General features: G+C 72.6%; 105 protein-coding genes (2 of these 105 cut by a window edge). 46 read left to right on the top strand and 59 right to left on the bottom strand.

Features of this window, described 5'->3' with window-relative positions:
* A protein-coding gene (locus NUH29_RS11890; RefSeq protein ID WP_258799389.1) for a hypothetical protein crosses the window boundary here: on the bottom strand, nucleotides 1–82 show its 5' end (the start). It extends 323 nt beyond the left edge of the window; only the first 82 of its 405 coding nucleotides appear in the window; the start codon lies at nucleotides 80–82; its stop codon lies beyond the left edge, outside the window.
* A gap of 202 nt (nucleotides 83–284) precedes the next feature.
* Between NUH29_RS11890 and NUH29_RS11885 the strand changes: the two genes are divergently transcribed.
* On the top strand, nucleotides 285–533 hold the full coding sequence (locus tag NUH29_RS11885; RefSeq protein WP_258799388.1) for a WhiB family transcriptional regulator: 249 nt from the start codon (nucleotides 285–287) through the stop codon (nucleotides 531–533).
* Nucleotides 534–677: 144 nt separating this feature from the next.
* Here the strand turns inward: NUH29_RS11885 and NUH29_RS11880 are convergent, their stop codons facing one another.
* The 3 genes from NUH29_RS11880 to NUH29_RS11870 are packed head-to-tail and all read right to left on the bottom strand — an operon-like array spanning nucleotide 678 to nucleotide 4,043.
* Nucleotides 678–2,174, bottom strand: a complete 1,497-nt coding sequence (locus NUH29_RS11880) for a sensor histidine kinase (RefSeq protein ID WP_258799387.1) — start codon at nucleotides 2,172–2,174, stop codon at nucleotides 678–680.
* Nucleotides 2,175–2,178: 4 nt separating this feature from the next.
* Entirely contained in the window at nucleotides 2,179–3,405 is a 1,227-nt protein-coding gene (locus NUH29_RS11875) for a CpaE/TadZ family protein (protein WP_258799386.1), read from the bottom strand.
* 2 nt (nucleotides 3,406–3,407) lie between these two features.
* Entirely contained in the window at nucleotides 3,408–4,043 is a 636-nt protein-coding gene (locus NUH29_RS11870) for a hypothetical protein (protein WP_258799385.1), read from the bottom strand.
* Nucleotides 4,044–4,172: 129 nt separating this feature from the next.
* Here NUH29_RS11870 and NUH29_RS11865 point away from each other — a divergent pair, with 129 nt between their 5' ends.
* On the top strand, nucleotides 4,173–4,433 hold the full coding sequence (locus NUH29_RS11865; protein ID WP_258799384.1) for a helix-turn-helix domain-containing protein: 261 nt from the start codon (nucleotides 4,173–4,175) through the stop codon (nucleotides 4,431–4,433).
* A 12-nt stretch (nucleotides 4,434–4,445) separates the two neighbouring features.
* Here NUH29_RS11865 and NUH29_RS11860 read toward each other — a convergent pair whose 3' ends face one another.
* Nucleotides 4,446–5,027 carry a hypothetical protein gene (locus NUH29_RS11860; protein ID WP_258799383.1) on the bottom strand — a complete coding sequence of 194 codons (582 nt, stop codon included), beginning with the start codon at nucleotides 5,025–5,027 and terminating at the stop codon, nucleotides 4,446–4,448.
* A 156-nt stretch (nucleotides 5,028–5,183) separates the two neighbouring features.
* On the opposite strand from NUH29_RS11860, the gene NUH29_RS11855 reads away from it, so the two are divergent.
* Nucleotides 5,184–5,630: an Rv3235 family protein gene (locus tag NUH29_RS11855; RefSeq protein ID WP_258799382.1), complete on the top strand. Its 447-nt coding sequence runs from the start codon at nucleotides 5,184–5,186 to the stop codon at nucleotides 5,628–5,630.
* Between the two features lies 1 nt (nucleotide 5,631).
* Here the strand turns inward: NUH29_RS11855 and secA are convergent, their stop codons facing one another.
* From secA to mtrA, 6 genes are all read right to left on the bottom strand, one after another.
* The gene (gene secA, locus NUH29_RS11850) at nucleotides 5,632–8,436 is read right to left on the bottom strand and encodes a preprotein translocase subunit SecA (protein ID WP_258799381.1); all 2,805 of its coding nucleotides are present in this window, start codon (nucleotides 8,434–8,436) and stop codon (nucleotides 5,632–5,634) included.
* Between the two features lie 93 nt (nucleotides 8,437–8,529).
* A complete protein-coding gene (hpf, locus tag NUH29_RS11845) occupies nucleotides 8,530–9,189 on the bottom strand; it encodes a ribosome hibernation-promoting factor, HPF/YfiA family (RefSeq protein WP_258799380.1) in 660 nt (219 codons plus the stop codon).
* 97 nt (nucleotides 9,190–9,286) lie between these two features.
* Nucleotides 9,287–9,970, bottom strand: a complete 684-nt coding sequence (locus NUH29_RS11840) for a ComF family protein (protein ID WP_258799378.1) — start codon at nucleotides 9,968–9,970, stop codon at nucleotides 9,287–9,289.
* 62 nt (nucleotides 9,971–10,032) lie between these two features.
* A complete protein-coding gene (locus NUH29_RS11835; protein WP_258799377.1) occupies nucleotides 10,033–11,703 on the bottom strand; it encodes an LpqB family beta-propeller domain-containing protein in 1,671 nt (556 codons plus the stop codon).
* Entirely contained in the window at nucleotides 11,700–13,280 is a 1,581-nt protein-coding gene (mtrB, locus tag NUH29_RS11830; RefSeq protein WP_258799376.1) for an MtrAB system histidine kinase MtrB, read from the bottom strand. The genes NUH29_RS11835 and mtrB overlap by 4 nt, the downstream gene beginning before the upstream one ends.
* A 12-nt stretch (nucleotides 13,281–13,292) precedes the next feature.
* Nucleotides 13,293–13,973, bottom strand: a complete 681-nt coding sequence (mtrA, locus tag NUH29_RS11825; RefSeq protein ID WP_258799375.1) for an MtrAB system response regulator MtrA — start codon at nucleotides 13,971–13,973, stop codon at nucleotides 13,293–13,295.
* Nucleotides 13,974–14,093: 120 nt separating this feature from the next.
* Between mtrA and NUH29_RS11820 the strand changes: the two genes are divergently transcribed.
* From NUH29_RS11820 to NUH29_RS11770, 11 genes are read left to right on the top strand one after another with little or no spacing between them, the layout of a single operon-like run.
* Nucleotides 14,094–15,206 carry a hypothetical protein gene (locus NUH29_RS11820; protein ID WP_258799374.1) on the top strand — a complete coding sequence of 371 codons (1,113 nt, stop codon included), beginning with the start codon at nucleotides 14,094–14,096 and terminating at the stop codon, nucleotides 15,204–15,206.
* Nucleotides 15,197–15,895 carry a DUF4129 domain-containing protein gene (locus NUH29_RS11815; RefSeq protein ID WP_258799373.1) on the top strand — a complete coding sequence of 233 codons (699 nt, stop codon included), beginning with the start codon at nucleotides 15,197–15,199 and terminating at the stop codon, nucleotides 15,893–15,895. Before NUH29_RS11820 ends, NUH29_RS11815 begins: the two co-directional genes overlap by 10 nt.
* Complete coding sequence (locus NUH29_RS11810; protein WP_258799372.1) at nucleotides 15,892–17,088, top strand: DUF4350 domain-containing protein; 1,197 nt, start codon at nucleotides 15,892–15,894, stop codon at nucleotides 17,086–17,088. The genes NUH29_RS11815 and NUH29_RS11810 overlap by 4 nt, the downstream gene beginning before the upstream one ends.
* Before the next feature lie 29 nt (nucleotides 17,089–17,117).
* Nucleotides 17,118–18,077: an AAA family ATPase gene (locus tag NUH29_RS11805; RefSeq protein WP_308445774.1), complete on the top strand. Its 960-nt coding sequence runs from the start codon at nucleotides 17,118–17,120 to the stop codon at nucleotides 18,075–18,077.
* A gap of 3 nt (nucleotides 18,078–18,080) precedes the next feature.
* Nucleotides 18,081–19,394: a DUF58 domain-containing protein gene (locus NUH29_RS11800; protein ID WP_258799370.1), complete on the top strand. Its 1,314-nt coding sequence runs from the start codon at nucleotides 18,081–18,083 to the stop codon at nucleotides 19,392–19,394.
* 16 nt (nucleotides 19,395–19,410) lie between these two features.
* Entirely contained in the window at nucleotides 19,411–20,514 is a 1,104-nt protein-coding gene (locus NUH29_RS11795; protein ID WP_258799369.1) for a glycosyltransferase, read from the top strand.
* Nucleotides 20,511–21,647, top strand: a complete 1,137-nt coding sequence (locus NUH29_RS11790; RefSeq protein ID WP_258799368.1) for a glycosyltransferase family 4 protein — start codon at nucleotides 20,511–20,513, stop codon at nucleotides 21,645–21,647. The genes NUH29_RS11795 and NUH29_RS11790 overlap by 4 nt, the downstream gene beginning before the upstream one ends.
* Nucleotides 21,648–22,697, top strand: a complete 1,050-nt coding sequence (locus NUH29_RS11785; protein WP_258799367.1) for a glycosyltransferase family 4 protein — start codon at nucleotides 21,648–21,650, stop codon at nucleotides 22,695–22,697.
* On the top strand, nucleotides 22,694–23,959 hold the full coding sequence (locus tag NUH29_RS11780) for a polysaccharide biosynthesis protein (RefSeq protein ID WP_258799366.1): 1,266 nt from the start codon (nucleotides 22,694–22,696) through the stop codon (nucleotides 23,957–23,959). Before NUH29_RS11785 ends, NUH29_RS11780 begins: the two co-directional genes overlap by 4 nt.
* The gene (locus tag NUH29_RS11775) at nucleotides 23,956–25,266 is read left to right on the top strand and encodes a UDP-glucose dehydrogenase family protein (protein WP_258799365.1); all 1,311 of its coding nucleotides are present in this window, start codon (nucleotides 23,956–23,958) and stop codon (nucleotides 25,264–25,266) included. Before NUH29_RS11780 ends, NUH29_RS11775 begins: the two co-directional genes overlap by 4 nt.
* 2 nt (nucleotides 25,267–25,268) lie before the next feature.
* Nucleotides 25,269–26,705, top strand: coding sequence for a sugar transferase (locus tag NUH29_RS11770; RefSeq protein ID WP_258799364.1), 1,437 nt, complete (start codon nucleotides 25,269–25,271; stop codon nucleotides 26,703–26,705).
* Between the two features lie 23 nt (nucleotides 26,706–26,728).
* Here the strand turns inward: NUH29_RS11770 and NUH29_RS11765 are convergent, their stop codons facing one another.
* The 4 genes from NUH29_RS11765 to NUH29_RS11750 are packed head-to-tail and all read right to left on the bottom strand — an operon-like array spanning nucleotide 26,729 to nucleotide 30,782.
* Nucleotides 26,729–27,529, bottom strand: coding sequence for an ABC transporter permease (locus NUH29_RS11765; RefSeq protein ID WP_258799363.1), 801 nt, complete (start codon nucleotides 27,527–27,529; stop codon nucleotides 26,729–26,731).
* Nucleotides 27,530–27,537: 8 nt separating this feature from the next.
* The gene (locus NUH29_RS11760) at nucleotides 27,538–28,452 is read right to left on the bottom strand and encodes an ABC transporter permease (protein WP_258799362.1); all 915 of its coding nucleotides are present in this window, start codon (nucleotides 28,450–28,452) and stop codon (nucleotides 27,538–27,540) included.
* A 58-nt stretch (nucleotides 28,453–28,510) separates the two neighbouring features.
* Nucleotides 28,511–29,692, bottom strand: coding sequence for an ABC transporter substrate-binding protein (locus NUH29_RS11755; protein WP_258799361.1), 1,182 nt, complete (start codon nucleotides 29,690–29,692; stop codon nucleotides 28,511–28,513).
* Between the two features lie 58 nt (nucleotides 29,693–29,750).
* Nucleotides 29,751–30,782 carry an ABC transporter ATP-binding protein gene (locus NUH29_RS11750; protein WP_258799360.1) on the bottom strand — a complete coding sequence of 344 codons (1,032 nt, stop codon included), beginning with the start codon at nucleotides 30,780–30,782 and terminating at the stop codon, nucleotides 29,751–29,753.
* 126 nt (nucleotides 30,783–30,908) lie between these two features.
* Here NUH29_RS11750 and NUH29_RS11745 point away from each other — a divergent pair, with 126 nt between their 5' ends.
* Both NUH29_RS11745 and NUH29_RS11740 read left to right on the top strand, forming a co-directional pair.
* Nucleotides 30,909–31,670: a FadR/GntR family transcriptional regulator gene (locus tag NUH29_RS11745; RefSeq protein WP_258799359.1), complete on the top strand. Its 762-nt coding sequence runs from the start codon at nucleotides 30,909–30,911 to the stop codon at nucleotides 31,668–31,670.
* On the top strand, nucleotides 31,667–32,422 hold the full coding sequence (locus NUH29_RS11740) for a cache domain-containing protein (RefSeq protein ID WP_258799358.1): 756 nt from the start codon (nucleotides 31,667–31,669) through the stop codon (nucleotides 32,420–32,422). The genes NUH29_RS11745 and NUH29_RS11740 overlap by 4 nt, the downstream gene beginning before the upstream one ends.
* A gap of 3 nt (nucleotides 32,423–32,425) precedes the next feature.
* On the opposite strand, the gene NUH29_RS11735 is transcribed toward NUH29_RS11740, so the two are convergent.
* From NUH29_RS11735 to rsmI, 6 genes are all read right to left on the bottom strand, one after another.
* Nucleotides 32,426–34,255 (bottom strand): ABC-F family ATP-binding cassette domain-containing protein, encoded by a 1,830-nt coding sequence (locus tag NUH29_RS11735; protein WP_258799357.1) that lies wholly within the window; start codon nucleotides 34,253–34,255, stop codon nucleotides 32,426–32,428.
* A 94-nt stretch (nucleotides 34,256–34,349) separates the two neighbouring features.
* Nucleotides 34,350–35,282, bottom strand: a complete 933-nt coding sequence (locus NUH29_RS11730; RefSeq protein WP_258799356.1) for a 4-(cytidine 5'-diphospho)-2-C-methyl-D-erythritol kinase — start codon at nucleotides 35,280–35,282, stop codon at nucleotides 34,350–34,352.
* Nucleotides 35,283–35,314: 32 nt separating this feature from the next.
* A complete protein-coding gene (gene rsmA / locus NUH29_RS11725) occupies nucleotides 35,315–36,148 on the bottom strand; it encodes a 16S rRNA (adenine(1518)-N(6)/adenine(1519)-N(6))-dimethyltransferase RsmA (protein ID WP_258799354.1) in 834 nt (277 codons plus the stop codon).
* A complete protein-coding gene (locus NUH29_RS11720) occupies nucleotides 36,145–37,110 on the bottom strand; it encodes a TatD family hydrolase (RefSeq protein ID WP_258799353.1) in 966 nt (321 codons plus the stop codon). Before NUH29_RS11720 ends, rsmA begins: the two co-directional genes overlap by 4 nt.
* A complete protein-coding gene (gene metG / locus NUH29_RS11715) occupies nucleotides 37,107–38,708 on the bottom strand; it encodes a methionine--tRNA ligase (protein ID WP_258799352.1) in 1,602 nt (533 codons plus the stop codon). The genes NUH29_RS11720 and metG overlap by 4 nt, the downstream gene beginning before the upstream one ends.
* Before the next feature lie 10 nt (nucleotides 38,709–38,718).
* Nucleotides 38,719–39,558, bottom strand: a complete 840-nt coding sequence (gene rsmI / locus NUH29_RS11710; protein WP_258799351.1) for a 16S rRNA (cytidine(1402)-2'-O)-methyltransferase — start codon at nucleotides 39,556–39,558, stop codon at nucleotides 38,719–38,721.
* A gap of 226 nt (nucleotides 39,559–39,784) precedes the next feature.
* On the opposite strand from rsmI, the gene NUH29_RS11705 reads away from it, so the two are divergent.
* From NUH29_RS11705 to NUH29_RS11695, 3 genes are read left to right on the top strand one after another with little or no spacing between them, the layout of a single operon-like run.
* Nucleotides 39,785–41,395 carry a dolichyl-phosphate-mannose--protein mannosyltransferase gene (locus NUH29_RS11705; RefSeq protein WP_258799350.1) on the top strand — a complete coding sequence of 537 codons (1,611 nt, stop codon included), beginning with the start codon at nucleotides 39,785–39,787 and terminating at the stop codon, nucleotides 41,393–41,395.
* 52 nt (nucleotides 41,396–41,447) lie between these two features.
* A complete protein-coding gene (locus tag NUH29_RS11700) occupies nucleotides 41,448–42,797 on the top strand; it encodes an O-acetylhomoserine aminocarboxypropyltransferase/cysteine synthase family protein (protein WP_258799349.1) in 1,350 nt (449 codons plus the stop codon).
* A gap of 4 nt (nucleotides 42,798–42,801) precedes the next feature.
* Nucleotides 42,802–43,416, top strand: coding sequence for a CoA-binding protein (locus NUH29_RS11695; RefSeq protein ID WP_258799348.1), 615 nt, complete (start codon nucleotides 42,802–42,804; stop codon nucleotides 43,414–43,416).
* A gap of 14 nt (nucleotides 43,417–43,430) precedes the next feature.
* On the opposite strand, the gene NUH29_RS11690 is transcribed toward NUH29_RS11695, so the two are convergent.
* The gene (locus NUH29_RS11690) at nucleotides 43,431–43,646 is read right to left on the bottom strand and encodes a helix-turn-helix transcriptional regulator (RefSeq protein ID WP_258799347.1); all 216 of its coding nucleotides are present in this window, start codon (nucleotides 43,644–43,646) and stop codon (nucleotides 43,431–43,433) included.
* Complete coding sequence (locus NUH29_RS11685; RefSeq protein WP_258799346.1) at nucleotides 43,639–44,112, bottom strand: hypothetical protein; 474 nt, start codon at nucleotides 44,110–44,112, stop codon at nucleotides 43,639–43,641. Before NUH29_RS11685 ends, NUH29_RS11690 begins: the two co-directional genes overlap by 8 nt.
* A gap of 109 nt (nucleotides 44,113–44,221) precedes the next feature.
* Here NUH29_RS11685 and NUH29_RS11680 point away from each other — a divergent pair, with 109 nt between their 5' ends.
* On the top strand, nucleotides 44,222–44,860 hold the full coding sequence (locus NUH29_RS11680) for a DUF4386 domain-containing protein (RefSeq protein ID WP_258799345.1): 639 nt from the start codon (nucleotides 44,222–44,224) through the stop codon (nucleotides 44,858–44,860).
* A gap of 75 nt (nucleotides 44,861–44,935) precedes the next feature.
* On the top strand, nucleotides 44,936–45,826 hold the full coding sequence (locus tag NUH29_RS11675; protein WP_258799344.1) for a sulfurtransferase: 891 nt from the start codon (nucleotides 44,936–44,938) through the stop codon (nucleotides 45,824–45,826).
* A gap of 13 nt (nucleotides 45,827–45,839) precedes the next feature.
* Here the strand turns inward: NUH29_RS11675 and NUH29_RS11670 are convergent, their stop codons facing one another.
* Nucleotides 45,840–47,681: a thioredoxin domain-containing protein gene (locus NUH29_RS11670; RefSeq protein WP_258799343.1), complete on the bottom strand. Its 1,842-nt coding sequence runs from the start codon at nucleotides 47,679–47,681 to the stop codon at nucleotides 45,840–45,842.
* Between the two features lie 147 nt (nucleotides 47,682–47,828).
* On the opposite strand from NUH29_RS11670, the gene NUH29_RS11665 reads away from it, so the two are divergent.
* The 6 genes from NUH29_RS11665 to NUH29_RS11640 are packed head-to-tail and all read left to right on the top strand — an operon-like array spanning nucleotide 47,829 to nucleotide 51,991.
* Nucleotides 47,829–48,143, top strand: coding sequence for a hypothetical protein (locus tag NUH29_RS11665; RefSeq protein WP_258799341.1), 315 nt, complete (start codon nucleotides 47,829–47,831; stop codon nucleotides 48,141–48,143).
* 4 nt (nucleotides 48,144–48,147) lie between these two features.
* The gene (locus tag NUH29_RS11660; RefSeq protein ID WP_258799340.1) at nucleotides 48,148–48,933 is read left to right on the top strand and encodes an ABC transporter ATP-binding protein; all 786 of its coding nucleotides are present in this window, start codon (nucleotides 48,148–48,150) and stop codon (nucleotides 48,931–48,933) included.
* Nucleotides 48,930–49,220, top strand: coding sequence for a hypothetical protein (locus NUH29_RS11655; protein WP_258799339.1), 291 nt, complete (start codon nucleotides 48,930–48,932; stop codon nucleotides 49,218–49,220). The genes NUH29_RS11660 and NUH29_RS11655 overlap by 4 nt, the downstream gene beginning before the upstream one ends.
* Nucleotides 49,207–50,715, top strand: coding sequence for an amino acid adenylation domain-containing protein (locus NUH29_RS11650; protein ID WP_258799338.1), 1,509 nt, complete (start codon nucleotides 49,207–49,209; stop codon nucleotides 50,713–50,715). Before NUH29_RS11655 ends, NUH29_RS11650 begins: the two co-directional genes overlap by 14 nt.
* A 2-nt stretch (nucleotides 50,716–50,717) precedes the next feature.
* Nucleotides 50,718–51,242, top strand: a complete 525-nt coding sequence (locus NUH29_RS11645; RefSeq protein WP_258799337.1) for a hypothetical protein — start codon at nucleotides 50,718–50,720, stop codon at nucleotides 51,240–51,242.
* Complete coding sequence (locus NUH29_RS11640; RefSeq protein WP_258799336.1) at nucleotides 51,239–51,991, top strand: MBL fold metallo-hydrolase; 753 nt, start codon at nucleotides 51,239–51,241, stop codon at nucleotides 51,989–51,991. Before NUH29_RS11645 ends, NUH29_RS11640 begins: the two co-directional genes overlap by 4 nt.
* On the opposite strand, the gene NUH29_RS11635 is transcribed toward NUH29_RS11640, so the two are convergent.
* Nucleotides 51,988–52,818: an aldo/keto reductase gene (locus NUH29_RS11635; RefSeq protein ID WP_258799335.1), complete on the bottom strand. Its 831-nt coding sequence runs from the start codon at nucleotides 52,816–52,818 to the stop codon at nucleotides 51,988–51,990. The two genes, NUH29_RS11640 and NUH29_RS11635, sit on opposite strands and share 4 nt — an antisense overlap.
* Before the next feature lie 60 nt (nucleotides 52,819–52,878).
* On the opposite strand from NUH29_RS11635, the gene hrpA reads away from it, so the two are divergent.
* A complete protein-coding gene (gene hrpA, locus NUH29_RS11630) occupies nucleotides 52,879–56,652 on the top strand; it encodes an ATP-dependent RNA helicase HrpA (protein WP_258799334.1) in 3,774 nt (1,257 codons plus the stop codon).
* Here the strand turns inward: hrpA and NUH29_RS11625 are convergent.
* The 4 genes from NUH29_RS11625 to NUH29_RS11610 form a co-directional block, all read right to left on the bottom strand.
* Nucleotides 56,649–57,128 (bottom strand): RNA polymerase sigma factor, encoded by a 480-nt coding sequence (locus tag NUH29_RS11625; RefSeq protein WP_258799333.1) that lies wholly within the window; start codon nucleotides 57,126–57,128, stop codon nucleotides 56,649–56,651. The two genes, hrpA and NUH29_RS11625, sit on opposite strands and share 4 nt — an antisense overlap.
* Nucleotides 57,129–57,199: 71 nt before the next feature.
* Complete coding sequence (locus NUH29_RS11620; RefSeq protein ID WP_258799332.1) at nucleotides 57,200–58,153, bottom strand: LuxR C-terminal-related transcriptional regulator; 954 nt, start codon at nucleotides 58,151–58,153, stop codon at nucleotides 57,200–57,202.
* Between the two features lie 29 nt (nucleotides 58,154–58,182).
* Complete coding sequence (locus tag NUH29_RS11615; protein WP_258799921.1) at nucleotides 58,183–59,880, bottom strand: ABC transporter ATP-binding protein; 1,698 nt, start codon at nucleotides 59,878–59,880, stop codon at nucleotides 58,183–58,185.
* A gap of 65 nt (nucleotides 59,881–59,945) precedes the next feature.
* Entirely contained in the window at nucleotides 59,946–60,611 is a 666-nt protein-coding gene (locus NUH29_RS11610) for a pyridoxine/pyridoxamine 5'-phosphate oxidase (protein ID WP_258799331.1), read from the bottom strand.
* Nucleotides 60,612–60,680: 69 nt separating this feature from the next.
* Between NUH29_RS11610 and NUH29_RS11605 the strand changes: the two genes are divergently transcribed.
* The gene (locus tag NUH29_RS11605) at nucleotides 60,681–61,085 is read left to right on the top strand and encodes a pyridoxamine 5'-phosphate oxidase family protein (RefSeq protein WP_258799330.1); all 405 of its coding nucleotides are present in this window, start codon (nucleotides 60,681–60,683) and stop codon (nucleotides 61,083–61,085) included.
* On the opposite strand, the gene NUH29_RS11600 is transcribed toward NUH29_RS11605, so the two are convergent.
* The 3 genes from NUH29_RS11600 to NUH29_RS11590 form a co-directional block, all read right to left on the bottom strand.
* Entirely contained in the window at nucleotides 61,086–61,550 is a 465-nt protein-coding gene (locus NUH29_RS11600; protein ID WP_258799329.1) for a VOC family protein, read from the bottom strand.
* 222 nt (nucleotides 61,551–61,772) lie between these two features.
* Nucleotides 61,773–62,768, bottom strand: coding sequence for a ribonucleotide-diphosphate reductase subunit beta (locus tag NUH29_RS11595; RefSeq protein ID WP_258799328.1), 996 nt, complete (start codon nucleotides 62,766–62,768; stop codon nucleotides 61,773–61,775).
* A 110-nt stretch (nucleotides 62,769–62,878) separates the two neighbouring features.
* A complete protein-coding gene (locus NUH29_RS11590; protein WP_258799327.1) occupies nucleotides 62,879–65,347 on the bottom strand; it encodes a ribonucleoside-diphosphate reductase subunit alpha in 2,469 nt (822 codons plus the stop codon).
* A 287-nt stretch (nucleotides 65,348–65,634) separates the two neighbouring features.
* On the opposite strand from NUH29_RS11590, the gene NUH29_RS11585 reads away from it, so the two are divergent.
* Nucleotides 65,635–66,843, top strand: coding sequence for an MFS transporter (locus NUH29_RS11585; protein ID WP_258799326.1), 1,209 nt, complete (start codon nucleotides 65,635–65,637; stop codon nucleotides 66,841–66,843).
* Between the two features lie 160 nt (nucleotides 66,844–67,003).
* Nucleotides 67,004–69,553 (top strand): helix-turn-helix transcriptional regulator, encoded by a 2,550-nt coding sequence (locus tag NUH29_RS11580; protein WP_258799325.1) that lies wholly within the window; start codon nucleotides 67,004–67,006, stop codon nucleotides 69,551–69,553.
* Here NUH29_RS11580 and NUH29_RS11575 read toward each other — a convergent pair.
* The gene (locus NUH29_RS11575) at nucleotides 69,550–70,815 is read right to left on the bottom strand and encodes a glycosyltransferase family 2 protein (RefSeq protein ID WP_258799324.1); all 1,266 of its coding nucleotides are present in this window, start codon (nucleotides 70,813–70,815) and stop codon (nucleotides 69,550–69,552) included. The two genes, NUH29_RS11580 and NUH29_RS11575, sit on opposite strands and share 4 nt — an antisense overlap.
* Nucleotides 70,816–71,074: 259 nt before the next feature.
* Between NUH29_RS11575 and NUH29_RS11570 the strand changes: the two genes are divergently transcribed.
* Genes NUH29_RS11570 through NUH29_RS11555 form a run of 4 tightly spaced genes read left to right on the top strand, consistent with a single transcriptional unit; the run spans nucleotide 71,075 to nucleotide 76,289 of the window.
* A complete protein-coding gene (locus NUH29_RS11570) occupies nucleotides 71,075–72,421 on the top strand; it encodes a nucleotide sugar dehydrogenase (protein ID WP_258799323.1) in 1,347 nt (448 codons plus the stop codon).
* Nucleotides 72,422–72,430: 9 nt separating this feature from the next.
* Nucleotides 72,431–73,480 carry an NAD-dependent epimerase/dehydratase family protein gene (locus tag NUH29_RS11565; protein ID WP_258799321.1) on the top strand — a complete coding sequence of 350 codons (1,050 nt, stop codon included), beginning with the start codon at nucleotides 72,431–72,433 and terminating at the stop codon, nucleotides 73,478–73,480.
* Nucleotides 73,481–73,485: 5 nt separating this feature from the next.
* On the top strand, nucleotides 73,486–75,405 hold the full coding sequence (locus NUH29_RS11560; protein WP_258799319.1) for a polysaccharide deacetylase family protein: 1,920 nt from the start codon (nucleotides 73,486–73,488) through the stop codon (nucleotides 75,403–75,405).
* Between the two features lie 26 nt (nucleotides 75,406–75,431).
* Nucleotides 75,432–76,289 (top strand): hypothetical protein, encoded by an 858-nt coding sequence (locus tag NUH29_RS11555; protein ID WP_258799318.1) that lies wholly within the window; start codon nucleotides 75,432–75,434, stop codon nucleotides 76,287–76,289.
* Between the two features lie 12 nt (nucleotides 76,290–76,301).
* Here NUH29_RS11555 and NUH29_RS11550 read toward each other — a convergent pair whose 3' ends face one another.
* On the bottom strand, nucleotides 76,302–77,390 hold the full coding sequence (locus NUH29_RS11550) for a hypothetical protein (RefSeq protein ID WP_258799317.1): 1,089 nt from the start codon (nucleotides 77,388–77,390) through the stop codon (nucleotides 76,302–76,304).
* Nucleotides 77,391–77,456: 66 nt separating this feature from the next.
* On the opposite strand from NUH29_RS11550, the gene NUH29_RS11545 reads away from it, so the two are divergent.
* The gene (locus tag NUH29_RS11545) at nucleotides 77,457–78,047 is read left to right on the top strand and encodes a TetR/AcrR family transcriptional regulator (protein ID WP_258799316.1); all 591 of its coding nucleotides are present in this window, start codon (nucleotides 77,457–77,459) and stop codon (nucleotides 78,045–78,047) included.
* Between the two features lie 7 nt (nucleotides 78,048–78,054).
* On the opposite strand, the gene NUH29_RS11540 is transcribed toward NUH29_RS11545, so the two are convergent.
* From NUH29_RS11540 to NUH29_RS11530, 3 genes are all read right to left on the bottom strand, one after another.
* Complete coding sequence (locus NUH29_RS11540; RefSeq protein WP_258799315.1) at nucleotides 78,055–79,041, bottom strand: aldo/keto reductase; 987 nt, start codon at nucleotides 79,039–79,041, stop codon at nucleotides 78,055–78,057.
* A 152-nt stretch (nucleotides 79,042–79,193) separates the two neighbouring features.
* Nucleotides 79,194–79,988, bottom strand: coding sequence for an alpha/beta fold hydrolase (locus NUH29_RS11535; RefSeq protein ID WP_258799314.1), 795 nt, complete (start codon nucleotides 79,986–79,988; stop codon nucleotides 79,194–79,196).
* 43 nt (nucleotides 79,989–80,031) lie between these two features.
* Complete coding sequence (locus NUH29_RS11530) at nucleotides 80,032–80,229, bottom strand: hypothetical protein (protein ID WP_258799313.1); 198 nt, start codon at nucleotides 80,227–80,229, stop codon at nucleotides 80,032–80,034.
* Nucleotides 80,230–80,431: 202 nt separating this feature from the next.
* On the opposite strand from NUH29_RS11530, the gene NUH29_RS11525 reads away from it, so the two are divergent.
* Nucleotides 80,432–81,334: a DUF4349 domain-containing protein gene (locus tag NUH29_RS11525; protein ID WP_258799312.1), complete on the top strand. Its 903-nt coding sequence runs from the start codon at nucleotides 80,432–80,434 to the stop codon at nucleotides 81,332–81,334.
* Here NUH29_RS11525 and NUH29_RS11520 read toward each other — a convergent pair.
* The 5 genes from NUH29_RS11520 to NUH29_RS11500 are packed head-to-tail and all read right to left on the bottom strand — an operon-like array spanning nucleotide 81,306 to nucleotide 85,078.
* Nucleotides 81,306–81,677 (bottom strand): hypothetical protein, encoded by a 372-nt coding sequence (locus NUH29_RS11520; protein ID WP_258799311.1) that lies wholly within the window; start codon nucleotides 81,675–81,677, stop codon nucleotides 81,306–81,308. The two genes, NUH29_RS11525 and NUH29_RS11520, sit on opposite strands and share 29 nt — an antisense overlap.
* Nucleotides 81,678–81,723: 46 nt before the next feature.
* Nucleotides 81,724–82,140: a hypothetical protein gene (locus NUH29_RS11515; protein WP_258799310.1), complete on the bottom strand. Its 417-nt coding sequence runs from the start codon at nucleotides 82,138–82,140 to the stop codon at nucleotides 81,724–81,726.
* 31 nt (nucleotides 82,141–82,171) lie between these two features.
* Entirely contained in the window at nucleotides 82,172–83,707 is a 1,536-nt protein-coding gene (locus NUH29_RS11510; protein ID WP_258799309.1) for a carbohydrate-binding domain-containing protein, read from the bottom strand.
* 25 nt (nucleotides 83,708–83,732) lie between these two features.
* Complete coding sequence (locus NUH29_RS11505) at nucleotides 83,733–84,494, bottom strand: polyphosphate polymerase domain-containing protein (RefSeq protein WP_258799308.1); 762 nt, start codon at nucleotides 84,492–84,494, stop codon at nucleotides 83,733–83,735.
* Nucleotides 84,494–85,078, bottom strand: coding sequence for a DUF4956 domain-containing protein (locus tag NUH29_RS11500; RefSeq protein WP_258799306.1), 585 nt, complete (start codon nucleotides 85,076–85,078; stop codon nucleotides 84,494–84,496). The genes NUH29_RS11505 and NUH29_RS11500 overlap by 1 nt, the downstream gene beginning before the upstream one ends.
* Before the next feature lie 215 nt (nucleotides 85,079–85,293).
* Here NUH29_RS11500 and msuE point away from each other — a divergent pair, with 215 nt between their 5' ends.
* Nucleotides 85,294–85,863, top strand: a complete 570-nt coding sequence (gene msuE, locus NUH29_RS11495; RefSeq protein WP_258799304.1) for an FMN reductase — start codon at nucleotides 85,294–85,296, stop codon at nucleotides 85,861–85,863.
* A 12-nt stretch (nucleotides 85,864–85,875) separates the two neighbouring features.
* Here msuE and NUH29_RS11490 read toward each other — a convergent pair whose 3' ends face one another.
* The 4 genes from NUH29_RS11490 to NUH29_RS11475 form a co-directional block, all read right to left on the bottom strand.
* Nucleotides 85,876–87,114, bottom strand: a complete 1,239-nt coding sequence (locus tag NUH29_RS11490; protein ID WP_258799303.1) for an alpha-hydroxy acid oxidase — start codon at nucleotides 87,112–87,114, stop codon at nucleotides 85,876–85,878.
* A gap of 5 nt (nucleotides 87,115–87,119) precedes the next feature.
* Nucleotides 87,120–87,782 (bottom strand): GntR family transcriptional regulator, encoded by a 663-nt coding sequence (locus NUH29_RS11485; protein ID WP_258799302.1) that lies wholly within the window; start codon nucleotides 87,780–87,782, stop codon nucleotides 87,120–87,122.
* A gap of 113 nt (nucleotides 87,783–87,895) precedes the next feature.
* The gene (glpX, locus tag NUH29_RS11480) at nucleotides 87,896–88,873 is read right to left on the bottom strand and encodes a class II fructose-bisphosphatase (RefSeq protein WP_258799301.1); all 978 of its coding nucleotides are present in this window, start codon (nucleotides 88,871–88,873) and stop codon (nucleotides 87,896–87,898) included.
* Nucleotides 88,870–90,699: a phosphoenolpyruvate carboxykinase (GTP) gene (locus tag NUH29_RS11475; RefSeq protein ID WP_258799300.1), complete on the bottom strand. Its 1,830-nt coding sequence runs from the start codon at nucleotides 90,697–90,699 to the stop codon at nucleotides 88,870–88,872. Before NUH29_RS11475 ends, glpX begins: the two co-directional genes overlap by 4 nt.
* A 106-nt stretch (nucleotides 90,700–90,805) precedes the next feature.
* Between NUH29_RS11475 and NUH29_RS11470 the strand changes: the two genes are divergently transcribed.
* The gene (locus NUH29_RS11470; RefSeq protein ID WP_258799299.1) at nucleotides 90,806–92,239 is read left to right on the top strand and encodes a helix-turn-helix domain-containing protein; all 1,434 of its coding nucleotides are present in this window, start codon (nucleotides 90,806–90,808) and stop codon (nucleotides 92,237–92,239) included.
* On the opposite strand, the gene NUH29_RS11465 is transcribed toward NUH29_RS11470, so the two are convergent.
* Nucleotides 92,236–92,898, bottom strand: coding sequence for a hypothetical protein (locus NUH29_RS11465; protein WP_258799298.1), 663 nt, complete (start codon nucleotides 92,896–92,898; stop codon nucleotides 92,236–92,238). The two genes, NUH29_RS11470 and NUH29_RS11465, sit on opposite strands and share 4 nt — an antisense overlap.
* A 4-nt stretch (nucleotides 92,899–92,902) precedes the next feature.
* Nucleotides 92,903–93,913, bottom strand: coding sequence for a LacI family DNA-binding transcriptional regulator (locus tag NUH29_RS11460; protein WP_258799297.1), 1,011 nt, complete (start codon nucleotides 93,911–93,913; stop codon nucleotides 92,903–92,905).
* A 225-nt stretch (nucleotides 93,914–94,138) separates the two neighbouring features.
* Between NUH29_RS11460 and rhaI the strand changes: the two genes are divergently transcribed.
* From rhaI to NUH29_RS11445, 3 genes are all read left to right on the top strand, one after another.
* Complete coding sequence (rhaI, locus tag NUH29_RS11455; protein ID WP_258799296.1) at nucleotides 94,139–95,305, top strand: L-rhamnose isomerase; 1,167 nt, start codon at nucleotides 94,139–94,141, stop codon at nucleotides 95,303–95,305.
* Nucleotides 95,306–95,309: 4 nt separating this feature from the next.
* On the top strand, nucleotides 95,310–95,630 hold the full coding sequence (locus NUH29_RS11450; protein WP_258799295.1) for an L-rhamnose mutarotase: 321 nt from the start codon (nucleotides 95,310–95,312) through the stop codon (nucleotides 95,628–95,630).
* A gap of 76 nt (nucleotides 95,631–95,706) precedes the next feature.
* On the top strand, nucleotides 95,707–96,348 hold the full coding sequence (locus NUH29_RS11445) for a dihydrofolate reductase family protein (protein WP_258799294.1): 642 nt from the start codon (nucleotides 95,707–95,709) through the stop codon (nucleotides 96,346–96,348).
* Nucleotides 96,349–96,351: 3 nt separating this feature from the next.
* Here the strand turns inward: NUH29_RS11445 and NUH29_RS11440 are convergent, their stop codons facing one another.
* From NUH29_RS11440 to NUH29_RS11400, 9 genes are all read right to left on the bottom strand, one after another.
* Nucleotides 96,352–97,356 carry a LacI family DNA-binding transcriptional regulator gene (locus NUH29_RS11440; protein WP_258799292.1) on the bottom strand — a complete coding sequence of 335 codons (1,005 nt, stop codon included), beginning with the start codon at nucleotides 97,354–97,356 and terminating at the stop codon, nucleotides 96,352–96,354.
* Between the two features lie 67 nt (nucleotides 97,357–97,423).
* Nucleotides 97,424–98,458, bottom strand: a complete 1,035-nt coding sequence (rhaS, locus tag NUH29_RS11435; protein WP_258799291.1) for a rhamnose ABC transporter substrate-binding protein — start codon at nucleotides 98,456–98,458, stop codon at nucleotides 97,424–97,426.
* 55 nt (nucleotides 98,459–98,513) lie between these two features.
* Nucleotides 98,514–99,569, bottom strand: coding sequence for an ABC transporter permease (locus NUH29_RS11430; RefSeq protein WP_258799290.1), 1,056 nt, complete (start codon nucleotides 99,567–99,569; stop codon nucleotides 98,514–98,516).
* Nucleotides 99,566–100,552 carry an ABC transporter permease gene (locus tag NUH29_RS11425; protein WP_258799289.1) on the bottom strand — a complete coding sequence of 329 codons (987 nt, stop codon included), beginning with the start codon at nucleotides 100,550–100,552 and terminating at the stop codon, nucleotides 99,566–99,568. The genes NUH29_RS11430 and NUH29_RS11425 overlap by 4 nt, the downstream gene beginning before the upstream one ends.
* Nucleotides 100,549–102,081, bottom strand: coding sequence for a sugar ABC transporter ATP-binding protein (locus tag NUH29_RS11420; protein WP_258799288.1), 1,533 nt, complete (start codon nucleotides 102,079–102,081; stop codon nucleotides 100,549–100,551). Before NUH29_RS11420 ends, NUH29_RS11425 begins: the two co-directional genes overlap by 4 nt.
* Nucleotides 102,082–102,239: 158 nt before the next feature.
* Nucleotides 102,240–103,244, bottom strand: a complete 1,005-nt coding sequence (locus tag NUH29_RS11415) for a LacI family DNA-binding transcriptional regulator (protein WP_258799287.1) — start codon at nucleotides 103,242–103,244, stop codon at nucleotides 102,240–102,242.
* A gap of 36 nt (nucleotides 103,245–103,280) precedes the next feature.
* On the bottom strand, nucleotides 103,281–103,688 hold the full coding sequence (locus NUH29_RS11410) for a carboxymuconolactone decarboxylase family protein (RefSeq protein WP_258799286.1): 408 nt from the start codon (nucleotides 103,686–103,688) through the stop codon (nucleotides 103,281–103,283).
* 10 nt (nucleotides 103,689–103,698) lie between these two features.
* Nucleotides 103,699–104,457, bottom strand: coding sequence for an SDR family NAD(P)-dependent oxidoreductase (locus NUH29_RS11405; protein WP_258799285.1), 759 nt, complete (start codon nucleotides 104,455–104,457; stop codon nucleotides 103,699–103,701).
* Between the two features lie 51 nt (nucleotides 104,458–104,508).
* Nucleotides 104,509–106,758, bottom strand: a complete 2,250-nt coding sequence (locus NUH29_RS11400; protein ID WP_258799284.1) for a glycoside hydrolase family 3 N-terminal domain-containing protein — start codon at nucleotides 106,756–106,758, stop codon at nucleotides 104,509–104,511.
* A 262-nt stretch (nucleotides 106,759–107,020) separates the two neighbouring features.
* Here NUH29_RS11400 and NUH29_RS11395 point away from each other — a divergent pair, with 262 nt between their 5' ends.
* The 3 genes from NUH29_RS11395 (at nucleotide 107,021) to NUH29_RS11385 (ending at nucleotide 110,092) form a co-directional block, all read left to right on the top strand.
* Complete coding sequence (locus NUH29_RS11395; RefSeq protein ID WP_258799283.1) at nucleotides 107,021–108,208, top strand: ABC transporter substrate-binding protein; 1,188 nt, start codon at nucleotides 107,021–107,023, stop codon at nucleotides 108,206–108,208.
* A 105-nt stretch (nucleotides 108,209–108,313) separates the two neighbouring features.
* On the top strand, nucleotides 108,314–109,195 hold the full coding sequence (locus tag NUH29_RS11390) for a carbohydrate ABC transporter permease (protein WP_258799282.1): 882 nt from the start codon (nucleotides 108,314–108,316) through the stop codon (nucleotides 109,193–109,195).
* 9 nt (nucleotides 109,196–109,204) lie between these two features.
* A complete protein-coding gene (locus NUH29_RS11385) occupies nucleotides 109,205–110,092 on the top strand; it encodes a carbohydrate ABC transporter permease (protein ID WP_258799280.1) in 888 nt (295 codons plus the stop codon).
* Between the two features lie 4 nt (nucleotides 110,093–110,096).
* Here NUH29_RS11385 and NUH29_RS11380 read toward each other — a convergent pair whose 3' ends face one another.
* A complete protein-coding gene (locus NUH29_RS11380; RefSeq protein WP_258799279.1) occupies nucleotides 110,097–110,942 on the bottom strand; it encodes an NAD-dependent epimerase/dehydratase family protein in 846 nt (281 codons plus the stop codon).
* A 3-nt stretch (nucleotides 110,943–110,945) separates the two neighbouring features.
* Entirely contained in the window at nucleotides 110,946–111,305 is a 360-nt protein-coding gene (locus NUH29_RS11375) for a cupin domain-containing protein (RefSeq protein WP_258799278.1), read from the bottom strand.
* 77 nt (nucleotides 111,306–111,382) lie between these two features.
* Here NUH29_RS11375 and NUH29_RS11370 point away from each other — a divergent pair, with 77 nt between their 5' ends.
* A protein-coding gene (locus NUH29_RS11370; RefSeq protein ID WP_444544371.1) for a family 78 glycoside hydrolase catalytic domain crosses the window boundary here: on the top strand, nucleotides 111,383–112,548 show its 5' portion. 40 nt of this gene lie beyond the right edge of the window; 1,166 of the gene's 1,206 nt are visible here — the first part of the coding sequence; it begins with the start codon at nucleotides 111,383–111,385; its stop codon lies beyond the right edge, outside the window.

Below are 112,548 nucleotides of genomic sequence, written 5' to 3'. Positions count from 1 at the left end.
CGACCGCCGCGGCGGCCGCGAGCTCGGCCACGAGGAGGGCCGCAAGGCCCCAGAATGCGGGCGGACGGGCAGGGTCTTTCACAGGGATATCCCATCCGGAGACTATTGATAAGGCGTAACAAGTATGAAACAGTGTTGACGGTTGATGTGACGCTCACGACGTGGTGAGTGCGTTCGAATCGACAAAATCCCCCGCCACATTCGGACCCTCTTCAGCCATGCGCGGAATCAGTACCCGATCCGCGGATACAGCGTCAACAGCAACACGAATGGAGCACCGCACAATGGACTGGCGTGACAAGGCCGCCTGCCTCACCGTCGACCCCGAGCTCTTCTTCCCGGTCGGCAACACCGGTCCCGCCGTCGACCAGATCGAGAAGGCGAAGGCCGTGTGCGGTCGGTGCACCGTCTCCGAGCAGTGCCTCCAGTACGCCCTCGAGACCAACCAGGACTCGGGCGTGTGGGGTGGCCTCAGCGAGGACGAGCGCCGCGCCCTGAAGCGCCGCGCGGCCCGCGCCCGCCGCGCCAGCTGACCACCCTTTTCCCAGGAGCCGCAGCTCCCGCCCGGGCGAGACCGGCGCGGACGCGAGGGAACGAACCGGATGGCGGATTCCCGAGACATTCCTGTCTCATGGATCGGGAGTCCGGCATCCGGTTCGTGACCGTCGAGAGGAACGTCAGGCGCGCTGCGTCAGGTAGAGCAGCGGCACCTGGATCGTCACCTCGGTGCCCTCCCCCTCGAGCGTGTGCCAGTCGATGGTGCCGCCGAGCTCGCCCTGGATGAGGGTGCGCACGATCTGCGTGCCGAGCCCCGACCCGACCTTGCCCTCCGGCAGCCCGACCCCGTCGTCGCGCACCCGCACCGACAGCAGGTCGTTCTTGCGCTTCGCCGAGATCACGACCTCGCCGTCGCGGTCGGCGAGCCCGTGCTCGACGGCGTTCGTGACGAGCTCGGTGAGGGCGAGCGCGAGAGGGGTGGCGTACTCCGACGGGAGCGTGCCGAACGACCCGGTCTTGGTGGGGTTCACGGTCGTGTTGTGACTCGACGCCACCTCGGCCACGAGCAGCAGCACGCGGTCGAAGACGTCGTCGAAGTCGACGTTCTGGCTGAGACCCTCGGAGAGGGTGTCGTGCACGACGGCGATCGCCGTCACGCGCCGCATCGCCTGGGTGAGCGCGTCGCGGGCGACGTCGTTGTGGGTGCGGCGGCTCTGGATGCGCAGCAGCGACGCGACCGTCTGCAGGTTGTTCTTCACCCGGTGGTGGATCTCGCGGATGGTCGCGTCCTTGGTGATGAGCTCCTGCTCCTGGTGGCGCGACTCGGTGACGTCGCGCACGAGCACGATCGCGCCGACCCGCTCGCCGCGGTGCCGCAGCGGGATGGTGCGCAGCGTCACGGTCACGCCGCGCGCCTCGATGTCGGTGCGCCACGGGGCGCGCCCCGTCACCACGAGGGGCAGCGACTCGTCGACGGTGATCTTGCCGCTCAGCAGCCCGGTCGCCACCTCCGCGAGCGACTCCCCCTCGAGCTCGCCCGCGAACCCCATCCGGTTGAACGCGGACAGCCCGTTGGGGCTCGCGAAGGTGACGTTGCCGTCGACGTCGAGGCGGATGAGACCGTCGGATGCGCGGGGCGCCCCGCGGCGCGGCAGGGTCGGCGCGCCGAGGTCGGGGAAGTCGCCCGAGGCGATCATGCCGAACAGGTCGTCGGCGCACTGGTTGAAGGTGAGCTCCTGGCGGCTGGGGGTGCGCGCCTCGGAGAGGTTGGAGTGCCGGGTGAGCACCGCGATGGGGGTGGTCGTGGTGGCGGCGCCGCTCGGGCTCAGACGCCGCAGCACGGGCACGGCGCGCACGCGGGTCGGCGTCTCCTCGTACCAGTCGGGGGCGGAGGTGTCGACGATGCGCACCTCGTCGAATGCCTGGCGCACCTGGTCGCGCCACTCGGGCTTGATCTCCTGCCCGACGAAGTCGCGGTAGAACAGCGTCGCGGCCGAGGACGGGCGGGTGTGGGCGACGGCGACGAAGCTGCCGGACTCGGTCGGCACCCAGAGCACGATGTCGGCGAACGCGAGGTCGGCGATCAGCTGACCGTCGGCGGCGAGCAGGTGCAGCCACTCGGCGTCGGCCTCGGTCGAGAGGCCCTGCGCGAGCATCAGCTCGGAGAGGGTGGACACCCTCTCAGGCTAGCCGCCGCCGACGGGTGCCACGCACGCCCTCGGCACCGCTCGGCACCAGCCGCCCGGCGAGCTCGCGCACGGCGGCCCGCGCGGGCGACCGCGGCGCCGCATCCGCGAGAGGCCGGCCGCCCAGCGCGGCGGCGTCGAAGGCGGCCGGGTCCCAGGGCACGAGCAGCACCTCGTCGACGCCCCCGAACCGCGCGAGGGTCTGCCGCACCTGGCCGCCCGGGTTGAGGCCGATCGCGGAGGCGCGCACCTTGGTGGCGACGACGGTGATCCGCTCGGCGTCGACGTGCTCGAGCAGCTCCGCGTGCCCGCGGAGGAAGCGCGGGATGCCGACCGGGTCGGCGGCGGCGAGCGCGACCACGTGGTCGGCGGCGCGCAGCGCCTCGAGCCCGGCCGCATTGCGGCGCGGGGTAGCGAGGTCGCTCGCGAGCTCGTCGTCGCGTTCGAGGCTCGCGGCGACGTCGACGACGAGCACCTCGCACAGCCCGCGGAGCGCGGCGATGGCACCGGCGACGCGCTCCTCGCCGAGCTCGGGCCACCGCGAGGGTCGGCCGAGGCCGGTAAGCACCCGGAACGGATGACGCGTGCCCCGCGGCACGCCCGCCACCCGGTCGAGCTGGGTCTCGTCGAGGCCGCCGATGCCGGCGAGGCGGCAGGCGGCCGCGAAGCCGGGGGCCTCGTCGAGCAGCCCGAGCGCGGGCGCGACGGCGGCGGCATGGGTGTCCGCGTCGGCGAGCACGGTGCGGAGGCCGGCGGCGGCGAACTCGGCCGCGAGGGCGATCGCGATGCTCGTGCGTCCCGGCGCGCCGTGCGGCCCCCAGACGACGACGACCGTCGCCGGGCGGCGAGCCGCGGCGAGCGATGCGACGGGTGGCGGGTCGTCGCCGCCCGCCGGGGGGACGGGGGTGCCGTCGAGCAGCCCCCAGTCGGCCGGCCCGTCGACCGGGTCGAGGATGCCGAGGCGCGCCGCGTGCCCTGCCTGCTCGTCGCCGTCGGTGACGACGAGCATGCGCACCCCCAGCAGGTCGGCGGTCTCGATGAGCCGCGGGGTCAGGTGCTCGGGCGTCGCGGCGACCACCGCGAGATCGACCGGCAGCTGGGCCAGGCGCAGCGCGAGCTCGTCGCCTCCCGAGCATCGCGCGGCGACCTCGTGGCCGTGGTACCCGGCGGTGTCGGCCAGGTGCCGTTCCGCGTCGAGCGGGAGGGCGAGGGCGACCCGCATGCTCAGCGCCCCAGCGCGAGTCCGGCCGGGACGACGGCCAGCGCATCCCCCGCGGCCTGCGCCTGCAGCACCCGTGCCACCCGGCTGCGCGGCACGAGCACCTCGACCGCTCCCCCGCCGCTCGAGGAGACGAGGCCGTCGTCGACGACGACGCGGACGATGATCGCGTCGGCTACCAGCACGATCGGGGCCCCGTAGCCGCGACCGTCGGCATCGGCGGGCGATGCCCAGACGTCGACCGTCGCACCCGCCTGCACGGCCGAGCTCGGTGACGTTCCGAGCTCGATGACGAGCGCGGTGGAGCGCACCCCCGCCGTCTCGCCGAGCGCCGCGAGCGGGAGGAGCTCGCCGTCGCGGACGGGCTGCACGACCACGAGCCCGCCGTCGGGCAGCTCGCCGACGCGCAGGTACAGCCCGTCGGCACCGTCGAGGGACACCGAGCGCACGACGAGGTCGGTGTCGTCGACGCGGTCGCCGGGGCTGAGAGCTCCGGCCGCCGCGTAGACCGGCGTGCGGGCGTCGACCGCGCCGACGAGCGCCACGACGCCGGCCACCGAGGCCACGACCAGCGCGAGCCCGATGAGCAGACGGATGTCGATGGCCGCGCGGCGGCGCGGCGTCGCCGTGAGTGCGACCACGGGTGCCTCCTGTTCCGCCGCGCGGAGCGGCCCGCCCATCGTGCCGTGGCCCGGCGCCCGCGCGGGCGAGTTATCCACAGCGGGCCGGAGCGAGCATCCGGGCGGGGTGGCCCGACGCATAATCGGGACATGACAGCGGATGGCGCGCCCGAGCTCGGCCGCTTCCTGACGATCGCCGACACGGCCGAGGTGCTCAACATCTCGGCCGGGCAGGCGTACGCGCTCGTGCGCAGCGGAGAGCTGCCCGCGATCAAGCTGAGCGAGCACGGTCAATGGCGCATCGAGCGCGAGGTGCTCGAGGCGTACATCGCGGCGCGTTACGAGGAGGTGCGCCGCAAGAACCTCTGGAACCAGGCCGAGTTCGCGGAACTGCCCGAGCTCTTCGGCTGATCCGGCGGCGGTTCAGGCGCGCACGTGCAGGATGGCGTCGAACGGCACGAGGCGCATCCGGCGCACCGCCCGGTCGCGTCGGGGCTCCCCCGCCTCGTGCTCGGCGAGGTCGAGGTGGTCGCGCCCGACCCGGTCGATCGTGCCGTGCACCTGCCCGACGCGGGTGCGCAGCTCGACGCCCGCCCGACGACGGCAGAGGTCGCGCAGCACGAATGCGAGCCCGAGGCGTGCGGCGAGGTCGGGCAGCGGGTCCGCCTCCGGTGCCCGGAGTCCGCGGTCCAGCTGGTCGCCGGTGGGGAGGACGGCCGCGATCGCGGCGAGGGGCACCACGACCGCGTGGCGGTCCGAACCGGTGACGGGCTCCCCCGCGACCCAGTCGCGGCCCGCCGAGCGGATGCGCACGACGAGCGTCTCGCCGTCGGACAGCACGAGGCCGAGCGGCTCCCCGCCACGCGCCATCGTGAGCACCCGCTCCCGGAGGCCCAGGCGCCCGAGCCGCAGGCGCTCCTCCTCGGCCGCGAGCTCCTGCCGCTCGACGTCGAGCTCGTGCTCGAGCCGACTCTCGATGTCGGCGAACAGCTCGTCCCAGCGCACGCGCCGACCGTAACGGCCGCACGACGACCGCCGCCGCGGTTGTCCACAGGATGACGCGGAGGGTCGACACGAGGAAGCGTCATGTGCCAAGGTGAGCGCGTCCCCCATACGGGGGCAGACGATCCGGTTCCGAGGAACGGCCCGTGGGGAGATGGGATGCGCGCGAGCGGCACGACGGCGATCGACGGCAACACGGTCCGGGCGATCACCCCGCGGCTCGACGACGACGAGCTCTTCGGCCGCCAGCCGGCCGCCACGAACGAGCTCCCCGATCCGCGCCCCCTGATCGAGAACCTCACGCGCTGCGTCATCGAGATCATCGCGGGGGCCCGCGACCTCGAGCAGATCGCCCGCTGGCTCGACGACGCCGTCTACACGACCCTGCTGAAGCGCGTCGTGGTGTCGGCGCAGGCGCGGCAGGCGGCTCGCCGCCCCGCCACCCGTCCGGTGTTCACCCTCGGCACCGTCACCCTGTGCGAGCCGCGTGACGGCGTCGTGGAGGCCGTCGTCGTCGTGCGCGGGCGCGCCCGCACCCGCGCGGTCGCGATCCGCCTCGAGGGGCTCGACCGTCGCTGGCGCGCGACGGCCATCCACGTGCTCTAGTTCAGCCGCGGCGCTCCTGGGCGCGACGCTGGGCGCGGTTCATGGGCGCCTGCTGGCCCCCGTCGCCGTCCACACGCTGCCCGAAGGCCCCGCGCTCGCCGCCCTGCTGACCCTGGGGCTGCTGCGCCGTCACCTGACGCGCGGCCGCCTGCTGGGCGCGTGCGGTCGCCGCGCGCTCCACCTGGCCGCGCTGGTTGCGCACCTCGACCTCACCCGAGGCGTCGTCGCTCGGCGCCGAATAGCTGAGGTTCTGCTGCGGCGGCTGCTGGGCGCTGAGGCCCTTCGCCGCGACGCGCGCCTGACCGTCGGCCCCCGTCACCTCGACCTCGAGGTTGTAGAGGAAGCCGACCGACTCCTCGCGGATGGCATCCATCATCGACTGGTAGAGCGCGTAGCCCTCCCGCTGGTACTCGACGAGCGGATCACGCTGCGCCATCGCGCGCAGGCCGATGCCGTCCTTCAGGTAGTCCATCTCGTAGAGGTGGTCGCGCCAGCGGCGGTCGATCACCGAGAGCACGACGCGGCGCTCGAGCTCGCGCATCGCGGCCTCGCCGAGCTGGTCCTCGCGGCGCTGGTAGGCGATCCGCGCGTCCGAGAGCACCTCCTCCTTGAGCGCCTTCACCTTGAGGCTGCCGCGCGAGCCGGCCTCCGACAGCACCTCGTCGATCGTGATCGACACGGGGTAGAGCGTCTTCAGCTCGGTCCACAGCGCCTCGAGGTCCCAGTCGTCGCTGGATCCCTCGGCCGTGTGCTCCTCGACGACCTCGCCGACCACGTCGGTGAGGAACTTCTGCACGCGGTCGTGCAGGTCGTCGCCCTCGAGGATGTGACGGCGGTCGGAGTAGATCGCCTCGCGCTGACGGTTCAGCACGTCGTCGTACTTGAGCACGTTCTTGCGGATCTCGGCGTTGCGCGACTCGACCTGCGACTGGGCGGAGCGGATGGCGCGCGAGACGGCCTTCGACTCGATCGGCAGATCGTCGGGGGCGCCGCGCATGAGCATCTCGGCCGCGCCCGTGTTGAACAGGCGCATGAGGTCGTCCTGCAGCGACAGGTAGAAGCGGCTCTCGCCGGGGTCGCCCTGACGGCCGGAGCGTCCGCGCAGCTGGTTGTCGATGCGGCGCGACTCGTGGCGCTCGGTGCCGAGCACGTAGAGGCCCCCGGCGTCGCGCACCTTCTCGGCCTCCGACTCGACGCGGTCCTTGACCGCCTCGAAGACGCCGTCCCACTCCTTCTCGTACTCGTCGGGGGTGTCGACGGGGCTGAGCCCGCGGTTGTTCATCTCGGCCACCGCCATGAACTCGGCGTTGCCGCCGAGCATGATGTCCGTTCCACGGCCGGCCATGTTGGTGGCCACCGTGACGGCGCCGAGGCGGCCCGCCTGCGCGATGATCGCGGCCTCGCGCGCGTGGTTCTTCGCGTTCAGCACCTCGTGCTTCACGCCGCGCTTGGCGAGCATCCGCGAGAGGTACTCGCTCTTCTCGACGCTCGTCGTGCCGACGAGGATCGGCTGGCCGGTGCGGTGGCGCTCGACGATGTCCTCGACGACCTGCTCGAACTTGACCGTCTCGTTCTTGTAGATGAGGTCGGCCTGGTCCTTGCGGATCATGGGGCGGTTCGTCGGGATGGGCACGACGCCGAGCTTGTAGGTCGACATGAACTCGGCCGCCTCGGTCTCGGCGGTACCGGTCATGCCGGAGAGCTTCTGGTACAGGCGGAAGTAGTTCTGCAGGGTGACGGTCGCGAGGGTCTGGTTCTCGGCCTTGATCTGCACCCCCTCCTTCGCCTCGATGGCCTGGTGGATGCCCTCGTTGTAGCGACGGCCGACCAGGATGCGCCCGGTGTGCTCGTCGACGATGAGCACCTCGCCGTTCATCACGACGTAGTCCTTGTCGCGCTTGAACAGCGCGCGGGCCTTGATGGAGTTGTTGAGGAAGGAGATGAGCGGGGTGTTCGCCGACTCGTAGAGGTTGTCGATGCCGAGGTAGTCCTCGACCTTCTCGATGCCGGGCTCGAGCACGCCGACGGTGCGCTTCTTCTCGTCGACCTCGTAGTCCTCGTCCTCGACGAGGCGCTTGGCGATGTTGGCGAACTCGCCGAACCAGCGGTTCGCCTCGCCCGAGGAGGGGCCGGAGATGATGAGCGGGGTGCGCGCCTCGTCGATGAGGATCGAGTCGACCTCGTCGACGATCGCGAAGAAGTGGCCGCGCTGCACCATGTCCGACGCCTGCCACGCCATGTTGTCGCGCAGGTAGTCGAAGCCGAACTCGTTGTTGGTGCCGTAGGTGATGTCGGCGGCGTACTGCTCGCGGCGCTCCGCCGGAGTCTGTCCCGAGAGGATGCAGCCGGTGGTCATGCCGAGCGCGCGGAACACACGGCCCATGAGCTCGGACTGGTAGCTCGCGAGGTAGTCGTTGACGGTCACGACGTGCACGCCGCGCGCCGGGATGGCGTTCAGGTACGCGGCGGTCGTCGCGACCAGGGTCTTGCCCTCACCGGTCTTCATCTCGGCGATGTTGCCGAGGTGGAGCGCCCCACCACCCATGATCTGCACGTCGAAGTGCCGGAGGCCGAGCGTGCGCTTGGCGGCCTCGCGCACCGCGGCGAAGGCCTCGGGCAGCAGGTCGTCGAGGCTCTCGCCGTTCGCGTACCGCTCGCGGAACTCGGCGGTCTCCGCGCGCAGCTCCTCGTCGCTGAGGTCCGAGAACGCATCCTCGAGCTCGTTCACCGCGTCTGCGTAGGCCTTGAGCCGACGGAGCGTACGCCCCTCGCCGACACGCAGCACTCTCTCGACAACGTTCGCCACGAATGGCCTCCTGTCCGGGTTTCCGGGCGCGCATGAGCGCCCTAGACCCAGACAGCCTAGCCGCCTCCGGTTGGAGAACGCCGTGCGGCCGGGTCAACCGGCGGGCGCGAGCTCCGCGACCTCGGCGTCGAGCTTGATGACCCCGTAGTCCCACCCCTTGCGGCGGTAGACGACGCTCGGCTTGTCGGTGCGGGCGTCGATGAAGAGGAAGAAGTCGTGCCCGACGAGCTCCATGCGGTCGACCGCGTCCTCGGCGGTCATCTGCTCGGCCGGGAACTCCTTCTCCCGGATCACGACCGGGCTCCACTCCTCGGCGGAGGTCTCGTCGACGACGGGGATCGATCCGGTCGCCACCTTCTCGATCACGTCGACGGGCGCCGCCGCGACGGCCACCGAGCTGAATCCGTCGGCCGCCGCCTCGCGCAGCGAGGTGGGGCGACGCTGCCCGCGGTGCACCTTGCGGCGGTCCTTCGCCTGGCGGATGCGCTCCACGAGCTTGTCGTAGGCGATGTCGAACGCGGCGTACTTGTCGCCGGCGCCCGCCTCGGCGCGCACGATCGGCCCCGGGCCGATGAGGGTCAGCTCGACCCGGTCGTCGCCCGTCGAGCCGTGCGTCTCGTGGTGCCGGCAGAGCTTGACCTCGAGGGCGAGAGCGCGGGGTGCGAGGTGCTCGACCTTCTCGGTCTTCTCGCTGACGTATTCCTCGAACCGGTCCGGGATCCCGACGTTGCGTCCGGTGATGGTGACATCCATGGCGACCTCCCTGATCCGGCTCGAGGTGCCGCCTTCCGATCAGGCGGTCGTTCCCTTCGCGCCTTTTCGCCCACCGTAGTCCCGGGATCCCGGGTTGTCACCCGGTTTTCTCTGAGCGGCGGGTGTGAGTCGCCGCACGGGCGGATCGCAGCGGCGTCGCCGCGATCACGACGGCTCCGAGCACCTCTCCCCCGGCCTCGCGGATCGCGCGCGCCGCCTCCTCGAGGGTCGCCCCGGTCGTGACGACGTCGTCGACCAGCAGGAAGCGCCGCCCGTCGAGACGGCTCCGGGCGCGGTGCACGCCGCGCAGGTTGGCGCGGCGCTCGGCGCGGCCGAGGGCCTTCTGGACGCGATGGGCACGGGCGGGGCGCAGCACCCGGGCGTCGCGCCGTCCGGTGCGGGCGAGCACGAACCGGACGGGGTCGAAACCGCGCCGGCGAAAGGCGGCACGCGTCGACGGCACGACGCACAGCTCGACACCGACCCCCGGATCCGCGACGGCGAGCGCCGCGAGGAGCAGGGCGGCGAGCGGGTCGGCGAGCGCGGTCCGACCGTCCTTGCAGGCGAGCACGACCCGCTGAACGTGCTCGCGGTACCGGGCGCCCGCGTGGACCGGCAGCCCGCCGGGGGTCACGGTGAGCACCGGTGCCGGGGCGAGCCGTCGCCGGCACGCGGGGCACAGCTCCCGCCCGTCCGCCCCGCATCCGGCGCACTCGACGGGCAGCACGAGCGCGAGGGCGTCGAGCAGAGCCTCGCGCACGGACTCGGACCACGCGCGCATGAACCGAGCGTGGCGTCGGGCGGCGGATTCGGGAGCGCACCGCAGCGCATCCGGGGAGGAGGCTACTGCTGGGTGCCGAGGAAGGAGGCGACGATGCCCGTGGTCTGCCAGCCGCCGCTCGTGTTGTGCCTCCACAGCATGCCGTCGGCGTCGCGCACCCGGATGCCGTCGGCCAGGTTGCCGCCGACCAGCTGCACCGCCCCGGACACGCTGCCGTCGCTCTCGTGACGGCCGCCGATCCGGTACAGGTCGACGTCGCCCGAGGTCGAGAGCGCGGCGACGGTCGACGCGTCGACCCAGGTGGCGTCGAGGAGCGGCGTCTGCTCGACCGTGAGAGACAGCGGCTCGCCGAGGGCCACCGGCACCCCGTCGGCGTCGCGCACGATGCCGGCGATCGTGACCCCGGGTCCGCCAGCGCCCTGGGTCGCGATGAGCAGCCGCGCGCCGTCGCGCGACACGTCGAGGGCGACGATCGCGCCGTCGAGGTTGGGCGAGGAGAGCGCGTGGCTGTCGCCCGAGGCGTCGATGGCCATGATGCTGTCGGCGGAGGCGCCGACGGCGGACCACAGGTAGCCCTCGGCGTCGATGCTCGGGTCGATGAGACCGGCGCGGGTGTCCACTACCACCGGGTCGCCGCCCGACGCCGAGACGATCCAGGCACCCTGCGCCGAGCGCACGGCCGCCGCGGAGCCGCCGCGCGCGAGCGTGACCCCGAGCGCCCCGAGCGACTCGACCGGCGCGGAGATGCCGGCGATGCGGTCGACCGCCTGGGAGCTGAGGTAGCCGAAGCCGTCGGCCGCGAGCCCGAGCGGGTCGGTGCGCACCAGCGGCGCCGTCTCGGGGTGGGGACCGTCGCCGACGTCGACGGGGAAGCCGCCGACCGTCATCTGCACGGTGCTCACCTCGGACAGCGCCGAGAGGCTCGCGACGAGCTGCTGCTGCATGCGCCAGCGGGTGCTCTGATCCTGCGAGGCGATGTCCCCCGCCAGATCGACGGTCGCGGTGCCCTGGCTGATGGTGACGCCGCCGTCGAGCCGCGTGCCCGAGGGGAACGCCGACACGAGCACGCCGCCCGCGTACCAGGGCGACTGGCCCGTGAGCAGCTCCTTCACGATGCGGTCGGCGCGGGATGCGGTGTCGGGGAACCAGCGCACGTCCGGCACCAGGAACGCGCCGCTCGGGTCGGAGAAGTAGATGGGGTAGGCGCCGAACGCCCGCTCGAACCGGGTGCTCGAGAGCAGCGTCCCGTCGGGCGCCCCCGAGATGCGCCACTCGCCGTCGGCGTTCCTCGCGAACTCGTACTGCAGGGTCTGCGCCTCGGGGCGCTCCAGCTCCGAGTAGTTGCCGGTCGCGTTCACGATCGACTGCACGCTCACGTCGAGCTGCAGGGTGTCCTCGTCGACCGTCTCGGGCACGAGCGGGGTGTCGCTGATGAGCACCCGTGCGGTCGGCGACCAGACGGCGCGGAAGTCGTCGGTGAGGTAGAGGCGCGCGATCGAGTAGTTGCCCTGCGGGGCGCGCTGCGCGGTGAGGAACCCGGCGAGCAGCTGGGTCGGGGTGGCGCCGTCCTGGGGGCTCTCGGCGAGGGTCACGATGTCGCCGCCGTCTTCGCCGAGGTCGAGGGGCTCGGTGCCGACCGAGCCGCTCGTCGGGATGCCGGCGCAGCCCGCGAGCAGCAGCGCGAGCGCGGCGACCCCCGCCGCGAACCGCGACCGGCGCATCCGCGCGCTCATGCCGCCACCTCCGCGTCGGGCGGGAGCGCGAGCGGCGAGACGCCGCCGAGCTCGTCGCCGCGACGGCGCGGCAGCGTCAGGCGGAAGCAGCTGCCCTCGCCCTGCTGCGACCACACCGCGAGCTCGCCGCCGTGCACGGCCGCGTCCTCGAGCGAGATCGCGAGGCCGAGACCCGTTCCGCCCGTCGTGCGCTGCCGCGACGGGTCGGCGCGCCAGAAACGGTCGAAGACGCGCTCGACATCCGCCGGGCTCATGCCGACGCCGTAGTCCCGCACGGCGATCGCGACGGCGCGCTCGTCCGAGTCGACGTAGACGACGATCGGCTTCGCCTCGCCGTGGTCGATCGCGTTGCCGAGCAGGTTCTGCAGGATGCGGCGGATGCGGCGGGCGTCGACGTCGGCCTCGAAGTAGCCGCCCGGTGCGACCAGCCGCACCTCGCTGCCGCGCTCCTCGGCGAGCGGCTCGACGGCGATGATCGACTCCTCGACGAGCCGCACCAGGTTCGTGGGGTCGGTCTCGAGCTGCACGGCGCCCGCGTCGTAGCGGCTCATCTCGAGCAGGTCGGCGAGCATCGCCTCGAAGCGCTCGATCTGGGTGTGCAGCAGCTCGGCGGTGCGCGCGGTGGTGGGCGGGAAGTCCTCGCGCTGGTCGTAGAGCACGTCGCCCGCGAGACGGATGGTGGTGAGCGGCGTGCGCAGCTCGTGCGAGACATCCGAGACGAAGCGCTGCTGGACGCGCGACAGGTCGGCGAGCTGCCGGATCTGCCGTTGCAGGCTGTCGGCCATGCCGTTGAACGAGCGGGCGAGGGTGGCGAGCTCGTCCTCGCCGCGCACCGGCAGCCGCTCCTCGAGCTGGCCCGAGGCGAGCTTCTCGGAGGCGTCGGCCGCCACCCGCACCGGACCCACCACGAGCCGCACCACGAGATACGCGACGCCGCCGAACAGCGCCACGAGCGCGAACCCGCCGAACGCGAGGGTGGACTGCACGAAGTCCAGCGTCTGCTGCACGTCGGACAGGTCGTAGACGAGGTAGAGCTGGTAGCGCCCGGCGGAGATGGTGTCGAGGATCGATCCGGTCGTGATGCCGGGATCGAGCCCGTCCTCCGAGTCGACGGCGACCGACTGCCAGGCGACGTCGGTGCCGTCGGAGGCGATCACCGTCGCGCGCAGCTCGGTCGAGGCGTACCCCGGCTGGAAGTCGCGGCTCGCCTGGTCGTCGATCACGCGCGGCACGTCCTGGGCCGGCACCCGGAGCAAGGCGGTGTACCGGGCGGTCGTCGAGCGCTGCACCGTGGCCAGGGCAGAGTCGGCCGTCGCCTGCACGTCGGTGCCGTCGCCGAGCTCGGCGGCGGTCGTGAAGATGCGCTGCGCCTGCTCGGCGGCGCGACCCGACTCGGCGATCACCTGATCCCGCCGCGAGTCGAAGAGGTTGGCGCGCACCGAGCTGGAGATCACGACGCCGATCACGGTGACCGCGAGCGCCGAGAGCAGCACGGTGAGCACGATCGTGCGAACGCGCAGCGAGCCACGCCAGACGTGGACCAGCCGGTCCCGCCAGACGCGCCAGTCCCACTGCACGGCGGACCCCTTCTAGGTGACGGCGCCCGCGCGGTAGCCGACGCCCCGAACGGTCGTGACGATCCGCGGGTTGTCGGGGTCGTGCTCGACCTTGGCGCGCAGGCGCTGCACGTGCACGTTCACGAGCCGGGTGTCGGCCTTGTAGTGGTAGCCCCACACCTGCTCGAGCAGCATCTCGCGCGTGAACACCTGCTGGGGTTTCGCGGCGAGCGCGAGCAGCAGCTGGAACTCGAGCGGCGTGAGGTTCACCCGCTCGTCGCCCCGGCGCACCTCGTGGCCCGCGACGTCGATCTCGAGGTCGCCGATCTGGATGCGCTCGGTCGTGTCGGGCAGCGAGGGGCGCAGGCGGGCGCGGATGCGCGCGACCAGCTCCTTCGGGTTGAACGGCTTCACGACGTAGTCGTCGGCGCCCGACTCGAGGCCGTGCACGACATCCGTCGGCTCGCCCTTGGCGGTCAGCATGATGATCGGCACGCCGCTCTCGCCGCGCATCGTGCGGCACACCTCGAGGCCGCTCATGCCGGGCAGCATGAGGTCGAGCAGCACCAGATCGGGCCGCTCGCCGCGGAAGGTGTCGATCGCCGCCTTGCCGTCGGCGGCGAACAGCGGGTCGTACTCCTCGCCCCGCAGGATGATGCCGATCATCTCGGCGATCGCGGGGTCATCGTCGACCACGAGAATGCGCGCGTTCATGAACCTCGTTCGTTCCTGCCACCCGGCGGTCCGGGCCCGTTCGGTTCTGCTCAGACTAGTCGGGGTATGGAAGCATATGCCCCAGCCGGACGAGCGTCGGATGCGAGGGAAGGGGACCGCGTGACCGAGTTCACCGGTGCGTTCCCGGCACCGAGCTGGACTCCGCCCGCCCGCGAGCCGTTCGTGCCGCTGCGCCCCCTGACCCTCGGGCAGATCCTGGCGGGGGCCTTCCGGGCGCTCCGCCACAATCCCGGGGTCACCCTCGGCCCCGCGATCGTGCTCTCGCTCGTGGCGACGCTCGGCAGCACCGGATTCGGCCTGGTGGTGGTGCAGCCGCTGGTCGCCGCCACCGGATCCGGCTACGGAGCGGTGGGGCTGTACGCCTGGCTGGCCGTCTTCGGGGCGGGGGCGATCGGCTTCGTCGTCGACCGCGCGCTCGTGATGGGCGCCGGCATCCTGCAGCAGGGCGTCTCGGCGGTCGACGTCGCGCACGCCGTCGTCGGCCGGCGGCTGACCGGCGGGGGCCTGCGGCGTCGCACCCGGGGGGTGCGGGCGCCCCTGCTCGGCTGGACGGCGATCGTGATCGCAGCGTTCGCGGTGGTCGGGCTGGGCGCGGTGGCCCTGCTCGGCGTGCTCACGACGATCGACCCGGGTCTCGGCGTCGTCGGCGGCGTCCTCGTGTTCCCCGCGGTCGCCGTGCTGCTGGCCTGGCTCGGCACGAAGCTCGCGGTGGTCCCCTCGGCGCTCGTCGTGGAGCGGCTGCGGCTGGGGGCCGGCATCCGCCGCTCCTGGAGCCTGACCAGGCGCCGGTTCTGGCGCACCTTCGGCATCCGCGCGCTGTGCTGGTCGACGATCTGGATCGCGACGGCGCTCGTCGGGGTGCCGGTGCAGCTCATCGCCTCGTGGTTCACCGGCATCCTCGCGGGCAACGGCGACATCGGCGACTACCTGACCGTCTCGGCCGTCGGCGAGGTGGTGGCGGCGGTGGTGGCGGCCGTGATCGGCGCGGTCGGCCTCGTCGTGACGACCGCGACCGACGCGATCCTGTATCTCGATCTGCGCATGCGCCGCGAGGGCCTCGATCTCGAGCTCGCGCGCTTCATGGAACGGCGCCGGCCGACGACCCGCTTCGATCCCACCGAGACCGACCCGTACCGCCCGCCCGCCGAGGTTCCGCAGGCGGCGATCCGCCCGTCGGCCGATCCGGCCGCGGAGGGGTCGGCATGGGGATGAGCCGGCTGCCCGTCGACGTGCCCGTCGACCCCGATCGCGACGAGGCGCGACGGCTGCTCGAGGACGAGCTCGCGAAGTCGCGGTACCAGCAGGGCGAGCAGGGCTCCGGCACGCCGGACTGGCTCGAGCGCCTGTACCGCTGGTTCGACGAGCTGACCCATTCGCTCGGCGGCGAGAACACGGTGCCCGCCTGGGTCGTGGTGCTCGTCGTCGTCGGGATCGCGGTGCTCGTCGTGGCGTTCCTGGTGTTCGGGGTGCCGCGGCTGCGACGTCGCAGCGCGCTCGCCGCGGGCGACGAGCTGTTCGAGGCCGACGACCGCCGCGACGCCGCCGCCATGCGGCGCGACGCGGACGCGGCGGCACGGGACGGACGCTGGGGCGAGGCGATCGCGGAACGGTTCCGGGCGATCGCCCGCTCGCTGCACGAGCGCACGCTCGTCACCACGGTGCCGGGCAGCACGGCGCACGACGTCGCCCGCCGCGCGGCCGCACCGCTGCCGGAGCACGCCCCCGCGCTCGAGCGGGCGGCATCCGACTTCGACGCCGTGCGGTACCTCGGCGAGGCGGGCGACCGCGAACGCTACGAACGGCTGGTCGCGCTCGACGACGCGATCCAGCGCTCCCGCCCGCGGCTCGACGGCGAGACCGCGACCGCCGAGGCGCCGTCCTTCGCGAGGGTCGAATCGTGAGCGCGCCCGTGGCAGGCACGGCCCCCGCGACGCCGGCATCCGGCGAGCGGCCGCGCGGCAGGCGCGTCGGCCTCGTGCTGCTCTGGGTCGCCATCGGTCTCGTCGTGGTGTTCGGGGTGCTCGTCGTGTGGGCGGCGGGTCGCGGCTCGCAGGTGGGCGAGCACCTGCGCTCCCCCGACGACCCCTCCCCCGGCGGCGCGATGGCGCTCGCCCAGGTGCTGGAGCAGCAGGGCGTCGACGTGCAGCTCGTCCATTCCTTCTGGGAGATGCAGTCGGCCCTCGGCGACGGCCGCGACGCGACCCTGCTCGTCGACGACGACTGGTGGGTGCTGACCGACGAGGCGTATCAGGAGATGCTGCCCCTCGCCGAGCACCTCGTGATCGTCCAGCCGACCGACGCCGCCCTCGCGCGGCTCGCGCCCGGGGTGGAGTACGCGGGGTTCGCCGGCGGCACCTTCGCGGCGGACTGCGCACTGCCGGCCGCCCAGCGCGCGGGTCGGATCGCGGGGAACGGCGACGCCTACACGGCCCCCGCGTCGGCGACGCGCTGCTACGCCGACGGGCAGGGCGGCTCCGCGCTCGTGCGGGTGGATCGCGGAACCCTGACGATCACGGTGCTGGGGCTCGGCGATCTGCTCGGCAACGACACGATCGCCTCGCAGGGCGACGCCGCCCTCGCGCTCGGGCTGCTCGGCGAGCAGCCCCGGCTGGTCTGGTACCAGCCGGACGTCGACGACTACGCCTTCGAGGATTCGAACAGCCTCGCCGCGCACCAGGGGCCGTGGTTCCTGCCGCTGGTGGTGCTGCTGCTGCTGGTCGGCGTCGCCGCCGCGGTCTGGCGCGGACGCCGGATGGGACCCGTGGTCGTCGAGGACCTGCCGGTGGTGGTGCGCTCGAGCGAGACGATGGAGGGGCGCGCCCGGCTGTACGAGCGCGGCGGTGCCCGCGATCACGCGCTCGCGACGTTGCGCACCGCGACCCTCGCCCGGCTCGCGCGGACCCTCGGACTCGCCCGCACGGCATCCGACGACGAGATCGTCGCCGCGACCGCCGCCGCGACGGGCCGCGACCCGGCCACGATCGACTTCCTGCTGCGCAGCGCCGAGGCGCGCGACGACCGCGCCCTCGTGGGGCTCTCCGACGGGCTGCTGCGCCTCGAGCAGGAGCTCCGCCGCGCGGTGCAGCCCGACTGACCTCCGACCGACCCGAGAGAATGGACGACATGGCCACCACATCCGAGCTCCGCGAGAGTCTGGCGCGGGTGCGCCACGAGGTCGGCAAGGCGGTGGTCGGCCAGGACGGCGCCGTGACCGGCCTGCTGATCGCCCTGCTCGCGAACGGGCACGTGCTGCTCGAGGGCGTGCCCGGTGTGGCGAAGACGCTGCTCGTGCGCTCGCTCTCGCGGTCGCTCTCGCTCGAGACCCGACGCGTGCAGTTCACCCCCGACCTGATGCCGGGCGACATCACGGGCTCGGTCGTCTACGACCCGAAGACCGGGGAGTTCGAGTTCCGCGAGGGGCCGGTGTTCACCAACATCCTGCTCGCCGACGAGATCAACCGGACGCCCCCGAAGACGCAGTCGGCCCTGCTCGAGGCGATGGAAGAGCGGCAGGTCTCCGCCGACGGCGCGACCCGCAAGCTGCCGGTGCCGTTCCTGGTGGCGGCGACGCAGAACCCCATCGAGTACGAGGGCACCTACACGCTGCCGGAGGCCCAGCTCGACCGCTTCCTGCTGAAGCTCGTTCTCGACCTGCCGCCCCGCGAGGCGGAGGTCGAGGTGCTGGAGCGCCACGCCTCGGGGTTCGACCCCCGCGACCTCGAGGCGGCGGGTGTCACCCCGGTGCTCGACGCCGCGACGCTGCAGGAGGCGCAGGCCGACGTGGCGCGGATGCCGGTGAGCGCGGACGTGCTCGGCTACGCGGTCGACCTCGCGCGCGGCACGCGGCAGAGCCCGTCGGTGCGCCTCGGGGTGAGCCCCCGCGGCACCACCGCGCTGCTCGCGGCGTCGCGGGCGTGGGCGTGGCTGTCGGGTGCGCCCGGCGTGACGCCCGACCACATCCAGGCGATGGCGCTTCCGGTGCTGCGGCACCGCATCCAGCTGCGACCGGAGGCAGAGCTGGAGGGCGTCGGACCGGACGCCGTGCTGCGGTCCGTGGTGCAGCAGGTCCGCGTACCGATCTGAGCCATGGCGATCTCGGGGTGGTTCGTGGCGGTGCTCGCGGTGGGCGCCGTGCCCGTCGTGCTGCTCGGCGGCTGGCCGGGGTTCGCGCTGTGGGCGGCACTGCTGACCCTCGGCGGCATCGTGGACGCGCTGCTGGCCGGATCCCCCGGCGGGCTGCGGGTGACCCGTGAGGTGCCGGCGCGCTCGCGCCTCGGCGAACCGGTCGAGGCGCGGCTCGTGATCGTGAACTCGGGGCGGCGCACCGTGCGGGGCGCGGTGCGCGACGCCTGGCAGCCGTCGGCCGGCGCGCGACCCGCCCGGCAGCGGCTGCTGGTGCCGCCCGGCGAGCGGCGGGCGCTGCAGACGACGCTCACGCCCACCCGCCGCGGCGAGCTGCGCGCCGCCGGGGTGACGGTGCGCTCGACCGGTCCGCTGCATCTCGTGGCGCGCCAGCGCACCCTGCGCGTCCCCGGCGCGCTGCGCGTGCTGCCGCCGTTCGCGTCCAGGCGGCACCTGCCCTCGCGGATCGCGCGCCTGCGCGAACTGGACGGGCGCACGAGCCTGCTCGTGCGGGGGCAGGGCACCGAGTTCGACAGCCTGCGGGAGTACGTGCGCGGCGACGACGTGCGCTCGATCGACTGGCGCGCGACGGCCCGTCGGCGGGATCCGGCGGGCGGCGGCGCGAAGCTCGTGGTGCGCACCTGGCGACCGGAGCGGGATCGCCGCATCGTCATCGTGATCGACTCCGGGCGCTCGGCCGCGGCGCGGATCGCCGACGAGGTGCGCCTCGACACCGCCTTCGAGGCCAGCCTGCTGCTCGCCGCGCTGGCCACCCGCGCCGGCGACCGCGTCGATCTCGCGGTCTACGACCGACGGGTGCGCGGGCGCGTGCAGGGGGCGACGGGAGCGCAGCTGCTGGCGCGGATGGTCGACGTGCTCGCCCCGATCGAGCCCGAGCTGATCGAGCCCGACTGGTACGGGGTGCCGGCTCTCGTGCGCTCCATCACGCCGCACCGGGCGCTCGTCGTGCTGCTGACGACGATCGACGCCCCCGGTGCCGCGCAGCCGCTGCTCGCGATGCTGCCCGAGCTCACCCGGCGGCACACGGTGGTGGTCGCGTCGGTGACCGACCCGGAGGTCATCGCGGCCACCGCGACCCGCACGGCGAGCGACGAGGTGTACCGCGCCGCGTCGGCCGAACGCGCGGTGCAGGACGCGACCCGGGTGGCCGCCGCCATCCGGCGCCTCGGGGGCGAGGTCGTGACGGGTGCGCCGCAGGAGCTCCCTCCCGCCCTGGCCGACCACTACCTGGCGCTGAAGGCGGCGGGCCGGCTGTGACGGGGGGCACCGGCCGATGACCGGCCTGATCGTCCACGAGTGGCTCTCCCCGCGGGGCGGATCGGAGAACGTGGTCGAGCAGTTCGTCCGGATGTTCCCGGATGCCGACCTGCAGGTGCTCTGGAACGACGACCCGGACCGGTTCGGCGGCGCCGTCTACGAGACCTGGCTGGCGCGCACCCCGCTCCGCAGGAGCAAGGCGCTCAGCGTGCCCGTCCTGCCCGCCACCTGGCGCACCCTGAGATCGCGCCGCCCCTACGAGTGGATGCTCGTCAGCTCGCACCTGTTCGCGCACCACGCTCGCCTGGGCGGCGACCGCCAGGTGCCCAAGTACTCCTACGTGCACACGCCCGCCCGCTACATCTGGGATCCCGCCGTCGACGCCCGCGGCCGCCGCCCCCTCGTCCGCGCGGCCTCGCGCGTGCTGCAGCCGATCGATCGCCGACGGGCCCAGGAGTCGGTCCGGATGGCGGCGAACAGCGAGTACACGCGGCGCCGCATCCGCAGCGCGTGGGACCGCGACGCCGACGTCATCCATCCGCCCGTCGACACCGAGACGATCATCGCGGGCGGCGACTGGCGCGAGCGCCTCGGTGCCGAGGAGCTCAGGATCCGGGAGGGACTGCCCGACGATTTCCTGCTGGGGGCGTCGCGGTTCGTCGGCTACAAGCGCCTCGACCGGGTGATCGAGGCCGGGGAGGCGACCGGGATGCCGGTCGTGCTCGCCGGGGACGGACCCGAGCATCGCGCCCTCCTCGGCCGGGCGGAGCGGGCCACGATCCCGGTCGTGTTCGTGCTCGCGCCCTCGGACGCCCTGCTCTTCGCCCTCTACCAGGCGGCCCGTGCCTACGTGTTCCCCGCCGTGGAGGACTTCGGCATCATGCCCGTGGAGGCGATGGCGTGCGGGACCCCCGTGATCGTGAGCGCCGAGGGCGGCGCGATCGAGGGCGTCACCCTCGCCGACGGGGGGACGAGCGTCGCCGAGCCGACGACGTCGGGGTGGCGACGCGCCGTGGACGCGGCGGACGGGGTCGACCGGATCGGTCTCCCGGCTCGGGCCTCGCGCTTCTCCGACGCGAGGTTCCGGCGGGAGATCGCGGCCTGGATGTCGACACCGTGAGCGGGACGGGCGACGGCATGGGCGACGCGACGGGGTCTGCGCGCGTGCTCTTCGTCGACCACTCCGGGCTCCCGGGAGGCGGCCAGCTCGGCCTCGCGCGCTACCTGGCCCTGACGGGCCTCGACGACGTCCACCTCCTGCTGCTCGCGGGCGGGACCGCGTTCGACGAGGTCGCCCTCGGGCGCGGCCTCGCCGTCGAGATCGTGGAGGGGCGCCGCGGCCGGCCGTCGTCGCGCGAGGCGCGGTCGCGGCTGCGCCGCAGCATCGCCGAGCTGCGCCCCGAGCTGGTGGTCGCCAACAGCAACCGCGCGGGCCTGATCCTGGCGTCGCTGCCGAGGATCGCCGGCGAGAGACGTGTGTTCCTCATGCGGGACGACCTGAACCCGGCGCGCAAGGGCTTCGGCAAGCGGCTGCTGCTCGGTCGGTGGATGCTGCGCCGCTTCGACGGCGTGATCGCCAACAGCAGGTGGACGGCGTCGACGATCCCGGTCGCCTCCATCCGCGAGCGGGCCGGGATCGCCTTCCCGGTGTGCGGGATCGACGGCACGCCGCGCCCCGCGCATCCGGCGCAGGGCGGGGCGCTGCGCATCCTGTCCCTCAGCAGGCTCGCGCACTGGAAGGGCATCCATGTGCTGCTCGCGGCGGCGCGCATCCTCCAGGCACGCGGTCGCGGTGGGGAGATCTCGGTGACCATCGCGGGGTCGGGCGCCCACGAGGACCCGGCCTACGAGCAGGCGCTCCGCCGGGCCGTCGCCTCGGCGCCGTTCGCGGTCGAGATGGTGGGCCACGTGGCCGACACCCGCGAGCTGCGGGCGGCGTCCGACGTGCTGGTGGCGTGCTCGATCTCGCCCGAGCCGTTCGGCCAGGTGGTCGTGCAGGGGCTGGCGAGCGGACTGGTCACGATCGCGTCGGCGCAGGGGGGCCCGACCGAGATCGTCGAGGACGGGGTCGACGGCTTCCTCATCGCCCCCGACGATCCGGAGGCGCTCGCCGAGCTGCTGGAGAGGCTGCTCGACGATCCCGAGCTGCGCACGCGGATCGGCGACGCGGCCGTCGCGTCGGCGTCGCGGTTCTCGGACGCGGCCGCCGTCGAGGCGCTCGACGCGCTGCTCAGACGGGAGGTCGAGCGCTAGATGTCGTCGCGCAGCGTGCTCCTGCTCACCCCCGACCTCTCGGACAACTCCACCGGGCGCGCCGAGGTGCTCTGGACCCTCGCCGAGAGCCTCGGCTGGAGGTGCCGGGTCGTGGCGCCGACCGGCGACGAGCTCTGGTACCCCGTGCGGGGCTCGGCGTTCGCCCGGGACTGCGCGGTCGTCGCGGACGACGGCCTGGTCGCCGAGCTCGCGGCGCGATCCGATCTCGTCATCGCCGTGAAGCCCCTGCCCGGCTCCTTCGGACGCGCACTCGAGGTGGCGGGGTCGACCCCCGTGCTCCTCGACATCGACGACCCCGACCTCGAGTCGATCCTCGGGGTCGGGCAGCCGATCCGCGCGCTCGCCAAGGCCGTGCTGCGGCGGCGGCGGGTGCGGGCGGCGCGGCGGTTGCGACGGCGCGTCGGCGAGCATCCGGTGATCGTCAGCAACCCGGTGCTCCAGCGGCGCTACGGCGGCGAGGTCGTGCCCCACGCGAGGCTCGACACGGGCCCGGGCGCGGAGGCCGCCTCGACCTCGCCGACGGTCGTCTTCGTCGGGACGAACCGACGGCACAAGGGCCTGGGCGTGCTGCGGCGGGCGGTGGCCGACGCGGGCCTGCGCCTGGCGATCACCGACGACCCTCCCCGCGACCGCCTGCCCCACGAGGACTGGGTGGGCCCCACCACGCTCGACGAGGGACGGGAGCTGGTGCGGCGCGGGGACATCGTCGTCATCCCGAGCATGCCGGGCGAGGTGCACTCCACGGCGCAGCTCCCCGCCAAGCTGATCGACGCGATGATCGCGGGCCGGGCGATCGCCGTCGCCGACTTCGAACCGCTGCGCTGGGCCCTCGGCGACACGGGCCGGGTGTTCGCCCCGGGCGACCCGCGCGCTCTGACCGCCGTGCTGGACGAGCTGCGCGACCCGGCTCTCCGCCGCGAGCTCGGCGACGCGGCCCGGCGACGCGCCCTCGAGCTGTTCACGGTCGACGCCGTGCGCCCCGTGTTCCGCGACGCGTGCGTGTCGGCCGCCGAGCGGGGGCCCGGATGAGCGCGACGCGTCGGGTGGTCGGCTTCGCCCTCGTCCCGCTCCTCGGGGCCGTCATCCCCCTCGTCGCGCTGCCCGCGATCACCTCCGCGTTCGGGGCGACCGCGTGGGCGGCGATCGCCGTCGCGGTGGCGCTCGGCGCGATCGCCGGGACCCTCGTCGAACTCGGCTGGTCGTGGAACGGACCCCTGCGGATCGCGCGGAGCGGGGTCGGGTCCCGGCGCCGCACCATCGCGCTCTCGATCGCCTCGCGGATGCTGACCTTCGTGCCCGCCGCGATCCTGTGCGCGCTCCTCGCCCCCCTCGTCGCACCGGGCCGCGCGTTCGAGGCGATCACCGTCGCGATCGCCACCTGCGCGCTCGGCCTCGGCAACACCTGGGTGTTCATCGGGCTCGGTCGGCCGTGGCGCCTGCTCGCACTCGACACCGCACCCCGCATCGCGTTCGTGTCCCTCGCGACCCTGCTCATCCACCTCGGCGCAGGGCTCTGGGTGTACGGGGTCGTCGGTCTGCTGCTGCCCGCGCTGCTCCTCCCGGCGACCACCGCCCTGGCGCTCGGGGTGCGGGCGGCCGACTTCCGGGGGATCACGCTCGCGCGGGCCGCGGTCGCCGTCCGGGCGCAGCGCCATGTGACCCTGGCGCGCCTCGTGAGCAACGGCTACCTGCAGCTCCCGACGATCCTCGTCGCGGCGCTCGTCGACGTCGCGCAGCTGGCCGTCTTCGCCGCCGGGGATCGACTCGCGAAGATGGGGCTCGCGGGGCTCGCGCCGATGCCGAGCATGTTCCAGAGCTGGGTCGGCGCCGCCGCCACCCGACGGGCCCGGGTCGAACGGGCCCTGCGCGCCGTGGCGGTGAACGCCGGCGTCGGGGTGCTCGCCGGCGGCGTGTTCGCCGTGGCCGCGCCCTGGGCGTCCGAGCTGCTGTTCTCCGGCACCGCGACGATCGACCTCCGTGCGTCCGCCGTGCTCGGGGTCATGATCGCGGTCGTGACGATGAGCAGGGCGGTGGGGGGGATCGCGCTCGCCGCGGCGGGAGCGCAGGGCGGCCTGCTCCGCAGCGCCGTCGTCGGATCGCTCGTCGGCCTTCCCGCGATCGCCCTGCTGACGATCGCCTTCGGGGCCGAGGGCGCCTTCGTCGGGGTGCTGATCGCCGAGGCCGCGGTGCTCACGACCCAGCTCGCGACGCTGATCCGATTCCGTCGGCGGGCGGCCGCGGCCGCCGCGAGGTCTGGTAGGCATGACGCGGACGTGGAGGAGACACGATGAGACTGTCCGTCATCGGATGCGGCTACCTGGGTGCGGTGCACGCCGCCGCGATGGCCTCGATCGGCCACGAGGTGGTCGGCGTCGACGTCGACGAGGCGAAGGTGGCGGCGCTCGCGAGCGGCGCGGCGCCCTTCTTCGAGCCGGGCCTCGACGAGCTCCTGAGCGCGGGGCTGGCCTCGGGGCGCCTGCGGTTCACGACCGACATGGCCGAGGTCGCGGGCAGCGCCGTGCACTTCGTGGGCGTCGGAACGCCGCAGTCGAAGGACGGGCACGCGGCCGATCTGCGCTTCGTCGACGCGGCGATCGACGCACTGCTCCCCCACCTCTCCCCCGGAGACGTCGTCGCCGGAAAGTCGACCGTGCCGGTCGGGACCGCGGCGCGACTGGCCGAGCGGGTCGACCCCGCGGGCGCCACGCTGGTGTGGAACCCCGAGTTCCTCCGCGAGGGCTGGGCCGTCGAGGACACCATCCGTCCGGACCGGCTCGTCGCCGGCGTTCCGGCGGGCGAGGAGGGCGAGCGCGCCGCCGCGATCCTGCGCGAGGTGTACCACACGGCCGTCGCGACCGACACGCCGTTCATCGTGACCGACTACGCGACCGCCGAGCTCGTCAAGGTCTCGGCCAACGCGTTCCTCGCCACCAAGATCTCCTTCATCAACGCCATGGCCGAGATCGCCGAGGTCACCGGCGCCGACGTCACCCAGCTCGCGGATGCCATCGGGCACGACGCCCGGATCGGACGCCGCTTCCTCGGCGCGGGGATCGGCTTCGGGGGCGGTTGCCTTCCGAAGGACATCCGGGCGTTCACGGCGCGCGCCGAGGAACTCGGCCGCGGCGAATCCGTCGCCTTCCTGCACGAGGTGGACGCGATCAACCTGCGCCGACGGGAGCGCGCGGTGCAGCTCGTCGTGGATGCGCTCGGCGGGAGCGCGCACGGCAAGCGGGTGACGGTGCTCGGCGCCGCGTTCAAGCCGCACAGCGACGACATCCGCGACTCCCCCGCCCTGGACGCCGCCGTGCGCCTGCGCGGACTCGGCGCGCACGTCGTCGTCACCGATCCGGCGGCGATCGAGAACGCCCGGCGCGTGCATCCGCAGCTCGACTACGTCGCCGATCGCGACGAGGCGCTGCGCGACGCGGACGCCGTGCTCGTCGTCACCGAGTGGGACGAGTACCGACGCGAGCTCGACCCCGAGCACGCGGGATCGCTCGTGGGCACCCGCACGATCGTCGACGGGCGCAACTGCCTCGACCCGGAGGCATGGCGCGCCGCGGGCTGGACCTACCGCGGCATGGGACGCCCCTGACCATGGACGACGCCCGCCGCTGGCGGCTGTCGTACACGCGGCGGCTCGCCTGGAGCGACCTCCTCGTGGTGGCCGGAGCCGTCGCGGGCGCGCAGCTGCTGTGGTTCGGTGTCGACTCCCGCCAGCTCGACGTGCCGGAGGAGCTCACGGCGTTCGCGGTGAACTACACCCTCTTCTCCCTCGCCCTGATCGGCGCGTGGGCGATCGCGCTGACCGTCGCGGCCACCCGGGAGCCCCGCATCGTGGGCGCCGGATCGGACGAGTACCGTCGCGTGACCTCGGCGACCCTGCAACTGTTCGGCGTCGTCGCCATCGCGGGGTTCGCCCTGCAGGTGCAGGTGAGCCGCGGCTATCTGCTCGTGGCGCTCCCGGTCGGGCTGCTCGCCCTGCTCGTCGAGCGCTGGGCGTGGAGGCGGTGGCTGCACTCCGTGCGCCGCACGGGCGGGTACAGCGCACGCTGCGTCGTGCTCGGAGGCAGCGAGGAGGTGCGGAACATCGTCGTCACCCTGCGGCAGCAGACGGATGCCGGCTACCGCCCGGTCGCGGCCTGCACCTCCGATCCCCGTCGGCTCGACGGGCTGGGCGACGGCATCCGCGTCGCCCCGATCGAGGAGCTCGCGTCGGTGATGGCCGAGACGGGCGCCGACACCGTCGTCGTCGTGTCGGGTCACGGCCTCTCCGCCCCGCAGCTGCGCGAGCTCTCGTGGTCGCTCGTGCCGGGCGACCAGCACCTCGTGGTGGTGCCGAACCTCGTCGACGTGGCCGGACCCCGCATCCATGCGCGACCGGTGGCCGGGCTGCCGCTCGTGCACGTGGAGACGCCGCGCTACCGGGGAGCGAGCCGTTTCACGAAGCGCGCCTTCGACGTGCTCGGCGCGCTGCTCGCCGTGGTGGTGCTCTCGCCCGTGCTGCTGGCGACCGTGGTCGCCGTGCGGGTCACGAGCCCCGGACCGGTGCTCTTCACCCAGACGCGGATCGGCAAGGACGGCGAGCCGTTCCGGATGCACAAGTTCCGCTCGATGCGGCTGGGGGCGGACGCCGAGCTCGCGGAGCTCCTGGAGGCGCAGGGCACGGCCGAGACCCCCCTCTTCAAGGTGCGGGACGATCCGCGCCTCACCCGCATCGGCGCCTTCCTGCGTCGCACGAGCATCGACGAGCTGCCGCAGCTGTTCGACGTGCTGCGCGGGGCGATGTCGCTCGTCGGACCGCGGCCGCAGGTTCCCGCCGAGATCGCGCTGTACGACCATCTCGCCTCCCGGCGGCTCACCGTGAAGCCCGGCATCACCGGCCTCTGGCAGGTGAGCGGACGCAGCGCGCTCGGCTGGGAGGACGCGGTGCGACTCGACCTCTACTACGTCGAGAACTGGTCTCTCGTCGGCGACATCGTGCTGCTGTGGCGCACCGGACGCGCGGTGCTGGCGCGACGCGGCGCCTACTGACCGGCGGCGGTCGGCGTCGGCGCTCAGCGGCGGGTCTGCTCCGAACCCGAGAGGCGCTGCGCGAGGTAGATCGGAACGATCGACACCACGACGAGCACCACCGCGATGACGGCGACGATCGGCGCCTGGTTCGGCCGGAACATGTTGTTCAGGATGAAGATCGGCAGCGTCGTCACCCCCGACCCGGCGGTGAAGGTGGTGACGATGATCTCGTCGAAGCTGAGAGCGAAGGCGAGCAGGCCCCCGGCCAGCAGGGCGGAGCGCAGCTGCGGGAAGGTCACCAGGCGGAACGTCGTCCACACCCCGGCGCCGAGGTCGGCCGACGCCTCCTCGAGGTTCACGCCGAGCCGCCGCAGGCGCGCGATGACGTTGTTGAAGACCGTCACGATGCAGAACGTCGCGTGGGCGATCACGACCGTCCAGATCGACAGCGGCACCCCCAGGATGGTGCGGAAGAAGTTGTTGAGCGCGATGCCGGTGATGATGCCGGGCAGCGCGATCGGCAGCACGACGAGCAGCGAGATGGCATCCCGCCCGAAGAAGGCGAAACGCTGCAGCGCGAGCGAGATGAGGGTGCCGAGCACGAGCGCCACCGCGGTCGCGACGACCGCCACCGCGACGCTCGTGCCGACCGCGTCGAGGGCGCCCGCGCTCTGGAAGGCGCGCCCCCACCACTCGAGCGTGAAGCCGGGCGGCGGCCAGCTGAGCGAGGTCGAGGTCGAGAACGAGTTCGCGAGCACCACGAGCAGGGGCAGGTAGATCACCACCAGGATGAGGGCGGTCACCGCCCCCAGCGTGATCCGCGCCGCGCGTCCGAGTCGCATCCGTCGTCCTAGAGGTTGTCGAGGGCGCCCGTGCGACGCACGAGCGCGAGGTAGCCGAAGATGATCACGATCGGGATGAGCGCGATCGCCGCCGCGAGCGGCAGGTTGTTGGCGGCGCCCACGTTCGTGTAGACGAGGTTGCCGAGCATCTGGCTCGCGCCGCCGACGATGTTGACGGTGATGTAGTCGCCGAGCGAGAGCGAGAAGCTGAAGATCGTGCCGGCGACGATCGCCGGGAACGCGAGCGGCAGCACGACGCTGCGCATGGTGCGCCAGGTGCGCCCGCCGAGGTCCGACGACGCCTCGAGCAGCGAGTCGGGCACCCGCTCGAGGCCCGCGTAGATCGGCAGGATCACGTAGGGCAGCCAGAGGTAGGAGAGGGTGATGATCGTCGCGGTGAGCCCGTAGCCGGGGGTGTGCAGGCCGAGCGGCGCCAGCAGCCATTCGAGGATGCCGTCCTGCGACAGCACCGACCGCCAGGCGTAGGCCTTGACGAGGTAGCTCGCCCACAGCGGCATCAGCACCGCGATGACGAGGATGCGCTGCAGGCGCGGCCCCGCGACCTTCGCCATGAAGAACGCGATCGGCAGGGCCAGCAGCACGTCGATCACGGTGACCGCCGCCGCGACGCCGACCGTGCGGAGGGTGACCGTCTGGTACAGCGCGCCCGTCAGCACCGTGACGATGTTGTCGAGGGTCCAGTCGATGCGGATCTCGCCCGTGAACGAGTCGACGGTCCAGAACGCCGTGACGAGCAGCAGCACGAGCGCGACGATGTAGACGACGACGAGCCAGAACAGCGGCGCGGCGAGCAGGAGCCCGAGCCGGACCCGCGGATGCGCGGTCAGGAACGCGGAACCCCGGCGGGCCGCGCTCGCCCGCGGCAGGGCGGGGGCGCGCCGGGTGGTGTGCGCGGATGTCACGGATGCTCCTCGGAGGGGGGTGCCGGGGCGGCGCTCGCGCACCGCCCCGGCGGGTGGATCAGCCCTTGATCTCGGACCAGGCCTCGGTCCACTTCGAGTAGTCGACGCACTCCACGTCGGTGCGTCCGTCGACGCACTCGGCGATCGGCGTGGTCCAGTACCAGATCTTCGACGCGTAGTCGGCGTCGCCGGCGTGGTACGCCTCGCAGTCGTCGCGGAAGTCGCACGCCGCATCGCTCGACGGCGCCTCACCGAAGTAGGCGGTCGCCTGTGCGTTGACCTCGGGGCTGGCGATCCAGTCGAGCCACGCGTACGCGCAGTTCGGGCTCTTCGCCTTCGACGCGATCATCCAGGTGTCCGACCAGCCGGTCGCCCCCTCGTCGGGCAGCACGACCGCGGTGTTCGACACCTCGCCCGCGAGCACGTTCTGGATGACCTGCCAGGTGGTGCCGACGACCGAGTCGCCCGACTCGAAGGCCTGGATCTCCTTGAGGTAGTCGGACCAGTACTCGCCGACGTGCGAGCGCTGGGCCTTCAGCAGGTCGACGGCGGCCGCGAACTGCGTCTCGTCGAGCGCGTACGGGTTCGTGATGCCGAGGTCGGGCTCGTGCGCCATGAGGTACACCGCCGCATCGGCGATGTAGATCGGGGAGTCGTACGAGGTCACCTTGCCGGAGTAGGCGGAGGCGCCGTCGAACACGACGTCCCACGAGGTCGGCGCCGGGGAGACGACGTCGGTGTTGTACATGAGCAGGTTCGCGCCGTACCCGTGCGGCACGCCGTAGGAGACGCCGTCGACCGAGTTCCACTCCTTCTCCTTGAGGAAGTCGTAGACCCCGGCGTAGCTCGGGATGAGGTCGGTGTTCACGGGAGCCACGTCACCCGCCGCGATGAGGCGCAGCGTCGCGTCGCCGGAGGCCGCCACCACGTCGTAGTCGCCCGTCTTCATGAGGCTGACCGCCTCGTCGGAGGTGCCGTACGACTTGGAGACGACCGCGCATCCGGTCTTCTCGGTGAAGCCCGAGACCCAGTCGACCTCGGGATCGTTGCTGCCGTCCTCGACGTAGCCGGGCCAGGCGAGGATCGAGACGCTGCCCTCGAAGTCGCCGAGCTCCTCCTGCTCGGAGGCGGTACCGCCTCCACCGCCACCGGCGGTGCCGCAGGCGGCGAGCAGGGCGATCGCCCCGACCGCGGTGATGGATGCGGCGGCTGCGCGCCGGCCGCGGGAGATGGTCCTCATGCTGTGTTTCCTCTCGGTGTGGTGGGACGGTGGTGGTGCGGTGGTTCGTCGGGTGGCGTCAGGCGCCCGGAGGGATGAGAGCGACGACGTCCTCGTCGTGCCAGGTGACGTGCACCCGGTCGCCCCGGCCCGGGTCGACGGTGCGGGAGCGGTCGTTGCGCTCGAGCACGCTGATGCGCGGGCCGTCGTCGAGGTCGACGATGTGCCGCAGCCCGCTGCCGAGGTAGATCGAGTCGACCACCGTGCCGGCCGCGCTGCGCTCACCGCCGGCGGCGCTCGGTGCGGCGGCCAGCGTGAGCTTCTCGGGGCGGATCGAGAACTCGCCCTCGCGCCCGAGCACGGTGCGCGCGTGGTCGGGACCGAACAGGTTGGTGGTGCCGACGAAGTCGGCGACGAAATGCGAGGCGGGGTTCTCGTACAGCTCGCGCGGGGTGCCCAGCTGCTCGATGCGGCCGTCGTGGAAGACGGCGACCCGGTCGGAGAGGGTGAGCGCCTCCTCCTGGTCGTGCGTCACGAAGATGAAGGTGATGCCGAGCTCGCGCTGGAGCTGCTTCAGCTCGACCTGCATCTGCTCGCGGAGCTTCAGGTCGAGTGCGCCGAGCGGCTCGTCGAGCAGCAGCGCCTTCGGCTCGACCACGGTCGCGCGGGCGAGGGCGACGCGCTGGCGCTGGCCCCCCGAGAGCTGGGCGGGCTTGCGGTCGGCGAAGCCGTCGAGCCGCACCGCGGCCAGGGCCCGCATCGCCCGCTCGCGCCGTTCGGCCCGGCCGACGCCCCGCACCCGCAGCCCGTAGGCGACGTTGTCGAGCACCGACATGTGCGGGAAGAGCGCGTAGTCCTGGAACACCGTGTTGACGGGCCGATCGAACGGCGGCGTGCGGGTGACGTCCGCTCCGAACAGCTCGATGGTGCCGCCCGTCGGCTGCTCGAATCCGGCGATCAGGCGCAGGACGGTGGTCTTGCCCGATCCCGACGGCCCGAGCATAGAGAAGAACTCGCCCTCCGCGATCTCCAGATCGACGTGGTCGACCGCCGTGACCGACGCGAACTCCTTGGTGAGCCCGGACAGTCGAATGGCCGGCTGCGCGGTCATCGTCCTCCTCGTGACATCCTCGTCGACTATTCATATAGAACCATATGTCTAGCGCACGTCGGGCGTGTTACGGTCGTGTCACGACTCGGCCCCCGCGCCGACTCCCCGCGACAGGACGACGCCGCCATGCCCCGCTCCACCGGACACCGGGACGCCACCCGCTCGGTGGTCTTCGCGCCCCTGGACGACGGCGCCGGGCGGGCCGAGCTCGTCGAGCGGCGCATCGGCGACGCCATCGTCGGCGGCCTGCTGCGCGACGGCGAGCGCCTCCCGAGCGAGGCCGAGCTCTCCCGCTCGCTCGGGGTCGCCCTGGTCACGGCGCGCGAAGCGCTCGAGTCGCTGCGCGACCACGGCCTCGTGCGGACCCGACGCGGGCGCGACGGGGGCAGCTTCGTGACCTACGACCGCGAGGCGGCTGCACGCACCCTCCAGGCGCGGCTGCAGGGGCACTCCCGCATCGAGCTGCGCGACCTCGCCGTGCACCTGTCGGCGATCGCCGGAACCGCCGCGGAGCTCGCGGCCGATCGCGCGAGCGACGACGACCTGGAGAGCCTCGTCGCCATCCACCACGACGCCGACCTCCGCACCGAGGGCGGCGCCCGGCGCGCGCTGCTGCGCTTCCAGCTCGAGGTCGCCGCGATCAGCCAGTCCCCGCGCCTCGTGCGGGAAGAGGTGCGGCTGCAGGCGGAGGCGGGGCCCCTCGTGTGGCTGTGCCTGCGCGAGGCGGAGTACCGTGAGCGCACCGCCGTCGCGCGCACCGAGGTGATCGCCGCGATCCGGGAGGTCGCCCCGGCCGCCGCCCGGTCCGCCGTCCTCTCGCTCATCGACGACGCGACCGGATGGCTCATCGACGAGAAGCTGCGCCTCGAGACGGGAGACCCCGCATGACCGCGACCACCGCACCCGCACCCGCGCGCGCCGCCGAGGAGGTGGCAGGCATCGTCGAGGACCTCTTCACCACGGTGGACGGATGGCGCCGGCGACTCGAAGCCCACCTGGAGGCCGCCGAACCCACGGCCCGCACCCTCGACCCGGTCGTCGAGGAGTTCGCCGTCCCCGCCGTGACCGACGACCCGCTCATCACCGGGGCCGGCTTCGTCGCCGCCCCCGGCTTGCTGAGCGACGCGCGCTGGCACCTCGCGTGGTGGCTCGGGTCACCCGGCGCCGAGGTGCGGCGCCTCGCCACCGTCGACGACGAGACGAGCGACAGCTTCCGCGACTACACGACCCTCGAATGGTGGCGCATCCCGTTCCGCACCGGCGCGCGGCACCTCACCGGGCCCTACGTCGACTACCTGTGCACCGACGACTACGCCGTCACCCTGACCGTGCCGATCGTCGTCGAGGACCGGTTCCTCGGGGTGGTCGGATGCGACGCGCTCGTCGACCGCATCGAGTCGCGCGTGCTGCCCGGGCTGCGGGGCCTCGGCGCACCCGCCGCGCTCGTCAACGCCTCGGGCCGCATCGTCGCGGCGACCGACGCACGGCGGGAGCCCGGGGCGATCCTCCGGCTCGACGGGCTGGCCGAGGCGCTCGCCCCGCTGCGGGAGGCGCATCCGGATGCGATCGACCTGCGCCTGCCCGGCGGCCAGGCGGTGCGCTCCTGCGGGGCGAGCTCGCTCGCGCTCGTCGTCGGCTAGGGCTCAGCCCTCGAGCCGCTCGCCGAGCACCAGCCAGCGCTCCTCGAGCTCGGCCGACTCCGACTCGAGCGCGGCCAGCTCGGCCTGCAGGCGCTGGAGCTCGGCGTAGTCGCTCTGGTCGGCGACGGCGAACGCGTCGTGCTGGGCGGTGATCGCGTCGGCCACCCTGCCCATGCGGCGCTCGACGGCGGCGAACTCCTTCTCGAGCGTGCGGCGCTCGGCGCCGGTGAGGGCGGGAGGGTGGTCTCGCGACGCGTCCGGCTCCGCCGGGCGCTCCTCGACCACCGGCGAGCGAGACGGGCGCTCCTCGACCACCGGCGAGGGCAGGGCGAGGTACTCGTCGACACCTCCGGGGAGGTGGCGCATCCGCCCGCCCCGCACCGCGTACTGCTGATCGGTGACGCGCTCGATCAGGTACCGGTCGTGCGAGACGACGAGCAGAGTGCCCGGCCAGGAGTCGAGCAGGTCCTCCATGGCGGCGAGCATGTCGGTGTCGAGGTCGTTGGTGGGCTCGTCGAGGATCAGCACGTTGGGCTCGTCGAGCAGGATGAGCAGCAGCTGCAGGCGGCGCTTCTGGCCCCCCGAGAGATCCTTCACGGGCGTCGAGAGCTGCGCGTTCGAGAAGCCCAGCCGCTCGAGCAGCTGCCCCGGGGTGAGCTCGGCCCCCGACCCGGTGCGATACGCGGCCCGCTGGCGGCCGATCACGTCGGCCACCCGATCCTGCGCGATCTCGTCGAGCTCCGCGAGGCGCTGGTCGAGCACCGCGATGCGCACCGTCTTGCCGGTCTTCACCCGCCCGGCCGTCGGCTGCACGGCGCCCGAGACGAGACCCAGCAGCGTCGACTTGCCCGCCCCGTTGACGCCGAGGATGCCGGTGCGCTCGCCGGGCGCGATGCGCCAGGTCACGTCGTGCAGGATCTCGCGCGCGCCGCCCGCCGCATCCGGGTACGACACCGAGACGTCGACGAGGTCGACGACATCCTTGCCGAGCCGCGAGGTGGCGAGCTGCTCGAGGGCGACCCGGTCGCGCACCGGGGGCACGTCGGCGATGAGGGCGTTCGCGGCATCGATGCGGAACTTGGGCTTGCTCGTGCGGGCCGGGGCACCGCGGCGCAGCCAGGCGAGCTCCTTGCGCATGAGGTTCTGGCGCTTCGCCTCGGATGCCGCCGCCATCCGGTCGCGCTCCACCCGCTGCAGCACGTAGGCGGCGTACCCGCCCTCGAAGGGCTCGACGACGCCGTCGTGCACCTCCCAGGTGTCGGTGGAGATCTCGTCGAGGAACCAGCGGTCGTGGGTGACCACGACGAGGCCGCCCTGATTCCTCGACCAGCGGCCCTTCAGATGCTCGGCGAGCCACGCGACGCCCTCGATGTCGAGGTGGTTGGTGGGCTCGTCGAGGAACACGACGTCCCAGTCGCGGCTCAGCAGTGCGGCGAGCGCCACCCGACGGCGCTGACCGCCCGAGAGGTCGCCGATGCGGGCATCCCACGGCAGGTCGCCGAGGAGGCCCCGGATGACGTCGCGCACCTTCGCGTCGCCCGCCCACTCGTGCTCGGCTCGGTCGCCGACCACCGCGTGGTGCACGGTCTCGTCGTCGGGCAGCGCGTCCGACTGGTCGAGCATGCCGATGCGCGTGCCGCCGCGCACGGTGACCCGCCCCGCGTCGGGCTGCTGGCGTCCGGCCAGGATGCGCAGCAGGGTCGACTTGCCGTCGCCGTTGCGGCCGACGACACCGATGCGGTCGCCCTCGTCGAGCCCGACGGTGACGTCGTCGAAGACGTCCTTCGTGGGGAACGAGAGGGAGATGCCTTCGGCGCCGAGCAGGTGTGCCACCCGACGAGCCTAGGCGGGCGGCGCCTCAGTCGACGCCGCGCGACCACGCCGGTACCCGATCGCGGCGCAGGCGGCGGACAGCTGGGGAGACGATTCAGTCTCCGACGATGCGGGCGCCGTGCACGGGACCGGTGGCGCGCACGACGTTGAGCCGGGACGCCGAGAGGGCGACCTGCAGTTCGAGCGCCGAGTCGACATCCGCCGTGAGGAAGGCGACCGTCGGGCCGGAGCCCGACACGATGCCGGCGAGCGCGCCGTTCTGCTCCCCCAGCTCGAGCACGTCGGCGAGCGAGGGCTCGAGGTGCAGGGCGGGCGCCTGCAGGTCGTTGTGCAGGGCCTCGGCGAGCATGTGCGGGTCGCCCGCGCGCAGGGCGTGCAGCACGGCGGCATCGACCGAGGGCCGCGGATCGGCGGGGAAGATGTCGAGGGCGTGCCGGCGCCGGTGCTCGTCGAGCTCGGCGTAGACGGCCGGGGTCGAGAGCCCGAAGTCGGCGAGGGCGAGCACCCAGTGGAAGGTGCCCTGCGCGAGCGCGGGCGAGAGCTCGTCGCCGCGCCCGGTGCCGATCGCGGTTCCGCCGGTGAACGCGAACGGCACGTCGGCGCCGAGCTTGCGGGCGAGCTCGAGCATCTCGTCGCGCGGCAGCTCGGTGCCCCACAGGGCGTCGCACGCGACCAGGGTGGCCGCGGCGTCCGCCGACCCGCCGCCCATGCCGCCCGTCACGGGCACGTGCTTCTCGATGCGGATGTGCACACCGCCCGCATGGCCGGTGCGCGCCGCGAGCAGGCGCGCGGCCTTGATCGCGATGTTGCCGCCGTCGAGCGGCACCCGCGAGAGCTCGACCGAACCGGTGACCTCGACCGAGAAGTCGTCGGCGAGGGTCGCGCGCACGTCCTCGTAGAGCGAGACCGCCTGGTAGGCGATCGCGACATCGTGATATCCGGTGTCGTCGATGGCCCCCACCTTCAGGAAGACGTTGATCTTCCCCGGCGCCTTGACGTGCACCGAGGCGCGTCCGGAGGTGGTCATTCCTCCACCCTAGGGGAGGTGGAACGCATCGTTCACCCGCGGGCGAGCGCCACCCGGAGGTAGTCGGCGACCGTCAACTGCTCGCCCCGCGCGGTGGGGTCGACACCGGCCACCTCGAGCGTGGCGGATGCGGCCGCCGAACCGCCCAGCGCATCCGCGAGCGCCTGACGGAGCATCTTGCGGCGCTGCCCGAAGGCGGCGTCGACGAGGGCGAAGACGGCCTCGCGCTGCTCGTCGGTGCCCGGCAGCTCGCCGCGGCGGAACCGCACGAGCACGGAGTCGACGTTGGGCACCGGCCAGAACACCTGCCGGCTGATGGTGCCCGCGATCGACCAGTCGCCGTACCACGACGCCTTGACACTCGGCGAGCCGTAGACGCGGGAGCCCGGGCCGGCGGCGAGACGGTGCCCGACCTCGGCCTGCACCATGACGAGGGCGCTCGTGAGGCTCGGAACGACGTGCAGCAGGTGCAGCAGCACGGGGACCGAGACGTTGTAGGGCAGGTTGGCGACGAGCGCCGTCGGGTCGCCGGCGACGGCCTCGACGCGCAGCGCGTCGGCCGTGACGACCTCGAGCGGCGCGCCCGGCTGCATCGCCTCGACGGTGGCCGGCAGCTGGGCGGCGAGTCGCCTGTCGATCTCGATCGCGGTGACCCGCGCGCCCGCCTCGAGCAGGCCGAGGGTGAGCGAGCCGAGCCCGGGGCCGACCTCGACGACGTGCTCCCCCGGCACCACCTCGGCGCTGCGCACGATCTTGCGCACGGTGTTGCCGTCGACGACGAAGTTCTGGCCGAGCTTCTTGGTGGGCTGCAGGTCGAGGGCGTCGGCGAGGTCGCGGATCTCGGCGGGTCCGAGGAGCGCGCTCATGTGTGGTCTCGAGACGCGTCGTGCTCCGCACGGCGCTCCTCGACCACCTGGGCGTCGAAGGGGCCGCGGGGGGCGTCGACGGGCTCGTCGTCCCAGTGGCCGTAGACCTCCTCGGTGGTGGAGGAGATCTGCGCGGCGAGCATCGACGCGTCGGTGCCGAGGTGCGCCGCCATCGCGCGCAGGGTGTGCGGGATGAGGTACGGCGCGTTCGGCCGCCCGCGGAAGGGCGTCGGGGTCAGGTACGGCGCATCCGTCTCGATGAGGATGCGCGAGCGCGGGATCACCTCGAGCGCGTCCCGCAGGTTCTGTGCGTTCTTGAAGGTGACGGTGCCGGCGAAGGAGAGGTACCAGCCGCGCTCGGCCACGAGCCGCGCGAACTCGGCATCGCCCGAGAAGCAGTGGAACACGACGCGCTCCGGCGCCCCGAGCCGGTCGAGGGTCTCGACGACCTCGCGATGCGCGTCGCGGTCGTGGATCTGCAGGGCCAGCCCGTGCCGCTTCGCCATGTCGATGTGCGCCTCGAAGGAGCGGAACTGCGCGTCGCGCCCCGACTCGTCGGTGCGGAAGAAGTCGAGGCCGGTCTCGCCGATCGCCCGCACCCGGGGGCGGGTGGCGAGCTCGTCGATGCCGGCCAGGTGCTGGTCGAGCAGGCCGCGGGCGAGCAGCTCGGGGGTGTCGTTCGGATGCAGCGCCACGGCCGCGAGCACGCGCGGCTCGACGGCCGCGACCTCGGCGCTCCAGCGGGAGGTCGCGAGGTCGGTGCCGACCTGCACGACGCCCTTCACCCCGACGCTCGAGGCGCGGTCGAGGTGCTCCCGGTAGTCGAGGGGCTCGCCGGAGTCGGCGATCTCCAGGTGGGTGTGGTTGTCGTAGACGGGCACCACGAGCGCCTCGGGCAGGGGCGGGTAGTCCCGGGGCGGCCCGTCCGGGGCCTCCCTCGCTCGCAGGAACGCGTCCGTCACGCGGCTCCCGAATCCGCCGTCGCCGGCTCCTCGATCCGCGGGAACAGCGCCTCGAGCGCGCGCACCGTCGAGCCCGCGGGCAGCGCGCCCCAGGCGCCGGCCTCGCGGATGCGCTGCTCGGCCAGCGGACCGAGCGCGTCCTCCGCACCGAGCGCCGTCCACAGCTTCGCGGTCGCCTTCGGCACGATCGGCGCGAGCAGCACCGCGAGCGCCCGCAGACCCTCGGATGCCGTGTAGAGCACGGTGCCGAGGCGGGCGCGCTGCGCCTCGTCCTTCGCGAGCACCCACGGCTCCTGCGCGGTGACGTAGCCGTTCAGCTCGTCGACGATCGTCCAGATCGCGGCGATGGCCTCGTTGATCGCGAAGCGCTCGATCGCGGCGTCGGCATCGGCGGCGGCCTTCGCGACCGTCGCCTGCACCGCCAGGTCGGCATCCGCGTACTCCGCGGGGGCGGGCAGCACCCCGTCGTAGTAGCGGTCGACCATCGCGACCACCCGCGAGGCGAGGTTGCCGAAGCCGTTCGCGAGCTCGGCCTGGTAGCGGGCCGACAGGTCCTCCCAGCTGAACGAGCCGTCCTGGCCGAAGGTGATGGCACGCAGGAAGTAGTAGCGGAACGCATCCGAGCCGAAGGTGTCGGTGATCTGCTGCGGGGCGATGCCGGTGAGCTTCGACTTCGACATCTTCTCGCCGCCGACCAGCAGCCAGCCGTGGCCGAACACCTTGTGCGGCACCGGGAGACCGGCGGCCATCAGCATGGCCGGCCAGATGACGGCGTGGAAGCGGGCGATGTCCTTGCCGACCAGGTGGTAGGCGGGCCAGCGGCGCGCGAACCGCTCGTCGTCGGCGCCGTAGCCGACCGCGGTGGCGTAGTTCAGCAGGGCGTCGAACCACACGTAGACGACGTGCGACTCGTCCCACGGCACCTTGATGCCCCAGTCGAAGCTCGACCGCGAGATCGACAGATCCGAGAGCCCCTGCCGCACGAACTGGATGATCTCGTTGCGCACGCTCTCCGGCTGCACGAAGTCGGGCTGCGTCTCGTACAGGTCGAGCAGCGCGTCCTGGAACTCGCTCATCTTGAAGAAGTAGTTCTTCTCGCGCAGGATCTCGACCGGGCGGGAGTGGATGCGGCACACCAGCTGCCCCGCGTAGTCGCCGACCTCGGTGAGCTCGAGGTCGTCGAGCTGCTTGTACTCCTCGCAGCCGACGCAGTAGTAGCCCTCGTACTCGCCCGAGTAGATGAACCCGTCGTCGTGCAGCTTCTGCAGGAACACCGCGACCGCGTCCTCGTGGCGGGCCTCGGTGGTGCGGATGAAGTCGTCGTTGGCGATGTCGATCGTCTCGAGCAGCGGCTTCCACGCGGAGTCGACGAGGCGGTCCGCCCACTCCTTGGGCTCGACGCCGTTCGCCACGGCGGTGCGCAGGATCTTCTGGCCGTGCTCGTCGGTCCCGGTGAGCAGCCAGGTGTCGTCGCCCGCCTGACGGTGCCAGCGGGCGAGCACATCGGCCGCGACCTCCGTGTAGGCGTGCCCGATGTGGGGCACGTCGTTGACGTAGAAGATCGGGGTCGTGATGTAGAAGCTCTCGCCGGACGGCATGCGCACGAGTCTAGTTGGGGCGCTTCTCGTGTGACGGCGGTCGGCGCGAGCCGAGCGCCGCCTCGTAGAGCTCGCGACGGCTGAGACCGGTCGCCTCGGCGACCTCGGCGGTCGCCTCCTTCAGGCGGGTTCCGGATGCGGTGAGCGCGTGCACCTGGGCGAGCGCGTCGTCGAAGGAGGCGGTGGCGGGCGCGGCGCCGGCGACCACCAGCACGAGCTCGCCGCGGGTGCCGTCGGCGTAGCGCTCGGCGAGCTCGGCGAGGGTGCCGCGCGCGACCTCCTCGTGCAGCTTGGTCAGCTCGCGGCACACGGCGCCGCGGCGCTCCGGTCCGAACGCGGCCGCGAGGTCGGCGAGCGCGTCGGCGACACGGTGCGGCGACTCGAAGAAGACGAGGGTGCGGGGTTCGGTCGCGAGTGCGCGGAGCGCCGCGAGGCGGCCCTTGCGCGGCAGGAAGCCCTCGAAGCAGAAGCGGTCGGTCGGCAGGCCCGACACGGCGAGCGCGGTCAGCACCGCGGACGGGCCGGGGATCGCGGTGACGGCGACCCCCGCATCCGCCGCCGCCGCGACGAGCGGGAAGCCGGGGTCGGAGACGGTCGGCATGCCGGCGTCCGAGAGCACGAGCAGGTCGCCGTCGCGCGCGAGCTCGACCAGTTCGGCGGCCTTCGCCGACTCGTTGTGCTCGTGCAGCGCGATGAGCCGCGGGCGGTTCTCGATGCCGAGAGCCCGGAGCAGCTGCACGGTGGTGCGGGTGTCCTCGGCGGCGACGACCTCCGCGTTCTCGAGCGCCTCGACGAGCCGCCGCGAGGCGTCGCCGAGGTTGCCGATGGGCGTCGCCGCGAGGATGATCACCCCCTCATCCTGCCGCGCCATCCGCACCACCCCCTCCCCCGCTGCAGAAATGCAGGATGCCTGGTGCAGAAATGCAGGAGATCCGGCCCCGCGGAACCCGCCGAACCCGGATATCCGGCGCGGCATCCGGGGATCTCCTGCATTTCTGAGGGGGGCTCCTGCATTTCTGCACGCGGCCGCCTCTCCCGCTCAGGATCGACGGCGGCGGCGCGGATACGATGCGGGCATGGATGAGCGCGCGGCCGAGTTCGAGCGCGCCGTCCACGGCCCGGACGGCCCGCCGCCTCACGAGCGCACCGGCTCACGGCTCGACGAGGCGTGGCGGCGCTGGATGGGCGACCCCCGCCTCCGCCGCGCCTGGGACGGGGGCGCCCCCGCCGTCGTGCTCGCGGTGGCCGCCGCGACCCGCCTGATCGGTCTCGACCAGCCGCACCAGCTCGTCTTCGACGAGACGTACTACGTGAAGGACGCGTACACGCTCTCGCACCTCGGCTACGAGGCGCGCTGGCCCGACGACGCGAACGCGTCGTTCGCGGGCGGCGACCCCGACGTCTACCTCTCCGACGGCTCCTTCGTGGTGCATCCCCCGCTCGGCAAGTGGATCATCGGCGCCGGGATGGCGGCCTTCGGCACCGACAGCGCCTTCGGCTGGCGCATCGGGATCGCGGTGGTCGGCATCCTGCTCGTCGCGCTCACCATGCTCGTCGCCCGGAGGCTGTTCGCCTCGACCACCCTCGTGGTGGTCGCGGGCGGCCTGATGGCGATCGACGGCAACGCCATCGTCATGAGCAGGGTGTCGCTGCTCGACACCGGCATCGCGTTCTTCGCGCTGCTCGGCGCCTACTTCGTGCTGCTCGACCGCGGCTGGGCGAGCCGCCGCCTCCGCGCGCGGCTCGCCGCCGGGCCGCCGACCGCCTGGGGGCCGGTGCTGTGGTGGCGCCCGTGGCTGCTCGCGGCATCCCTCGCCTTCGGCTGCGCCGCGAGCGTGAAGTGGAACGGCTTCTTCTTCCTCGCGGTGTTCGGCGTCTACACGGTCGTGTCGGATGCGCTGATGCGCAGGCGCGCCGGGATCGAGCAGTGGGGCGCCGGCGCCGCGCTCCGCCAGGGGCCGGTGGACTTCGTGCTGCTCGTGCCCCTCGCGCTCGTCGTCTACCTGACGAGCTGGTGGGGCTGGTTCGCGAGCGACGGGGGCTACTACCGGCACTGGGTCGAGAGCGGCGGCGGCACCGCGTGGACGGGCCCGCTCGCCTGGGTGCCGACCGCCCTGCAGAACTGGTGGCACTACCAGGTGGCGATCTACGACTTCAACGCCGGGCTGTCGACCCCGCACAACTACCAGGCGAACCCGCTCACCTGGCTGTTCCTCGTGCGGCCGACGAGCATGTACTACGAGAACCTCGGCGGCGGCCAGGTCGCGGCGATCCTCGACCTCGCCAACCCGCTCATCTGGTGGGGCGGCACGGCGGCGCTCGTCTTCCTCGCGGTGCGGGTCGTGCGCGGGGTGCGACGCGGCCGGCGGGTGTGGCGCGACGCCTTCATCCTGACCGGGGTCGCAGCGGGGTACCTGCCGTGGCTGCTCTACCTGAACCGCACGGTCTTCCAGTTCTACACGATCGCCTTCGAGCCCTATCTGGTGCTCGCCCTGACCGCCGCGCTCGCCGCCGTCGCGGGCTCGCGCTCCGATCCGGAGCCGCGCCGCGTCGCCGGGCTCACGACCGTCGGCGTCTACCTCGCGCTCGCGGCGCTCGCCTCGGTGTTCTTCTGGCCGATGTGGACCGGCGAACCCGTCTCCGAGCTCTACATGCGGGCGCACTACTGGTTCCGCAGCTGGATCTGAGGCGGGGCCGCAACACACCGCAACACTCCCGGCCCGCCGGTAGCCTGAACGGATGCCAGACAGCGCCGCCGATCAGCCCGCCGCACCCGTCCACGGCTCCGACCACGCCTGGGGTTTCCGCACCCGCGCGATCCACGCCGGCAACATCCCCGACGCCGTGCACGGCGCCCGCGCCCTGCCGATCTACCAGTCGAGCGCGTTCGTGTTCGACGACACCGCGGATGCCGCGGCCCGCTTCGCGCTGCAGAAGTACGGCAACATCTACTCGCGCCTCGCGAACCCGACCGTCGCCTCCTTTGAGGAGCGCATCGCCTCGCTCGAGGGCGGCCTCGGGGCCGTCGCCACGGCGTCCGGGCTCTCGGCCGAGTTCATCACCTTCGCCTCCCTCGCGGGCGCCGGCGACCACATCGTGTCGGCGTCGAGCCTCTACGGCGGCTCGGTCACCCAGCTCGACGTGACGCTGCGCCGTTTCGGGGTCGACACCACCTTCGTCACCGGCACCGACCCGGCCGACTACGCGGCCGCGATCACAGAGAAGACGAAGCTGATCTTCGTCGAGTCGATCACCAACCCCTCGGGAGACATCGCCGACCTCGAGGGCCTCGCCGAGGTGGCGCACGCGCACCACCTGCCGCTCATCGTCGACTCGACCGTGGCCACCCCCTACCTCAACCGGCCGATCGAGTGGGGTGCGGATGTCGTGATCCACTCGGCCACCAAGTTCCTCGGCGGTCACGGCACCACCCTCGGCGGTGTCGTGGTGGAGTCCGGCCGCTTCCACTGGGCGAACGAGCGCTTCCCGCTGTTCGATGCGGAGGTGCCCCACTACGGCGGCCTCAACTGGCACGGCAACTTCGGCGAGTACGCCTTCCTCACGCGGCTGCGCGCCGAGCAGCTGCGCGACATCGGCCCGGTGCTCGCCCCGCATTCGGCGTTCCTGCTCGCGCAGGGTGTCGAGACGCTGCCGTTCCGCATGCAGGCGCACGTCGACAACGCCCGCACCGTGGCCGAGTTCCTCGCGGCCGACCCGCGCGTCGAGTTCGTGAACTGGGCGGGCCTGCCCTCGCATCCGCATCACGAGCGCGCACAGCGCTACTTCCCGAAGGGCCCCGGCGCGGTGTTCAGCTTCGGGGTGAAGGGCTCGGCGACCCGCGACTCGCGCTCGGTCGGCCAGACCTTCATCGAGTCGGTGGAGCTCGCGAGCCACCTCGCCAACATCGGCGACGCGAAGACCCTCGTGATCCACCCGGCGTCGACGACGCACGCGCAGCTCACCGGGCAGCAGCTGCTCGACGCGGGCGTGCTGCCGGGCCTCGTGCGCATCTCGGTCGGAATCGAGGACCCGGACGACATCCTGTACGACCTCGACCGAGCGCTGACCATCGCCGTCGGAGGAGAATAACCGCATGTCGACCACTGTCGAAGCCCCGGACCTCGACCTCGAGCGTCGGGTTGAGCCTGCCGAAACCACCGTCAACCTGCAGAACGGACTCTCCTGCTCCATCCCGTCCGACTCCCCGCTCGCCAAGCTGCTGCGCAGCAAGCGCACGTGGATCGGCCCGAGCGCGCAGGAGCGCCGCGACATCCTGCGCAGCGCGAAGTCGGTCGCGATCGTCGGCGCCTCGCCGAACCCCGCACGCTCCTCGTACTTCGTGGCGACGTACCTGCAGCAGTCGAGCGACTACGACCTCTACTTCGTGAACCCCAACGCCACCGAGATCCTCGGGCAGCCGGTGTACAAGTCGCTCGCCGACCTGCCCGTCGTGCCCGACATCGTCGACGTGTTCCGGCGCGGCAGCGACATCCCGCAGGTGATCGACGACGTGGTGGCGATCGGCGCGAAGACCATCTGGGTGCAGCTCGGCATCTGGAACGAGGAGGCCGCCTACGACGGCGAGGCGAAGGGTCTCACCGTCGTCATGGACCGCTGCATCAAGGTCGAGCACGCCCGCTTCCACGGGGGGCTGCACCTGCTGGGGTTCGACACCGGTCAGATCACCAGCCGCAAGACCGTCCGCTAGGGGCCCGCACCGCCTCAGTCCTCGGGGTAGCCGAACACCTCGTCGAGGCGCACCCCGAGCGCCCGGGCGATCTGGAAGGCCATCTCGAGCGACGGCGAGTAGCGCCCCTGCTCGATGGCGATGATCGTCTGCCGGGTGGCGCCCACGGCGCTCGCGAGCTGCGCCTGGGTGATGCCGCGCGCCGTGCGGATCGCGCGGATGTCGTTGGTGACGCGGGTGGCCTTAACCACGGAACGTCCCGCGGTACGCCGCGATCTGCGCGATCGAGCCGGCGGTGGCCCCGATCGCGCCGACCACGAAGGCCGCGTTGCCGATCCAGAAGGCGTCGAGCTCGAGCATCGCGAGCACGAGCACGGCGAGAAGCCCCGCCGCGGAGATCGACAGGGCCACCCGGCCCCCGTGCCGATCGATGTCGCGGTCGCGCTGGTCGCTGGAGGTGTCGAGCTCCTCGTGCCGGATCCCGGCGCCGATCCCGGCGACGATGGTGGCGAGGATCGTCAGCACGATCGTGCCGACGAAGTTGATGCCCATCGACCAGAGCATGGGCGCCTGCCAGCCCAGCCGGTCGACCGGGGTGGAGGCGAGCTGGGGCGCGACGACGACCAGGTAGCCGACGACCGTTGCGGGGGTCAGCACCGCGGCGATCCATGCCGTGCGCTCGCTCGTCGTCATGGGGATGCGTTCGTCGAGGTCCATGCGAGGACGGTATGTCCCGCACGTCAGAATGTCAAGAATATTTGACATTGCGGGTCGGCGGCCCTAGCGTGCGATGTCAAGAATAGTTGACACCCCATGAGGAGACCACATGACCCCGCCCACCGTCGCCCGCTCCACGGGCGCCGCCTACCTCGCCCTCGCCCTGACCGGGATGGCCGGACACCTCGTCCTCCGCGGGATGCCCGGATACGCCGAGCTCGCGCTGCTCGCCGAGCTGCTGGTCGTCGTCTCGCAGGCGCTCGCCGCGTGGGGCTTCTTCGCCCTGTTCCGACGCGACCACCCCACGGCGGCGTGGGGCGTCGCCTCGTTCGGACTCGCGAACGCGATCGTGATCCTCGGCAGCGCCGGGTTCCTCGCGGTCGCGCTCGCCGTGGGCGCCGACCCCGCGCTCGCCCCGGGGGGCGACGTCGAGGCCACGGTCGCGCTGCTCCGTGCGCTCAGCGACGCGGGCTGGCAGGCCGGCGCCGTGTTCTTCGGTCTCTGGCTCGTGCCGATGGGGGTGTTCGCGATCACGACGCGGCTGATGCCCCGCGCACTCGGCTGGGCGCTCGTCGTGGGCGGCGCCGGCTACGTGCTCGCGGCCGTGCTGGGCGTGGTCGAGGCCCTCGCGCCCGTCGCCGATGCGCTCGCCTATCTCGCGACGGTCGGGGAGCTGTGGATGATCGGATACCTGCTCACGGTGGGCATCCGGCGCACCGCGCCCGCATCCGGACCCGTCGGCGGATGAGGCGGTGCCGGGCGCGGGTTACCGCATGTTGCGGACCGCGCGCCCGGCCGCACGCATCGGGCCTAGCGTGCTGGCATGACCGCCGAATCGATCGCCCTGCCCGGACCGCTCGTCTCGACCCAGTGGCTCGCCGACCACCTCGGCCGGGACGGGCTGCTCGTGGTCGACGCGTCCGTGGCCGGCTTCACCCGGCCCGACGGGCGCCCCGGATACCTGAGCGGCCACGAGCAGTACCTGCTCGAGGGGCACGTGCCGGGCGCGGTGTTCGCCGACCTGATCGACGACTTCTCGGACCCCGACGGCGCCTACGCGTTCACCCGACCGGATGCCGAGCGCTTCGCCGCGGCGGCGGGCGCGCTCGGGGTCGGCCCCGACACGAGCGTCGTCGTCTACGACACGGCGGTGGGCCAGTGGGCGGCCCGGCTGTGGTGGCTGTTCCGCGCCTTCGGCTACGACCGCGTCGCCGTGCTCGACGGCGGGCTCACGAAGTGGCGCGCCGATGCGCGGGAGCTCGTGCTCGGCCACGTGGAGCCCGCGCCCGCGACCTTCACCGCGGTGCCGCGCGAGGAGCTGTGGGTCGACAAGGCCGAGGTCGAGGCCGTGGTGCGCGGCGAGGTCGAGGCGGCGCTCGTCTGCTCTGCGCCCCCCAAGGACTTCACCGGCGAGGTGGCCTCACGGGCGCGGGCGGGCCACATCCCCGGGTCGAGCTCGGCTCCCGCCGGGTTCCTCGTCGACCGGGAGCGCAACACGGTGCTCGACGCCGAGCAACTGCGGCAGCGTCTCGCCCCGGCGCTCGGGGCACCGCGCATCATCACCTACTGCGGCGGCGGCATCGCCGCGGCGGCGAGCGCCCTCGCCCTGACCCTCCTCGGCGAGCGCTCGGTCGCGATCTACGACGGATCGCTCAACGAGTGGGCGGCCGATCCGCACGCACCGCTCGTGACGTCGACGGAGCGGGTGCGATAGCGGCCCGAGAGCGTCACCCCCGGGACGACGCGAGCACGGCGGCGTCGGTCGTCGGGAGCCGGCACACGAAGCCCTCGCAGAGGTAGGCGGTCGCCAGGTCGTGCAGCGCGCGGCGTTCCGCGAACAGCGAGAACCCGGCGGCGGCGAGCGCCTCGGCCTGCGGACCCGTCACGAGCGCGACCGTGCGATCCGGATGCGCCCACGTGCGCGCGACCTCGGCCACCCCGCCGGCCGCGTCGACCGCGGGGAGCACCACGACGAGCTCGACCGGCGAGGCGGCGAGTCGCGCCGCCGTCGCGAGGGTCGCGCCGTACGCGATCGGGCGCTCCCGGGCGGGTGCGAGGCTCGGCGCCAGAGCGCGTTCCGCGAGCTCGCGGTAGCCGCCGCCGTCGACGAGCTCCGCGAGCCGCGCCGCGGCGTCCGCGAGCAGCGCGGCCCCGGACGGCGTCGCACCCTCGGTGCGATCCGCGTCGACCGCGATGCCGCGCGCGGCGAGCACCGGGTCGCCGCCGGAGGGCGTCGCGATCCCCTCCGCCGTCGCGCACACGTCGACGAGCGAGCGCGCGAGCGCGGCGCGGGCGGCGTCGCCGGTGGCGAGGGCGAGGCGGAGCAGGCCGCCGGCGAGCCCCCCGTAGTCCTCGAGGGTCGCCACGGCGTCCGACACCCGACCGTCGCGGCTCGCGCGGCGCAGCCTCGGGCCGTCGGGCGTCGGCACGAGGTGCACGGCGCAGACGGCGTCGGCGGCACGGGCGGCGGCGGCGATCCAGTCGGCGCGGGCGAACCGCACGCCGGCGTCGGCGAGCGCGCCGACGGCCATGCCGTTGAGCCCCGCGAGCACCTTGGCGTCGAGCGCGGGCGGCGGTTGCGTCGCCCGTCCCGCCGCGTCGAGGGCGTAGTAGCCGCCCTCGCTCCGGGCGCCGTCGACGAGGCTCTCGGAGTCCTGCGCGGATGCGAAGGCCCCGCCCGGCAGGCGGAGCACGCCGAGCAGGAATCCCGCCACGGCCTCCGCGCCGGCCGCGTCGCCGTGCGCGGTCGCGAGGTCGAGCAGCTGCGCGTTGTCGGACAGCATCCGCTCGTAGTGCGGCTCGGTCCAGTCGCGCCGAACCGCGTAGCGGAAGAAGCCGCCCTCGACGGGATCGCGCAGCGCGAGCGTGGCCGTGTAGAGACGATCGCCCAGCCGCGCGGCCGCAGCGTCGCCCCGCAGGGCGCGCCCGGCGAGGAAGCGCAGCACGGGCGCGTTCGGGAACTTGGCGTCGGCACCGAAGCCGCCGTGGTCCCGGTCCTCGAAGTCCGCGAGTTCGGCGACGGCGGCGGCGAGCTCGTCGTCGGACGGGAGCACGGCATCCGGCACCTCGGGCATCGCCGCGAGCGCCTCGGCCACCGCGGCACCCGTCGACTCGACCTCGGCGCGGCGCTCGGTCCACGCCTCGACGATCGCCTCGAGCACCTGCCGGAACGACGGCACCCCGCGCACGGGCTCCGGCGGGAAGTAGGTGCCCGCGAAGAAGGTGCGCCCCGCGGGTGTCAGGAAGACCGTGAGCGGCCAGCCGAGGTTCGGGGTGAACGCGGATGCGGCTGCCAGGAACGCGGCGTCGACGTCGGGGTGCTCCTCGCGGTCGACCTTGATCGCGACGAGGTGGTCGTCCAGGTACCCGGCGAGCTGCGGATCGGAGAACGACTCCCGCGCCATGACGTGGCACCAGTGGCAGGTGGCGTAGCCGATCGAGACGAGCACCGGCACGTCGCGCCGCGCCGCCTCGGCGAACGCGTCGGGACCCCACGGCCACCAGTCGACGGGGTTGTCGGCGTGCGAGCGCAGGTAGGGGCTGATCGCCTCGCGCAGCCGGTCCGCCATCCCGCCAGCCTACGACGCCCCCTCGCACCCTTCCGAGGCCGGGCGGTTCCTTCTTGTCCACATATGTCCATATTCTGTAGCCATACGACTCAGTTCTTGCTAGGAAGAGGTCACGGTGCATCCGCACCCCTCCCCGGAAGGAACAGAATGACGACACTCACCCCCAGCCCCGTCCTCGCGACGGGGGTCCGCATCGACACCCTCGTGCGCGCGGCCGCCGGTCGCGCCTCGGGAGCGCTCGCCGCCCGCGCCGATCGTCCGGCCGTCACCAACGAGGTGGCCCCGCTCATCCTGGTGGCGGTCATCGCGGTCGCCGCCGCGCTGGCGCTCATCGCCATCATCGGCGCCGTCGCGACCTGGATCTACTACTGCCAGGCCTACTTCGGGCCCAACTTCTGGCCGGCGGTCAGCTGGCCCGGCCAGAGCGGCGGGCTCTTCTACCTGGCCTGCAAGCGGGTCTGACGCCGTGACCGTGCTGCTCGACGCCGAGAGGATCTCGCTCACCCGGGGATCCCGCCGGGTGCTGCAGCCGGTCGACCTGCGGGTCCGCGCGGGGCGGTCGCACGCCCTGCTCGGACCCAACGGCGCCGGCAAGACGACGACCCTCGGGATCCTCACCGGACTCCTCCCTCCCACGACCGGCCGCGTCGAGGTCGACGGGCTCGATCTGCGCGAACCCGCCGCGCGCGCCCTCGTCGGCTACGCCCCCGACGATCTCCCCCTCCCCGCGGCGCTCACGGGAGCCGAGTACCTCACGCTGCACGACCGCCTGCGGCGTCGCGACGACCGCGCACGCGCCGCCGAGCTGTGCGCGCTCCTCGGCATCCGCGACAGCCTGGCGCGGCAGATCTCGGAGTACTCGCACGGCATGCGCCGCAAGCTGCAGTTCGTGGCCGCGGTCGTGCACGATCCGCTCGTGCTGATCCTCGACGAGCCGTACCGGGGACTCGATCCGCGGGCCGCCGCGTTCGTGCGGCGCTACCTCGACGGCTTCACCGCCTCGGGCCGCGCCGTGGTCGTCGCCACCCACGACCTGTCCCGGGCGGAACGCGACAGCGCGTGGGTCTGGCTGATCGACGCGGGAGCCGTCGTCGCGCAGGGCACCCCGGATGCGGTGCGGCGCCAGGCGGGCGCCGACGATCTCGAGGCGGCCTTCGCGCACCTCACCGGCGGCGCCATCGACCACGAGGCCGAGCAGCGGCTGCTCGCCACCCTGCCCGCCACCACGGCCGCGCGGGAGGTGCGCCCGTGATCCGCACCGTCGTCGCATCGGCGCTCGCCGCACTCGCGACCGGGGTGTTCGGGCTCATCGTCGCGTGCATCGCCTGTCTCGGGATCGCCTTCGCGACCCGCGGCCGCGCCGATCTGCCCGGGGTGTTCCACGCGGAGTTCGCCGTCGTCGACGGCGCCCCCCAGCTGGGCTTCCTGCCGGATGCCGCCGGGATCACGATCACCCTCGCCATCTGGACGGCGCTCGGCGCGCTCCTCGGCTGTTTCGTCGCACGCACGCGATCGCGGGGCCGCCGTGCCGACGGTTGAGGCGCCGTCGCCCGCGCGGGCCATCGCCGGCGCCTCCTGGATCGGCTGGCGACGGCACACGGCCGGCTCGCTCGGAACGAGCACGCGCGGCGTCGACCTCGGCGTGGCGGTGGCCGTGGTGCTGTGCGCCGGGCTCGCCGCGCTCGTCTCGGTCGTCGTCGTGGGCGCGCTCGCGGGCGCCCCGACGCTCGGTCCGGACGCCGATCTGCGCCCTCTCACGCGCGTCACGGCGGCGGGCGCGCTCCTCGGCGGGGCGATCCCCCAGCTGCTGCTGGCCGCCACCCGTCCGCGCGGCAGCGCCCTCGGCGATCTCGTCGCCGTGCTGCCGGTCGGGCCCGCCGCACGCGGAGTCGGCGAGCGGCTGCCCGCCCTGCTCCTCGGCACGGCGTTCGCGGTGGTGCTCGCCTCGCCCCTGGGGGTGTTCCTGGCGCTGCTCCTGCGCGATCGCCCCGGGCGCGCCGTCGCGGCGATCGCCGTGCACCTGGTGCTGCTGCTGCTGACCGCGCTCGCGATCCCGGCCCTCTTCGAGCTGCTGTACGGCGCGGCGTGCCGGGTGCAGCTGCCGCACGCCTACGCGGTCGGCGCCGCGGCGGTGCTGCTCCTCGGCGCGACGGTCGCCCTCGCGCTCCCCGCGCTCCTGCCCGATCCCCGCCCGCCCTCGGGCGTCGGAGCGCTGTCGCCGATGGAGGCGGCCGCGGTGCTCTCGGCCGGCGACGACCCCGCCGCGCTCCTCGTCGCCGCCGCGGTGCTGCTCGTCACCGCCGCGGTCGTCGGCGCCCTGGTCGCGCTCGTGCTGCGGCATCCGCCGCGCGCCGTCCCGACCGAGGTGACCCGCGTGCTCGTCGGCCTCCCGCTGCCGCGCGGCGCACGCGCGGGCGCGATCGCCGTCCACGCCCTGCAGCTCGTGCGACTGCCGCAGTTCCTGCTGCTCGGCATCGCGCCCGTGCTGCTGGCGCTCGCGCTCGTCACGCCCGGGGCCCACGACGCGGCGATCATCACCGAACCCCTCACGGGGATCCCGCTCGTCGCGCCGTTCTCGATCGCGATGTTCGCCTTCGGCCTCACCCACGGCAGCTCCTGGTGGGTGCGGTCGACGGGCCGCGACGGCCGGACGATCGCGGGTGAGGGGCTCGTCGCCGGCCTCCTCGCGGCCGCCCCGACGAGTCTGCTGTCGGCGGCGATCCTCGCGGGGTCGGGCACGATCGCCCTCGACACGGCGGCCGGTCGGCTCGGCCTCGGCGTGGTGCTGGGGCTCGCGGCCGCGACGGGCGGCGTCCTCGCGCCCTGGTCCGCGGCGAGCCCCCTCGCGACGACGATCACGAGCGCGGTGGCCCTGCTCCTGTTCGCCGTCGCCGTGCTGCCGCTCCAGCTGGCGGCCGGGACCTGGGCGCCCGGGGCCGAGGCGGCCGCCGCCGCGGTCTCCGGTGCCGTGCTGCTCGCGATCTGGACGGCCGCCGCGGCGCGGCCCCGGGTCGACGACCTCGCGATCGGGTGACCGTGGAGTTCGTCGAGCTGCCACCGGGGGTGCGGCCCGCGATCCGCGTCGCCACGCGCGCGCTGCTGCGCAGCTGCGGGCCGCCGCTCGCGGCGCTCGTGGCGGTCGGTGCGGTCGCGGCTGGGCTGGGCATGCCGGTCGCCGCCCACGGCGTCGCCGTGCTGCTCATCGTGCTGCTCGCGGTGCCCCTGCACGAGCTCGGTCACCTCACGGCGTACCGGATGATCGCGCCCCGTGCGCCGGCGCACCTCGCGAGCGGCGTGGTCCACGCGGCGCTGCGCCGCGAACCCCTGCCCCGGCGTCGGGACCGTCAGGTGACCCTCGCCGGTCCCCTCGCGCCGCTCCTGCTCGTCGTCGCCGCCGCGCCAGCCTGCGCCGTGGCGCCGGCGGAGTTCCTCGCCGCGATCGCCGTGGCCGTGGCGCACGCGCTGGGGCTCGTCCTGCCGACCGCCGACCGCCGCGCCTGGCGGGCGGCGGCGCCACCGCGGTCGCCGACGCGCGGCACCGGCCCTACACTCGGCGCATGACCACGGTGCACGTGACGTACATCGGCGGCCCGACGGCTCTCGTCGAGTACGCGGGACTGCGCATCCTGCTCGACCCGACCTTCGACGAACCCGGGTACTACGACGACGACGAGCTCACGAAGACCGCCGGGCCCGGGCTCCCCGCATCCGCCGTGCAGCAGGTGGAGCTGGTGCTGCTCTCGCACCACGGGCACGCCGACAACTTCGACACCTCGGGTCGCGAGCTCGCGCTGCGCGCCCCGCTCGTGCTGTCGCTTCCCGAGGCCGAGGCCGAGCTCGGCGCGCCCGTCGTGGGGCTGGCACCCTGGCAGCGGCACGAGGTCGGCGAAGTGGTCGTGACGGCGCTCCCGGGTCGGCACGGACCCCGCGCCCTCGCGTCACGGATCGGCCCGGTCACCGGATTCCATCTCGCGGCCCCCGGCGAGCCCTCCCTCTACGTGTCGGGCGACAACTCCTCGATCGCCCTCGTCCGCGAGCACGCCGAACGCCTCGGTCCGGTGGATCTCGCCATCCTGTTCGCGGGTGCCGCGCGGGTGGCGCCGCTGCCGTTCGCGCTCACCCTGACCTCCGAGAAGGCGGCGCACGCCGCCGAGATCCTCGGGGCTCGCCGCGTGGTCGGCCTCCACGTCGAGGACTGGGAGCACTTCTCGGAGAGCCGCGCCGACCTCGAGATGGCGTTCGCCGACGCCGGACTCGACGCCCTGCTCGTCGACACGCCCCGCGGGGAGCGCGTCGCGATCGAGCTCTAGAAAGTGGCGGTCTCGGGGTCCGCGCCGACGCGCATCCCGCGATCGAGCGCATCGATCGCCGCGACCTCCTCGGGGGCGAGCTCGAAGTCGAAGACGGCGAAGTTGGTCGCCATGCGCTCCTTCGAGGTCGTCTTCGGGAAGACGACGATGCCCTGCTGCAGGTGCCAGCGGATGACGACCTGCGCCGGAGTCACCCCGTGCGCGGCCGCCGCCTCCGCGACGGCCGGCTCGTCGAACAGCTCGTACTTGCCCTGGCCGAGCGGCCCCCACGCCTCCGTGCGGATGCCGAGCGGCTCGCTGAACCCCCGCAGCTCGCGCTGGGCGAAGGCCGGGTGCAGCTCGACCTGGTCGACCGCCGGCACCGTGCCGGATTCGGCGATGATCCGCTCGAGGTGCGGGCGGTGGAAGTTGGAGACGCCGATCGAGCGAGTCCGTCCGTCGGCGCGCATCTGCTCGAGCGCGAGCCAGCTCTCGACATAGCGGTCGAGGTCGGGGCGCGGCCAGTGGATGAGGTACAGGTCGACGTGGTCGAGGCCGAGCTTCTCGAGGCTCAGGTCGATCGCGTCGAAGGCCGACTGCGTCCCCTGGTCCGAGTTCCACAGCTTCGTCGTGATGAACAGCTCGTCGCGCGGGATGCCCGACTTCTCGATCGCCCGGCCGACGCCGATCTCGTTGCCGTAGACCGCCGCCGTGTCGATGTGCCGGTAGCCCACCTCGAGCGCCTCGGAGACGACGCGCTCCGCCTCGTCGGGGTCCACCTTGAACACCCCGAATCCGAGCTGAGGGATGCTGTGGCCGTCGTTGAGCGCGAGCTGGGGAACCGTCATGCGATCCATCCTGGCATCCGACGCGGACCTCCCGCCGGGGCGCAGTAGCCTGGAGGGCTGATGTCCGAAGCCCCGACCCCCACGATCGTCTACCCGCCCGAGCTGCCGGTCAGCCAGGCGCGCGACGAGCTCGCGCGCGCCATCCGGGAGCACCAGGTCGTGGTCGTCGCGGGCGCGACCGGCTCGGGCAAGACGACCCAGCTGCCGAAGATCTGCCTCGAGCTGGGACGCGAGCGGATCGGGCACACCCAGCCCCGCCGGATCGCGGCGCGCTCGATCGCGGAGCGCATCGCATCCGAGCTGGGCGTCGAGCTGGGTACCGCGGTGGGCTACCAGGTGCGTTTCGACGACCGCACGAAGTCGGACACCGCGATCAAGCTGATGACCGACGGCGTGCTGCTCGCCGAGCTGTCGCGCGATCGCGAGCTGAAGGCATACGACACGATCATCATCGACGAGGCCCACGAGCGCTCGCTCACGATCGACTTCCTCATCGGCTACCTGACGCGCCTGCTGCCGCGGCGCCCCGATCTCAAGGTGATCGTCACCTCGGCCACGATCGACCCGCAGAGCTTCGCGCGTCACTTCTCGGCCGCGATCGGCGCCGAGGTGCCGGTGATCGAGGTGTCGGGCCGCACCTACCCCGTCGAGGTGCGCTACCGCCCGCTCGTCGCGGAGGCCGGCCCTGGCGACGACGACGACGCGGATGACGAGGGCGCCGCCGCCTCGGATCGCGACGTCGCGCAGGGCATCGTCGACGCGCTCGCCGAGCTCGAACGCGAGGAGCCGGGCGACGTGCTGGTGTTCCTGTCGGGCGAGTCGGAGATCCGGGATGCCGCCGACGTGGTGCGCGGGCGCTTCCCCCGCGACGAGGTGGTGCCGCTCTACGGCCGGCTGTCGGCGGCCGAGCAGCACCGGGTGTTCGACACGCGGCGGGCGCCGGGCGTCCGGCGCCGCATCGTGATCGCCACCAACGTCGCCGAGACGAGCATCACCGTGCCCGGCATCCGGTACGTCGTCGACGCCGGCACCGCGCGCATCAGCCGCTACTCGCCCCGCGCCAAAGTGCAGCGGCTGCCGATCGAGGCGATCAGCCAGGCGTCGGCGAACCAGCGTTCGGGGCGCGCGGGGCGCACCTCGGAGGGCATCGCCATCCGCCTGTACTCCGAGGACGACTTCACGCGCCGCCCCGAGTTCACCGACCCGGAGATCCTGCGCACGGGGCTCGCGGCCGTGATCCTGCAGATGCTCGAGCTGCGGCTCGGCGACATCCGCGCGTTCCCGTTCCTCACCCCGCCCGACGCCCGCGGCATCGCCGACGGCCTCGATCTGCTGCGCGAACTGCAGGCGGTCGACGCCGACGACCGCATCACGCGGGTCGGGCGCGACCTCGCACGGCTGCCCGTCGACCCGAGGTTCGGGCGGATGCTCGTCGAGGCCGGCCGGCAGGGGGTCGTGCGCGAGGTGGCTGCGATCGTCGCCGGGCTCTCGATCCAGGACCCGCGCGAGCGGCCGCTCGAGAAGCGCCCGCAGGCGGATGCCGCCCACGCGCGGTTCCGCGACCCGGGCTCCGACTTCGTCTCGCTGCTGAACCTCTGGAACCACCTCGAGGATCAGCAGCAGGAGCGCTCCGGCAGTGCGTTCCGCCGCATGTGCAAGGCGGAGTACCTGAACTACCTGCGGGTGCGGGAGTGGCAGGACCTGTACCGGCAGCTCGTCAGGGCGGCGAAGTCGGTGGGTCTGAAGCCGGGCGAACGCTCGGTGGACGCCGACGCCGTCCACCGTTCGGTCCTCGCCGGGCTGCTCTCCCGCCTCGGCCTGCGCGACGCCGACAAGAAGGACTACCTCGGCTCGCGGGGTCAGCGCTTCGTGATCTTCCCGGGATCGGGCCTCGCCAAGAAGCAGCCCAACGCCGTGATGGCCGCCGAGCTCGTCGAGACCTCGCGGCTGTTCGCGCGCACCGTCGCCGCGGTCGACCCCGCCTGGGCCGAAGCGCTCGCGGGCGATCTCGCCAAGCGCTCGTACTCCGAACCCCACTGGTCGAGCAAGCAGGGCGCGGCGCTCGTCTGGGAGAAGGTCACGCTCTACGGACTGCCGATCGTGCCGCGCCGGCGCGCCCAGCTCGCCCGCATCGACGCGCCGCTCGCGCGCGAGCTGTTCCTGCGGCATGCCCTCGTCGAGGGCGACTGGCCGCACGAGCTGCAGCGCTCGAGTCTGCTCGGCTTCGACCGCGCCAACGAGGCGCTCCGTCGCGAACTCGCCGAGGTCGAGGAGCGCACCCGGCGGCGGGACATCCTGACCGGCGACGAGGCGGTGTTCGCGTTCTACGACGCACGCATCCCGGACGACGTCACCGACTCGCGCCGCTTCGCGAGCTGGTGGAAGCGCACGAAGGCCGAGCACCCGGAGCTCCTCACGATGCGCCGTGAGGATCTGCTCGAGGACGACGCCGGCGACGCCGCCGGGTTCCCCGACGAGTGGCTGCAGGGCGACACCGCGTTCCGGCTGCGCTACCGCTTCGAACCCGGCGCCGACGACGACGGCGTGACGGTCGTCATCCCTGTCGCGGTGCTGCCTCGGGTGCAGGACCGCGGCTTCGACTGGCTCGTGCCGGGGTTGCGCGAGGAGCTCGTGACCGCGCTCATCAAGGCGCTGCCGAAGGCCATCCGCCGCCACGTCGTTCCGGCCGGGGACTGGGCGAGGCGCCTGCTCGGCGAACTGCCGGTGCGCTCGGATGCCCCGGTGGGCGAGGCGCTCGCCTCGGCCGTCCGCGCCGCAGCGCACGTGCCGGTGGCGGCATCCGACATCGAATGGGAGCGGGTGCCCGCACATCTGCGCATGCGCTTCGAGGCGGTCGACGCGCGCGGTCGGGTGCTCGGCGCCTCCCGCGATCTCGCCGCGCTGCAGGGTCGGCTCGCCGAGCGGGCGCGCACGGATGTCGCGGTCGCCACCGCGCGGGTCGTGCCGGGGCGCGAACTGGAGCGCTCCGGCCTCACCTCGTGGGATCTCGACGCCCTGCCCGAGACGGTGGTCGCGACGCAGGCGGGTGCCTCCGTGGTGGGCTACCCCGCGCTCGTCGACGAGGGCGCCTCCGTCGCGGTGCGGGTCTTCACGGGGCGCCCCGAGGCGGATGCCGCCCACGCGCGCGGTGTGCGGCGCCTGGTGGCGCTCGCCCTGCCGAGCCCGCTCGGCTACGTGCAGGAGCAGCTGACGACGGCGGAGAAGCTCGTGCTGGCGACCGCGCCCTACCCCTCGACGAAGGCGCTGCTCGACGACGTGCTCCTCGCGGTCGTCGACGAGCTCGCCGGGGATGCGGCCCCGCGCGACCGCGCCGGTTTCGACGCGCTCCGCGACCGCGTGTCGGCGGGACTCATGGACGCGCTGTTCCGCGCCGCCGGGACGACCGCGCGCGTGCTGACCGCGGCGAAGGAGGCCGACAAGGCGATCTCGTCGGCCTCGAGCCTCGCCTTCATGGCCCCGCTCGCCGACGCGCGCGCCCAGCTCGAGGCGCTCGTGCATCCGGGGTTCGTGCGGGTGACGGGGATCGCGCAGCTCACGCGGGTGCCGGTGTACCTGGCGGGCATCCGGTTCCGGGCCGAGAAGCTGGCCGACAACCCCGGACGCGACCGCGCCTGGCAGACCCAGGTGGAGGAAGCGGTCGGCCTCTACCGGGCGGCGGGAGGCGAGCTCCCCCTGACGACCACGACCCCCGCGCGGCTGGTTCCGGTGCGCTGGATGCTCGAGGAGCTGCGGCTGTCGCTCTTCGCCCAGCAGCTCGGCGCCGCGGGACCCGTCTCGGTGCAGCGCGTGCGCAAGGCGCTCGCCGGAGCCTAGGCGGCGAGCTCGAGCGCCAGGCGGCGGCGCGCCCGGTGCAGCTGGGTCTTCACGGTGCCCGTGGTGACGCCGAGCTCGCGGGCCACCTGCTCGACGCTGCACCCGGCCAGGAACCGGAGGGCGCACACCTCCCGCTGCCGCTCGGGCAGGGCTGCGAGCGCGGTCCGGATGTCGAGCAGCTCGCCCGACCCGCCCGCGCCCGGGTCGTCGCGATGCGTCTCGAGCCAGCGTCCGAGCGCCCGCCGCTCGCTCGCGAGCGAGCGCTGACGGTCGCGCGCGAGGTTGCGGGCGACGACGGTGATCCATCCGGCGAGGTTGTCGACGGATGCCGGAGGCGCGGCGAGGTAGCGGGCGAGCGCGTCCTGCACCGCGTCCTCGGCGAGTCCCGGATCGCGGGTGGTGCGGGTGACGGCGGCGACCGTCGCCCTCCACTCGGTGCGCAGGAAGGCGTCCAGTTCGGGTGAGACGCGGGTCATGACCGCATCGTGCCGCAGCTGTCTCCCGGCGGCCAGGGCGCAAGCGGCCAGTGGCCGCAAGTTGCCAAACGTCAGTGCTCGCGCGCCCAGGCGACACCGAGCGCGAAGCGCGATTCGGCCCCCAACTCCTCGGCCGCCTCGGCGACCCGTCGGCGCACGGTGCGCATCGAGAGGTCGAGGGCGACCGCGATCTCGCCGTCGGAGAGCCCCTGGGCCAGCAGCTCGAGCACCGGCTCCCATCCGGGCTGCTCCCCCGGCAGCGGCCGGGCGGCGCTCCACAGGCTCTCCGCATAGGAGGCGATGGGCTCCACGATCGCCGGATCCCGCACGAGCAGCAGGCTCGTCGGCGCCGGCTCGCCCCAGTGCACGGGCAGCGCGGCCAGCACGCCCGCGTCGGCATAGAACCAACCGGGGACCTCGGGCAGCGAGCGCACCTCGGCGCCGAGGGCCCGCATCCCCTGGATCGCCTCCCGCGTCGCGGGCTCCGCGAGCGCGGCGCTGCGCACGATCGCGCGGGTGTCGAACCCCAGTCGCGCACGGTGGGCCGAGAGATCGTCGCCGCCCGCGATCACCACCGAGGCGAGCAGCGGCAGCTCCGGGAAGACGGCGATCGGCCGGCGCGGCGGCGCCTCGGTCATGAGCCGCATCCACAGCTGCCACTGGCCCTCGGGTCCGTGCACGACCTCGGACGCCGGGCGCGGCGCGACGCCCTGCGCGCCGATCCGCGCGTCGGCCACCAGATGCGGCACGAGCTGCCACAGCTGCCGGTTCACGTCGAGCTCGGACCGCTGACGCTCGAGCGACTCCGCGGCGAGCGCCGCGAGCACGACCTCGGGGTCGGCGAGCCGCACGGCGTCGCCGTCGAAGCTCAGGAAACCCCGGTCCTCCAGCTGGGCGAGCGCCGCCTCGAGCTCCGTCTCCCCGCGGTGCACGACCCCCGGCAGCTCGGCGCGCGTCGCGGGTCGCGCGCGCAGGAGCGCGGCGAGCACGGCATACGCATCCGGATCGGGCGTCCTCTCTGTCACGCGCCCATCCTGCCCGACGGCGGGTCCGCTCAGGCCGACTGGATGCGGTTCAGCTGCGCGTAGCGCCCGCCCGCGGCGACCAGCTCGTCGTGCGTGCCGATCTCGGCGATCCGCCCGTGGTCGAGCACGACGATGCGCGACGCGGAGCGGATCGTGGAGAGCCGATGCGCGACGACGAGCGTCGTGCGATCGCGCATGAGGGTGTCGAGCGCCTGCTTCACCTTCTGCTCGCTCTCGGAGTCGAGCGCGCTCGTGGCCTCGTCGAGCAGCAGGATGCGGGGGTCGCGCACGAGGGCGCGCGCGATCGCGATGCGCTGCCGCTGACCGCCCGACAGGCGCGCCCCGCGCTCGCCGACCACGGTGTCCCATCCGTCGGGGAGCGCCTCGACGATCTCGAGGGCGTGGGCGTCGCGGAGCGCGGCCCGCACGCGCTCGTCGTCGACGTCGTCGAGCCCGTAGGCGACGTTCTCGCGGATGCTGCCCTCGAACAGCACCGACTCCTGCGGCACGACCGAGACGAAGCGGCGCACCGAGCGCAGGTCGAGCCGCTCCATGTCGCGGTCGTCGAGCAGGATGCGGCCCTCGCTCGGCCGGAGGAACCCGAGCACGAGGTTGAGCATGGTCGACTTGCCGGAGCCCGACGGTCCGACGAAGGCGATCGTCTCGCCCTCGGCGACGTCGAGGTCGATGCCGTCGAGCGCGCCGGCGTCGCCCCCCGGGTAGCGGAAGCCCACCCCCTCGAGACGGATGCGGCCCTCGACCGCGGCGACCTCGTCCTTGCCCTCGTTCCGCTCGACGTCGGGCTCCTCCATGACCTCGGCGATCGAGCGCACCGACTCCAGACCCTTGGCCAGCAGCGGCACCATCGACACCAGCTGGGTGATGGCCCCGGTGAGGATCGAGAAGTACGAGCCGAGCAGCACGACCTCGCCCGCGGTGATCGGCAGCCACCCCGAGATCGCGGCGAGCGCGGCGAGCACGAGGCAGGCGATGCCGAGCAGCTGGAACGAGATCCAGGTGGCGGCGCCGAAGCGGCCGTTGAGCATGTCGAGCGTGATGCCGGCGTCGCGCACCCCCTCCGCGCTGCGCGCCACCCGCTCGTGGGCGACGTGCTCGAGCCCGTGCGCGCGGGTGATCGGGATGAGGGTGGCCATCTCGCCGACCCGGCTCGAGAAGCGCTCGACCTCGCGCCGGAAGTCCTCGTTGCGACGCGCCGAGCGGCGCCGCATCGCGAGCGTGAGGGCGGCCGCGATCGGCACCGTCAGCAGGTAGACGACGAGGAACTGCGGCACCGCGATGGCGGTCATCGTGATGGCGCCCGCGAGCGAGAACACCGCCGAGAGGGCGGGCGGACCCGCCTGCTGGAACAGCAGCTCGACGTTCTCGACGTCGCGCACCACCTTGGTCTGGATGACGGCCGCCGACGACCGGGAGTGGAAGCCGATCGAGAGGCTCTGCAGCCGTGCCGCGAGGCGGTTGCGCAGCTGCGCCCCGAGCGCGCGGCTGGTGCCGAAGAACAAGCGCACGAAGAGCACGTGCATGGGGTAGTTGAGCGACAGCAGCGCCACGGCCCCGGCTGCCACCCAGGCGAGCCGGATGGCGGGGCCGCCCGCCACGACGACGTCGATCACGGTCGCCGTGATGACGGGCAGCAGCCACAGCGGGCTGTCCTTGATGCCGAACGCGAGCACCGCCACGCCGAGGCGTCCGCGGAACGGGCGCAGCATCCGGGCGAGGCTGCGCACCGGCCGGTCGGCGTCGACGACGGCGATCGAGGTGGTGGGCGGATTCGTCACGGCCACAGCCTCTCACGCAGCCACGAGTCGCCGTGGCGCCGGTAGCGCAGCCGCAGGTGGGCACGGTCGTGGGCGCCCTGCCAGAACTCGACGGCCTGCGGGACGATGCGCCACAGCGCCCAGCTCCCGGGCACGAGCGCCGGATCGTCGGTCACCCGGGCGAGCGCCGCCTCCCGGACCGCGGTGTAGTCCGCGTCGCCCCGCAGCACCGGGGTCGGGCGACCGACGAGGGCCGTCGCACGGGCGTCGTCCGGGCGGGCGAGGAAGTCGAGGGCCGCCTCGGCGGCGTCCGCGCGCTCGACGGCGCCCTCGACCCGCACCTGGCGGGCCCGCGCCGGCCAGAAGAAGGTCAGGGCGGCCCGCCCGGATGCGGTCATGGCCGCGCCCGGTCGGCTGTCCGACGGGGTCGCGATCGCCCAGCCCTCCGGCCCGACGTCCTTCAGGATGAGCACCCGCGCGCTCGGGCCGGCGTCGTCCACGGTCGCGAGCACGGCCGCGTGCGCGGCGAGCACGCCCGCGCCCACCGCGTCGTCGAGCCAGCCGAGGAACAGCTCCTCGGGTTCGCCGGGCGCATCGGCCGGGTCGAACGCGGGCAGCTCGGCGGGGAACGACGGCAGGGAGCGGAGCCGCGCCCGGAGCCCGGCACGTGACGGATCGCCCATGCCGCCATTGTGCACCCGCGGTGACCTCCGGCCCTTCACGCGCCGGATGCCACGACGTAGGGTGCCCGTATGGAGCACGGCGCAGAGGTGCTGGACGAGGCGGCCTGCTGGAGGCTGCTCGCGGAGGCCGAGGTCGGCCGGGTGGTGTTCGTCGAGGGCGACGACATCGAGGTCTTCCCGGTGAACTTCGCGGTCGGCGGTCGGAGCGTGCTGTTCCGCAGCGCCCCCGGCTCGAAGCTGGAGCTCGTGGCGGAGCATCCGCAGGTCGCCTTCGAGGTGGACCGCCACGACGACGAGATGGCGTGGAGCGTGATCCTGTGGGGTGTCGCCGAGCGGCTCGCGTTCGACGACGAGATCGAGCACTCGGGGATCCTCGGTCTCGTGTCGTGGAGCCCCGACGAGAAGTTCAACTACGTGCGGATCACGCCCGACCGCATGAGCGGGCGCCGCTTCCGCCGCGCCGACGTCGACTGATCAGCCGAGGGTGCCGTCTGCGGCGGCCTCCAGGCGCGCGACGTCCAGCTTCACCTGGGTGAGCATCTCGGCCGTCGCGCGCTGTGCGCGCTCGGGGTCGGGATCCTCCAGCAGCTCCATGAGGCGCCGCGGCACCACCTGCCAGCTCACGCCGAAGCGGTCGACGAGCCACCCGCACTGGGTGGGCGTGCCGCCGCCGGCGAGCAGGGCATCCCAGTAGTGGTCGACCTCCGCCTGGTCGGCGCAGTCGACGAACAGCGACATCGCGTCGGTGAACCGCGGCCCGCCGGGCGCGTTGAAGCCGGTGAGCTGGATGCCGCCCATCCGGAACGTGGCGGCGAACAGCCCGCCGTCGCGCTCCGTGGTCGAGAGCACCTCCGCGTCGTCGAACACGGAGGTGTAGAGGTCCAGCGCGTCCTGCAGATCGCCCTGGAACCACAGGTACGGCGTCACCTTCTGCGCCACGTCACGACCTCCTCGAATGTGAACATCGTCCACATTCGCACCCGGCGCCGCGCGCGTCAACCCGCGGCGACGGTGGTCTCGACAGTGGGCCGCGAGCGAAGGGCGGGCGGGGATCGCGTTGGGCGACGCTGGCATCGGGACTGGCGGGAGCGCGCTGCCGAAGGCGGCACGCGGGGGCATGCGTCGCACGACGCGATCCCCGCCCGCCCGAAGCGTCGAGTGCTACTCGGAGCGCTTGGACGAGGCCGAGGCGTTCGACTCGTAGGAGGTGTTCGTCGACTCGAAGAAGTTGACGAGCTGCAGGGTGTCGTTCGCCGTCGCCATCCACTTGGCCGGGTTCACCACGTTGTAGTGCGACCCGAAGCCGAGCTCCTCGAGGCGGCGGTCGGCGAGGTACTTCACGTACTGGTTGATGTAGCTCGCGTTGAGTCCGAGGATGCCGCCGGGGAGCAGGTCGTTGTTGTACTGCTCCTCCATCTCGACGGCGTCGAGGATCATCTGCTTGATCTCGGCCGCGAACTCCGGCGTCTGCAGGTCGGGGTTCTCGTCGAGCACCGTGAGGATGAGGTTGATGCCGAACTTGAGGTGCAGCGACTCGTCGCGCACGATCCAGTCGACGAGCGAGCCGAAGTTGCGCAGCAGGTTCCGCTGACGGAACGAGAGCGCCACCATGAAGCCCGAGTAGAACCAGATGCCTTCGAGGATGATGTTGTAGGCGATCAGGTTGCGGATGAAGTCCTGCTTGCCCGCCGTCGTCGTGATGTCGAGGGTCTCCTCGGTCATCCGCTTGATGAAGCGGACCTCGAACTCCTCTTTGCGCGCCATCGACGGGATGTCGACGTGCGAGTTGTAGGCCTCGTTGCGGTCGATCGGGAACGTCTCGAGCACGTACTCGAACGACATGCAGTGGTTGGCCTCCTCCCACATCTGCTTCGCGAGGTAGAGGTGCGCCTCGGGGGCGTTGACGTAGGGGTAGACGCCGAACGCGAGCGCCTTGTTGACGAGCAGCTCGTTGGGGTTGAAGTACGAGATCAGGAAGGTGACCGCGTGTCGCTCCTCGTCGGTCATCTTCTTGAAGTCGGCGAGGTCTTCGCCGAGCTGGATCTCGTTGGGGAACCAGGTGTTGGCGACCGCCTGGTCGTAGAGGTCCATCGCCCACTGGTAGGTGATGGGCTTGAGGAGGAGTCCTTCCTGGACCCCGGTGCCGAGAATGGCCATGAGTGTGTCAGTCCTTCTTCCGTGCGAGCTCTACTGGCAGCTCTCGCACTGCAGGTCGTCCATGGGGTCGACGGGCACGTGGTACTCGTCGACCTGGGTGCCGGCGCCGTTCACGCGAGGCCCCCGAATCCGCGACGCGGGGAGGCGGCGGCGGGGGCCGCCGGAGCCTCGGATGCCGGCGCGGCGGCGGCCGCGCCGAACCCGCGCTGCGCGCCGGCGCCGGTGTTCAGCTCCTCGGTCTTGTTGACCTTGACCGTGGACTGCTCGGCGGTGTGCCGCGGCTTCATGTGCAGGTAGTAGGTCGTCTTGACGCCCTTCTCCCACGCGGCGTAGTAGATGTCCATCATGTCGCCGAGGTCGCGCGTCTCGAGGTACATGTTGCGGCTGATGGCCTGGTCGATCCACTTCTGGGCGCGCGCCGCCACCTCGATGAACGAGTACGGCGAGAGCTGGAAGCTCGTCTTGTAGACCTTCTTGAGGTCGTCGGGGATGTCGGCGATGTTCTGGATGTCGCCCTGGCTGCGCAGCACCTGCTCGCGGGTCTGCTCCCAGATGCCGAGCTTCTGCAGGTCGTTCACGAGGTTGCGGTTGACCTCGAGGAACTTGCCGTTCGAGGTGGCGCGGCTGAAGATCTGCGCGAACTGCGGGTCGAGGCCGGGGGTGGTGCCGGCGACGAGACCGATGGACGCGGTGGGCGCGATCGCCATGAGCGTCGCGTTGCGCATGCCGCCCTTGACCTTCTCGCGCAGGCGGTCCCAGTCGAGCCGCGTGGTGCGGTCGACGGTGATGGCGATGCCGCGGTCCTTCTCGGTGAGCGCGATCGAGTCGAACGGCACGAGGCCCTGCGACCAGCGGCTGCCCGCGAAGTTGTCGTAGGAGCCGCGCTCGCGGGCGAGGTCGGCCGACTCGTCGATGGCCGCGTAGGAGACGTGCTCCATGATCTCGTCCATGAGGGCGTACGCCTCTTCGGACTCGTAGGAGAAGCCGAGGCGCTCCACGACGTCCGTGAAGCCCATGACGCCGAGGCCGATGGCACGGTTGGTCTGGTTGGCGTGGTCGGCCTCCGCCACCGACGACTCGGTGATGTCGATGAGGTTGTCGAGCTGGCGCACCGCGCTGCGGGCCGAGCCCTCGATGAGCGCCCAGTCGAATCCGAGGCCGCCGTTCTCGTCGACCTTGAGGTGGGTCGAGAGGTTGATGGAGGCCAGGTTGCAGACGGAGATGTTCTCGAGGTCCTGCGGGAGGCAGATCTCGGTGCAGAGGTTCGAGAGGTGGATGGTGCCCGTGTTGTTGTTGAGGGCGCGGTTGTTGATGGTGTCCTTCCAGGTGAGCCACGGGTGGCTCGTGGTCTGGAGCGACATCAGGATGTCCTTGAACTGGGCGCGCGCCGAGATCTTCTTGAACATCCGCAGCTCGCCGGCCTCGGCCTTCGCGACGTACTCCGCGTAGCGGTCGGAGAACGCCTGCCCGTAGAGCTCGTTGAGGTCGCCCACCTCGAGCGGGTCGAAGAGGTACCAGTCGCCGTCGTTCTGCACGCGCTTCATGAACTCGTCGGAGATCCAGACGGCCGTGTTGGCGGTGCGGGTGCGGCGGTACGGGTCGCCGGAGTTGTTGCGCAGCTCGAGGAACTCGGGGAAGTCGAGGTGCCAGTTCTCCATGTAGAAGCACAGGGCGCCGAACTTCTTGCCGCCGCGGCTGACCGCGCGCAGCACCGAGTCGATCGTGTGCATGAACGGGATCGGACCCGTCGAGGTGGTGTTGTTGGAGCGGATGGGCGAGCCCTGCGAGCGGAGCTTGGTGACCGAGAGGCCGATTCCGCCGGTGCCCTTGGTGAGCCACATGACGTCGCGCACGGACTTCGCGATGTGCTCGATGTCGTCGTGCATCTCCATGACGAAGCAGTTGGAGAGCTGCGGGAAGGCGGTGCCCGCGTTGACGAGGGTGGAGCCGGCCGCCAGGTACTCGAGCTTCGACATCTTGTCGTAGAACTCGATCGCGTGGCTGGTCGGGTCGGCCTCGTTGAGCGAGAGGCCCATCGCGATGCGCATCCAGAAGAACTGGGGCACCTCGAGCGGCTCGCCGTTGCGGGCCTTGATGCCGTAGCGGTTGTTGAGGGTGACGACGCCGATGTACTTGAGCAGCCCGTCGCGGGCGGGCTCGAGGGCGGCGGCGAGGCGGTCGAGGTCGAAGAGCGCGGGGAAGCGCGAATCGAGCAGCGCCTCGTCGACGCCGCGCTCGATGGCGCCGCGGAAGTGGGCGGCGTGCAGCGCCTTCAGCTCGTCGTCGGTCTCGTAGTCGCCGAGCACGCGCTTGTAGATGGTCTTGAGCAGCAGCCGCGCGGCGACCGTGTCGAACTGCGGGTCGTCCTTCACGTTCTGGAGCGCGACCTGGATGACGGCCTCGTCGAGCTGCTGGGTGGTGATGCCGTCGAAGAGCGTCAGCTCGAGCTCCGACGCGATCTGGGTCACCCAGGTGATGTTCTCGTCGAGTCCGGCGCTCGCGTGCTCGATCGCCAGGTTGATCTTGTTGGCGTCGTACGGCTCGCGCTCTCCGTTGCGCTTCACGACGGTGATGGTCACGTGATCCCTTTCCTCCCCGCGCAGTCCTGCGCGCCCCGCATTCCGATGAAAATCCCTGGTGAGAAACGACCTCGACAGGCCGTTCTCGTCCTTCGTCGCACTCCCCCGGCCCGGAGGTTCCACCACTATATATCGGGCCCCCGACGGCAGGCCAACCCCAGATGTTGTGGGCGTGTCATCCACAGATGTGCATAACTTCACCCGTGTTATTCACACTTTCCACACCCTAGGAGGGGCGGCCGACACCCCCTCCGCCGCCTGCCCCGCGGCACTACAGTGGGAGGGCCGTGAACGCGTACCTCGACCTGCTGCGCACCCGGGGTGTCGCCCGGATCATCGCCGCGCAATTGGTGGCGCGCTTCCCGAGCGGCATGATCTCGCTCGGCTTCCTCATCCACATCGAGCGCATCTTCGACAGCTACGGCGCAGCCGGTCTGGTGCTCGGCGCGACCTCGGTCGGCCAGGCGATCTCCGGTCCGATCACGAGCCGCTGGATGGGGCGCTGGGGCATGCGTCCCGTGCTGATCCTCACGACCGCGGTCTGTGCGTTGGCGCTCACGACGATCGCCCTGGCCCCGCTGCCCCTGTGGGGGTTCATGGTCGCCGGTCTCGTGGCCGGGCTCAGCTACCCGCCCGTGCAGCCCGCGGTGCGCACCATCTACCCGAAGATGGTGAACTCCCGGCAGCTGACCCCGCTGTTCTCGCTCGACGCCTCCGCGCAGGAGATCATCTGGATCGCGGGGCCCGTCGTCGTGACGCTCGTCGCGACGCAGGTCTCCACCGTCGCCGGCATCTTCCTCTCGGTCGTGTTCCTCGTCGGCGGCGGCGCCTGGTTCATCTCCTCGCCCGAGCTCGGCCGGGTGCGCATCCCGCGCAGCAAGCGCCGGTTCGGCGTCGTGCTCAAGCGGCCCGCCGTGCTGCTGTCGACCGTCGTGGGCTTCCTTCTCGTCGGATCCTGCGCGGCGATCGAGGCGGGCGTCGTGGCGACCTTCGGCGAGGGCGGCTCCGAGGCGGGGGTCGTGCTCGGCATCTGGGCGGTCGCGTCGCTCGTCGGCGGACTCGCCTTCGGGCACATCCCGATCGGTCCGTGGGCGCTCGCCCGGCGCATGCTGATCGTGTTCGTCGGTTCGCTGCTGGCCGTGTTCGCGTTCGAGTTCTGGACGATCTCGGCGACGCTCGTGATCGCCGGCCTCGGCATCGCCCCGGCCCTCGCGGTGATGTTCTCGATCGTGTCGGCCTCGGTGAAGTTCTCCGACACGGCCGAGGCCTACGGCTGGGTCGGCACCGGCCAGCTCATCGGCGCCGCGCTCGGCTCCGCGGTGGCCGGATTCCTCATCGACGGCTACGGTCCCGACGGCGGATTCGTCGCGGCCGCGGTGTTCGCGTTCGTCGGCCTCCTGGTGCCCACGATCTTCCGCCGCGCGCACCCCGATCTGCGCGGCCGGGACGCCAGTCCGCTGCCCGACACCGAGCCGGTGCCGATCACTCCGAGTTGAGACATCGTCGTCACACCCTTGCGGGAATCCGCCAGTTGCGGTAGACCGAACTGTCTCCTTCGGCAGACCCACTGCTCGATCCCCCCACCACGGAGATGACCCGATGACATCTTCACCGACCCCGCGCTCGCACCCGCCTCGTCGCTGACGCTCCGGCACCATGCTGCGCTGCCACGAGGATGCGTTCGCGCGCATCGACGAGGTCGCCAGGAACCCCCGAGACGGGGCGCTCCTGGTCATCGGCGACCCCGGGGCGGGCAAGAGCTCGGTGCTGGCGGCCGCCGCGGAACGCCACCCCGACATCTCGGTGGTCGTCCCGATCAACCCCGGGGAGGGCGGCTGGCCGCTGTCCGGGCTGTCGACGATCGTGGCCGCCGTCGGTGATCCGCGGGCCGCCGAGTTCACCGGACGATTCGCCCTGCGCGACGACGGCGCGGCGACACTCGCCGGCGCCGCGGGCGAGCTGCTGGGAGTGCTGCGCGGTCTCGACCTTCCGCGCACCCTGCTGCTCGTCGACGACATCGACCGCATGGATCCCGACAGCCGGGCGATCGTCGGCTACATGGCCGGGCACCTCACCGGCTCCGGCATCCGTCTGGTCGCGACCGCGAGCGAGCCCCCGCTCGAGATGCCGCTCGCCGGGTTGCCTGCGGTGGCCATCGATCCGCTCACCGCCGAGGACGCCGCACGCCTGGCGCCCCCGGGGATCGACCCCGGCACCCTCGAGATCCTCGTGGCGGGCGCGGGCGGCAACGCGGGCACCCTCGCCGCGATGCTCGCCGCGTTGACGCCCGAGCAGCTGCACGGGCGCGACGCACTGCGGATCCCCGCACGTCCCGGGCCGGCGGCCTGGGCCGCCCTCGAGCGCGTCACCCGGCGCCTGGGCACCTCGCACACCGACGCGCTCGACCGTCTGGCGACCGCGCCGCTGCACCCGCGGTTCGCCGTCGGGGCGTGGGGTGAGGACGCCGAGGACGCCCTGCAGGAGCTGCTCGACCTCGGCCTCGCCCGCGAGGCGGGGGCGTTCGTCGCCCTCGCCGACCCCCTGGTGCGCGCGGCGCTGTCGGACGCCCTCCCCTCGCGTGCGCGGCGAGAGCTGCACGAGCGGATGCTCGCGTCGTGCGGACCGCTGCTGTTCCCGTGGCACCGGAGCTGGGCCGACCCGGCCGCCGACGTGCGCATGGCGCTCATGGCCTCGGCCGTGGAGGCCGCGCGCCTCGAGCAGCCGTGGGCCGCCGTCGAGTTCGCCGACCGGGCCGTGCGGTCGGGCCGTGAGGGTCTCGCGCCCGCGCTCGTCGAGCTGGCGGAGGAGCTGCTCGCCCTCGGCCGACCGGCGCTGGCGGATCGGTCGCTCCGCCTCGCCGCGACGGATGCCACCGCCGGCGCCGACGAGCGGCTGCGGCTCGCGATCGCGCGCCTGCGCGTCGAGTTCCTCGCGGGTCGCGGCGGCGACGTCGAGGCCGAGCTCGACGGCACCGTGCCGGACCTCGGACGGCGGTGGACGGCCCTGCACGCCGCCGTGGCCGCCGCTCGCGGCGAACGGGCGGATCCGCCCGACGAGCCTCCGGCCGGAAGCTCCGCGGCCACCGCCGGCGCGGCCCGGGCGGCGCGCGCCCTGCTGCGGCACGAGGTCGGCGTCGCCCCGGAGGGCGTCCACGATCCGCTGCTCCTCGCGCTGCACGCGCGTGCGGCCGACCTCGCCCAGGACTACGCCCTCGGCCGGAGCATCGCCACGAGCATCGCCGGCGAGGCCGCACGCGATCGCGGCATCTGGCCCGGCTGGCGCACCGCCCTCGCGATCGACGGCGCTGCCCGGTCCGGGCGGATCGGCGAGGCCCTCGAGCTCGCCCGCGCGCACGAGGCAGGGCATCCGCACGACCCCGGGCCGCCCGGGATGGTGCCGATCGGGGTGTGGGCGCGGCTCGCCGCGGGGGACCTGGACGCCGCCGACGTGCTGCTCGGCGGATGGAACGAGAACGCGGTGTCGCGGGTGGGTCCGCTGCCGGCCGCCGAGGGTCTCGTGCTGCGGGCGGAGTTGGCCCGGCTGCGCGAGCAGCCGGATGTCGCCGGCGAGCTGCTGCTGCTCGCCGACACGGTCGCCGCGGGGATCGAGGATCCCGCGCACAGCCGGCACCTCCCGGCGCTCGTGGAGTCGCTCGCGATGGCCGGCAGGTCGGGAGCCGCGCAGTCGGCCGCCCGTCGCCTGGAGTCCGCCGCGGCCGCGCACCCGAGCCGCTGGGCGACGCTCGCCGTCGCCCGGACCGCGGTCTCCACCGCCCGCGACGACGAGGTGGGCGCGCGCTACGAGCAGGCGCTGCGCCTGCATCGGCCCGACGACTCGGGATTCGAGCTCGGCAGGCTGCACCGCACCGCGGCCCGCCGCCTCGCCGCGGCCGGTGCCGCGCGGGATGCGGAGCGCGCCGCCGCGGACGCCCGCATCGCCTTCGCCGGGGTCGGGGCGGCGCCGTGGGTGCGGGCCGTGGGCACCCCCGTCCCCGAGGACGGTGCGCGCGCGGCCGCGCCGGCGCGCCTCGGCGAGCTGAGCGCGGAGGAGCGCGCGGTCGCCGAGCTGGTGGTGCGCGGACTGCACAACAAGGAGATCGCGGCCACCCTCTACCTCTCCGTGCGCACGGTCGAGCTGCGGCTCACCCGCATCTACCGCAAGGTGGGGGCGCGCTCCCGCGCGCACCTCGTGGCGATCATGTCCTAGGCGCGGGCGACGGAACGGCGGGCGGGCGACGCCCACCGCCCGTCCACCCGGCGACGCAGGAACGCGTCGGCCATCGCCCGCAGGCAGAGCCAGGCGTCGAGCATCCGCAGCACCGGGAACACCGGGCCCATCACGAGGTAGGCGGGACGTCGTGCGAGCACGGCCGCCATCACCGACAGCAGGTAGTCGGGCACGAGCACCCCGAGCACCACCGCGAGGGGCGGGAGGATCCCCGCGATCCCGGCGCTCACGCCGCTCGGGTCGAGTCCGGACGCGGCGATCACCGTGGCGCCGACGCTGAACAGCACGATCGGGAACGCCAGGATCATGAAGACGCTGCTCGTGACGAGCTCGGCGATCGAGATCGCGAGCAGGGTCCAGAACCGGCCGGCGTGCAGCCCGTGGCGCCGCACGGTCTGCCAGAAGCCGAGGCTCCACCGTCGCATCTGCTTGCGGTAGTCGCGCAGGTTGTCGGGGTCCTGGGTGAGCGCGATCGCCGCATCCGGGCGGAACGCGATCCGCCCCAGCCGCTTGGCGTGCACCTCGAAGGTCATGTTGTAGTCCTCGATCGCGAGGCCGGGCGCATCGATGTCGATGTCGGCGAGCACCCGCGTGCGGTACATGCTCGCGAAGCCCGGCACGATCGAGACGGCGTTCAGCAGCCGCCCGGCCTGCCCGAACTTCTGCAGGTACTGCACGCTCAGGTAGAGGCGCTCGCGATAGGCCACCAGGATGCGCCCCATCAGGGTGGGCGGGGCCGGGTGCAGGATCGTGGTGGCGCGGCCGGCGACCGCGACCACCTCGGGGTCGGCGAACGCGGGGAGCCCCGTGGCGAGGTAGTCGTCGCTCAGCTGGCTGTCGGCGTCGAGCAGCACCATCACCTCGAAACGGCCGGCGAGGTCCAGCTCGTCGACGATCGTCCGGATGGCACCCGCCTTGCCGCGGTTGGGCTGGATGTCGAGCGCCGTGGCCCCGCACGCGCGCACGAGCGCGACGGTGCCGTCGGTGCAGCCGTCGCAGGCGACGAACACGTTCTCGACCGGCACCTGACGCGCGGCGGAGCGGATCGTCGCCTCGATCACGAGCTCCTCGTCGTGCGCCGCGATGACGATCGCCACCTGGGAGGCGTCGGGGACCCCGGCGACGTCGGTGCCCGCCGGGCGCCGCAGCCGCGCGGCGACGACGCGGACGATCCCGGCGCTCAGCCACAGCAGGGTGTTGAGGCCGACGACGACCAGGACGGTCACGACGAACGCCGCCATGATGCCTCCTGATCGGGTCGGTGGTGCCTCGACGCTAACGGCCCCGCGGGGCCGCCCGTCCGCACGGCGGATGGGGGGATCCGCACCGCCGTGCGGTATCCCGCAGTCCGGCGCCGGGGCTCCCGCAGTCCTGCCGCGCAGCCGTTGACCGGGCCGTGGGCCGGGTCGACAGTGGGGCGCACCGGTTCCCGATCCCCGGGTGCCGCCCATCCCGATCCCTACGGCGTCGACCCCCATCGACGCGCTTGGAGGCTGCACCATGACCTCTCTCGAGACACGTCCGCTCGTGACCCCGGCCCGGCGAGGACGCAGTTCCGCCGCGCTCCCCTCGAGTCCCCCGTTCCGGCACGACGAGTTCGACATCGCGATCGTCGGGCTCGGCTACGTCGGCCTGCCCACGGCTCTCGCGTACCACCACGCCGGCGCCCGGGTGCTGGGCCTCGAGATCTCGCCGCAGCGCATCGCGGGCATCCGCTCCGAGGCGGTCGACCTGCTGCCCTCCGACCACGCCCGCCTCACCGAGGCCCTGCGCGACCCCGACTTCGCGATCGTCGACGACCCGACGATGCTGCGGCGGGCCGCCGCGGTGATCGTCTGCGTGCCGACGCCCGTCGACCACCACCTCGTGCCCGACCTGGCGATGCTCAGCGCCGCCTGCGCGGACGTCGTGGCCAACGCGGTGCCGGGGCAGATCCTCATGCTGACCTCGACGAGCTACGTCGGCTGCACCGAGGACCTGCTGGTCACCCCGCTCCGCGAACGCGGGCTCATCCCCGGCGAGTCGATCTCGGTGGCCTTCAGCCCCGAGCGGATCGACCCGGGCAACGACAGCTTCGAGCACGAGTTCGTGCCGCGGGTCGTCGGCGGCGCCACCCCCAGCTGCGAACTGCGGGCCTCGGCGGTGCTCTCGCGCTACACCGCGCGCGTGCACCGCGTGGAATCCCTCGCCGCGGCGGAGATGACGAAGCTGCTGGAGAACACCTTCCGCGCGGTCAACATCGCGCTCGCCAACGAGGTCGCCGACATCTGCCGCGAGCTCGGGGTGCCCGTCACCGAGGTGATCGACGCGGCCGCGACGAAGCCCTACGGGTTCATGCCGTTCCTCCCCGGTCCCGGGGTGGGCGGGCACTGCATCCCGTGCGACCCGCACTACCTGCTCTGGCAGCTCAAGGAGCGCCGCGTGGCCGCCCCGATGATCACGCAGGCGATGACCGAGATCGCGGCACGGCCGGCCCGTGTGGTCGACCGCGTATCCCAGGTGCTGTCGGATGCGGGCCTCGGGGTGCGCGGCGCACGCGTGCTCGTCGTCGGCGTCGCCTACAAGCCCGACGTCGCCGACCTGCGTGAGTCGCCCGCCCTCGAGATCATCCAGGGCCTCGAGCGCCGCGGCGCCACCGTCGGCTTCCTGGATCCGCTCTGCCCGCAGGCGCGGATGGCCGACGGACGCATCGTCGAGGCGGTGCTCGATCCGCTCGCCTTCGACCCGCAGCTCGTCATCCTGCACACCCGGCACCACGGCCTCGACCTGTCGTGGATCGGCGAGGAGCACCTCGTGCTCGACGCCAGCTACCGTGAACTCGCCGTGCCGCGGCGCGTGACCCTGTGAGGTGACGTGATGCGCTGCACGGTCACGGGCGGAGCCGGATTCCTCGGCAGCCACCTGGTCGAACTGCTCCTCGATCGCGGGGACGACGTCGTCGTGCTCGACGACGAGAGCACGGGGCGACCCGACAACCTCCGCGACGTCCTCGACGATCCGCGGCTCGACTACCGCGTCGGCTCGATCCTCGATCCCGACGTGGTCCGCGCGGCGGTCAGGGGAAGCGATCGGGTGTTCCACCTGGCCGCCGCAGTGGGGGTGCGCCGGATCGTCGAGCACCCGCTCGAGGGCCTGCGGATCAACCTGCACGGCACCGAGAACGTGCTCGACGCGTGCGTCGACTCGGGCGCCCGGCTGCTGCTGGTCTCGACGAGCGAGGTGTACGGCAAGAACACCTCCGACGCCCTGTCGGAGGACGCCGACCGCATCCTCGGCTCCGCACTCGTCGCACGCTGGACCTACGCCGCGGCGAAGGGGCTCGACGAGTCGTTCGCCCACGCGTATGCGCAGGAGTACGGCCTCGAGGTCGCGATCGCGCGCCCGTTCAACACCGTCGGCCCCCGGCAGACGGGTCGCTACGGCATGGTCGTGCCGAACCTCGTGGGGCAGGCGCTCCGCGAGGAGCCGTTGACGGTCTTCGGCGACGGACGCCAGTCACGGTGCTTCTCGTCGGTGTACGACGTGGTGCCGGCGTTCGCGCGGCTCGTCGAGGAACCGCGGGCTCTCGGCCGCGCGGTGAACCTCGGCGGCGGCACCGAGATCTCGATCCTCGAGCTCGCGGAACGCATCGTGCAGCTCACCGGGAGCCGCAGCCCCATCCGGCTGGTGCCCTACGGCGAGGCCTACCCCGACGGCTTCGAGGACATGCGCCGCCGCGTGCCCGACAACTCGCTCGCGCGCGAGCTCATCGACTTCGTGCCCCGCACGGGGATCGACGACATCGTGTGGAGCGTCGCCACCACCCTGGGCGACCCCGGCGTCGCCCGCTCCGCCGAGTGGAGCGCCTTCCGCGCGCAGACGCGCGCCTCGCGCACCCTCACCCCCGCATCGATCTCCTCGAGGTGACCATCATGAACAGACGACGCCTTTTCGGCTTCGGAGGGCTCGCCGCCGCCGCGGCACTGCTCCTCTCCTTCGCCACGGGCCATCACATCCTCCCCACGACGCCGAGCCCGACGCCGTCGCCCAGCACGAGCGCGCCGCAGGCGGCACCGGATCCGGCACCGACCGATCCGGATCCCGATCCGATCGTCGACCCGGCACCCGACCCGGTGCTGCCGCCGGCCGACCCGCCGGCGGATCCGGCCCCGACCGATCCGAGCACGCCGAGCGACCCGACGACGCCGACCGACCCGACGACGCCGACCGATCCGACGACGCCCGCGGACCCGCCGGCGGACCCGACCCCGCCTGCCGACCCGCCCGCGGATCCGACCCCGCCGGCCGACCCGCCGGCCGACCCGCCCGCCGACCCGACCCCGCCTGCCGACCCGCCCGCGGATCCCTCGGCCGACCCGACCCCGCCGACGGATCCCGTCGTCAAGACCGGACCGCTGACGACCGTGAGCCTCACCTTCGACGACGGCAACGCGAGCCAGGCGCTCGGCGCCTCGATCCTCGGCGCGCACGGCCTGGTCGGAACGTTCTACATCAACTCGGGCACCATCGGCACGCCGGGCAAGCTCACCCTCGCCCAGCTGCAGGCCTTCGCCGCCGCCGGCAACGAGATCGGCGGGCACACCGTGACGCACGTCGACCTGACGACCGTGCCGAACGACGAGGTGCTGCGGCAGGTCTGCGACGACCGCGTGCAGCTGTCGAGCTGGGGCTTCCAGGTACGCAGCTTCGCGTACCCGTTCGCGGAGGTCTCGAACGCGGTCGCCCAGGACGTCATGGACTGCGGCTACAACAGCGGCCGCCTGCTCGGCGACATCCGCTCGCGCTTCGGCTGCGCCGGATGCGACTGGGCCGAGAGCGTGCCCCCCGCGCGTCCCGCGATCACCCAGGCGCTCGACCAGTTCGACCTCGGCTGGACGCTCGACGACCTCGAGGGCATCGTGCTGGCGGCGGAGGCGCACGGCGGCGGCTGGCTGCAGTTCACCTTCCACGACGTCTGCACAGGAACCTGCGGGGAGCTCGCGATCGACTCCGGGATGCTCGACGCCTTCGCGAGCTGGTTGCAGGACCGCGGCACGACCCACAACACGGTCGTGCGCACGGTCGGCGACGTCATCGGAGGGCCGGTCAAGCCGCTCGTCGCGGGTCCGGCCGTGCCGCCGCCCACCGACGAGAACACGGTGATCAACCCCAGCCTCGAGACCATGCAGAACGGCTTCCCCGCCTGCTGGTACCAGGCTCCGTGGGGCGACAACGACGCGAGCTTCTCGCTCGTGAGCCCCGGCCACTCGGGATCGGTCGCCAGCCAGGTGACGATCACGCAGTACGGCTCCGGCGAGGGCAAGATCATCCCGACCCTCGACCTCGGCGCCTGCGCGCCGAGCGTGACGACCGGCCACAGCTACGTGCTGTCCGGGTGGTACAAGTCGACCGGGGTGACCCAGTTCGCGGTGTACCTGCGCACGACGACCGGCGCCTGGATCTACTGGACCTCGAGTCCGTGGTTCGCCTCGGCGACCGACTGGACCCAGGCGGTCTGGCAGACGGATCCGATCCCCGCGGGCTACACGGGCATCAGCTTCGGACTGAACATCTTCAGCCCCGGGACGCTCGTGACGGATGATTACTCCATGGTCGACGCGGCACCGCCGGTGGTGCAGAGCCTGGTGTCCGAGCCCCCCGCGGATCCGCCCGCCGAGGAGCCGGTGACCGAGCTCGCCCCGGCCGACCCGCCGGCCGACGAGCCGCCGGCCGAGAACCCGCCCGCCGACCAGGCGAGCGACCCGCCCGCCGAGGCACCGGCACCGCCGGCCGATCCTCCGGCCGATCCCCCCGCGGACGCCTCGACCGAGGCACCGCCGGCCGAGTCCTGACCGTGCGCCCGACGAGGATCGCGGCCGTGTGCGCCCTGGGCGCCATGGTCGCGATCCTCGGCGCGTGCACCGCGCCCCCGCCCCAGCCGACCCCGTCGGCGAGCACCCCCCGCCCGAGCCGCTCGGCCACCCCGAGCCCCACGCCGGAAGCGACGCCGACACCGACGACGGATCCCGGCGGCGATGCGGGCGCGGGACCCGGCGCGGGAGGGGGCACGGGCGGCGGCGGGGGCTCGTCCTACCCGTGGCACCACGACATCCCGTCGACCACCTTCTGGGTGGGTGAGATCTTCGACCCGGGCGCATCCGACGGCAGCCAGGAGATCTCGACCTACGACTCGGACTGGCTCTCGAGCTACGGCGGCTGCGACGGTGTGGTGGCCGGAGGCGGCTGCCGCACCGAGGCGCGCACGGCCGCCAACGACTACTTCCCCTCCAGCATGACCCCGCGGGAGAACCCGTTCTACCTCGACCTGCCCTACGACGACGTCAACGACGCGACCGGCTTCGCGCAGCGGGATGCCGTGATCCCCTGGGCGTCGCAGCAGCCGTACGCCGCGCACCGCGGCGACCAGGGCTTCAGCTATCTGAAGAACCGGTGGGTGCAGCTCGTGCGCGAGGGGCGCACCTGTTACGGGCAGATCCAGGACGCGGGCCCCGGGCAGTATCACGACGCCGCCTACGCGTTCGGCGGCGACGACGCGCGCCCCGCCAACACCCGCTACGGGGGTGCCGGACTCGACGTCTCGCCCGCTCTCACCGGGTGCCTCGGCTACCCCGAGCTCGACGGCGACAGCGCGCGGGTCGACTGGCGCTTCGTCGAGGCCTCCGAGGTGCCCGCAGGGCCCTGGACGCGCATCATCACCACGAGCGGAGTGCGCTGACGGCGCGCCCCGTCAGGACGCGACGGGCGCGATCTCCGCGTCCGGGTGGGCGGCGTGCTCGGCCTCCACCGCCTCCTCGATGGCGCCACGGGTGGCACCGCCGGCCTGGCGGAAGTGGCCGAGCAGCGCGAGCAGCAGACCGCCGAGGGTCCAGCCGGCCAGCACGAGCCACGGGAAGGTGGCGTCCGCCTGCGGGAAGTAGGCGACGTCGCGCACGAGGGTCGCGGCCGCTCCCGGCGGGAACCACTGGCCGATCGCGCCCCACGGCTCGGGCAGGAACTGCACGGGTGCGGCGGCCGAGGAGATCGGGTTGGCGAACAGCAGGAAGGCCACGGGCCCGAGCGCCACGCCGGCACGTCCGACGACGCTCGCGAAGCCGACGATGGGCGCCCCGATCGCGGCGAAGGCGAGCACGTAGGCGAGCGAGTTGACGAGGTAGTCCCCCGGAAGCACACCGAACCAGCCCTGCAGGATCGCCGTGGCGGCGAAGCCGGCGGCCACGACGTAGACGGCGAGGGCGACCACGCGGCGCCAGACGCCCACGATCGCGACGGTGATGATGATGCCGCCGATCATGCCGCCGAGCACGAGCGGGAAGGCGGCGGCGACGAGGCCGGTGCCGCGGGGGTCGGCGTCGACGAGCGGCACGACGTCGGTGACCTCGACGGTGACGGTGGGGGCGGTTCCGCCCGCGGCGGCCGCCTGGACGTCGGCGACGGTCTGCAGCTGCGTCTGCAGCGGCGTCGCGAGGCCGGTGAGCACCTGGGAGACGGCGGGACTCGCGGCGGACGCGACGAGCACCTCGGGAGTCTGCCCGACGACGATCGCCCCGTAGACCTCCCGGGTCTCGATGGCCGAGACGGCGGCGTCGCGGTCGTCGACCGTGGAGAAGTCGAACGCGCCGGGGACCTTCTCGTCGAGGGCCGTCTCGAGGGCGGTGACCGCCGCATCCGGTCCGACGATCGCGACGGGGATGTCCTGCACCTCGGAGGTGAGGGAGGGCCACGAGAAGGCGGTCACGAGCACGCCGACGAGGACGGCGAGCCCCACGCCGATGGCGGCGACGCGGGCCCAGGGCGTGTGGGGGGTGGTGCGGGACATCGGAGGCTCCTCTGTAAAGAAAAACGAATGCTCGTTCTTTATAGCAGATCCTTGTAGAGTCGCACCATGCCCAAGGTCTCCGACGCCCACCGGGCATCGCGGCGAGACCAGATCGTCGACGCCGCGGTGCGGTGCTTCTCCGAGAAAGGCTTCCACCGCACCTCGATGGCCGACATCATCGACGCCTCAGGGCTGTCCGCCGGGGCCATCTACCTGCAGTTCGAGAGCAAGCAGGACATCGTCGCCGCCGCGGCGCAACGCATCATCGGGCACCGGGTGAGCGACATCCGCGACCGCCTCGCCGCGCCCCCGCTGCCCCAGCCCGACGAGTTCATCCAGATCACGATGGACGGACTCGCGAGCGAGGTACGGGACTCGCGGATGCTCGTGCAGCTGTGGTCGGAATCGTTCTTCGCCGACGACATGACGAGGATCGTCGACCAGGTGTTCGGGCTCATGCGGGCGACCGTGGCCGACTACCTGTCGCGGTGGGCGGCCGAGCATCGAGCCCTCGCACCCGCCGCCGCCACCGCCTGGGGTGAGGAGACCGCCCCCGCGCTGCTCGGGCTGCTGCAGGGGCACATCCTGCAGTCCGCCCTGCTGCACGACTTCGACCCCGCCGCCTACCGGCGGGCCGTGCACAACCTCTTCGTGTGAGGCGGGCCTACCAGCGCGGATGCACGGCCGCCCGGAAGCGACGGTCGTAGAGCTCGCGCACCGACGCCGTGAACGCCTCGCCCAGCGGCGGCACCTCCCCCGCCGACGCGTTCGCCTCCGCCTGGGCGACATTGCGCGCCCCCGGGATCACCGTCGACACACCGGGCAGCTGCGCGACCCAGGCGAGAGCCGCGCGCGCGGGCGGCAGCCCGGCCTCCGCCGCGAGCGCCGCGAACTCGCGCGCCGCCTCCACGCCCACCGCGTAGTCGACGCCCGAGAAGGTCTCCCCCTGGTCGAACGCCTCCCCGTGCCGGTTGAAGCTGCGGTGGTCGTCGGCCGCGAAACTCGTCTCCAGGGTGTACCGACCCGAGAGCAGACCGCTCGCGAGCGGCACCCGCGCGATGATGCCCACCCCCGCCGCCTCCGCCGCCGGCAGCACCGCGTCGAGCGGCTTCAACCGGAACGCGTTGAGGATGATCTGCACCGTCGCGACGTGCGGGCGCGCGATCGCCGCGAGCGCCTCCTCCACCGTCTCGACGCTCACGCCGTACGCCGACGTGACGCCCTCCTCGACGAGGGTGTCGAGCGCGTCGAACACGGCGTCGCTCGCGTAGACCGCCGACGGCGGGCAGTGCAGCTGCACGAGGTCCAGGGTCTCGACGCCCAGATTGCGCCTGCTGCGGTCGGTCCAGGCGCGGAAGTTCGCCATCACATAGTTCTCGGGCAGCTGCTCCAGGCGACGGCCCATCTTCGTGGCGACGGTGACATCGGCGCCCGGGTTGTCGCGACGCCACGAGCCGATCAGCGACTCGCTGCGACCGTCGCCGTACACGTCGGCGGTGTCGAAGAAGGTGACGCCCGCGGCCAGACTCGCATCCAACACGGCGCGCGCGTCCGCCTCGCTCACCTGCCCCCAGTCCGCTCCGAGCTGCCAGGTGCCGAGACCGATGACCGAGACGTCGCGGCCGGTGCGGCCGAGGGTGCGATGCTGCATGACTCGAGCCTACGGTTCGACTCGACGTCGGCGTCGATCGGATTCGGTTCCGCGACGCATGCCCCCGCGTGCCGCGTGCCGCGGCGCGCTCCCGCCAGACCCGATGCCAGCGTCCCGGAACCGAATCCGACCGCCACCGACTGCGTCCTCTCTCAGTTCGAGTCCGTTGTGGGGGTGAGGAGGGTGGCGACGGCTCGGGCCAGGCGCTTGCCGATCAGGTGGTCGGCGCTGCGCACACGGGTGACCGTCACCCCGCGCATCCGCTCCGCGATCCGGATGCCGCCGGGAGACGAGAACTGGTCGAGGGTGCCGTAGACGATGTCGACCGGCACCCGCAGGGCCGCGATGTCGGAGATCGTGGTCTGCGACTCGATCGTGTGCTCGAGCGACTTCACGAACGGATCCCAGCTCGCCGCGTCGAGGTGCACCATGCCCGGGATCGGCAGCACCCGCCGCAGCACCCCCGCGTTGCGCAGCGTGAACGCCTCGTTCTCGCGGAGGAAGCGGTAGGCCCGCAGGTAGAGGTCCTGCACGGTGCGGTCGCGATCGTCCGAGAGCTCCCGCGGATCGAGGTAGATCGGGGGGCTCACCAGCATCAACCGGCTCACCCGGCCGGGGTTGCGCGCCGCGTAGCGCGCCGCGATGAGCCCGCCCATCGAATGCCCGACGAGCGTGAACGAGCCGCGCAGCCGCAGTCGCCGGATCGTGCGGGCGAGGGCGGCCTCGTGATCCTCCAACCGGTACTCGCAGTCCGGCGGAACCGGCGACCCGCCGAAGCCCAGCAGGTCGATGCTGATGCAGCGGAACCCCTGCTCGAGCAGCGGCACCAGGTTCTCGAAGGTGACCGACGACGAGGCGATCCCGTGGATCAGCACCACGACGGGCCCCGCGCCCCGGTCGTCCGCGACGTGCAGCAGCGGCGCACGCCGGAACGGATTCCACCCCATGCCCCGAGGCTATAGCGGGGCACGGGGTGGAGAGGAGGGGTGGTCAGCTCTCGCGGAGCTGCTCCTTGTAGTCGTTCTTGGCGTGCACGCGGTCGCGCTCGGCCTCGGCGCGCTTCACGTCGGCGTCGGCCTTGACCTCGTCGACCTTGTCCTCCGCGCGCTCCTTGGTGTCGTCCACCCACTCGCCGACCTTCTTGCCGGTGGCGTCGGCCGCGTCCTTCGCGTCGTCCAGGAAACCCATCTCGTCCTCCTCGTGGCAGGAACCTCGTGGCCGGCCGGTCGACCGACCACTCCCCCATCAGATCGCGTCCCGCCGGGACGCGACACGGGCTTGACACGGCGCCGCGGGCCGCCTACGCCGTGACGGAATCGTGACCGCGCGACGTCCGAATCGTGATGAAAGTTGGGTGGTGCTCGCATCCCCCCGCTTCTAGCGTGGCGCCATGAGGCACATCTCCCGCAGCACAGCAGCCCTCGCCGCGCTCCTCGCGGCGGGCATCGCCCTCACCGGATGCTCCGCCGGGTACTCCGGCGCCTCGGACTCGGGCGGGACGACGTCCGAGTACGCCCCCCAGGCCGCCGACGGCGCCTCGGCGGACGACAAGGGTTCGAGCAGCTCCGCCGCCGACCAGGCGCTCGTCATCACCGGCACCGTCACCATCACGGCCGACGACCCGATCGCCGCATCCGCGCGTGCCACCGCGATCGCCGTCGGGGCCGGCGGACGCGTCGACGCGCGTCGGGAGTCGGCGCCGCGCGACGGCGACGCCGGCAGCGCGACCCTCACCCTGCGCATCCCCGCGGCATCCGTGGAGGAGGTGCGCACCCAGCTCGCCGAGCTCGGGACCGTCGAGCAGACGAGCTTCGACGCGGTCGACGTCGGCACCCGTCAGCGCGACCTCGACACCCGCATCTCGACCCTGCGCGCCTCGATCGCCCGCTACACGACGTGGCTGGCCGACGCCGACACCACAGCCGACCTCATCTCGCTCGAGTCCGCCATCTCGGATCGTCAGACCCAGCTCGAGTCGCTCGAGGCGGAGCAGCGCGAGCTCGCCGACCAGGTCGCCATGTCGACGATCACGCTCTCGCTCATCTCGCCGTCGCTCGCGCCGCCGCCCGACGGCCCGACGACCTTCGGGGAGGGGCTCGTGGCCGGATGGGCCGCGTTCGCGGGCTTCTGGGCGGCGATCGCCGTCGGGGTCGGCGTCGGGCTGCCGTGGCTCGTGATGCTGGGGATCGTGCTCACCGTGGTCGTGCTGCTCGCGCGTCGGGCCGGGCGCACCGCGCGGACCACCGTGCCCGCGACCGGAACCGTCAACGGCTCCGACGGATCTCCCGGCTGAGCCACAGTGCGGAAGCCGCGCTCGCGAGTGCGAGCACGAGGGGCGCCACGATGAACAGGGCGTCGGCGCGGATCACCCCGATGACGGTGTCGATCACGTTCACCGTCGCGAGGGCGGCCGCGGCGAGCACGGCGCCCCAGGCGGACCTCGCGATCGACACGGCGATCGCGACGAACAGGAAGACGAGGCTGCGGCCGGTGGCGTAGAGGAAGCTCTCACCCCATCCGGAGGCCACGAGCTCGTAGATCGCGAAGCCGAGGCCCGCGAACGCGGTGACGAGGGTCACACCGACCGTCACGCGGAACGGCACGACGACCGACGGGGCGAGCGCGGGGATGTCCATGGCGCCCATTGTGCACCGCGCGCCGGACTCCGCGGCGGGGGCGCGCTCAGCTCGCGGCGCGGATGAGGGCGAGCAGCGCCTCCCCGTAGGCCTCGGTGGCGTCGTCGGCCTCGAACGCGACGACGACCCCGGCGCGCTCGGTGGTGACCCGGTAGCGGGCTCCCGCGCCCTGCGGCACCCGCTCGAGCGAGCGGAAGGACCCCCGCAGCAGCTCCCGCAGCTGCTCCTCGCGGGGAAGCCACAGCGCGTCGTCGAGGGCGACCGAGTCGAGGGCCCACTCGGTCGTGCCGTTGAAGCCGAGCACCGAACCGGTCGGGTAGTGATGCGCCTCGATCGTCATGTCGCTCACGGTGAAGACGTCGCCCTCGAACTCGCCGCCGCCGATCTGGAAGGCGTCGCCGGATGCGGGTGTCCAGGAGAGCCCCGCATCCCGCAGCTCGCGGGCCAGTCGCGTCGAGATCATCCCCCCAGTCTGCCTCCCTCCCGAATCGTCGTCAGCCGCGCTGACCCGGGCCGCCCTGGCCGCCGCCGGGCATCTGACCGCCGCCCATGCCGCCGCCCATGCCGGTCGACGCCTCACCCGCCGTGCCGGAGCCGGCGGATGCGCCGTCGACGAGCACGGTGTAGCTCTGGCCGTCGACCACGTCCGCGGTGCTGACCACGACGTTGCCGAACTCCTTGAGCGCCGTCAGCTCGGCGATCACGGTGCCGTCGGATGCGACCAGCTGCACCGTGTGGCCGGCCGAACCGCTCGCGTTCACCGAGACGAAGCCCTGCTCCGAGTCGGCGTCGGGGGTCTCGGCCATGCCCGAGCTGCCGATGGCGAGGAGCGTGCCGCCCGAGACCGTGAGGGTTCCGTTGGTGTCGAGCGCGCCGTTGCCGTCCGCCGTCGGGCCGTAGACGGTGACCGTGCCGCCCGACATCTCCAGCGACCCGTTCGAGTCGAGCCCGTCGCCCTGCGCGTCGACGGTCAGCGTTCCGCCCGAGATCGAGATGAGCTGGCCGCCGTCGCCCATGCCGCCCATGCCCGTCGCGTCGCCGCCCGAGGCGTTGAGCCCGTCGTCGCTCGAGGTCACGTCGACCGTGCCGCCGGCGATCGAGATGGTGAAGCTCTCGATGCCCTCGTTCGAGTCCGCGACCGTCACGTCGCCGCCGTCGATCGCGAGCACCACCTCCGAGTGCAGCCCGTCGTCGGCCGCGTCGACGGTGAGCGAACCGCCCGTGACGACGATGTCGGTCTGCGCGTCGAGCCCGTCGTCGGCCGCGGTGACGTCGATCGCGCCGCCGGCGATCTCGATCCAGCCCTGCGTCTCGTCCTCGTCCTGACTCGACTTCAGGCCGTCGCCTCCGGCGTCCACGGTCAGCTCGCCGCCCGACACGACGAGCGCGTCATGACCGCGCACACCGTCGTCGGCGGCGTGGACGTCGACCGTGCCGGACAGGATGACGAGGTCGTCGCTCGTGGAGATGCCGTCGTCGACGGCGGTGACCGCGAGCGCACCGGAACCGGAGATGGTGAGGTCGGCGTCCGAGGCGATGGCCGCGTGGAACTCCGCGTCGTCGGCGTAGCTCGTGCCGGCATCCGACACGGTGTTCGCACTGCCGTCCGCGAGGAAGATGCCCACGTCATCCGCGCTCGTCACCTGGATCGCGGGGCCGTCGGACCTCGAGACGTCGGCGTCGTCGAGGATCAGCACGACGAGTGCGTCCTCGCCCGCGTCGACGACCACGCCGCCCGGGTACTCCCCGGAGAGCCGGTAGACGCCGGCCTCGGTGATCGTGACGGTGTCCGCGGACGCCGCGACGTCGACCGCTGCCGCCGCGTCCCACTCGTCGTCGTTCACGGTCGTCGCATCCGAATTCGCGGCGAGGATCGCCTCGGCGCTCAGGTCGTCGGGCACGGTCACGGTCGACGCGGTCGAGGTCTGCCCGTTCTGCGACGTCGTCGCGGCGACGGCGCATCCGGTGAGGCCGAGCGCGGCCGCCAGGGCGGCGGTCGACAGGAGCACGGCGGGTCGGCGGATCTTCATGGGGGTCTCCTTCCGGGAGGGGTCGTCAGGCGGCGTGCGCGAAATGCCGGCGCAGCACGCGGTTCCACTTGTGCGAGGGCAGATCGGGACGAAGGGCCGCGAGCCCGGTGCCGAACTTCGACACCCGGGCCGGTCGATGCCCGCTGCGCCACAGCAGCCGGTCGAGCTCGGATGCGGCGCCGGCCGACTTCGTCTCGACGATCGCGAGGTCGGGCAGGGCGAGCTGCTCGCCCGCCGCCGCCTCCCAGCCGAGCTCGGTGTCGACGGTCGCCCGGCTGCCGGAGCCCGGCAGGTAGAGGGTCTCGCGCACATACCGGGTGACGAGGGTGGGCTGCAGCAGCTGGGGGTCGTCGAGCCCGAGCTCGACGAGAGGCGGTGCGGCGTAGGCGATGCCCGCGGGTGTCAGCTCGTCGCGGTGCTCGATCTCGTAGGCCAGACGCTCCTTCACGGTGACGCTGCGGGCACCCTTGGTCTTCAGCTCGAGGAAGGCGTCACCACTGTCGAGGTAGCTGCGGGTGCGCAGCTTGAAGCGCCGGCGGCGGCCGAGAGCCGCCATCCGGTAGCTCAGCAGGTCGTCGGTGTCGAAGTACACCGACTCGTAGACCGCGCCGCGTGCGCCGTCGATCTCGAGCACGCGGGTCTCGGGCGCCAGGGTCGCGAGCATCCGGGCGGCGTCGGCGCGGGGCAGCACGTACTTGCGGTCGACGCGGGTCTGGAGCGCCGCACGCTCGAGCAGCTCGTCGAGGGTGATCGGGGGGAGCGCTCCCGGCGCCAGCAGGCCGGACATCAGCGGCTCTCCGTCCGCGCCGGGCGCCGCGCCTCGACCGCGGGGGCGACCACCTCGTAGCGCACCTCGACGAGCGTCGAGTCGTCGACGAGGTCGAGCTCGCGTACCGTCACCCGGTGCACGCGGGCGCCGAGCGTGCGCTCGAGGGCGGCCCGCAGCGCCGTCTCGTCGGGGTAGGCCTTGTCGAGGCGGACGAGCTGCTGCCGGTAGCGGCGCAGCACGAGCCGGCTGTCGCCCACGGCGAGCACGAGCACGACGAGCGCCATGAGCCCGAGCGACACCCACGGCGTGGCGGAGCCGAGGCCGCCGACGAGGCCGAGCGCGAGCGCGGCGAAGTAGTAGGCCACCTCGTGCTGCTCGATCTCCGAGGAGCGCAGGCGGATGATCGACAGCACCCCGAACAGCCCGAGGCCGATCCCGAGCCCCACCGCGGAGGTGCCGAGCACGATCGACACGGCGAGCACACCGACGTTGACCGTGAGGAACGCGACGACGAGGTCGCGCCGACGGTGGCGCGGGAAGTACAGCGCGAACACGAGCAGGGCGATTCCGACGAGGTCGGCGGCGAGGAGGAGCGGGTCCATGGGGTCTCCCGGATGACGGTGGGGCTTCTGACTCCCCCATGAAGCCAGGCCGTCCTCATCCGAGCCCTGGCGGCGTCTATGCGGCGCCTGGGAATCGCTCGGACGCAACACGGGGTCACGGAAGGCAACCTCGGGACGCAAACGGTCCGCGCATCCGGATGCGGTGTCAGGATCGGCACGGCGCTGCGGCGAGGAGCGGCGGGAGGAGGCACGACATGGTCGACACGATCCGGGTGGTCGGGGTGAGCGGGAGCCCCACCGACCCCTCGCGCACGACGGCGCTCGTGCGCCGGGTGTCGGAGGCCTTCGCGGAACGGCTCGGGGGCGAGGCCCAGGTGATCGAGCTCGCGACGGTGCTGCCGGCGCTCGCGACCGGCGGCTACCGCGGGGGGCTCGGGCGGGCCGCCCTCGACGCGCTCGAGGCGGTCGAGGCGGCGGACCTGCTCGTGGTCGGCTCACCCGCCTACCGGGCCACCTACTCGGGGCTGTTCAAGCTGTTCTTCGACTACGTCGGGCAGTACGCGCTCGTCGACACCCCGATCGTGCTGACGGCGACGGGAGGCTCCGACCGCCACGCACTGCTCGTCGAGCACCAGATGCGGCCGCTGTTCGGCTTCTTCCAGGCGCTCACGCTGCCCCTCGGCATCTTCGCGAACGAGCGCGACTTCACCGACTACCGGGTGACCGGCGACGAGCTCGGCGAGCGCATCGACACGTCGATCGAGCGCGCGCTGCCGCTCGTGCAGAGCCGCATCGCCGCGAACGCCGCTGTGCCGGTGGCCTGACCCGCTCCCGGTTCAGCTGCGGGCGCGCGGCACCAGGCGCTCGAGCTGGGTCACGTGGGCGGGCTCGAGCTCGGCGAGCGACGAGGTGCCGAGCAGCTTCATGGTGCGCACCAGCTCGCCCGTCAGGATCTCGAGCGCGCGCTCGACGCCCGGGCGCCCGCCGGCCATGAGGCCGTAGAGGTAAGCGCGACCGATCATCGTGAACTTCGCGCCGAGCGCGACCGAGGCCACGATGTCGGCGCCGTTCATGATGCCGGTGTCGACGCCCACCTCGACATCCGCTCCGACCTCGCGCACGACGTCCGGCAGGAGGTGGAACGGGATGGGGGCGCGGTCGAGCTGGCGGCCGCCGTGGTTCGACAGCACGATGCCGTCGACGCCGCGGTCGGCGAGGGCGCGCGCGTCGTCGACGCTCTGCACGCCCTTGATCACGATCCTGCCCGGCCACATCCCGCGGATGACGTCGAGGTCGTCGAAGGAGATCGTCGGGTCCATCGCGGCGTCGAGCAGTTCGCCGACGGTGCCGCCCGTGGACTGCAGCGAGGCGAACTCGAGCTTCGGGGTGGTGAGGAAGTCCCACCACCACCACGGCCGCGGGATGGCGTTGACGATCGTGCCGAGCGTCAGCTGCGGCGGGATCGAGAAGCCGTTGCGCTTGTCGCGCAGGCGCGCGCCGGCGACGGGGGTGTCGACCGTGAAGTGCAGCGTGTCGAATCCGGCCTTCGCGGCACGCTCGACGAGCCCGTAGGAGATCTCGCGATCGCGCATGACGTAGAGCTGGAACCAGTTGCGTCCGTCGGGGTTGGCCTCCTTCACGCCCTCGATCGAGGTCGTGCCGAGCGTCGAGAGCGTGAACGGGATGCCGAAGGCGCCCGCCGCGCCGGCACCCGCGATCTCGCCCTCGGTCTGCATGAGCCGGGTGAAGCCGGTCGGGGCGATCGCGAGCGGGAACGTCGACGGGCCGCCGAGGATCGTGGAGCTCGTGTCGACGTCGGTCGCCGGGCGCAGGATGCGGGGGCTGAACTCGACGTCCTCGAAGGCCTGCCGGGCGCGCGCGAGCGAGAGCTCGCCCTCGGCGGCGCCGTCGGTGTAGTCGAAGGCGGCCTTCGGGGTGCGGCGCTTCGCGATGGCGCGCAGGTCGGCGATGGTGAGCGCCGCCGAGAGACGGCGCTTGCGGGCGTCGAGCTCGGGCTTCTTGAACCTCATGAGCTCGAGGAGTTCGGCCGGGCGGGGGAACTGGCGCTTGACCATCGTGGTCACCTTCCGTGCAGCGAGTCGTGGTGCGCGAGCAGGCGGTCGCGCGACGCGAGGATGTGGGATCGGGTGAGGTGCTCGGCGAGAGCCGTGTCGCGTTCGGCGACGGCAGCCAGGATGCGGCCGTGCTCGGCGGCCACCTCGCGCGTGGAGCGCAGGCGGTGCGCGTCGACCTGGGCGAGGGCGAACTCGATCTCGCCCATGAGCTGGTCGTGCAGACGCGGCAGGCGGCTCGACGGGGCACCCTGCACGAGGGCGCGGTGGAAGGCGAGGTCGATCGCCCAGTAGGAGGCGTCGGCGTCGAGGGCGAGCAGCCGCTCGTGGGCCGCCGCCGCCGCGTCGGGCACGACGCCGGTGCCCGCCAGCAGCTCGACGGCGGCCGACTCGACGGCGGCGCGCGCCGCGAACAGGTCGGCGAGGTCGTCGCGGTCGAACGCCCGCACGCGCGCGGCGTGGTGCGGCTCGCGCGCGAGCAGCCCGTCCGCGACGAGCCGGTCGATCGCGATGCGCGCGGTGGGGCGCGCGACCCGGTAGGTGTCCGAGACGAGCGCCTCGGTGACCGTCGTGCCCGGAGCCACGGTGCCGGCGAGGATCGCGCTGCGCAGCGAGGCGACCACGGCATCCGGGCGCACCGTCGCGCCGCTGCCCGCATCCGTCGTCGTCATGATTGTCAGACAATACCATCTTGTCTGACAATCGAAAGCCCCGCCCTGAGGGGTCGCAAACTGCACTCACACCCGCGTGTTGGGTGCACTTTGCGACCCCTCACCGCCCGGCGCTACTCCCAGCGGCCGGCGCGGTAGTCGGCGGTGATGCGGCGGACGGTGCCGGAACGGCCGCGCACCACGATCGACTCGGTGCGGATCACCGGGCCGAGCTTGCGCACCCCGTCGAGCAGGGCGCCGTCGGTCACCCCCGTGGCGACGAAGAAGGTGTTGTCGCCGCGCACCAGGTCGTCGGCCTCGTAGACGTGGTCGAAGAGCAACCCCGCCGCCTCGCCGCGCTCGCGCTCGGCGTCGTCGCCCGGCACGAGCCGCCCCTGGATGAGACCGCCGAGCGCCTTCACGGCACACGCGGTCGCGACGCCCTCCGGACTGCCGCCGATGCCGACGCACATGTCGAGCTCGCCGTCGAGGGAGGCCGCCGCGATGCCGCCGCCCACGTCGCCGTCGAGCAGCAGCCGCACCCCGGCACCGGCGGCGCGGATGTCGGCCACCAGCCCCTCGTGCCGCGGCCGGTCGAGCACGCCCACCGCGAGGTCGCCGACCCGCTTGCCCGAGGCCTTCGCGAGCGCACGCAGGTTGTCGCCGATCGGGCGGCGGATGTCGACGATGTCGACACCCGGCGGACCGGTGACGATCTTGTCCATGTAGAACACGCTCGACGCGTCGAGCATCGTGCCGCGGTCGGAGGCGGCGATCATCGAGATCGCGTTCGGCCGACCGGCGGCGGTGAGCGAGGTGCCGTCGATCGGATCGACCGCGATGTCGCACTCCGGCCCGTCGCCGGTGCCGACGACCTCGCCGTTGAACAGCATCGGCGCGCGGTCCTTCTCGCCCTCGCCGATCACGACGGTGCCGCGGAAGGCGACGGTTCCGAGGAACGCGCGCATCGCGTCGACCGCCGCGCCGTCGGCCGCGATCTTGTCGCCGAGGCCCACGAAGGCCGACGCGCGGATCGCCGCGGCCTCCGTGGCGCGCACCAGCTCGAGCGCGAGGTTCCGGTCGGGGACGGCTGTGCCGAGGACGAAGCTCACGCGACCGCCTTCGAGCGACGCTCGCCGAGCCGCTCCCGCAGCCCCGCCAGCTGGCGACGGATCGCCTCCGGCAGCCGGTCGCCGAAGCGGTCGAGGAACGCATCCGTGTCGTCGGCCTCGGCGAGCAGCGCCGCCTCGTCGATGCGGAAGAGCTCCTCCCAGTCGGCGTCGCTCACACCGGCCGCGCGGTAGTCGATCGTGCCGACGGCGGGCACCTTGCCGACCGGGGTGTCGGATGCGGGGGCCTCCCCCGCGATCCGCTCCACGATCCAGGCGAGCACGCGGCCGTTCTCGCCGAAACCGGGCCACAGCCACCTGCCGTCGGCGCCCTTCCGGAACCAGTTCACCTGGTAGACCGCGGGCACGCCGCCGGTGCGCCGCAGGCGCGTGCCGACCTCGAGCCAGTGGCCGAAGTAGTCGGCCATGTTGTAGCCGCAGAACGGCAGCATGGCGAACGGATCGCGGCGCAGCTCGCCGAGCGTGCCCTCGGCCGCCGCGGTGCGCTCCGAGGCGATGGTCGCGCCGAGGAACACCCCGTGCTCCCAGTCGCGCGCCTCGACGACGAGCGGCACGTTGCCGGCGCGGCGACCGCCGAAGATGATCGCGTCGATCGGAACCCCGTTCGGGTCGTCCCAGTCGGCCGCGATCGAGGGGCACTGCGAGGCCGCCACCGTGAACCGCGAGTTGGGGTGCGCGGCAGGCCTCCCGGACGCCGCATCCCACGGCTCACCGCGCCAGTCGATCAGGCCCTCGGGTGCTGTCGCGGTGAGCCCCTCCCACCAGACGTCGCCGTCCGGGCGCAACGCGACGTTCGTGAAGATCGTGTTGCCCCAGAGGGTGTCGACGGCGGTCGGGTTGGTGTCGCGTCCGGTCCCGGGCGCGACTCCGAAGAATCCGGCCTCGGGGTTGATGGCGCGCAGGCGCCCGTCGGATCCGGGCGCGAGCCAGGTGATGTCGTCGCCGAGCGTCTCGACCTCCCAGCCGGGCAGGGCGGAGCGCAGCATCGCGAAGTTGGTCTTGCCGCACGCCGAGGGGAAGGCCGCCGCGATGTGGAAGCGGCGCCCGCGCGGGTCGGTCACCCGCAGCAGCAGCATGTGCTCGGCGAGCCAGCCCTCGTCGCGTGCCATCACCGACGCGATGCGCAGCGCGAACGACTTCTTCGCGAGGATCGCGTTGCCGCCGTAGGCCGACCCGAAGGAGATGATCTCGCGCGTCTCGGGGAAGTGGCAGATGTACTTGACCGGGTTCGAGGGCCAGGCGACGTCCTCCTGCCCCGGCTCGAGCGGCGCACCGACGGAGTGCAGGGCGGGCACCCAGCGGGCGCCGGCGCGGATGCGGTCGAGGACGGCGTCGCCCACGCGGGTCATGATCGACATCGAGGCGACGACGTAGGCCGAATCGGTCAGCTGCACCCCGTAGCGCGACAGGGCACCGCCGACCGGCCCCATCGAGAACGGCAGCACGTACATGGTGCGCCCGCGCATCGCGCCCGCGAACAGCCCGCGCAGCTCTGCGCGCATCGCCTCGGGCTCGCGCCAGTTGTTGGTGGGTCCGGCGTCGTGCTCCTGCTCCGAGCAGATGAAGGTGCGGGCCTCGACGCGCGCCACGTCATCCGGATCGCTGCGCGCCAGGAAGCTGTAGGGCCGGTGCTCGGGGTTGAGGCGGATGATGCGCCCCTCCTCGACCATCTCGTGCAGCAGCGCGTCGAGTTGGGCTCGGCTGCCGTCGATCCAGACGACGCGATCGGGCTGCAGCAGTTCGACGTTCTCGTCGATCCAGTCGTCGAGCGAACGGACCGGGGCGACGGGGGCGGGCGACGCGGCCATGGGAACCTCCTGAAGAATCGGCGTGATTCCACTCTGCGCGTACATTCCGACCCCGATTCCGCATTCGAGGAGGAAATTTCTGCAGAAATTGCCCTATCGTGCATTCATGGCCGATCTGACGACCCTGGGGCAGCGGATGCGCCACTTCCGTTCCACCGCCGGCCTCACCCTGGGCGAGCTGGGCGACGCGGTCGGCGTCTCCGCCAGCCAGCTCTCGCTCATGGAGAACGGCAAACGCGAACCGCGGCTGTCGCTGCTGTCGTCGATCGCCGACCGGCTCGGCATCCCGGTGGGCGAGCTGCTCGACGAGGCGCCGCCGTCGGAGCGCGCCGCGCTCGAGATCGAGCTCGAGCGGGCCCAGTCGGGCGCGGTCTACGCCGAGCTCGGACTCCCCCAGCTCCGGGCGGGGCGCTCCATGCCCGACGAGGTGCTCGAGACCCTCGTCGGCCTGCACCGCGAGCTCGACCGCCGCTCCCGCGAGAAGATCGCCACCCCCGAGGAGGCGCGGCGCGCCAACACCGAGCTGCGCGCGCGGATGCGCGACCGCGACAACCACATCCCCGAGATCGAGGAGCTCGCCGAGGGCGTCATGCGCGACGCCGGCTACGAGGGCGGCGCGATGACCCACCGCCAGGTGGCGGTCATCGCCCACCGGCTGGGCTTCGAGCTCGTGCACGTCGGCGACCTGCCGCACTCGGCCCGCTCGGTCACCGACCTCGAGAACGGGCGCATCTACCTGCCGCCCGCCTCCATCCCCGGCGGCCACGGCCTGCGATCGATGGCGCTGCAGGCGATCGCGCACCGGCTGCTCGGGCACCACGCACCGCGCGACTACGCCGAGTTCCTGCAGCAGCGCCTCGAGATCAACTACTTCGCCGCATCCTGCCTCATGCCCCGCGGGCACGCGGTGCGCTTCCTCAGCCAGGCCAAGACCGACCGCGACATCGCCATCGAGGACTTCCGCGACGCCTTCGGGGTCACGCACGAGGCCGCGGCGCTGCGCTTCACCAACCTCGCGACCGCCCACCTCGACATGCGCGTGCACTTCCTGCGGGTCGCCGACGACGGCTCGGTCGCGAAGGCCTACGAGAACGACGGCCTGCGCCTGCCGAAGGACGTCACGGGCGGCGTCGAAGGCCAGATCGTGTGCCGCTACTGGTCGGCGCGCACCGCGTTCGCACGCACCAACCGCACGACCGAGTTCTACCAGTACACCGACACCCCGGAGGGCACCTTCTTCGAGTCGAGCCAGACCGGCACGAGCGCGACCGAGGAGTTCTCGATCACGATCGGGGTGCCGTTCGCCGAGTCGAAGTGGTTCCGGGGGCGCGAGGAGACCCGCCGCGAGGTCTCACGATGTCCGGATGCGAACTGCTGCAAGCGCCCGCCGTCCGAGCTCGAGTCGCGCTGGGCGGGCAAGGCCTGGACCAGCGCCAAGGTGCACGCCCACATCTTCTCGCCACTGCCCTCCGGCACCTACCCGGGCGTCGACGACCGCGAGGTGTACGAGTTCCTCGAGTCGCACCGCGCCTCGGACTAGTCGCGTCGCGCGACCGGCTCCGGGCGCACGAGGCGCGCGACCCAGGGCCACACGAGGGCGCCGGCGACGACGGTCACCACGGCCGAGCCGATCACGGTCAGCGAGATGCCGAGCGCCGCCTTGCCGAGCACCTCGCCCACCGAGGTGCTCGTGCCGAACAGCAGCCCGCCGAGCGCGCCGATGCTGGCCGACAGGATCGCCGCCACCACGACCCCCATCGGGGTCGCGAGCAGGGTGACGAGCGCCGGACGCGCGACGCCGTGCGCCCGCAGCACGAGCACGCTGAGCAGGGCGCCGGCGAGCAGCAGCACGGCCCCCACGATGGCGGCCGCGATCGTGACGCCGCTCACGGAGCCCGCGTCGACCGTCGCGAGGGTGTCGTTGGCGGTGCGGGCGGCGGCGAGGCCGCGCACCGCGTTCGCGAGCACCACGATGAGGGTGCGCACGACCGTCCCGAGGTACCAGACGGCGAGCGGCACCGCGAGGGCGAGCAGCCCGAGCCCCATGAGCGGCAGCGCGAGCGCGCCCGCGACCACCGATCCGCGGCGGGCGCGTTTGGCGGCGACCCCGGGATCCGGCTCGGCCGCGGCGGTCTCGGGCGGCGCCTCCGCGGGGGCGGGGGCGGGCTCGACGGGCTCGACGGCGGTGGGGTCGCTCACGCGTTCACCCTAGGGGGCCGCTCGACTCGCGCACCACGAGCTCGGGCTGGAAAACGACCTGCCGGGGGGCGAGCTCCGGGTCCTCGGCCTCCTCGAGCAGGATGCGCAGCGCCGTCTGCCCGATGAGGCGGCTCGGCTGACGGATCGAGCTGAGCGGCACCACCGTCGCGGAGGCGAAGTCGATGTCGTCGAAGCCGACGATCGCCACGTCGTCGGGCACCCGCACCTCCCCGCGCATCACGAGGGCCTGCAGCAGCCCGACCGCGAGCAGGTCGTTGGCGGCGAACACCGCATCCGGCCGCTCGGCGGCGGGGCGGGCGACGAGCTCCTCGCCCAGGCGTCGGCCTTCGAGCACCGAGAGCGCGGCGCCCTCGAGCACCTCGATCGAGGCGCCCGGCGTCGCCGCCACGGCCTCCCGCGCGCCGACGAGGCGGTCGGCGACCTGCCGGATCGTCTGCGGCCCGGACACGAAGGCGACCCGCCGACGACCCCCCGCCAGCAGGTGGGCGACCGCGGTGCGCCCCCCGGCGACGTCGTCGACGGAGACCGAGCTGAGGGTGGCGTCCTCGGCGATCCGGTCGACGAGCACGACAGGGGTGCCGTGCGCGCGGAGGCGCTCGAGGCGCTCCCGGATGTCGCCGAGCGGCGACACGAGGACGCCGCGCACCCGCTGCTCCTCGAAGAGGTCGAGGTACGCGCCCTCGCGCTCGGGCTTCTCGTCGCTGTCGCCGAGCAGCACGGCCACGCCGTGCTCGGCGGCCTCGTCCTCGGCGCCGCGGGCGATGTCGGTGAAGAACGGGTTGCGGGCGTCGAGCACGACGAGCCCCACGGAGCTCGAGCGGCCGGCGCGCAGCTGACGCGCGGCGTCGTTGCGCACGTAGCCCAGCTCCCGGATGGCGTCGTGCACGCGGGAGACGACGGCCTCCGAGACGCGGTCCGGTCGGTTGAGCACGTTGGACACCGTGCCGACGGAGACCCCCGCCCGCTCGGCGACGTCGCGGATCGAGATCGCCATCCGGCCCTCCTTCCGCGATGCGCCCGGGCGCATACGCGCGTGTCGAAACCACCGTAGGTGGGTTGAGCAGCGCGCGTGCGCGCGTGTCGAAACCACCGTAGGTGGGTTGAGCAGCGCGCGTGCGCGCGTGTCGAAACCCTAGTGGACGACTTGACGACGTCCCCGGCGCGCCCTACTGTACCGAGAGACCATGAATCGTTTCAAAGACGAGACAGCAGGAACACCATGACCGACCTCACCGCGATCGCCCCCCTCCTCGACCAGCAGGCGATCGAACTCCCCTCCTGGGCCTTCGGCAACTCCGGCACCCGCTTCAAGGTGTTCGCGCAGCCCGGCGTGCCGCGCGACCCCTACGAGAAGGTCGCCGACGCCGCCCAGGTGCACGCCCACACGGGCCTCGCGCCGACGGTCGCGCTGCACATCCCGTGGGACAAGGTCGACTCGTACGGGGACCTCGCAAAGCACGCCGAGGACCACGGCGTCGCGCTCGGCACCATCAACTCGAACACCTTCCAGGACGACGACTACAAGCTCGGCTCGGTGACGCATTCCGACGACCGCATCCGTCAGAAGGCGATCGACCACCACTACGAGTGCATCGACATCATGGGCGAGACCGGCAGCCGCGACCTCAAGATCTGGCTCGCCGACGGCACCAACTACCCCGGCCAGGACGACATGCGCGCCCGCCAGGACCGCCTCGCCGACTCCCTGCAGAAGATCTACGACCGGATCGGCCCGGAGCAGCGCCTCGTACTCGAGTACAAGATCTTCGAGCCGGCGTTCTACCACATGGACGTGCCGGACTGGGGCACCAGCTACGCCCAGTGCGCGGCGCTCGGCGAGCGCGCGGTCGTGTGCCTCGACACCGGGCACCACGCGCCGAGCACCAACATCGAGTTCATCGTCATGCAGCTGCTGCGCCTCGGCAAGCTCGGCTCCTTCGACTTCAACTCGCGCTTCTACGCCGACGACGACCTCATCGTGGGCGCGGCGGATCCGTTCCAGCTGTTCCGCATCCTCGTCGAGGTGGTGCGCGGCGGCGGCTACGGCGACGGCTCCGAGGTGGCGTTCATGCTCGACCAGTGCCACAACATCGAGGACAAGATCCCCGGCCAGATCCGCAGCGTGCTCAACGTGCAGGAGATGACCGCGCGGGCGCTGCTCGTCGACCGCGAGGCGCTCTCCGCCGCCCAGGCGGCCGGCGACGTGCTCGCCGCCAACGGCATCCTCATGGACGCGTTCTACACCGACGTGCGCCCCGGCCTCGCGGCCTACCGCGAGGCGAAGGGGCTGCCGGCCGACCCCATGGCCGCGTACGCCGCATCCGGCTACGGCGCCTCGATCGCCGCGTCGCGCGTCGGCGGGGCGCAGGCGGGCTGGGGGGCCTGAGCCCATGGCCCGCGTCTGCTTCCAGCTGCAGGTCAAGCCTGCGCGGATGGCGGAGTACGTGGAGCGGCACCGCGCGGTGTGGCCCGAGATGCTGCAGGCGATCTCGGATGCCGGGCGGCGCAACTACTCGCTGTTCCTGCGCGAGGACGGGCTGCTGATCGGCTACTACGAGACCGACGACGATGCGGCGTCCGCTGCGGCGCTCGCCGCCGATCCGCGCACCGCCGCCTGGGAGGCCGAGGCCGCCGGCTTCTTCGAGTCGCTGCCCGGCACCCGCCCCGACCAGGGCGCCCCGCAGCTCACCGAGGTATTCCACCTCGCCTGACACCCTCTCCCCGAGAGCCCGCACTTCTGCGTACTCTCGCGTGTGAGAGACCGCAGAAGTGCGTACTCTCGCGGATATGGCAGTTCGGGTCGACCTCAACATCTCCCTCGACGGCTTCGCGACGACGACCGATCAGACGCCCGAGAACCCGTTCGGCGAGGACTGGGGACGGCTCACCGCGGCGTACGTCGGCACGCGCACCTTCCGCGAGCGCGTGCTGCACGACGCGAGCGGCGCGGGGAGCACGGGCGTCGACGACCGCTACGCCGCCGCGTACTTCGAGGGCGTCGCCGCCGAGATCATGGGCGCCGGCATGTTCGGCCTGCACGAGCACCCCGACGACCCCGACTGGCGCGGGTGGTGGGGCGAGGAGCCGCCCTTCCGGGTGCCCGTCTACGTGCTGACCCACACGCCGCGCGACAACATCGAGTTCGCGAACGGCACCGTCTTCCACTTCCTCGCCGAGACCCCGGATGCGGCGCTCGCGCGGGCGACGGACGCCGCCGCCGGCGGCGACGTCCGGATCGGCGGCGGGCCGAGCACCATCCGCCCGTTCCTGCGCGCCGGGCTCGTCGACCGCATCCACGTCGCGATCGCGCCCATCCTGCTGGGCGGCGGCATCCGCCTGTGGGACGAGCTGCGCGGCCTCGAGGACGGCTACACGGTAACGAGCGAGGTCGCCGAGAGCGGCACGATCCACGTGACGTTCGCGCGCTGACGATCAGCGGGTCGAGGCGCGCGGCACGAGCTCCGGGCGGAAGACGGTCTGCCGCGGGATGAGGGTCGGATCGGCCGCCTCCTCGAGCAGGATGCGCAGCGCGGTCGCGCCGATCGCGCGCGCGGGCTGCCGCATCGACGAGATGGGCACGGCCGCCGCCGAGGCGAAGGAGATGTCGTCGAAGCCGATGAGGGCGATCTGGTCGGGCACCAGCAGCGAGCCGCCCGCCGCGAGCGACTGCAGCAGCCCCAGCGCGACCAGGTCGTTGCCCGCGAACACGGCGTCCGGACGCTGCGCCGGATGCCGCTCCATGATGCGGCGGCCGGCCGCCACCCCCTCCTCGACGGAGAGCGCCGAGGTGGCGATGATCTCGAGGCTCGCCTCGGCGTCCGAGGCCTCGACCGCCCAGCGCGCGCCGTCGATGCGGTCGCGCACCTGGCGCATGTCGAGCGGTCCGCCGACGAACGCGAGACGGCGGCGCCCCTGCTCGAGCAGGTGCTCGGCCGCCATCCGCCCGCCCGACACCGAGTCGGTGGCGACGGCGCTGAACCGCCCCTCGACGCTCATCCGGTCGACGAGCACGACGGGCACCTGCCGCTCGCGCAGCTGCTGGAGACGCCGGGTGATGTCGCCGTAGGGAGAGATGAGCACCCCGCGCACCTGCTGCTCGGCGAACAGGTCGAGGTACATCTCCTCGCGGGCCGGGTCCTCGTCGGTGTTGCCGACCAGGATCGCGATGCCGTGGCGCGACGCCTCGTCCTCGGCGCCGCGCACCACCTCGTTGATGAAGGGGTTGCGCCCGTCGAGCACGACGAAGCCGACCGTCGAGCTGATGCCGGCGCGCAGGCGCCGGGCGGCGTCGTTGCGGATGTAGCCGAGCTTGTCGATCGCCGACTGCACGCGCGCGATCGAATCGGCCGACACCTCGTCGGGCTTGTTGAGGACGTTCGAGACGGTCCCCACCGACACGCCGGCCTCGCGGGCGACGTCGCGGATGCTGACGACCATCTCTACCTCCGGGTGGGACAGGAGGGCCCGGCCGGCGCGAACCGGCCGGGCCCCGTGACGACTCCGATCAGAAGTCGAAGTCGCCGATGTTGTCCTTGTCGAACACGTACGGGTCGCCGAGCAGCACCGCGCCGTCGGCGCCGACCGTGTACGAGCCGAGCTTGCCCGCGTCGAAGGTGTCGCCCTCGGCGCCCGTGATGTCGCCCTCGATGAGCGCCTTCGCCGCGTAGGCGGCGAGGTAGCCGAGGTCGCCCGGGTTCCACAGCGCGAACGAGGTGACGGTGCCGTCCTCGACGTAGTCGCGCATCTGGTTGGGGGTGCCGAGCCCGGTCAGCGCGACCTTGCCCTTGAACGCCGACGTCGACAGGTAGCGCGCGGCGGCCGCGATGCCGACCGTGGTGGGCGAGATGATGCCCTTCAGCTCGGGGTAGGTCTGCAGCAGCGCCGCGGTCTTGTCGAACGAGGTCTGGTCGTCGTCGTCGCCGTACACCACGTCGACCAGCTCGATGTCGGGGTAGTCCGACGCGAGGTAGGTCTTCATGGTCTCGATCCACGCGTTCTGGTTGGTCGCGTTCGCCGAGGCGGAGAGGATGGCGATCTGACCGGCGTTGCCGATCTGCTTGGCGATCTCGTCGACCTCGACCTTGGCGATGCCGTCGGCGGTGGCCTGGTTGATGAACAGGTCGCGGCAGTCGGCGTTGGTGTCGGAGTCGAAGGTGACGACCTTGATGCCGTTGTCACGCGCCTCGTTGAGGGCGTCGCAGATGGCCTCCGGGTCGTTCGCCGAGACGACGATGCCGCCGACGCCCTGCTGGGTGAGCGTGTTGATGAAGCTGACCTGGGCGTCCGGGGCGGCCTCGGTGGGGCCGACCTCGGCGTAGGTGCCGCCGAACTCCTCGATGGCCGCCTTGCCGCCCGCATCCGAGGTGTCGAAGTACGGGTTGCCGAGGTTCTTCGGCAGGAAGGTGATGGCGAGGTTGCCGCCGTCGCCGCCGCCCGAGCCGCCGTCGCCGCCGTCCGATGCGGCGCAACCGGTGGCGACGAGGGCGACCGACACGGCGAGTGCCGCGAGGGCGCCGACGCGCTTGGTGCTGAACGTCATTGTTTCTCTCCTCTTGATGGGTGCCGATGTGGTTGCATCGACGGTGTGGGGGTCCTCAGTCCTGCGCAGGCGCCGGGGGCCCCTTCTTGATGCCCGCCCCGATCCGCTTGCGGTGGATCCAGGCCAGGACGCTCGTGGACACCACGGAGGCGACCAGCAGGGCGCCCGTGATGATGTTGATGACGTCGCTCGTGACGTTGGCGAGGCGCAGGGCGCTGCCGAGGATGCCGATGAGCAGCACCCCCGCGATGACGCCCAGGATGTTGCCGCGCCCGCCGAAGATCGACACCCCGCCGAGCAGCACCGCCGCGATGACGCTCAGCTCGAGGCCGGTCGCGTTGTCGCCGCGCGCGCTGCCGAAGCGCAGCGTGTAGTAGATGCCGGCGAGCGCCGAGACCGCGCCGCTCAGCACGAACAGGATGAACTTGGTGCGCTCGACGCGCACGCCCGAGAACCGGGCCGCCTCGCTCGCGAGGCCGATGGCGTAGACGCCGCGACCGAACGGGGTGAGGTGCAGCAGCACGGCGAAGACGATCGCGAGCACCACGAACAGCACCATGACGCTGGGGATCGGGGTGCCCGGGATCTTGGACTTCGCCAGGTCGGTCCAGAACTCGGTGAAGTCGGTGACGGCGGTGGTGCCGAGCAGCCCGACGGCGAGACCGCGGAAGAGCGCGAGCGTTCCGATGGTGACCGCGAGCGAGGGCAGCCCGACCACGGTGATGAAGAAGCCGTTGACGGCGCCCGCCACGGCCCCCACGAGGATCGCGACGGCGCCGGCCGCCTCGATCGGCATCCCCGCCTGGTGCAGCGTGCCGAGCGTGACGCTCGAGAGCCCGACGACGCTCGCGACCGAGAGGTCGATCTCGCCCGTGATGATGATGAGCGTCATCGGCAGCGCGATGAGCAGGATCGTCGCGACGTCGAGCAGCAGGTAGGTGATGGTGATGGGCGCCGCGAAGTTGCGCACCGACACCGCGGCGACGACGTAGACGATCGCGAGCAGGGCGATGATGGCCGCCTCGCGCGTGAACAGCAATCGCCGCCAGGCGGGCTGGGCGTAGTCGCGGTAGCTGCGCGTCGCCGGTGCGTGCTGGATGTCGGCGGTCATGAGTTCCTCGCCTCCGTGAGCCGGCGGCTCTGTCTGACCGCGAGCACGCGGTCGAGCACGATCGCCCCGAGGATCAGCACGCCGACGACGGCGCGCTGCCAGAAGTCCTGCACCCCGATGACCGGGAGCGCGCGGTTGATGGTGAGCAGCAGGTAGGCGCCGATGGCGGCGCCCCACACGGTGCCCGAGCCGCCGAAGATCGCGACGCCGCCGATGACGGCCGCGCCCACGGCATCCAGCTCCCACCCCGACCCGGCCTGCGAGTTGACGGTGCCGTAGCGGGCGGCGTAGAGCACGCCCGCGAGGCCCGCGAGCGCACCGCAGACGACGAAGGCCGCGAGCACGCGCTGCGTGACCTTGAGCCCGTAGAGGTGGGCGGCCGCCGGGTCCGAACCGATGGCGTAGAGCTCGCGTCCGGCGCGCTGGGTGTACATGTACCATCCGGCGGCCACGAGCACCACGACCGCGATGATCGTGAGGTACGGGATGCCGAGGAGGGAGCTCGTGCCGAGCGCGAGGAACTCCTTCGGCATGTCGGAGGCGTTGATGCGGTCGGAGCCCGTCCACATGACGTTGATGCCCCGGTAGATGTAGAGCGTGCCGAGCGTGATGACGAGCGCGGGCACCTTCGCGAAGGCGACGAGCGCGCCGTTGACGAGCCCGAGCAGCCCGCCGAAGACGAGGCCGATGAGGAACACGGTGGGCCACGGCAGCCCCGGCAGGTCGATGAAGGTGCGGCCCGTGAGGTAGGCGGACAGCCCGACGACCGAGCCGACCGACAGGTCGACGCTGCGGGTGATGATGACGATCGCCTGCCCGACGGCGACGAGCATGAGGATCGCCGGCGTCAGCAGCAGGTCGCGCCAGCCGTCGGTGGAGAACAGGAACGCGGGGTTCTTGATCGTGGTCGCCGCGACGACGATGACGAGGGCGAGCAGGATGCCGGTCTCGCGCGCCTTGAGCAGGTGGCCGACGCGGGTCATGCCGCCTCTCCTTCCGCGTGGGTGGCGGCGAACATGACCGACTCGGCGGTCGCCTCGGCCCGCGGGATGTCGGCGGTGATCCGACCCTCGTGCACGACGAGCACCCGGTCGGCCATGCCGAGCACCTCGGGCAGCTCCGAGGAGATCATGACGATCGCGAGCCCCTGGCCGGCGAGCTCGGAGAGCAGGCGGTGCACCTCGGCCTTGGTGCCGACGTCGATGCCGCGGGTCGGCTCGTCGACGAAGAGCACCTTGGGGTCGGTCGCGAGCCACTTGGCCAGCACGACCTTCTGCTGGTTGCCGCCCGAGAGCGTGCCGACCTCGGTGTCGAGCGCGGCGGTCTTCACCTCGAGCCGGCTCGCCCAGATGCGGGCGCTGCCGTTCTCGGCCGCGTTCGTGATGAGCCCGAGCCTCGCGAGCGTGCGCCGGATCGCGAGGGTCGCGTTGCGTGCGACGCTCGAGTCGAGCACGAGGCCCTGCTGGCGACGGTCTTCGGGGACGAGCGCGATGCCCGCGACCATCGCCGCGGACGGGCTGCGCTTCGCGATCGGCCGACCGTCGACGGTCACGGTGCCGGATGCGTAGGGGTCGACGCCGAACACGGCGCGCGCGATCTCGCTGCGGCCCGCGCCCACGAGCCCGGCGAGCGCGACGATCTCACCCGAGCGGGCGACGAAGCTCACGTCCGAGAACACGCCGGGCTGGGTGAGCCCCCGCACCTCGAGCACGACGTCGCCGATCGGCACCTCGGTCTTGGGGAACAGCGTCGTGACGTCGCGACCGACCATCTGCCGCACGATCTCGGGCACGGTCGTGTCGCTGATCGGGCTCGTGGAGATGTATGCGCCGTCGCGCATGACCGTGACGGTGTCGCACAGGGCGAACACCTCGTCGAAGCGGTGGGAGATGAAGAGGATGGCGCGACCCTCGTCGCGCAGCCCGCGCGCGACCGCGAACAGCCGCTCCACCTCGACGCCCGAGAGCGCCGCGGTGGGCTCGTCCATGATGAGCACCTTGGCGTCGAGGGAGATCGCCTTGGCGATCTCGAGGATCTGCTGGTCGGCGATCGAGAGTCCGAGCGTGGGGCGGTCGGGGTCGATGCGCACGCCGAGCCGCTCGAAGAGGGCGAGCGCCTCGGCCTTCATCGCGCGCCGATCGATGACGCCGAGCGCGCCACGGGGCTGGCGCCCCATGAAGATGTTCTCGGTGACCGAGAGGTCGGGGAACAGCGTCGGCTCCTGGTAGATCACGGCGATGCCCGCGTCCTTCGCCTGCGCGGTGCTCGTGAAGTCGACGCTCGCACCGTCGAGGGTGAACTCCCCCGCGTCGCGCTGGTAGAGCCCCGCCACGATCTTCACGAGGGTGGACTTGCCGGCGCCGTTCTCGCCGACGAGGGCGTGGATGGAGCCGCGCTCGAGGCGCAGGGTGCCGTTGGTGAGGGCCACCACGGCGCCGAACGCCTTCGCGATCCTGCTGAGCTCGAGCACCGCGGGCGCGGGGGCGTCGGTCTGCTCGGGGGTGTCGGACATCGTCGTCTCTTCCGGGGTGCACCGTTCGTCTGAACAGACGTCCATCTGAACAAGTGGTGAATCGTTTCAGGCTGTGTTCAGCCACGATAGGCCCGCCACCCCGATCCGTCAAGCGGCATCCCGCGCGGGCGGTCGACGCCGCGCCACCGGGCGATGGGTCAGCGGCCGAAGCCGCTCGTGCTCTCGCGCACCACGAGGTCGGGCGTGAAGGCGAGCTGCCGCACCCCGTCGGTGCGCCCCTCGATCTCGCCGAACAGGAGGTCGACGGTCGCCTCGCCGAAGGTCCCGTGGCGCCCGCGGATGGTGCTGAGCGGGATCAGCGACGCCTCGCCGTACTCGATGTCGTCGTAGCCGATGAGGGCGAGATCCCTCGGCACCTCGATGCCCGCCCTCACGACCTCCTGCAGGATGCCGAGCGCGAGCAGGTCGTTCGCGGCGAAGATCGCGTCGGGCCGGTCCTCGGCCGGGCGCTCGGCGATCGCCCGACCGACCTCGCGTCCGCCGCGGATGGTGCGGTCGCTCTGGTCGATCACCTCGAGCGCCACCCCGGCCATCGCCCGCGTCACGATGCTCGCCCCGCTCAGGCGGTCGGCGACCTGCTTGATGCCGACCGGGCCGCCGACGAACAGGATGCGTCGGCATCCGATGTCGACGAGGTGCTGGGTGGCGAGTCGTCCGCCCTCGACGTCGTCGAGCGAGATCGAGGCCTGCTCGGGGCTCGACGCCGCCTGCCCGACCAGCACCGACGGCGTGCCCCGGCGGCGCACGTGGGCGAGCCGGTCCTCGATCGGCAGGTGCGAGGAGACCAGCAGCCCGAGCACCTGGTGCTGTTCGAAGAACGCCAGGTGAGCGTCCTCGCGCTCGCGGCTGCGGTGCGAGTTGGCGATGAACGCCGACACCCCGCGCTCGGCGGCGCGCAGCTCCACGGCCTCCGCGATCTCGGCGAAGTAGGGGTTGCTGACGTCGGGGGCGACGTAGGCGATCGCCGACGACCGCCCGAGGCGCAGCTGGCGTCCGGCGTTGTTCGGGACGAAGCCGAGCGAGTCGATCGCCCCCCGGATGCGCTCGGCGCGCTCGGCGGAGACCTTGTCGGGATGGTTCAGGTAGTGCGAGACGGTGCCCACCGCGACGCCCGCGAGCGCCGCGACCTCACGGATGCCCACTCTCGTCATAGTGCGAAAACCATAGCGGAGCGGCCGTCAGGGCTGCGGACCGAGGGCGGGCGGGATGTCGCGCCCCTGCAGCACCAGCTCGTCGGTGACCACCCGGATGGCGTTGAGCGCCTTCGGGAATCCGCAGTACTGCACGACGTGGATGACCGTCTCGAGGATCTCCTCCGGCGTGCAGCCGACGTGCAGCGCGCCTCGCGTGTGGCCGCGCAGCTGCGGCTCGAGGCCGCCGATCGTCACGAGCGAGGCGAGCGAGAGCAGCTCGCGCTGCGCGAGGGTGAGCCCCGGACGCGAGTAGAGGTCGCCGAAGTTGAACTCCACACCGAAGCGGGCGAGATCCTGGGCACGACCCGTCTGCTGCTCGACGAGGCCCCGCCCCCTGCCCTCGCCGTACACCGCGTCGAACCATTCGGCGCCGCGGTCGAACCTGTCGCTCATCGCCATCTCCTCAGATCGAGTGCCCGCCGTCGAGCGGCAGGATCACGCCCGTGATGTTGACCGCGGACGGGGAGGCCAGGAAGAGCAGCGTGTCGGCGAGGTGCTGCGGCTCGCCGAGCAGCCGGGTCGGGATCTGCGCGAGCAGGGCCTCCCGGCGTTCCGGGGTGTCGCGGTCGCGACCCGGGGTCGCCTGGGCGCCCGGGGCGATCGCGTTGACGGTGATCCCCTGCTCGGCGACCTCGATCGCGAGCGCCTTGGTGAGCCCGACGACGCCGGCCTTCGCGGTGGCGTAGGCGACGGCGTTGCGGACGAGACGCCCGCCCGACACCGCGGCGATGGACGCGATGTTGAGGATGCGACCGTGCCGCCGGTCGATCATGCCGGGGAGGACGGCCCGCGTGACGTGGAACACGGAGTCGAGGTTGCGCGCCATCTGGGTGCGCCACTGCTCGTCGGTCATCTCGGCGAACGGCGCGACGATGCCGCCTCCGGCCGCGTTGATGAGGATGTCGATCCCCCCGAGCGCGGCCTCCGCCTCGGCCACCGCGGCTCGGACGGCGTCGTGGTCGGTGAGGTCGACGCCCACGGCGACGGCGAGGCGACCGGTGTCGCCGAGTTCGCTCGCGAGGGTGGCCGCGCCCTGCGCGTCGAGGTCGAGGATGGCGACGTCGGCGCCCGCCGCGGCGAAGGTGCGCGCGATCACGGTGCCGAGGGCGCCCGCGCCGCCGGTGAGCAGAAGCCGCGCGCCGGCGAGGACCTGGGGGTTCATCGATCGACCTCCGTGTCGATTTCGAAACGTTTCAAACAGGACTGTAGCGGATCAGACGCGCGACCATGACGCCTGCGCGACATCCGCCGCGCCCACCAGGTGCCGCTCACCCGTGAAGAGCACCGACGCGATCGACCCCGCGTCCGCCGCATCCCGAGCGATCGTGAGGTCGACGCGGCCGGGTTCCACCACGCGCTCGTAGCGGGCGTCGGTGAACGAGAACACGCGCGCCGGAAGGCGGAACTCGACCGTCGTCTCCTCCCCCGCGGCGAGAGGCACCCGCGCGAACGCGACGAGCTCGCGCAGGGGCCGCGTGACGGATGCGACCGGATCGTGGGCGTACAGCTGCACGACCTCCACCCCGTCGCGGGCCCCCGCGTTGCGCACCGCGACGCGCAGCACGACCTCGCCGCCCGTCGGCACCTCGGCCGCCTCGAGCGTCGGCGCCCCGAGCTCGAAGCTCGTGTACGAGAGCCCGAAGCCGAAGGGGTAGCGCGGCGTGGGGTCGGCGCTCGAGACGCCGGTCGCCGCGTCGAGCCGCACGTGGCGGTAGCTCGACGGCTGAGGCGCGTGATCGCCGGGCATGCCGACCGGCAGACGACCCGCGGGATTCACGCGGCCCGAGAGCACGCCCGCGATCGCTGCGGCACCCTCGGTCGCGGGGAAGAACGCCTGCAGGATCGCCGCCGCCCCGCCGGGCTCGGCGAGGTCGCGCAGTTCGTAGGGTCGACCGGTGACGAGCACGAGCACCGTCGGGGTGCCGGTGGCGATCACCGCCCGCGCGAGCTCGTGCTGCACCCCCGGCAGGGTGAGGTCGACCACGTCGCAGCCCTCGCCCGAGGTGCCCTTGCCGAACATCCCGGCTCGGTCCCCGAGCACGACGACCGCGACCTCGGACTCGGCCGCGAGACGCACGGCGTCGGCGACGCCGTCGAGCGACGGGTCCGTCGCGTCGCATCCGGGCGCGTACGCCACCGCCGCCGCGGGGTACTCGGCGCGCACGGCATCCAGCACGGTCTCGACGTCGAACCCGATCGGCACCTCGGGATGTCGTGGCAGCACGTGGTTGACGAACGAGTAGCAGCCGAAGAGCGCGGGGGCGTGATCGGCGTTCGGTCCGATCACCGCGATCGTGGGGGACGCCGCGAGGGGAAGGATCCCCCGGTTCTCGAGGAGCACGATCGACGCCTCGGCGACCTCGCGGGCGATCGCCCGGTGCTCCGGGCCGTCGAGTTCGAGCGGGCCCGGCTCGGGGAGCCCTCCACCGTCGAGCAGGCCGAGCTCAGCCTTCTGGACGAGCACCCGGCGCAGGGCGCGGTCGACGAGCTCGGGAGCGACCTCGCCGGAGGCGACGAGGTCGCGGAGCGGCTCGCGGTAGGCGGACCCCGTGGGCAGCTCGACGTCGATCCCGGCCGCCAGGGCGAGCGCGGCGGCGCCCGCGAGGTCGTCCGCCACCCCGTGCATCGACTCGAGGAACGCGATGGCGAAGTAGTCGGCCACCACGGTGCCCGCGAACCCCCAGCGATCGCGCAGCACGCCCGTCAGCAGCTCGGCGTCGGCGGCGGCGGGCACGCCGTCCAGCTCGGTGTAGGCGTTCATGACCGAGCGCGCCCCGCCCTCGCGGATCGCGCGCTCGAACGGCGGCAGCACGGTGTCCTCGAGCTCGCGTCGTCCCATCGCGACCGAGCCGTGGTTGCGCCCGGCGCGCGAGGAGGCGTAGCCGGCGAAGTGCTTGAGCGTCGCGACGCGTCCGGCGGACTCCAGCCCGCGGACGTAGGCGGTGCCGAGGGCGCCCACGAGGTGCGGGTCCTCGGCGATGCACTCCTCGACACGACCCCACCGCGCGTCGCGCACGACGTCGAGCACGGGGGCGAGGCCCTGGTGGATGCCGAGCGCGCGCAGGTCGGCGCCGATGCGCGCCGCCATCCGCTCGACGAGTCCGGGCGCGAAGGTGGCCCCCCAGGCCAACGGCGTCGGATATGCGATCGCCTTCCACGCGAGCACGCCCGTCAGGCACTCCTCGTGCACGATCGCGGGGATCCCTCCGGGGGTGTGCGCGATGAGCCACTCCTGCCGCCGGACGAGGAGCTCCCGGGCGGCGTCCGGATCGAGCGGGGTGGTGCCGTAGTGCCGGGTGAGCTGGCCGAGTCCGTCGACCGCGAACTCCTCGAAGTGGACGCCGTCGGAGACCAGCCGCTCCTGGAGGGGCGCCGCATCGTCGCTGCGCTTCGCCCCCGCCCACAGCCCGGTGAGTTGCGCGAGCCGCGCGTCGAGTGAAAGCGTGGCGAGGAGGGACTCCACGCGGTCCCCGCGGTCCGCGTCCGGTGTTTGTGACGTTTCACTCATGTCGATATCGACCCCCTCGTCTGTCTTGACAGTGCAGAAGTCCATCATTACCATCCCAGGATTGAAACGTCTCAATTGGGGCGCCACCTTTCAAGGAGGAAATGTGTCCACAGCTACGACTCGGCGCCTTCGGCGGCCGATCCTGAGCGCGCTCGCCATCGCCGGCGTCAGCGTGCTCGCCCTGTCCGCGTGTTCGGCCGGCGGTGACGAGGCAGGGGTGACCTCGTTCACCTTCACCAAGAACGCCGAGAACACCACCACCGAGCCCGTCCTCGACGCTCTCATCGACGGCGAGTGCAAGGCGGCGAACGACGCCGCCCCGCTCGAGGTCAACTCGATCCCGCAGGCCGAGATCGACGCCCAGATGCAGCTGCTCGCGAGCCAGGACGGGCTGCCCGTCATGTTCTCCGCGGGTGGCAACCCGGCCGAGGGCGCCAAGCTCGCGGAGGCGGGCGCGCTCGTCGACTTCGATGCGAAGCTCACCGAGCTCGGTGTGCGCGACAAGATCTCCGAGGGTGCCGTCTCGACCATCGAGAAGCTCTACGGCGGCGGCTTCGACTTCCTGCCCTTCCAGTACAACATCGAGGGCGTCTTCTACAACAAGGCCCTCTTCGCCGAGAACGGCTGGGAGGTCCCGACGACCTGGACCGAGCTCACCGACCTCGCCGCCGAGGTGCAGGCCGCGGGCAAGACCCCCTTCGCCGCCTCCGGCGAGCAGGGCTGGCCGCTCACCCGCCTGGTCTCGGGCTACCTGTTCCGCTCGCTCGGCGCCGACGCGCTCGAGAAGGTGGCTGACGGCTCGGCGAAGCTGACCGACCCCGAGTACGTGGCGGCCGCGCAGGCCATCGCCGACCTCGGCACGGCCGGATACTTCGGCGCCAACGTCACGAGCCTCGACTACGACGCCGCGACCAACGAGTTCCTCACCGGCAACGCCGCGATGATCTACATGGGCTCGTGGCTGCTCGGCAACATCAACGGAGACGGCAACCAGATCGGCGCCGACAACGTCGGGTTCTTCCCGTTCCCGGCCGTCGAGGGCGGGGCCGGAAGCATCGACGACTACCCGGCGAACGTCGGACTCCCGGCGACCTTCGCCGCGAAGACCGCCGACGACCCGAACGTCGAGGCGTGGCTGACCTGCATCGCGAACGGCTACGGCAACGCGGCGCTCGAGCAGGGCCAGATCACCGGCTTCGTCGCCGACGCCGACGTCGACCTGCCGGAGATCTCGCAGACGATCGCCGACACGATCGGATCGAGCACCTCGTCCGTCCTGTGGTTCGAGGCGCTCTTCAACGCCGAGGCGAGCCAGATCTCGTCGACGAACGCGGCGCTGCTGGTCACCGGCCAGCTCTCGCCCGAGGAGTTCATGACCATGGTCCAGGACGCCCTGGACAAGTAAGCGGTCCTCCCCGACCCCGGCGCGGCCCACCGCGGGGCCGCGCCGGGGTTACCCTCGACCATCCCCCGACGCCGCGGGACGCATCACTTCGGAAGGCATCACCCCATGCGCTCAGTCCTCGCCGATCGCAAGACGATCCTGATCCTGCTGGGACCCGCGCTCCTGGTCTACACGCTGATCATGCTGGTGCCGGTGCTGGTCTCCTTCGGCCTCACCTTCTTCGACGGCACCGCGCTCTTCGGCTTCGACTTCGTCGGATTCGCGAACTACCTGCAGCTGTTCACCGACGACCAGGTGTGGGCGGCCCTGCTCTTCACCCTCAAGTACGCGCTGCTGACCACGGTCCTCCAGGTCGTGCTCGGCTACGGGCTCGCGCTCATCTACCTCTTCCTGCTCAAGCGCTCGAGCGTGTTCATCCGCACGCTCGTCTTCTTCCCCGTCATCCTCCCGACCGTCGCCGTCGGCATCCTCTACTCGAAGCTCTTCCAGAGCGCGCCCGTCGACGGACTCGCCAACGAGCTCCTCGTCAACGTCGGCCTCGGCGGGGTCGACTGGCTCGGGGCGGGCGACACGGCGTTCGTCGTCATCGTGGTGATGGACGTGTGGCGCAGCATCGGCTTCTACGGCGTGCTCGTCTTCTCGGGCCTGCTCGACATCCCGGAGGACATCATCGAATCGGCCCGCATCGACGGCGCGCGCGGGTTCTCCCTGTTCCGCCACATCGTGCTGCCGCAGACGCTGCCCATCCTGTTCGCGTCGTTCATCTTCAGCATCAACGGCACCGTCAAGGTCTTCGACTCGGTGTTCGCGCTGACCTCCGGAGGGCCGGGATCGTCGACGACGCCCCTGACGCTCTACATGTACCGGACGGCGTTCCAGTTCGGCGACTACGGCTACGGCTCGACGATCGCCCTGCTGCTCACGATCATCTGCCTCATCATCACCCTCTTCATCTTCCGCTCGTCGCGCAGCGACAACACGCGATAGGAGCCGACCGTGACCGAAACCGTCGCCATCTCGACCGTCCGCGCGGTGCCCCGGCGCCGCCGCCCCCTCGCGAGGGCCGTCCGCCGCATCCCCGCCCTGATCGCGATCGCCGCGCTCGTGCTGGTCATGGGCTACCCGCTGGTGTGGATGTTCATCAACTCCCTGAAGACCAACGCCGACTTCCTCAACAACCCCTCGTACGCGCTCCCCGAGTCGTGGGCGTGGGAGAACTACGCCAAGGCGTGGGAGACGGGCAACCTCGCCGTCACCATCACCAACTCGCTGCTCGCGGTCGTGCCGTCGGTGATCATCATCGCGCTGCTCGGCACGGCGGCCGGCTTCGCGCTCGAGGTCATGGTGTGGAAGGGCCGCAGCCCCGTGCTGCTCGTGTTCCTCGCGGGCATCATGATCCCCGGCCAGATGATCCTGCTGCCGCTGTTCACCGCGTTCTTCAACCTGAAGATCAGCGGCTCGCTCCTCCCGCTCATCATCATCTACGTCGCCATCGGCATGCCGCTGACGGTGTTCATGATGGCCACCTACTTCCGTGCGATCCCGCGCGAGGTCTTCGAGGCGTCCACGATCGACGGCGCCTCGATGCTGCGCTCGTTCTTCTCGGTCGGCCTGCCGATGATGCGGAACGCGATCTTCACCGTCGCGATCGTGCAGTTCTTCCTGCTCTGGAACGACCTGCTGTTCGCCCTGGTGTTCGCCGGCCAGCGCAAGCTCAACACCATCCAGATCGGTCTGCTGAACTTCTCGGGAGAGTACGGCGCGATCGACTACGGCCCGCTGTTCGCCGCGATCTGCATCACGACGGCCGGCATCCTCGTGCTCTACCTGTTCCTGAACCAGCGCATCATGAGCGGTCTGGCCGCGGGCGCGGTGAAGGGCTGAGGCCTCAGACGGAGTAGTGGTCGCGCCAGAGGCGCGTCGCCGTCCACCCCAGCTCGCGCGCGGCCTTCGCCGAGGAGACGAGCGGGTCGCGGTCGCCGAGCCCGGAGGCGACCGGAACGCCGGGGAACCATCGCGCCGCGAGTTCGGGCGACGGGATGTCCACGCCGCTGTCGGGTGCGGCGATGACGTAGGCCTCGAAGCCAGGGCGGGCATGGGTCAGCGCGGCCACCACGGCCTCCGCCCCGTCGCGCACGTCGACGTAGCTGCCGAGCAGGTCGCGACGGTAGTCGGGGTCTCCGGCGCGCGCGAACGTGCCCCACTCGCCCTCGCCCACCACGTTCGTGTAGCGCAGCGCGGTGATGGAGAGCTCCGGATCCCAGCCGACCAGCTGCCCGAACATGGCCTCCTCCACCACCTTGCCGAGCCCGTAGGTGGTGAAGGCGGCGGTGTAGTCCTCGTCGACCGGCAGCGCCGGCGGTGCGACCTCGAAGGGGAAGCCCATCGCCGTGATGCTCGACGCGACGACCAGGGTGCGGATGCCGGCGCGGTGCGCCGCGAAGGCGACGTTGAACGTCGCCGTGACGTTGTTGTGGAAGGTGGTGACATCCGGCACGATGCCGTTCACCGGGATGGCGGCGAGATGCACGACGGCGTCGAGCCCGCTGTGCCGCGCCGTCACCCCGAGCATCGTGTCGAGCACCTGCCCGTAGTCCTGCAGGTCGACCCGGGTGAAGCCGGCGCCCGCCGTGCCGTGCAGGTCGACGCCGAGCACCTCGTGCCCGAGGTCCTGCAGCCGATCGCCGGTCGCGCGACCGAGCTTGCCCGAACTGCCGGTGAGGAGGATGCGCACGGCTCAGCCGTCCAGGTCCCGGACGGCGACCTCGTGACCGTCGGCGTCGGCGGGGTCCGCGTGGAGATGGCCGGAGAGCCCGTCCTGGTGTCCGGTCTCGACGAAGAATCCGGAGACCTCGGGGTGCACGGCGAGGATGTCGTGCACGGTCCCCGCAGGGATGCGCACGATGTCGCCCGCCCGGACGAGCTGCTGCTCGCCGTCGAGCAGGATCGTCGCGGCGCCGCTGCGGATGAGCCACAGCTCGTCGTCGGTGTGCAGGTGACGGTCGAAGCGGGACCCGGCGGCGAGGGCGAAGCGGCCCGCGGCGTAGGGGGATCCGGATGCGGGATCCACCCAGCTCCCTGGCTCGTGCACCGGCATTCCGACCTCCTCGTCCGCGCCGCGTCGTGCGGTTCCGCGTGCCTCGATTCTAGGGCGATCGACACTCAGATTGAAACGTGTCAAGTGGCGCACCGTTCGGCCTCCGAGTGCGGTACTGTCTCTCTTTGAAACGTGTCAATGTCGATCTTCCGAGGAACACCGTGACGGCCATCGCCTCCGCCCCGCGCATCGAGCACCACCGTGCCCCCCTGGGGATCGGCGAATCCAGGCCGCGCCTGTCGTGGACGGTCGAAGCTCCCGACGAGTGGCGCCAGGCCGGCTACGAGCTGGCCGTCACCCGCGACGACACGACCGTCGAGCACGCCGTCTCCTCCCCCGAGCAGATCCTCGTGCCGTGGCCGGGGGGACCCCTGCGCTCGCGCGAGCGCGCCGAGGTGCGCGTGCGTGTGCGCGGCGCCGACGGATCGGTGGGCCCCTGGAGCGAGCCGACCGCCCTCGAAGCGGGCCTGCTCGACCCGGCGGACTGGAGCGCGGTGCCCGTCGGAGGCGCGTGGCCCGAGGATGCGGAGTCCGACGACCGACGACCGGCACGCGTGCGGCGCGAGTTCGCGGTACGCGAGGGACTGGTGCGCGCTCGCCTCTACGCGACCGCCCACGGGCTCTACGAGGTCGAGATCAACGGGGAGCGCGTCGGCGACGACGCCCTCTCGCCGGGCTGGACGGTCTACCCGAAGCGGCTGCGCTACTACAGCTACGACGTCACCGACCACCTGACCGTGGGCGAGAACGCGATCGGCAGCTGGCTCGGCGACGGCTGGTACCGCGGCCGGCTCGGCTGGCGTGCCGGCTTCCGCAACCTCTACGGCACCGATCTCTCCTTCCTCGGCCAGCTGGAGCTGGAGTACGCCGACGGCACCCGGGAGACGCTCGCCACCGACGCGACCTGGGTCGCGGCCCCCGGCCCCATCGTGCGCACCGGCAACTACGACGGTGAGGACTTCGACGCCCGCGACGAGCAGCCCGGCTGGTCGCGCCCCGGGTTCGATGCCGCCGGGTGGACCCCGGTCGCCGTCGCTGAACGCGATCCGGCCACCCTCGTCGCACCCACCGGCCCTCCCGTGCGCTGCACCCAGGAGGTCGCCCCGGTCGAGGTGCTGCACACGCCGTCGGGGAAGGCCGTGCTCGACTTCGGACAGAACCTGGTCGGGCGGGTGCGCATCCGCGTCACCGGCGCGGCGGGCGACACCGTGACCATCCGCTTTTTTAATGATACGGCGACCAC

The organism is Protaetiibacter mangrovi, assembly GCF_024752305.1.
Taxonomy (GTDB): Bacteria; Actinomycetota; Actinomycetes; order Actinomycetales; family Microbacteriaceae; genus Homoserinibacter; species Homoserinibacter mangrovi.
Note: the sequence above shows the minus strand (reverse complement) of the source record. Positions and strands in the feature narration are given on the sequence as shown.

Bases quoted from the DNA above. Each gene is read 5' to 3' on its own strand.
- NUH29_RS11855 (WP_258799382.1), top strand. From the start codon at position 5,184: ATGCGCGCGAGCGGCACGACGGCGATCGACGGCAACACGGTCCGGGCG.
- NUH29_RS11530 (WP_258799313.1), bottom strand. From the start codon at position 80,229: ATGGGTTTCCTGGACGACGCGAAGGACGCGGCCGACGCCACCGGCAAG.
- NUH29_RS11705 (WP_258799350.1), top strand. From the start codon at position 39,785: ATGGATGAGCGCGCGGCCGAGTTCGAGCGCGCCGTCCACGGCCCGGAC.
- NUH29_RS11840 (WP_258799378.1), bottom strand. From the start codon at position 9,970: ATGCGCGCGTGGTCCGAGTCCGTGCGCGAGGCTCTGCTCGACGCCCTC.
- NUH29_RS11885 (WP_258799388.1), top strand. From the start codon at position 285: ATGGACTGGCGTGACAAGGCCGCCTGCCTCACCGTCGACCCCGAGCTC.
- NUH29_RS11635 (WP_258799335.1), bottom strand. From the start codon at position 52,818: ATGACGGTTCCCCAGCTCGCGCTCAACGACGGCCACAGCATCCCTCAG.
- NUH29_RS11505 (WP_258799308.1), bottom strand. From the start codon at position 84,494: ATGTCCGGCCTGCTGGCGCCGGGAGCGCTCCCCCCGATCACCCTCGAC.
- NUH29_RS11835 (WP_258799377.1), bottom strand. From the start codon at position 11,703: ATGAGCGCGCGGATGCGCCGGTCGCGGTTCGCGGCGGGGGTCGCCGCG.
- NUH29_RS11875 (WP_258799386.1), bottom strand. From the start codon at position 3,405: ATGCGGGTCGCCCTCGCCCTCCCGCTCGACGCGGAACGGCACCTGGCC.
- NUH29_RS11470 (WP_258799299.1), top strand. From the start codon at position 90,806: ATGGCCGATCTGACGACCCTGGGGCAGCGGATGCGCCACTTCCGTTCC.
- NUH29_RS11640 (WP_258799336.1), top strand. From the start codon at position 51,239: ATGACCACGGTGCACGTGACGTACATCGGCGGCCCGACGGCTCTCGTC.
- NUH29_RS11575 (WP_258799324.1), bottom strand. From the start codon at position 70,815: ATGGCGGCGTTCGTCGTGACCGTCCTGGTCGTCGTCGGCCTCAACACC.
- NUH29_RS11580 (WP_258799325.1), top strand. From the start codon at position 67,004: ATGCTGCGCTGCCACGAGGATGCGTTCGCGCGCATCGACGAGGTCGCC.
- NUH29_RS11610 (WP_258799331.1), bottom strand. From the start codon at position 60,611: ATGGGCGATCCGTCACGTGCCGGGCTCCGGGCGCGGCTCCGCTCCCTG.
- NUH29_RS11565 (WP_258799321.1), top strand. From the start codon at position 72,431: ATGCGCTGCACGGTCACGGGCGGAGCCGGATTCCTCGGCAGCCACCTG.
- NUH29_RS11765 (WP_258799363.1), bottom strand. From the start codon at position 27,529: ATGCGACTCGGACGCGCGGCGCGGATCACGCTGGGGGCGGTGACCGCC.
- NUH29_RS11460 (WP_258799297.1), bottom strand. From the start codon at position 93,913: ATGGCGATCTCGATCCGCGACGTCGCCGAGCGGGCGGGGGTCTCCGTC.
- NUH29_RS11405 (WP_258799285.1), bottom strand. From the start codon at position 104,457: ATGAACCCCCAGGTCCTCGCCGGCGCGCGGCTTCTGCTCACCGGCGGC.
- NUH29_RS11695 (WP_258799348.1), top strand. From the start codon at position 42,802: ATGTCGACCACTGTCGAAGCCCCGGACCTCGACCTCGAGCGTCGGGTT.
- NUH29_RS11445 (WP_258799294.1), top strand. From the start codon at position 95,707: ATGGCAGTTCGGGTCGACCTCAACATCTCCCTCGACGGCTTCGCGACG.
- NUH29_RS11450 (WP_258799295.1), top strand. From the start codon at position 95,310: ATGGCCCGCGTCTGCTTCCAGCTGCAGGTCAAGCCTGCGCGGATGGCG.
- NUH29_RS11605 (WP_258799330.1), top strand. From the start codon at position 60,681: ATGGAGCACGGCGCAGAGGTGCTGGACGAGGCGGCCTGCTGGAGGCTG.
- NUH29_RS11570 (WP_258799323.1), top strand. From the start codon at position 71,075: ATGACCTCTCTCGAGACACGTCCGCTCGTGACCCCGGCCCGGCGAGGA.
- NUH29_RS11425 (WP_258799289.1), bottom strand. From the start codon at position 100,552: ATGACCCGCGTCGGCCACCTGCTCAAGGCGCGCGAGACCGGCATCCTG.
- NUH29_RS11815 (WP_258799373.1), top strand. From the start codon at position 15,197: ATGGGGATGAGCCGGCTGCCCGTCGACGTGCCCGTCGACCCCGATCGC.
- hrpA (WP_258799334.1), top strand. From the start codon at position 52,879: ATGTCCGAAGCCCCGACCCCCACGATCGTCTACCCGCCCGAGCTGCCG.
- NUH29_RS11430 (WP_258799290.1), bottom strand. From the start codon at position 99,569: ATGACCGCCGACATCCAGCACGCACCGGCGACGCGCAGCTACCGCGAC.
- NUH29_RS11550 (WP_258799317.1), bottom strand. From the start codon at position 77,390: ATGTCCCGCACCACCCCCCACACGCCCTGGGCCCGCGTCGCCGCCATC.
- NUH29_RS11525 (WP_258799312.1), top strand. From the start codon at position 80,432: ATGAGGCACATCTCCCGCAGCACAGCAGCCCTCGCCGCGCTCCTCGCG.
- NUH29_RS11780 (WP_258799366.1), top strand. From the start codon at position 22,694: ATGAGCGCGACGCGTCGGGTGGTCGGCTTCGCCCTCGTCCCGCTCCTC.
- NUH29_RS11745 (WP_258799359.1), top strand. From the start codon at position 30,909: ATGCCCCGCTCCACCGGACACCGGGACGCCACCCGCTCGGTGGTCTTC.
- NUH29_RS11675 (WP_258799344.1), top strand. From the start codon at position 44,936: ATGACCGCCGAATCGATCGCCCTGCCCGGACCGCTCGTCTCGACCCAG.
- NUH29_RS11420 (WP_258799288.1), bottom strand. From the start codon at position 102,081: ATGTCCGACACCCCCGAGCAGACCGACGCCCCCGCGCCCGCGGTGCTC.
- NUH29_RS11750 (WP_258799360.1), bottom strand. From the start codon at position 30,782: ATGACCGCGCAGCCGGCCATTCGACTGTCCGGGCTCACCAAGGAGTTC.
- NUH29_RS11595 (WP_258799328.1), bottom strand. From the start codon at position 62,768: ATGGCCATTCTCGGCACCGGGGTCCAGGAAGGACTCCTCCTCAAGCCC.
- msuE (WP_258799304.1), top strand. From the start codon at position 85,294: ATGGTCGACACGATCCGGGTGGTCGGGGTGAGCGGGAGCCCCACCGAC.
- NUH29_RS11520 (WP_258799311.1), bottom strand. From the start codon at position 81,677: ATGGACATCCCCGCGCTCGCCCCGTCGGTCGTCGTGCCGTTCCGCGTG.
- NUH29_RS11755 (WP_258799361.1), bottom strand. From the start codon at position 29,692: ATGAGGACCATCTCCCGCGGCCGGCGCGCAGCCGCCGCATCCATCACC.
- NUH29_RS11560 (WP_258799319.1), top strand. From the start codon at position 73,486: ATGAACAGACGACGCCTTTTCGGCTTCGGAGGGCTCGCCGCCGCCGCG.
- NUH29_RS11615 (WP_258799921.1), bottom strand. From the start codon at position 59,880: ATGCTGCGCCCGTTCCGCGGACGCCTCGGCGTGGCGGTGCTCGCGTTC.
- NUH29_RS11800 (WP_258799370.1), top strand. From the start codon at position 18,081: ATGGCGATCTCGGGGTGGTTCGTGGCGGTGCTCGCGGTGGGCGCCGTG.
- NUH29_RS11795 (WP_258799369.1), top strand. From the start codon at position 19,411: ATGACCGGCCTGATCGTCCACGAGTGGCTCTCCCCGCGGGGCGGATCG.
- NUH29_RS11805 (WP_308445774.1), top strand. From the start codon at position 17,118: ATGGCCACCACATCCGAGCTCCGCGAGAGTCTGGCGCGGGTGCGCCAC.
- NUH29_RS11685 (WP_258799346.1), bottom strand. From the start codon at position 44,112: ATGGACCTCGACGAACGCATCCCCATGACGACGAGCGAGCGCACGGCA.
- NUH29_RS11390 (WP_258799282.1), top strand. From the start codon at position 108,314: ATGCGCTCAGTCCTCGCCGATCGCAAGACGATCCTGATCCTGCTGGGA.
- NUH29_RS11510 (WP_258799309.1), bottom strand. From the start codon at position 83,707: ATGAAGATCCGCCGACCCGCCGTGCTCCTGTCGACCGCCGCCCTGGCG.
- hpf (WP_258799380.1), bottom strand. From the start codon at position 9,189: ATGGATGTCACCATCACCGGACGCAACGTCGGGATCCCGGACCGGTTC.
- NUH29_RS11700 (WP_258799349.1), top strand. From the start codon at position 41,448: ATGCCAGACAGCGCCGCCGATCAGCCCGCCGCACCCGTCCACGGCTCC.
- NUH29_RS11785 (WP_258799367.1), top strand. From the start codon at position 21,648: ATGTCGTCGCGCAGCGTGCTCCTGCTCACCCCCGACCTCTCGGACAAC.
- NUH29_RS11535 (WP_258799314.1), bottom strand. From the start codon at position 79,988: ATGGGGTGGAATCCGTTCCGGCGTGCGCCGCTGCTGCACGTCGCGGAC.
- NUH29_RS11410 (WP_258799286.1), bottom strand. From the start codon at position 103,688: ATGAGCGACAGGTTCGACCGCGGCGCCGAATGGTTCGACGCGGTGTAC.
- NUH29_RS11665 (WP_258799341.1), top strand. From the start codon at position 47,829: ATGACGACACTCACCCCCAGCCCCGTCCTCGCGACGGGGGTCCGCATC.
- NUH29_RS11440 (WP_258799292.1), bottom strand. From the start codon at position 97,356: ATGGTCGTCAGCATCCGCGACGTCGCCCGCGAGGCCGGCGTGTCGGTG.
- NUH29_RS11500 (WP_258799306.1), bottom strand. From the start codon at position 85,078: ATGGACCCGCTCCTCCTCGCCGCCGACCTCGTCGGAATCGCCCTGCTC.
- NUH29_RS11515 (WP_258799310.1), bottom strand. From the start codon at position 82,140: ATGATCTCGACGCGACTGGCCCGCGAGCTGCGGGATGCGGGGCTCTCC.
- rsmA (WP_258799354.1), bottom strand. From the start codon at position 36,148: ATGAGCGCGCTCCTCGGACCCGCCGAGATCCGCGACCTCGCCGACGCC.
- NUH29_RS11740 (WP_258799358.1), top strand. From the start codon at position 31,667: ATGACCGCGACCACCGCACCCGCACCCGCGCGCGCCGCCGAGGAGGTG.
- NUH29_RS11490 (WP_258799303.1), bottom strand. From the start codon at position 87,114: ATGGTCAAGCGCCAGTTCCCCCGCCCGGCCGAACTCCTCGAGCTCATG.
- NUH29_RS11770 (WP_258799364.1), top strand. From the start codon at position 25,269: ATGGACGACGCCCGCCGCTGGCGGCTGTCGTACACGCGGCGGCTCGCC.
- NUH29_RS11540 (WP_258799315.1), bottom strand. From the start codon at position 79,041: ATGCAGCATCGCACCCTCGGCCGCACCGGCCGCGACGTCTCGGTCATC.
- mtrA (WP_258799375.1), bottom strand. From the start codon at position 13,973: ATGAACGCGCGCATTCTCGTGGTCGACGATGACCCCGCGATCGCCGAG.
- NUH29_RS11670 (WP_258799343.1), bottom strand. From the start codon at position 47,681: ATGGCGGACCGGCTGCGCGAGGCGATCAGCCCCTACCTGCGCTCGCAC.
- NUH29_RS11865 (WP_258799384.1), top strand. From the start codon at position 4,173: ATGACAGCGGATGGCGCGCCCGAGCTCGGCCGCTTCCTGACGATCGCC.
- NUH29_RS11730 (WP_258799356.1), bottom strand. From the start codon at position 35,282: ATGACCACCTCCGGACGCGCCTCGGTGCACGTCAAGGCGCCGGGGAAG.
- NUH29_RS11485 (WP_258799302.1), bottom strand. From the start codon at position 87,782: ATGACGACGACGGATGCGGGCAGCGGCGCGACGGTGCGCCCGGATGCC.
- rhaI (WP_258799296.1), top strand. From the start codon at position 94,139: ATGACCGACCTCACCGCGATCGCCCCCCTCCTCGACCAGCAGGCGATC.
- NUH29_RS11475 (WP_258799300.1), bottom strand. From the start codon at position 90,699: ATGGCCGCGTCGCCCGCCCCCGTCGCCCCGGTCCGTTCGCTCGACGAC.
- metG (WP_258799352.1), bottom strand. From the start codon at position 38,708: ATGCCGTCCGGCGAGAGCTTCTACATCACGACCCCGATCTTCTACGTC.
- rhaS (WP_258799291.1), bottom strand. From the start codon at position 98,458: ATGACGTTCAGCACCAAGCGCGTCGGCGCCCTCGCGGCACTCGCCGTG.
- NUH29_RS11545 (WP_258799316.1), top strand. From the start codon at position 77,457: ATGCCCAAGGTCTCCGACGCCCACCGGGCATCGCGGCGAGACCAGATC.
- NUH29_RS11375 (WP_258799278.1), bottom strand. From the start codon at position 111,305: ATGCCGGTGCACGAGCCAGGGAGCTGGGTGGATCCCGCATCCGGATCC.
- NUH29_RS11625 (WP_258799333.1), bottom strand. From the start codon at position 57,128: ATGACCCGCGTCTCACCCGAACTGGACGCCTTCCTGCGCACCGAGTGG.
- NUH29_RS11680 (WP_258799345.1), top strand. From the start codon at position 44,222: ATGACCCCGCCCACCGTCGCCCGCTCCACGGGCGCCGCCTACCTCGCC.
- NUH29_RS11775 (WP_258799365.1), top strand. From the start codon at position 23,956: ATGAGACTGTCCGTCATCGGATGCGGCTACCTGGGTGCGGTGCACGCC.